Source organism: Syntrophomonas erecta subsp. sporosyntropha (assembly GCF_055395365.1).
Genome location: NZ_AP042459.1, coordinates 1671968 through 1787310, shown reverse-complemented (window position 1 = coordinate 1787310; position 115343 = coordinate 1671968). Strand labels below are relative to the sequence as shown.

Genomic DNA, 115343 nt, shown 5'->3' with positions numbered 1-115343 from the left:
CAAACCCAGCCCTACCATAAGGCAAAAGCACCAGCCGGTCAGGCACCCCATTTATACCAGGGGAGATAAATTTATAGGCTCTCCCGCCTCTTCTTTTCACTTCTTTAACAAGCATCAGCTCCAGTTCTTTTTCGGTCATTTCTCTCGCCCTCCACGATTGATTGCGTTCCATGGTTAAATAAAGGCCAATCTGTTATTACATTTCATATTGTTTTGCATCCCAGCTTTATTTCTGTAATTAATTCTGTAATTATCATTGTAATTATGGCTTTAAAACTCTTACGCGCGTATAGGTGCGTAATTATCTCTATATCGGTATATATTAACTACTACTACTCCATTAGATTATTTTGATTTCATAATTACCAATTACCTATAAACCCTTATAATTACAGCGTTTCAGCCCGTAATTATATCTTGTAATTATCTTTTGCATGATTTCATCAATTTCAAAACGGGTGTAATTATGTTTAGGGTCTTTGTAATTCATAACGCTATTTAATTTCCTTGGTTAATTCTGAATTGTAATACTGGTGATCGGGACTTCTCTTTTGAGGTAATCCTTCCTCACTACTTTTAACCCTACAAAATGTCTTCTGGTTTCCGTAAATCGGGAATCTAGTCTGCCCTTGCTTATTACCGGCATAGGTTTCCCATCCGCCAATACGCATCAAAACCCCGATAATTTCAAAAGAATCCTGGCGTCTTAAATTGGACTTGTCTTTTCCAAGGCACTCGCACCATATTTCGTGTACGCACACTCTCTCGCGCCTAATTATTCCAACAGGAAACTCAGTTCCAAACTCACTCTGACCAGCCAGAAAACTCCTTCTTTCATAGAGATCCATAGAATCCCAGTTTTCTGGTAATAGTGTCTCAAGATAATCTTCAATAAGGCCCTCTCTATCATCTGACTCCATTGCATCCCGTTGCTCTTCGAAGGCAATCTTTTCTTCCTCCGGTGAAAGGATTAAAGATTCGCCAGCTCGATAACGATAAAATGCCTCAGCCCAAATTTGGTCCACATCTGTCATATCCCACACACTTTTCTTTCCACCATTGACTCTTACCGGCCAAAATCTTCTGTTGCCTGTGATATCTCTTAAGAAACCACTTATGTTATTGGTGCTTCCCACAATTATGCATTGTCTCGGATGACTCTCAACATTTACCCCATAGCTTTGGCGAAACTTATCATCTGTTCTTGTAATGAAAGATTTTACCGTTTCTACATCGACCTTTCGAAGTCCCGCAAGCTCTCCCATTTCAAGAATCCAGTAGCCTTGCAACTTCTCTGCTGCAGATTTATCTCTCATATCGGAAACCGTCAAGCTATCGGAGAACCACTTGCCACCAAGCTTTGCGAAAAAGGTGGACTTTCCTATTCCTTGGGGACCATTGATAACAAGAATATAATCAAACTTGATGCCGGGTTCATATATTCTCGTAACTGCAGCTACTAAGGTTTTTCTCATAATAGCCCTAGTGTAACGGTTATCCTCTGCGCCAAGATAGTCGATAAGAAGGGTATCCACCCTCTCGGTTCCGTCCCAAACAGGAAGTGCATTAAGATAGTCTTTAATAGGGTGAAATACTCTCTCAGATGCTGCTGACAAAAGTGCGTCTTTAGTTTTAGTAGGTGACCAAATCCCATAATACCTGTCAAAATACATTTTAAGCTGGGCCAAGTCTGCATCGTTCCATCCCGGTTTTACCTGCTTCCAAGGAAGTCTCCCATTAACATCTAACAGATGAGTCATCTGGTTGTAGGCAACCCCCTGTATCCTCGGATCATTTCTCATAATGGTTAAGATATTTGTGGGCGTATCTTTTACTGAACCATTTTTATTTAGCTCCAACGTTAATTGCCAGGTAAGGTCTTCTTCCTCGGCTTCTTCATTTAAATCCCCGTCTTCATCTAATTTTTCAAACTCCTCTCTTAAGTCATCCTCCCGTTCCTTAGCTAGCTGTTTCTTAACTTCCGTATCTTCGGTACAAAACTCCAGCATTGCTTTATAGGATGGTGGCTGTTTTTTCTCATCCGCATCTTCATCCAGCTCCCCAAACCGATGGATCCGCACCAGGTCAAAGGCATTGCATAACTTTCCGCAAGCCGGGTCTGTAGCATGATGAGAATAGGCATACTTGTTATCATAAATAACCACCCCGGCGGTAGAGTCGGCAGGGATATAGTCGTAACGTTCCGGCATGACACTGGGTTCATAAACTTCCGAAAGAAATTTTTCTATAACTTCCTCGATACTATAACTCCGGCAAAATGCCCCTACTAAACCACTCTTACTAAGTGGATCCGCCTGCTTTTTAAGAAGCTTATTAAGCAAAGTGGTTTGCCTGGAGGATACCGGCCAGGAGGAAGAATCCTGCCAGTTTTCGTAAAGCTTTAATATCTCATCTGGATTCAGATAGTCACCTTCTATAGCTCTAAAGAAATACTCTCCATCTGATGAAGTGCTGGGCCAATACATCAATCTATTAGGCTCATAGGTGGTATCATCAAATAACTCAATTCCGATTTCCTTGGCCAGCCTTCTGCTTACGGCTTGGTACTCATCCGCCGATACCGGCCTCGATAGAGGGATTATTAGCCTAAGCCTTGGTTTTTCCGGTGTATGTTTATGGGTGGAATAGATGCAGCAAGCATACCCATAGAGGAGTTCCATATTTTCAGCAATACCTTCTGCATCATCGGCATAGTCCATATCCAAAGTCAGCATGGATCTATTAATGACACTATCTTTTCTGCGCCGACCGTCTTTTAACTTACCGGCTACAAAACCACCCACATCTTTCACATTGTCCTGCTGATATTTCTTCATTTGGCGATATTCTTGTTGCGTTTCACTGGTGACGGTAGTTCGGGAGAGCCTTTTTACAAACTCCTCCCAAGACACCGTCTGTTCTTTCCAAAATTTATCTTTACGGCTGTTGCCGGTGGAAATAACAAATTTCATTAGCTTCAACCCCTTTTGTAAAAGTCTTAATTCATGATTTTTGGTAAAATTCACACTCATATCCGTCTGCGGTTAAGGGCAAGCCTTGAGCCCACTTTGGTCCCTTGCTCATAAATGAACAGATCTCTTCTACCGAAGATTCACCCTCTGGCACTTCACAGATGACCTCATCATGGACGTGAGCCACGATAGCAAAGCCTGCCTGATCTAGTCTTAGCATGGCATCTGCCAACAGATCCCGGGATGTGGCCTGCACAATGTTCTCTACAATCTTGGGGCCATAAGTTTCAATGCGCTCCCATTTCTTAGTAGCACCGATTCCTTCGTAAGTAAGACCTTCCCGGCCAAACTTATTCGGCATCAGCTTGGGCTTTACATACACCAGATCTCTACCTGAGGGGAGAGTCACAAAGAGCATGCCGCTTTGGTAGGTAAAAATAATCCCATGGGTACGGGTTTTAGTTCTTTCCTTAACAGCGGTAATGGCGGCTTTATCAACCTCCCACCAAAAATTAACGATACGCGGATTGGCAGTTCTCCAGTTATCTATTAAGCCCTGCAGCTCATCTTCTTCTACTCCCATTTCCAAAGCTCCCATGCTTTTTAGTGCTACTACCCCGCCCCCATAGCCACAGGCCAATTCCGAGATTTTACCTTTTTGCCTTAGGGGACTCCCCTTGGTCACTTCTTCTATGGGTACATGAAACATCATGGAAGCGGCGGCTTCATAGATCTTCCCATGGGAAGCAAAAACCTCCAGCCGCCACTTCTCCCCGGCCAGCCAGGAAATCACTCGGGCTTCAATAGCTGAAAAGTCCGCCACTATAAACCGATGGCCTTCTTTGGGTACAAAGGCGGTTCTAATCAATTCCGATAAGACACCGGGAGTATTGCCAAAGAGTAGTTCGATATCTTCAAACCGTCCTTCTTTCACCAAATCCCGGGCCAGTTTTAAATCTTCAAGATGGTTCTGAGGAAGATTTTGCACCTGCACTAAACGCCCGGCCCAGCGTCCGGTTCGGTTAGCTCCATAGAATTGCAGGAGCCCATGGACCCGCCCATCTGAGCACACCGCCCTCTCCAGGGCTTCATATTTTCTAACACTGGTTTTAGCCATGAGGAGCCGGAGTTTAAGTGCCTCTTTCACTTCCCCTTTCGTTTCCCCCACCAGTTCTTGCACATTTTTCTTAGACAAACTCTCTACCTCAACACCCCGACCGACCAGCCAATCTTTAAGCTGCGCCACCGAGTTAGGGTTTTCTAAACCGGTAAGTTCATAAGCTTTTTCCGTTGCCGCCACACTAAACTGTCTATCGCAGGTTATGGCCTGCATCACAAAATTCATATCCGCCTGAAAGCCTCGGTCGTTGATTTTTTGATCCAGGACATATAAATCATGCTCTGCTTCCGGTATAGGATACTTCTCTAGCTTTTTCCTGATCGCCAGCTCCACCCCAACGTCCCGGATATTATAGGCTTTAAACTGTTCCCATTTCTCCGGTGCATCAGAGGGTAGGTTCCTTGTCCTACCCCCATTAGCTACAGTGGGTTTACAAGGCATACAGAAATACCGGATGAGGGCTTTACCTTCTGACATTTTCTGTTCTTCCAACTGTAGTACCTGAGCTACCCCTTCCAGGTGGAGAGGAAGTCCAAGCATGGCCGCCTGAACTTCACTGCACCGCCAGGAGCTTGGGTCAAGATACACTTCTTTACCTAAAATTCGACAAAGATATTTCATTAAACACACTCGTTCAAAGTTAGCATTAAAAGCTGTCTTGATAATACTTGCATCCATTAAGGCATTTATAATTTCTTCCGGGAGTATCTCACCACTGGCCAGATCAATCAGCTTAATCTGCCCGTCATCCATACTGTAGGAAAAGAGCAATATATCAAAGCTGGGGCTTTCGGCATAGCGGTAAACACCACACTTGCCCAGGTCTATATCAGAGAAGGTTTCTATATCGATGCTGATAACATGCATGGCTTACCACCGCCTTTCCTCACCACGTGTTAGGCTAAAAAATCATCATCTTCTTCTATTTCAAAGTCATCTTCTGCCCTGCTGCGTCCGCCAAGGGATTCTCCGTCCCTAATTTTCTGCACATTGCCCAAATAGGCACCGATGCCGCGGTTTCCATTCACATTGAATGCATATAGAGTCATACTTACCTTCCCGTAGCAACCGCTATAAACTTCACTTCTATCAAGTATTGCTTGGACGTTTTTATCTACTATTTCGGGAGCTTCCTTTGAGTTAGCATTAATAAAGTAGCAATTGGCGTAATTAGGATCATCGGGACGGTCAATATCGCCATCTCTCAAAGGAGTCTTTAGGTTAGCGGGAATCTTACCACCAAACTTGGCAACCCCTTCTTTTTTCGCCTCTTCCGTAGCTTTCAAAATGGCATTGACAGTATTTTTATCATTCTTAGGGATAATCAGGGAAAGACTATATTTAGGGTCACTGCCGTTCACACTTTTCGGCTCCCATAAATTCACAAAGCTAAATCTCCCGGGAACTACAACTTTCGTACTCTTCGTCTTTTTACTCATAATAAAATCCTCCTAATTTTTTTATATAAAGGGTGGACTACTCTTCCACTTGAAACTCGACACTAATGGGGTCTACTGCTTCCCGTTTGTCCGTCTCCGGAACCAGGGTTAGTTTGCCTTTTGGTTTTTCCACCAGGCCGCCCAAAATTTCTTTAAACTTGTTCTTGCCCATGAGCTTTTCCATCTCGCCAATGCCGATAAGGGTTTCTTTGAAAATATCATTATATCCGGCTGCTTTTGCCGCTTTTGCTACAGCAGCTTCATTAGTGTATTTCCTGTTGGTCCTTCCTTCCACCAGCTTAAAGCCCTCCCAGTGTCGGCCTTCGTTAATGGCTAAAGCTGTGGCATAGGTGTAGATATCACTGGCCCATTTCGATAGCTCCTGGGACAATCCAATAATTTCGGCAATCTCGTCATCAGTTAAAAGGGCTGGATCCTGGAATTCATACTTTAAAAGCTCCAGGTTCTTAACCGCTCTGGCCCGACACTGATTTTTCGCCCGGCAGAACCTACAATGATCTCCGGCACAAAACTCTCCCCCGCCGGTACTGGCCAATAGTGCTTTGGGTTTTAGCTCTTCTTCCGCCCAAATAAGTAGCTCGTCTACTGTTATTTCATAGGTAGAAAAGTTATCTATCCGGGGCTGTACTATGTGCATGGAAACCTTCTTGATGTCATAAAGCATGTCAAATAGGGATAAGCTCGCTAATGCGTAAAGCATCATCTGAGGGTTTTTCTCAGCAGAAATCTCTATGCCACGACCGTATTTTAAATCCACCACATGAAGGATGCCGTTGCCTACCACCACCAGGTCACCGGTTCCAAAGCCATCCGGTACATAGTCACTAAAATCTAGCTTCTGCTCGATTAGAATCTGCGGATCCGAGCAGCTCTCTTTGGCTTTTTCAATAAGTCCTAAACAGTACTCCACATAAAGGTCCGTCATTTCATCCATCTCATCAGATTGATAAGAGCTGGTAGGCTTCTTAGAACGGATCTTCAAAGCCTTCTTTAATTTGTGCTCTGCCAGATCGTGGGCAGCGGTGCCTTCCTCTGCATAGGTACTGGTTTCATCCGGAAACTGCTGCTCCAACAGTGCCGATGGCGGGCAAGCCATCCAGCGATGAGCACCGGAAGCGGAGTAGATAGAGTGTGCATTATTGGAACCGCTCACTTTAGCTCACCTACTTCCTTCATCGCTTGGGCGTAATACTTCGGGTCCATAGAAGAAAGGTTATTGGCTCCGAATTTTTGAATGATGGCTTTCACCGCCTCCCTGTGGCCATCCCGGTTCTTTTCTGCCATAGCTGCTCTTAATTCTTCCAGAGTTGGTTGATTTTCCTCAACTGAGGTATCTACTGTTTCTGCTTTTTTCTCTTTAGGTGCCGGTTCATTCTTAATTTCTGTTTCCTGGCCAAGAACAAAGGTCTCAATACTATTTGCCAGGGACCTTAGATCAGCAACTACGTCCAGTGCAAGTTTGGTTTTGCTCATTTTCAGGCTCCTTTCTCTCCATATTTTTTATAAGCCGGTTGGCTAATCTTTTGGATACAATGCTGATGGCAGTTAAGATGCCAACCATTTCTTCCTGCATCTCTTTATTTGCGTCTGGTTTCATCTGTTTGTCCGCTTCCTTTCCTTGAGTCTTCATCTGGTCACCTCCTCGCCTTGGAATAATCCCTTCACTTATTAGCCAATGGGGAGGGGGGTTTGGTAACCAGAAGTTTTAAAATAGTTGCATTTGCCCTGTAACACTCTTCAGTAATAGCCTGAAGGTTTCTCGACCTTTAGGGGTAATCAGGGTCTGGGTTCCTACCCAGCCGGTTTTTTCATTCATTGCTTCCTTAATCTCAAACAGTCCATTGTTCTTATCTGCATAAGGTTTGAGCTTACCTTTTTTGTCACGGTAGATGAATTTACGATCCATTAGGAACCTGATAAACACTTTTTCCCGTATCTTTAGTTCTTTGGCTGTATCCCTAAAGTTGGTCAGTAAGTTTCTGTCTACCAGTTCATCAAAATATTCTGCCTTGGGCTGCAGATTGGCGTTGACCACTAATAAACGGGAGTTTTCAATCTTCAGGTCTTGGATTGTTTTGTCCGCTAATTTTAGAGCTCTGGACATTACCATCTCCGGAGTATTCCACGCTTTTTCTACAGAGAGGAAATACTGACGAGCTATTTTCCCTTTTTCCGTTCTTTGGATCATGCATAGCTCTTTTGCCATCGGTATGGTTAGCTGATGGTCCAAATATTCGGTGTAGGGATTTCTAGGATTATTGGTTTCTCTTTTTTGAGCAACCAATATAAAGTCGATGCCTTCGGTAAATCCATACGCCCTCATGCGGTGAAACCAATCGCCATATTTGGTCTTCACCTCCAGAAACTCATGAAGTTCCCTGGCTGATACGGTTGGTTCCTGGTTGCTGTAGTCAACTTTTATCAGCTCATTCATTTTTCTTTCAACCTCCTCATGTTTTAATTTGGGGGTAAGCCCCTCACTTACTAGCCAATGGGGAGGGCAGTTTGGTAACCGACTTAAGTAAAAAACTTTCTGAGCTTGGCTAAAATTTTGTCTCTGCGCTTTATAACAGTCACATGGGAGGTGTTTTCCTGTTTGGCCACCTCTCTCACGGTAAGGTTTTTATGATAAAGGGCTTGAATGAGCTCTTGCTCCTCACGATTTAACTCTTTTAAGGCTTCCTGTAATATCAGAAGGGTGGCTTTATCGCAGAGGATATCTTCAATTGTTGGTTGTTCATCTACAAAATCTGCACCCAACTCCATAAGTCGCTCAATGGAGTCCTCTTTACTGGGGATAAATGTGGGTTCCCCAGTTTCAGGGTCAATATCAATGCGGCCTACCTTGATATCCTCTTCCATGTACCGCTCACGCCTCCGCATTTTGTAGTACTCCTTGTAAATCTCTTTACTGACTGGCACCCGCTCTTTGCCAATTTTGATAAATTTACTCATTTTATTCCTCCTTGGTTTTTAATCCGAGGGAGGAGTCAGAGTGAAAATTAGGCAAAAAAAATAGCCGGACAACCACTAAAATTAATTAGTGGTCATCCGGCTATTTGGTAGTTCATTTGACTCCGTTGCTCGGTATGAATTACACTTTGCTTATAAATTTAACTTTGCTTATAATGCCTTGGCCTTTATTCGATTGTTCGTAAAAGCTACGTCAATAATTTTTTTACACTTGGGGCACTTAATCAGAAGTTCTCCGTCCTTGCCCGATACCAGATCCATTAATCTCTTATTAGAACATACTGGGCATTTGATTTTTATTGCTATAATCATCACCTCCCACATTATCTGTCTTGTCAGCGTGCTTGCGAACATTGTGGGTAAAAAAATTTGTTTTTTCCCCCCCCAGGATTATATTGCATACACGCATTTTTGCGAACGATGGTGCCTAAAATAACAGCACAAGAAAACTCCTGCTGTAATTATACTAACTGAATACCTAAAGTGTTTAATCTTATTTCTACCGCCTGCTTTGATACCTGAAATGTGGAGGCCAAATCATCAACGATAAATTCTTTGATAAGCCCTGGACAAAACCCTTTCCACATGAATTCGTTAATTTTTTCTCCTACTTTATAGCCTGATTTAAGCTCTTCAGCCTTCTGTTTAAACATTTCTGCAGGCATCAGGATTGCTGCTGCTAAGTTGTCAGCTTGCCATTCTAACCAGTCTTCCGCCGTTTTTGCTCTATAGACTTTTGCCGCCGGGCAGCGACAGGCCTTTGCTAAGGTTTTATCCTTATAAGAAAGAGCCATAAATCTGAGTTGGTGTTTGTCCCAGTGAACCATTTCATGAGTGATGGTAAACCGTTCTCTACCCTTGTTTGTTTCCGAAAGATTACTTTCAACAAGTAGCGTTCCTCTCTTGTAAGCTCTTCTTATATACTGATCTGTATCTTGGTCATAAAGTTCTACTGGCCCATCAGAGAATATCATCATGCCTAAAGTATCTAAGTCTTTGTCGATATTCACATAGTCAATTTCCAGGTTCATTTTCAATTCCGCGATATCTTCAACCGGAACCGACAAGGGTTCTTCCAGAGCTTCAGGACAATACTTTTGTAAAAACTTTGATGCTTCTTTATCCATATCTTTCTTTCTAATAATCGGCACCAGGTCTTTGTTTAAATGCATTAACATTCCTCCCCCCTCACTTGTTATAGGCTTCAATTCCATCGACTGAAAAATTTTTCAGCTCAGCGTTTTGAAGTATCGCACTGCAGCTTAACTTAAACCACTGGCATACTGATTCTAATATGGTTTCTCGATAGGCGTAATCTCCTATTTCAATGTCACAGCTAACCAGTATGTCGAAGCTGATTTCTTCTGCATCTTGTTTGATATCAAGGATTCTTAAAAGCTCAATGTTGTCGAGGCTAGCTTCCAAAACTTCATTCACGACATTTGCTCTCAAGGCAAGATCATATTGGTCATACTTGTCCATTATCTCATTTTGCAGGGATTCGAATATGTTTTGATAAAAGCGTTCCTCAATCATACTTTTAAATATCTCATTCATACGCACCCCTCCCTTGTCATTTTTATTCTTCTTTGTCCAAAGCTTTAATAAACTCTTTCCACGCCTTCTCAGTGGTTTTGCTGGTCCCTTCAATTTCGTCCGTTTTACGAGCTTTTCGAAGGGCTATTCTGGCCAAATCACTATCTTTAATATAATCGGGCAAATCCATAGGAATTTCATCTCTGTCCTCTGATGCTAGGTCGATCATTTTTTCTTTTTCTTCCTGGGACAGCCCCAGCAGTGTGGCTATTTCTTCTATCTTGCTTAAGTTAGGTGGATTTCTCCTTCCTTTTTCGATGTCACTCCAGTAAGCCGGAGAAAGTTCTAACAGATCTGCCATCTTCCTTAAGCTGAGCTCCTTATCTTTTCTTTTTGCGGCTACAAATGCGCCAAACTTATTTGCTATCATAATCTTCACCTCCTATCTTAAGGCTACACTAGCTTATCCCAGCATTCTTTACTTTTAGGCTCATTTCTAAAGAACACTGTCTCTCCTCGTGGTCTCTGATAAATCTCATATTTTTGAGCCTTATTTTTGCTGCAGTTACCGATACTTCAAAAATATCAGCCAGCCCATAGCCCAATTCAGCCGCCCATAGATCTTTTTCAAAATCAGTCCCCATCTGATAATATCCGTCATGAATGCCAACAGATTTAAATTCTTCTTTGACCAATTTGGTAAATGCTTTCTTAGGCATTAGCAATGCTGAGGCCATATAATCTGCCTGCCATTCAATCCAGTCATCATCGGTCACTAAGGGTCTTTTGCCGACACACTCAATATCCGTAGTGCGACATTTGATTACTGGCGGCCTCTCCTCTTCAAAGTCATCGAAAAGCGAAATCTGGTTCTTGTTTACCACATATATGTGCCGATGCAAAAGCCAGTGGGCCGCTTCATGACCAAGTGTAAACCGTCCCCGTCTTACTTGATCATCTTCCAAAAGGCTATTATCAATAAGAATTGTCCCTTCATCCACCGGAATTTCCTTTACCTTTTCATTATCTGGGTCATAAACAGGTATATAGCAATTATTGAAAACCGTCATGCCTAATATGGACCGATCATGAGTCAAATCCTTAAAATCCATTTCAAGTGAGGCATAACATTCTGAAAAGTGTTCTACATCCATCACACCCGGGTTATTAAGAAGTTCTGGCTTATAGTCCCGTAATACTGCTTCAGCAATATATTCTATCTCATCTTTAGAGAGAATCGGAATGCCATTTTTCCTCGTTCTAAAATCAACTTGAATCATTTAGTAACCCCCCTCTCATAAATGCGTGTGTGCTTCTATGCGAACATTGTACTAAAAAATATATTGTCTGTCAACCTCTAAATATGTAATTACTTTACAATAGAACATAATCTTTTTAATTACCTGCCCTATTGTAAGAATCAACCAATTACTGCCGATTACTGACTTTGGGCTTAACAACTCATTCCTCCATCTCCCTATGCGCCACATTAGCTTCATCAACCCAATCTTCCTCCACATAAACCATCCCGCCCCGGCCTTCAACTTTCCTATTAGGACCAGCCTTATATAACTTGCAACTCAAAGGCCCATAACAAAATGTCTCAAACCGGTACTTCCTCTTGCCCCTTGGGTTCCAATTATCAACTATTATTTCCACCGGCATCCTAGCACCCCACATACAGCTACTGCATTTACTATCATAAGTCCTGGCAGCTAGTCTCCGGTGTCCCCTTTCCCGATAAACCTCCAACTCCGGCGGAACCAATTCCCAAGGTGCCGATAAACTTCCCGGCTCCCCTTCTGCTACCTTAGCTAACTTCGACACCTTATAATAATCTACCGACTCCATGTCCGGATCCGGAACGGGAAGGCATGCACCAGAGATAATGTCATTAACTTTGAAGTTAAATTTAGCTTGAGCCGCTTTGCCAATGCCAAAGGAGAATGTAACATCTTGGTTATCAATGGTTCCGGCGATTTTAATGGCATAACCTAAATAGGTATGAGAGGCTTCATCAAATGAACGGGTAAGTCTTATTCGTGGTTGGATTGATGTGATTTTACCGGTGAAAGATTGTTTGTCCATTTGGTGGGTTAACCCCCTCTCTACAACTCGAATTGCTCTCTTAGGTAAAGTGAAACAGTTTCAAATACTCCAAGATTCCTATGTCCTGTTCAATTATAAGCTAATCATCTTATTCTTCATTAACTCTATATTATATTTCAACTTTATAATCCCTTCGAAAGTATCATCCATACCTGCCATCCTGTAATACCTAATTGCCTGTTCCCACGCCCTAATGTTTTCTTCAATATTGTCACTAGCATAGTAAAGTGAAATTGCGTATTCATTATACATATTAGCTATCAATATAGAGTTAATAGGTTGATTTGACATCTCAAATAATTTTATCGCATCAGTAGCGATACCTAGCGCATTTTCTTTATCACCGGTATGGTTCCTTAATTGTCTAAGCAAGCAAGATTCATGAAGGGCACCTAGGATATTAGCTAAATCCACAATATTTCCGATACTCGAATGAAGCCGTAATATTTCCACTGCCCTATCATTTACTTTGATCGCCTCATCATAGTTATGTTCCCATTTTCGATAATATTTAGATTTTGCGGTTAATAATAAGGATTGTATCATATTTACCCAAAGGTTCTGTGGACATAAAACCGCATCTTTTATTACTTTTAAGCCTTCATCATAGCATTGCAGTATATGTTCCGGCTTAATATTTTTACCATAACTTTTCAACGTGTCATACGCCACACCTTGGTTATATCGTACCCGGGCGATATCAACATTAGAGTACTCTTTCTGTTTCAATAAAATCTCATTTACTAAGTATAGGCAGTTTTCCGGATTTATGTCTTTTAGAAAATTAACATAATTCAATTGTAAAACTCTCTTAGAATCAAGGTTAGCCGATTTGTTTAGGTCTTGGGCTAACTCATAATATTCCTCAGCCTTACTTGCGTTTCTTTGATTTGCATAATAGGTAAAAATATCTGCGTAGAATTTAAACATCAAAAGCTTCACAGACGAATTATCTTTTCTGTTTTTATCCATATCATCAAAGTATTGTTTCATCTGCTTTTCGAGAAGTTCTACTTCTTTCGAACCATTTGAATTAAGAAGCAATGGTAGCTTATTTACCATTGAAACTAAGTACATTCCCTCCTTCAACGTTTCCGGGTATTGTACATTTTCGTTACTAATAAACTTCTCAATAGATTCCAACATTAACCTGCAGCGTTCTTTTACATAATACTGGTCATTTTGATAACCATATACGACAGCGTATGAATTAATACTCTCCATAAGTTGTATGTTCTTTTCCGGGGTGCTGGAAATCATCCATTCATTACAGTATCTATTCTTCGCTGATATAAAGTGTGCACATATATACCCATACCCATCACGCTCCGTGGGATATGAATCACGATAAATACATATCATCTCTTCCCACATTTCAACACATTCAATTATGATATCATTAAATTTATTTTGAACATATTCTTCTAATTCTTTATTATTGTTCCAAATTAGTAGCCCCCCAAAAATATCGTGATAGGGTACTAATAAAGGTTTCATATCATATAGGAAAGCCATGTCTCTAAGTTCAAGATTCTCTCCCGAAGCCATAAAAGCCGCTTCTTTCATTGTCAAAGGATGCTCGGCAATAATAATTACGGCTAGCAACCTTAAAAAGGCCCTATAGCAAACTTCTCCATAATAACCCCGTAGCATGCTAAGATACTTCTCGATCATTTCTTTTTGATTAGCGTTCAATATATCTACTCCATTATCTACGGCGCATTCCAAGATTTTAACATAGGAAAACCTGTTATCAAGTTGATCTGCTATTTGTTCAAGATATATATTATCGATATTGATATTCTTTTGTTTATAAATCCCATCTATCGCATTAATCAAAAGTTCCCTGTTTTCGTTTTTTCTATGAAACTGTACACTTTCAGTAAGGGGGAATCTCTGTAGAAAACTCAATAGCATCGGTGCCGGTATACTATCCGAACGGCATGTCATTAAAATATATACGCCATCAGGAAGCATATTAGGATCAGGTATAAAGCTAAGAATAGGTAATGACCCTATGCTTAATTCATCAACACCATCTAAAACTAACAATATTCTATCTTTTCCATACTCCCTGGAATGAATATCATGGCATATCTTAAGAAGATTTACCAGAGAGACACTTTTTTCTTTATCTTTCAAGCTAATACCAGGCATAGCGCCTTCATACTGGCACCTAAAATCCATCTCACTATCTCTATCCGTTAAAAAAACCCTTGAAATGGAAGTTGTAAAATCTTCAACTGTTCTTACTGAAGTCCGATTGCAGTAATACGTTCTTATAACCGTATTTGGAATTGTTAGTTTATGTCCTCCCAACTCATCCAATGCATATGAAAAAGTAGATTTTCCGGTTCCCTGTTCTGCATTTAAAAGCAAAACACCTTTATCATGCTTTTCCATAGATTCTTTCAGCCAGTTTAGCATATACGTCTGTTTATGATAATTATCTTCCTTATAATATGCGTCAAGGGCATTGTCCAAAGACCGCTTATAAAAAGCAGCTGACAAATCGCCTTTATCAATAATATTTAACGTAGAATAATATTTCTTTCTTAAACCTGTAAAATAAGAATTTGTCCAAGGAACCCGCTTCCCATTTTGATAGTCTATTATCTTTATGATTCCATGCCTATCCATTGAATCATAAAACCAAAGTTGGCCCTTTTCAACATGAATAAATGGGAAAAGTGAAATTTGGCTACTATTAAATGAGACGGTTAATTCGTGATCGTTGATAGGCTTTGCTAATTCCCCAGCCAATGTGACTCCATCTTGTTCAAGTCTGATTTGATGAAAATATTCTTCCAGATGCCTTAGTAGTTCCTTAAGCAATATAATTTTTTCCTGGATATCCTGTATAAATTCCTGATCATTAACAGATGCAAGCGCGCCATGACCTATATTGTCATTTCTCCATCTGACTATGTTATTCTCGTTATAAAAATGTCTTAACTGGGACAACAGCCTTCCCCAAAGACTTTGCTTTCCATAAAATCTAATTTCTTCTGTAGTAAGCGTATTCACCCAGTCTCCTAATGACATTGACTTTGTCGGATTGCATAAAATTTTTACAATATCTTCATTGTTGTCTTTTACTGAAATTGCGCAGGCACAAAGTGAATAATATTTTATAATGATTTCAAACAAATCTTTAATAGTGAAAAAAGCCCCATAAAACTCTAAACTTTTAACCATGTTATAAAGAGTCCGATATTTTATAGCTATTATATAAGGAGCATTACTGAATGTGTCCATATGCCAATTTTTATCAGTTAATAAAAAATCTTTATCCCACATATGCTAATTTGCCTCTTTAACTTAAAATTCCTTAAAAGATTAAAACTTCATACCTAAATTTGGAATATTATATCGTTGTGATTATTGGGGCATTATCCTATTGTTACCATTACCCAGACTTTACCATCTATTTTTAATATAGAATCCCTAAAATGCTTTCGGCTAATGTTGCCTTTTATAAGATGCCTCTGTTTGGATGCTCTTGCATGGTAACACCCTGAATATATTTCTATAAGTTTTTGATACAAATCTTTTGTTTTGATGATGCATGCAATATCCGAAATGTTGCCTATCTCTAATATACATGGGGTTGATTTTTTCGTATTCCTATATAAGCAAATTCTCCATTCCCTTTGATATGAATACTTACTTGTTTTGTCAAAACAATCTCTATATCTTACCATCTCAGGACTTTCACAAAATTCATTTATATCTATAGGTTCATGCATCATTAGATCTAATGTATGCTTTATTCTATTGTTAGGATTCCTTGAGTCTTTACGTTTATGGTAAATAACATCTCCATACAGAAATAACCAACCCTGGTTTTTAAATATTTCATTATTAATACGATTAATGAATTCGCCTCCATCTAAAATAATAATTGCGTATTCCCCGAATTCACTCATTATTTGTGGTGGCAAATTAATAGTATGGTCGTCTGTCTCAATATCCAATCGATAAAAGCAACATAAATTACAGTATTTATAAGCATCTGCCCTTACTGCTATGTCATAACACAATACATCCTTCAAGTCTTGTGGAAGCTTGACTATGTTATTTTTGAGTATCGTCCCAATTACTCCCTCTGAAAAGTCTCTTTGGGCTTCGAATCCTTCCGACCAAAAATACGACAGGGAATTCATATAAATTCTACCCGATAAAAATTGATTGGCATACTCTTCTTTAGTAGTAAACCTAATCAAATCACCCATGTCTATCCTTTCTCGGCACACCCTAAGCAGGTATCCCCTGTATGTTTAATTATTTATCCCGTTCCTTAAAATCCTTGAATTCATAGTAGCTGGATCTGATACCATGTAGTAAACAAAATCGTTACCTATAATTAAAGATTTTATAATGTTTTATTGTCCTAAACATCGAGTCTACCACTTTATTTATATATTAATGCTTGTATCTTGCTATTACCCAAAAATAAGGTTCTTTTGCAACTCTTCTTTGGAGCTTTCTCATTGCTTTATCGATATTGCCACAAGCGTGGCTAATCATATTAGAACGAAACTCATATTTTCTATTCTTCAAAGGTGCTCTGCTTCCCAAATCTTCTTCATCGTCCATTGACTTGGCAAATTCACATCGAGCATCTGTCACCTCAAAGTAACCATTAAAGATACAACGTTCGTAAAAAATGGCCTTCTCTATTACAGATTCCAAGTGTTTAGGGTCATCATCATAGAAATTTGGCTCATATTTCTTTTCAACATAATACATTGCCTCTTTTTTTAGAAAGTTGAACAGCTCCGGGTAATCCATAATTGATTCATAAATGGATTCATAGGCATCTGTTCCATCTCCTTCTAAGTCCATATGTTCATGATCCGCATTTAATTTATCATCATGAGTTGCAGCTTCATTCGTTTCTCCACTAATAAAGCCCATATATGTACTAAGTACGCCAACCCATATTATTTTAACTAAGTCCTCGTAATCGGACAGAATATCATCTATCTCTTCAATTTCTAGCCGATATAAATAGTCCCTATGATTCAGCACTTCTCTAAGATTAGGAATAATATCTTTTAACTGACTGAAAACAGCGTATGATCGCCCATTTCCCAACAGAGAATCATACTCATCCTTAGCATTCGTTTCTATAATTGAACTTTGATTAAGTTCATAACTAGCCACTTGCCGGAAGTATTCTCGTAATTCACGTTGTCTCTTAGTATTGAAACGGTAGTTATTATACAATTCCATCATTATTGCAATTAAAAGAGATGCTGTTACGCCAGTCAAAATCGACAATAGCACCTGATATACTTTAGTGCTCTCATTTAGGTTTAAAATAATAACAACGAGCAGGACGCAGGTTAAAACTAAAAATGCAAAACTAACTGCCACTGGAGTCATCGGTCGAAATAGAAAACCAACGCTAAAAATTATATTTTTTAATCTAAGCATAACCTGGCGACCTTTCGTATTTCTCAACCGTTATTTCTAAAATGGTTTGCTAGCCCTATCGACTCTTTTACAAATTCTCCCGGTACCACTCTATCGCTGCCTTAATCCCCCGCTCAAAGCTCCACTCCGGTTCATACCCCAGCAGTTCTCTGGCCTTACTGATATCAGCATTACTATGCTTGATATCCCCTGGCCTGTCCGGTCCAAAGATTGGCTGAATATCTTTACCCAATGCCTTACATAGTTCATAGTAGATATCAATTAAGTACTCTCTGCCCCCGTAGGCAATATTAAAGGACTGGCCTGCTGCCTCACTTGATGCTAAGCATGCCTTAAGATTAGCTTCGATTACGTTCTCTATATATGTAAAGTCTCTGGACTGTTTCCCATCCCCATTAATGGTAGGCTGCTCATCATTTAAAAGCTGTTTAATAAACTTTGGTATCACAGCAGCATAGGCTCCATAAGGATCCTGCCTCCTGCCAAACACATTAAAATATCTTAGACCATAAGTATCCAACCCATACAACTCCTTATAAAGCCTGCCATATTCTTCATCCACACGCTTTGTCAAAGCATAAGGAGAAAGAAGCTCACCTTCCTGCCCCTCTTTTTTGGGCAGTACCGGATGATCTCCATATACCGATGAGCTGGAGGCATAAACAAATTTCTTAACTCCCTGCTGTCTGGCGGCCTCCATCATATTAAGGGTACCCCTAATATTTATTTCTTCATATAATAAGGGCATTTCAATGCTTCTGGGTACTGACCCCCAGGCCGCTTGATGTAGGACATAATCCACCCCTTCACAAGCAACCAGGCATGCCTCTAAGTTACGAATATCTTCTTCAATTAAGGTAAAGTTTTTATTGTGTAAAAAACCCTCAATATTTTCTCTCTTCCCGGTGGAGAAGTTGTCCATACATCTTACTTGATAACCCATTTCCAAGAGAGCTTCACAAAGGTTAGATCCGATAAAACCTGCTCCCCCGGTAACCAAGAAAATACTATCCCGGTCAAACTCTAAATTTTTATAGCCTGCATTCTGCTTATAGCCCACATTATGTTTATAACTCACTCTAAAGCCTCCAGTACAAATAATCTAATTCCTCTGCTTCTTTTCTATCAAAGATGCCCTTCACGTCAATGAGAACATTTTTATTGTTCTCACAACCATTCTCAATAGTTGCGGCTACTTCTTCATTTATTGCGCTAAAGAGATGATTAGGGCAAGCACGATACCAGTCCTTGATTTCCTGCAGGCTTAAGTTAACAAACTCCTCGTGGGCTACGGCAAAAATTACTGCATCCACCCCTCTTAGATCGTCCAACCTATTTAAATGAATCCCGTATTCTTCCTCAACTTCTTGGGCATCAGCCACTGGGTCTATTACCTGTACGTTAACACCGTACTCTTTTAATTCTTTAATGATATCGATCACTCTGGTGTTCCTGCTATCGGGGCAGTCTTCCTTAAATGTGATCCCCAGGATAGCTACATTAGCTCCCTTGATTGGTTTATTGGCTTGAATCATTTTCTTAACGGTGTTTTCCGCAACATATTTGCCCATATCATCATTGATGCGCCTGCCGGACAGAATGATCTGGGAGTGATAACCCATTTGCTCCGCCCTATAGGTAAGATAATAAGGGTCAACTCCGATACAATGACCACCAACCAACCCAGGAGAGAATTTGAGAAAGTTCCACTTAGTTCCGGCGGCTTCCAAAACCGCTTTAGTGTCAATACCCATCCTATTAAAGATAATAGCTAGCTCATTCATAAAGGCAATGTTAATATCTCGTTGCGAGTTCTCGATAACCTTGGCTGCCTCAGCCACCTTAATTGATTCTGCTCTATGTACACCGGCTTCAACAACTAATTCATACACCTTGGCAATAATATCTAAAGATTCTTCATCCATACCGGACACAACTTTGACGATAGTCTCAAGCCTGTGTACCTTATCCCCCGGATTTATTCTTTCTGGTGAGTAGCCAATTTTAAAATCTACTCCGCACTTTAAGCCGGATTCCCGTTCTAATATGGGAATACATAATTCCTCAGTCACTCCAGGATATACAGTAGATTCATAGACCACGATGGAACCCTTAGTAAGATTACATCCCAGAGTAGTACTGGCTCCAATGACCGGTGATAGATCGGGAGTATGATCCACATTTACCGGTGTCGGAACGGCAACAATATGGAACTTGGCTTCTTTTAATTTTGTTTCATCTGCAGTAAAGTCCACTGTGCAGGCAGCAATAGCTGCATCCCCTACCTCTTTGGTGGGATCAATACCACTCTTGTATAAATTAATCTTGGCTTGGTTCACATCAAAGCCAATAACATCCACTTTCCTGGAAAAAGATACTGCAATAGGCATACCCACATAGCCCAGGCCTATCAGGCTGATTTTTTCTTTCCTATTTATAATGTCGTTGTAAAGATTGCTAAAACTCAATTAATGATCTCCTCTCACTATAATTTTTCAAATTTCTCAGCACATAGTATTAATAGCTTCTGTGCTTATTTTGCTAACGTCTACTTGCTTCAGCCTGCCTTTTAATTCTTTCCTTCAATACCATGGCAACACCCAACAAATATTTAAATTCCTTCGTTTTATAGAATCCCAGCATAATAGTAATATTTGGAACGATTAAACATACAATTAGCCGACCTAAAAACGAAGCTATAGTTACTTCATAGAAAAAAATGTTACTAATAAACACGGTCAAGAAAGACAAAATTATAGTTATAATTGTATATAAAAAATATCTTTGGAAATATTCTTTACATGATTTCTCAAAACCGTATTTATATAGAACATATGGTTCAACCCAGAACGAGACAGCCATCGTGCTGATAAAAAGTGCTGCTAAAACTCCTATTAAACCCCAGAACTGAACAAGAATTAAAGATACAATCAAGTTTACGGCCGTTTCCGCCAGCGGCTTATATCTGTCATTCCAAAACAATCCCATAGAATCTTTATATGTCAGGCTTGCCTTTCTCATCCCGGTTACAAAAAAGTTTATTACTATCATTAAGACCGCGATAAAATCCATTGTAAATTCTCTGCCAATCCACAAAGTTATGAAAGGGTTAATTAGCACAAGAAGGCAAATTGATGAGAAGCCAAAAATCCACCATGATATAAAAAATAGTGTTTTAAAAATAAAATTTGATTTTTCTCTATCCCCATATGCATTCAGATTACCAATACTTGCTGTGATGGCTGAAAAAAACTGTCCAATTATAGAATTTAAAGAATTCGTGATTAATAAATAATTTGAATATAAACCTACCCAAACAATGCCAACAAAAGATGAAATTATAATGTTAGTGGTTCCAAATATGGCTGTTCCGCCTATTTTGTGATAAACAAGCGCTCTAACATTCTTGAATACTGTGGTTTTGGTTTCGTTATCAAGCCTCTCTTTATTTTTTCCTCTTATATACGGATACATTTTATTAGTCTTCCATGAAACCATCAAGTTTTGTAGGAAGTTAAGGACAATTTGGGCAAGTAAAAATAGTATAAAGTTTTTAGTAAGCAGCAATATAATTATCTGTATAACATTAAGAATAAAATAAAAACTATATTTATATAAAGTTGTTATGTAGCTCTTTTGATCAGCAATAATAAGTGACCTTTTGTATGCAAAAAAATAGGTAATCACTGAATTAGCTAAAAATAGAAGGTAAATGAGCGTTAAATCAGGAATATCCGGGGGGTCTTTAATAAAAATATCTAAGAAAGGCAAAAGAACTAATCCAATTAGTAACACTAACATACCAATTATCCAATAAGCTTTAGCATAAAAATTCATTAAGGCTTTTACTTTTAACTCTTCCTTGAAAGCAAGCGGTCGATAAAGACTAAAAATAATAGCTGGTCCAATTCCTAATTCAACTAAAGCCAGCATAGAAAGTATATTAGTAAAAAGGCCGTTGACTCCCAAGTAATCTATACCTAGAGTTCTTATAAATATTACCCGGCTAATAAAACCAATAACCATTGCAAAAACCTGTCCTATAACTGCAGCTGTTATATTAATTAATGTTTTCTTTGTACGCATTATAACCGACTCTCTCTAATCTTATAAAATATTCCTTCCTTTTTGTATAACATATTTTGTTTTTGCAAGTACTATTACTAAATTGTTCCATATAGTTAAGTAATAAATAATTGGGTAGAATAATATTTTGTTGCATTTTCTACTACCAGAATATTTAAAAGTGATTTATATGATACTTATTGCTATTTGACTTTAATAAATTAATAAATTTATAAATAAATGGTAGATAAATTATTATAAACGCTTTAAAATTATATTTAACGCCCAATTTATTGTTAAATATGATTTTTTTGTAACCATTGTAATTTATTTTAATTTCCTCGTTATTATTTACTTTAAATTTAATAATATCTTTCATCAAATCTAAAGCGCTTTTACTCAGATTATTATAGAAATAAATCATTTGATCCTTTTGATGACAATTTAATAATTTATTTATTTCTGTTACATTATCTAACCTATTCAATATGGTACTCTTATTTTTATTCATCATAACCGAATTTGATCTAATTCTTCTAAAATATAATATTTTATCTATGTATTTAATTTTTGTAGAAGCTAAACAACATTTATACCAAAATATATCATCCTCGCCATACACTCCTTCTGCAAACCTAATACCATTAGTTATTAAAAAATCTCTTCTATATAATTTCATACATGGAGATACAAAACTAATACCTTTTTCAGCGAATTCTAACCCAGTCATTGTTCTATTTATATAGTCTTCATTAACTTGAAAATATTTGTGTTTACTAAATCTGTTTAATTTGTCATAGAAAGATCTACCATTAAAAATCAAAATTTCAATTTTATCTTTTTCTATCTCTTCTAATAAGATTTCCAGAGCATCTTCTTTAATATAGTCATCGGAATCTATAAAATATATGTATTTGCCCATTGCTATATCCATAGCTAAATTTCTACATTTCCCCTGTTTACTATTTTCTATGCTTATAACATTAATCCTAGAGTCTTTTAATTTATATTTATTAAGTATATCTAAACTTTTATCTGTGGAGCCATCATTTACAGCAATAATCTGAATATCTTTCAAAGTTTGGTTTATTATAGAATTTAAACACTCCTCTAAATATTGCTCTGCATTGTAGACAGGAATAATAACAGAAACGAATATTTGTTTCACTTAAGGCACACCCCTTTTATAATTAGCTTCTAAATTTAATACTTGGTTAAATAAAAAAAACAATACTGTAATTAGTAACATTTTAGGATGATTAATTATGTCTTCAGTAAGTGAAACAATAATAAAAGTAATATTTATCAATAAGGGAAATAAGCAAACAACTCCCTTTGCATAATTATATTTATAATATTTAAACGAATTTAATAAGGACACAATAGAATATATAACAAACAATACAAATACCAAAACACCGAACACACCCAATATGCCAATATATGTATTGTGAGCATGTTCGAATCCCATATTACTATAAAGCTGTTTTCCATGACCAAATAAATTAATTCTTTCTAGAGTATATTTCCAAATTAAATTCCTGCTGGACAAAAGACTACCTGCATTAATACTATGATTAAACTTATTTAAAATAGGAAATAATTTTTCTTCAAAGACACTTAATAAAATAAAAATTAAAAATACTATCATTAACAAATTTCTTAATAAATTTCCAAACCGCTTTTTCCTATTATTAGTCTTTGTTATAAATACTGAAGTAAATATTATAACTATAAACGTAATTAACGACGTCCTACTGTTCACATAAGCAATTGCTAATATAACAACAAGTAGTCCTATCATAGATAAGATTCTAGTAATAATATTTGATCTACTGTCTAAATAAGCTATTATTAGGGCAATTCCTATAGCTAATAAACCTATTCCAGAATTGTTGAATTGATTTATATTTATATTATTAAAAATAAATGGAATAACCAATACGCCCGATGTAATTAAAGAATATAAAATAATTTTCATATAATCCTTTATTTTTATTATAGATGCTGCAAATAAAGGGATAATGCTAAATAATAATATAAAATGTATCAATTTAAATTTACTGTATATATCAAATTCATAATTGATAAGAAGTGATATTCCACCTAACAACATAATCAAAATAATTAAAATAGAATTAAGGTTTATTTTAATTAAAGCCTTTATATTTGCTTTTTTGGTAATAAAAACATTGAACATAATAGCCATGATAATAATTATGATTGAAAAATATGTGTTTATACGGACAGAAGATAAAGAAGCAGTATAATTAATAATAAAAAAAACAACAGTATAAAATAGACCTATAATTAATTTTTTGTTTAAATGTAACAAATTCATTTTATTCATATATTTATCACCTATAGGCTTTAATTAAATTATATGGTTATATAGCTGGCTTCGCTTAACTGAAGTGCGCGAGTGCGCGACTCCCCCCCTTTAAGTTCTATTTCCCTTCTTGATAACAAAATTGAATGTATCTCTTTACTTGTTTATAAAATTTTATTAGAATTCCATTATGCTGGACATCGATTATCAAGATACTAAAAAAAGTATTTACTGTAATTTGAAGCTTTTTTCGTTTTTCTATATTTCATTTTTAAATGATCTATCAAGTATATATATATATGTATCAAAAAAGTAATTCCGCAGATAAAAGAGTATTTAAAATATATTCTTAATGCTGAAATTATTTGACATTGTTTTAAATAACTCCAAAATACAATTGAATAATGTTTAGCTAACACATTTTTTTTGAATCCTTTCTTTTTTGTGTCAATCTTATCCACTTTCCAAGAAAACTGATTTAAAAATTGATTTTTTAATTCTTCCAATTCCCTACCTTTTAATGCATTATTGACTTCGTTGCCTTTAATTTCAACTAATGGTTCATTCACTACCCCAATCGTATAATATTCAAAAAACCTTAACAAAAACTCATAGTCTTGATGTCGTCTATAACTTTCATCAAAACCACCTAATTTCTCATAACATTCTCTTTTTAACATTATTGAACATGTGCACGGGGTAAAAGACAATGATAGCAATTCTCCAGACAAATCCCCAACTTTATTACTCTTAATAATTTCTCCATGTTGATATCGCCAGCAGTATACAGCTTGATATTGCTCGTTTATTTTTAAGTAATCTACTTGCATTTCAATTTTATTTTTTAAGAATATATCGTCATCGTCGAGAAAACCAATAAAGTATCCTCTTGAATTTCTAAATCCTGTATTTCTTGCCGCTGCTCCATTTAGATTTTTATCATGTTTAATATAAATAACTCTTTTATCATTAGAGTATTCTTTCATTAATAACTCTGTAGTTTCCCGATATTTTGTATTTGGATAATTATCATCAACAACAATAATTTCAATATTACCATATGTTTGATTTAAGACTGAATTTATTGCCCTTATAAGTGATATATCTCCCTTATAAGTTGGTATAATTATACTTACTAGCGGTGTGCTTTCCATTATTGTTAAACACTCCAATCTAATATTTCAGAGTCGAGGAAAATCATTTTGTTTTCATATTTTTAAAGCTTGGCCACGCTCAATAGTATCTTTAACGTACAGGATTTTAACTAATAATGGTTGTCTTGAGCACTATTAATGACTTCCAGGTTGTAGTTTATTAAAACTCGTTTAAGACGCTAAAAACGATTATAATCTTAAGGAAATAACCCTTTATCCTAATCAGAAATCTTCATGTATTTATTTAGTATTCATAATTAACTGCTGGTAAAACTGATGTATGGATCCACGGTTAACAAAACATTCTTTCCCAGACGTTACCGCACAATTTCTTAAGTATTTAGGCCAGTCTAACTTGGGGTGGTTGGGGGTTGAGCGAATTTGCACTCCAACTGGGCTAATCTTTCGTTTTATTCTTTAGATTATTTCATATAAGGCCTTTCCTTTCTCTTCTGGCTCTTTCTAAAAACTTTTCTAGCGAGTAATTAAACTGGAACTGGGTAGGCTGATATCATACTCTACATCAATTTCGTTAGCGGTGAATACTTCACTTATATTGGTTAGCTATTATTTGTAAACTTTAATTCACTTTATAATATCAGGCCTGTATACTAAATATGTTTTTTTATTTAAATTTATTTTTCTTTTTAAAACCCGTTTGAAATAATGAGTTAAATTCTGTATTAGTTTTTTTTTGGGAAACTTCGTAATATTTCGCTTAACAATTTTATGTACTTCTTCTCTATTTAACTTTATACTTTCTTCAACCGATTTAATATAACTTGTTTCACTTACATTATTAAAAATATATGAGTCTAATAAGTCAAAATCATATACTTTGGTTAATTGTGGTAAATAATCATCATTTATATAAATTGGTATTCGATTATAACTAATTGAATGTTTTGTAAAATTTATTTCTAGTATCATAGATTCCCTTTGAATTTCTCGTTTCATGTCAGTTATAAAGTTGCCTAAACTATAAAATATTAATCCATCATTATATTTTTCGAGACCTTGAAGCACATGAGGATGATGACCTATAATAATTTTAACTCCCATATTTATTAATTTTCTAGCTATTTCTTTTTGATCTTTGTTAGGGTAATTCATAAATTCGTGACCCCAATGAATATTGACTATAAGGTAATCATATGAATTTCTATTTGTTTTAATTATTTCCTCCAAATGACTAATTCTCGATTCATAAAATTTATTTTCTCCAGTATAATAGTCTTCTGGCCTCAAAGAAATACCTAAAATTCCAATACTTATGTCTCCCTCAACTACTTTAAAGATATCCTGATCGTACTTTCCAATTACAGATATTTCTGCACTTTTTAAATGATCTAATGTTTCTTTATAGACATTTACACCATGCTGCAATGCATGATTATTTGCTACATTGACTATATTTATTGATAACAACTTTAAATGTTCTAATGCATATAATTCGCTAATTAACTGGCCACTTTTATATGTTTCCTTTATATATTTTGATATAGGATTTTCTAAGTTACCAATAACATAATCATTTTTTTTTAAAATTTTTATTAGTTCTTGATCATATACAGGATCTTCTTTTTTATATTTTGATCTAAACCCAATTCCATAAAAGTGAGAGTGATCACCAAACATTAAATCTCCAACGAAACTAATTCTTATGTTATTTTTCATAATTCCTTGCACCTCTTAACATGTATGAAAAAGCACTTATCATATTTATTTCATTTATGTACATAGATCTTTTTCGTATTAAAAACTGTATAATTCCTAGTAAATAAAAGAAACCAAATATTTCTTTAAAATAAGCTCCTTTACTAATAAAATATTTAGCTGTATATCCTTTAAACCAAGTAGATTCAGACTGATAAACAGTAGATATTTCTTTTGGTACATATATAATGTTTAATTTTTTTCTCAAACACTCATGCATGAATATGTTTTCTTCACCACTAATGTATTTACCACTACCAGCGCCAAACAAGGGATTAAATTTAATTTTTTTATCTTTTATACTTTTTAAACGGAAAGTTATTTGGTTTGAGGAAACTTTTAAGCTAGAGAAAAACCCTAATTTTTTTTTATTTTTTGGATACTTTTTTTTTCTATAATCAAGTGCTACTTTAAAAACAATCACATCAGCTTCAGGATATTGATTATATGCGTTAATTATAATACCTTCATAATCTTCATTATAAATTACATCATCATCTGAAATAACACAAATATCAGCACTTGAATTATCAATCGCTCTATTCCTACTATTACTAAGTCCTCTTTCTTTGAATGTTAAGACCCTAACATTTGGATATTTAGAGTTAATTTCGTGATTATCATCATCAACTTGATTAATTATTAAAACATTTGAGGTTAATTTCATTTTATCTATTAATGAACAATCAGTTTGATGCATAGTAGATACAAGAACCTCCAATTTCATTGGCTATGCTCCTTTTTAAATTTGTTAATAAATAGACTGTCAATTTTTAATTTTTCTTAAGACATGTTTTATTTTACCGTTACTTGTTTTTTCAAGTTCATTTACAATTTTCCAATCAATTTTCATATCTCCTAGATAATACTTTGCATTTTCGATAACTTTCTTCATTGATTCTTCTTTAAAATTTTTATCTGGTATAATATGTATTAGTAAAGAGTCAACGCTATCTTGAATTAATTGGCTTTTTACAACACCTATTGCTGGTTTAATAATATGACTCAACCGATTAATTTTTTTGCCATCTTTTGTAATCACATAGTCATCTATTCTTCCAATTATTTCACTTAAAACTTGACCTTTCCGTCCACACTCACATTCAGTATCTTTCAATTTTCCTAAATCACCTGTTGCATATCGAATAAAAGGAGTTTTTGGGGAATATAAATTTGTTACAACAATTTCACCAATCTCCCCATTATGTACTTTATTTAATTTATCATCTAATATTTCAACATAAGCAGTTTGAGGTAAAATATGATAACATCTCTTTTCACATTGAAATGCAATTTGACCAACCTCTCCTAAACCATAAGTTTGGTATACTTTACATTTAAATGCTTTTTCAACTATATCTTGTTGTTCACTAGTAATTCCTTCACTATCCAAAACAATAGCTTTAAAATTTGGTATAGAATAATTATGTTTAATTACAAACTCTGCTAAAATTAACCATGTATTCGCATAACCAGTACCAAATGTTACTTTCTTTTTAATCATTGCGTCTAAGTACAATTTGAAATTTAATTCGTTTAAGTGATATGAAGACATTTGTAATTGTTTATATTTATTTATATATATCCAAAATGGTGGTGTACTATGGTTGAAATCGAGAATTGTTACTCCAGAAAATCTACATTTAACGTCATTTTTATTAAGACCAACAAATTCAAGCATTTTGTCTGCATAAATAAAATTCCATCTAACTGACTCACGATCTATAAAATAAGACATTGGTTTTCCTGTAGATCCACTAGTCCTTCCTTTATATAGTTTTCTTTTTTCTGCTTCTTTGGAAATATACATATTTTGATTATGAATATAATCACCTTTTTTTAGCACAGGAAAAGCATTTATATTATTTATCGAAAAAACATCATCAATATTTTCATAAGCTTTTACATTTTCCTTAACATATGTTGCTAATTTTCTAAATAGTATATCTTGTGTTTCTTTATAATTGTTAGGAAATAAACAACTATTGTCTAATTGTTCATACAATTTACTATAATCTCCCCATCTCCTAAAGTAATCTCTTCTAATTGCCTCAACATTAACAAATACTTTTTTCAAAAAGTATGGGCTTTTTAAAAATACTTTTTTAGATAATGACATTTAAAACACCTTCCACTATAATGTTAAAAACAACAATATCACTTAGCTGTATAAAGCAGCCACTTTTCAATTATGTGTTATATCTTCTATCTATTGGTATCTTATACATTAAAGTTTCGCCCTAATATATTTGGTGTTATTACAGACGCTCTGTGTTTACCATTTATGGTTGCCTTCCATTTGCGTTGCTTTTGGATTTTATCATTTTTCTTTATAAATATCTAAACTGTCCTTCGCTGGTATGGTAATATTTTGACTTCTGCCTAGATGTGTTCGGTTCAACTCCCCATACGGAAGTTTTATATGGGTTGCTTTAATTACCTCAAGTATTTGATGATTTTTCTCTTGGCTTGGCCTAGCTATGCTTCGTGAGACTTGATTTTTATAGCACTTCAATTCTATCAATAACATTCGAACGTTGTTTTTTGTTCTTTTATTCTAAAGGGCTGGATGTGAGACACCCAAGTCTTTTTTATCTTCACTTATGTTCAATTTTTTATCACCATTTTTGCAGAGCTTTCCTTTAATTTTTAAACATACCTTTTATTGTTATTCCCCACTTTCAAACACTCTCATGATCATTGTATAATCACTAACTCGATGCCCGCCGGAAGTGGGAATGAGGCAAACTAAATTATCTATTTAATGTTGATATTTCTTCAAGATAACTTGACATTTCTGAATATACTTTGTTAGCTTCAAACTTTTCTTTAAATAAGTTAACGGCATTACGACTTAAAATATTCAAAAGTGAACGATCAGAATATATCTTATAAATTAACTCCGAAAGCTCATCTCCATTGTTGTAAATGTATCCACAATTATACTTAGTAATAAGATCGTTCATTTCTCCATTTATACTTAATAAAATAGGAATACCAGCAGAAAGGTATTCTGCAAATTTATTCGGTATATTTAATGTAAAATTCTTACTTTCTCTATATGGTGCTAACCCTAAAGAGGTTAATTCAAGTAAAGATCTAATTTTAGATTGATTTACCCAACCAGGAAACTTTACATTTCTAAAATTTAATGCTTTATTTTTAATGGATACTAATGATTCACCATCACCACAAATTATAAATTTAATGTTTTCTACAGTATTAAGTTTAGCAGCTGCCGTCAAGATAGGTTCTAACAGAAATTGTTTACCAATTGTACCAAAAAAACTGACTACAAAATCTCCATCTTCAATACCTATATCATTCCAATATTTATTATTTTCTTCTGTAACCCCCCCTATTTTGTATGCCATGTTAAAAACTCGATCTGAACTCGATTTATTTCTGCCACTATATGATAACCCCCACTGCAAAAAGCTATCTGTTAACGCTGTAATGCCATCAGCATTTTGTAGCAATCGTACTAATCTTCCTTGAGAATGCAAAACATATGGTTTAATTATAATACGAAATAATTTTGGAACCATTTCTATGAATATATCTGGCCATAAATCCCTGATATCTACAACAACTGGGATATTGTTGTTTTTCGCATAAATAACTGCTGCTTCGGCTAACTCAATTGTAGGCATAGAACACAAAATAACATCTGGTTTATCTATTCCATCGGCTAGCTCAAGAAATCTTTTTGCTGTATAACGATGGTGTTTAATTCTTGCAAGAGAAATATTACGTCTATAAGAATTTGACCAAATTAACTGAACATCATATTTTGGTGAAATATTTACCTTTGTATCTTGAAAATATCTTTGGATTTTTCTAGCATGATAAAAGGTGGAATTAAACCAGGTCACTCTATGTCCTCTAGCAATTAATTGTTCTGCTAGTAATCCCATTCTTCTTAATCTATCTTTAGTATCATCACAGGGAAGGGCTTCTCCCTCATTAATTAACCAAATATGCATAACAAATTCCTTTCATTAACAATACGCACATGGTTGTACTAAATATCCATTCTAAGCGGGCAGACTATTCATAAATTGGAAAAATCCACTCTTTGTACTTTTCACTTTTTCCACGTACGATATCTAAATATTTATCTCTTAAATTTAATGTTATTTCTCCCGGCCGTTCTTCTGCAATTTTATATTTATCTATAGAAAGTACGGGGACAACCTCCATTGCAGAGCCACATAAGAAAACTTCATCTGCTAAATACAGTTCTGTCCTATCAATCTCTCTCTCCATAACTTTTATGTTAAATTCTTTTTGTGCCAACTCGATAATTGTACTTCTTGTTATACTTTCAAGAATAGAAGCACTCAACGGTGGCGTAATTAATACATTATCCCTAACTATAAATAAACATGACCCCGGTCCTTCAGCTACTTTACCTTGATCATTCAAAAAAATTGCAGAATCATAACCATTCTCTAAAGCCTCCATTTGTGCCATTCTACTATTGATATAATTAGCTCCGGCCTTTATTTTAGGAGAAATATTTCTATCACTAATACGTTCCCACGAACTAATACAACATTTCATGCCAAGTTCCGAGATACCAAGCGTTCGTCCTTTTGGTATAGGTGCAATAAACATATTAGTCGGTCCTTTTGACATCCACGAACCAAAGCCATCAATAAAAACAGTCTGGCGAACTGCTAGATCTTCTTTATAACCATTAGCTTTTACAACATCAATTAATCCTTGCTGCAACTCATCAGTTGTATATTTATCTTCCATTCGAAACATTTTAATTGAATTTTTCAGCCTCTTATAATGATCGCTCAAACGAAATGCATACAATTGTTGCCTCTCATCATTCCAATAGCAACGAATACCTTCAAAAACATTAGCCCCAAACTGAGATGTTGGGGATAATACATTTATTTTCGCCTCTTGAAGCGGTATAATTATCCCATTCAACCAAATAAGTCTACTATCAATGCTAGTTTTCAATTAAACCCCCACCTATTATTTATTGGCTTAAGTTATTAGTTCCCGAAATAGACTTCTTTTTTAAATCATAGCTACCTTCCATTTTCATAACCTTGAATATGGTCTGTATAAGAATTTTTAAATCAAATACAAGCCCGATTTTTTCTATATATTCCAAGTCATACTTAAATTTTTCATCCCATGATAATTCATTTCTACCATTAATTTGTGCTAGTCCCGTCACACCCGGTAGCACTTCAAATCTTCTCTTTGTATTACTGGGATAATCTTCGTATTTATATGGATGATATGTCACTGGAGGCCTTGGTGTTAGCGGTAAACTAAAAGGGAGAAAAATTGGCCAATAAAAACGGAGAATATTATCCACAAAAACCCACCACTGGTAAAATGAATTGGTAATTAATTTTACAGGTGAGGTGGGAGAATTGAAGGGATGGCCAATGTATCAAAAAATTCAGCAGCTTAAGGAGTTGGGGCTTAATAAGTCACAGGTGGAGCGTCAGTTAGCCATCAACTGGAAAACAGTAGACTTCTACTGGGATATGACACCCGAGGAATTTACCGAAAGGCAGAGGAAAGCCAAAAACCGACGGAAAATCCTAGAGCCATACACCGACCAAATTTTACAATGGCTAATGAAATTCCCGGATATATCAAGTGCTCAGATTCATGACTGGCTTAAGGAATATCATGGGGATAACTATCATGGGAAGGAGCGGACTGTTAGACGATACGTTAGTAATTTGCGAAAAACATCTAATATACCAAAGCCGGATAAATATCGGCAGTACCAGGCCGTAGAAGAACTCCTCCCTGGTCAACAGGCCCAGGTGGATCTGGGTCAGAGGGAAGTTATGACAACTACAGGAAAACGAATAAAGCTTTTTGTATTTGGCTTAGTGTTATCACACAGTCGCTACAAATATGTAGAGTGGCTGGATAAACCGTTTACAGCACAAACATTTACATTGTTTCTGTATCGAGCTTTTGAGTTTATAGGAGGGGTACCTAAGGAAATAGTATTTGATCAAGACCGAGTATTGGCTGTTAGTGAAAACTATGGTGATATCATACATACTGAGGAGTTTGAGCGTTTTCGCAGGAACATGAAGTTCACCGTTTACCTTTGTAGGGGAAATGACCCTGAATCCAAAGGGAAAATTGAATCAGTAGTCAAATATGCTAAACAAAACTACGCTGCTCACCGGGTATTTGATAACCTGGTTTTATGGAATGAGGGATGTATTGATTGGTTAAATCGGACTGGCAATGCCAGTATACATGCAACCACAAAGAAGGTACCGGCAGAAGTATTCAAATCAGAACAAGAATACCTGCAACCGATACCCACAATCATAAATAAACCTGAAGATAGTTTAACAAGAAATGTAAGGAAGGACAACACTGTCCTTTATCTTAGTAATCGTTACCGAGTGCCTAAAGGCACGTATTATCCCGGACGTGAAGTAGAATTGAAAGTCAAAGATGGCTATCTTGAAATTTTGGATATAGAAACTAAAGAACTAATTATTATCCGGAAAATATCAACTAAGAAGGGAGTGATAGTTCCTAATCGGGTTGAGCGTGATTATTCCCACAAGATAGATGAACTAAGGAAACAGGCCCTTGCCATGCTGGGTAAAGGCGATAAAGGTACTTGTTTCTTGGATCGTATTAAACAGGAAAAACCCCGTTACATAAGAGATCAACTTCAGTTGATTATCAAAGAGGCCGAGAAATACTCAGAGCTAATTATAGCTCAAGCCCTGGATTACTGCGTACAAAAAGAACTATGGAGCGCAGTGGAGTTTCGTAATGTATTGGAATATTTAGAGCAGCTCAGCCAGGACATAGATGCGCCTGATATTATTGATGCAGATGCCATTCCTTCCGAATATCGAATTAAAACAGAAGTCAGAGATATTAAAGCCTATACTGCACTTTATGAAGGCAGTTAGCAAGGGAGGATATGCTAAATGAATAAATTAAAGGAAACCAAAACCTTTCTGGGCCAGCTAAAGCTGGCCTGGATGAAAGACAATTTAGAAAAGCTCGTAGAGGAAGCAAACCGACAGGATATATCTTATTGTGATTTTCTCTATTCCTTAACCAATGGCGAAATTGATGCCCGGGAACAAAGAGCTTCGGAGCGCCGTATGACCCAAGCTCAGTTTCCCTTCATTAAAACTGTAGATGATTTTGAATTCGCTTATCAACCCGGTATAACTAAAAGACAGATTAACCAGCTATTAGATATGCAATGGCTTGATAAGGCCTACAATCTAATTTTTCTGGGACCACCTGGTTTAGGTAAAACCCATTTGGCTGTATCGTTAGGAATAGAAGCTGTAACAAAAGGTTACAAGGTAAGCTTTGTAAGTATGGACGAATTAATTCGGCACCTGAAAATTCAGTCCACCATTAGCCGCAGTAGGCAGAAAATCAAACGAATAATCAGCTCAGACCTAGTTATTATCGATGAAATTGGCTTTGTGCCAATAAGTAGAGAAGAAGCTAATTTGTTCTTTCAGCTAATTTCTCAACTGTATGAACAGACCTCGTTAATAATTACGTCCAACACGGGTTTTGATGACTGGGCCGAATTGATGGGAGATCCAGTTATTACAACTGCAATTCTGGATAGGATTGTTCATCATAGTGAGATATTTAACCTGACCGGAGAAAGCTACCGTATTAAACATCGTATTTCCATTTTGCAGTAAAGGTCCTATGTAAAATTAATGGCCAAAATTTCTCCAAAATACTTGACCGTTCACACTTGGACCTACAAAACTCATATCTCCTTTTAAAATATTAAAAAGCTGGGGCAACTCATCTAGACTTGTGTTTCTTAAAAATTTTCCGATTTTTGTGACCCGTGTATCATTCTCGTATGAATCAAGCCTAGTACCCATCTTCTCTGCGTTCTCAACCATTGTCCGAAATTTATATATAGTAAAATTTTTTCCTTTTTTCCCGACACGCTGTTGCCTAAAAATAGTAGGACCCTTTGAATCAAATCTAATTAGTATTGCCGCGAAAATCATAATTGGCATTAATAGAATTAAAAGGACCACGCTAAAAACTATATCAAAAGCTCTTTTAATATATTTATACATATGTCCCCTTCTCCTTAATAACAGTACATGATATTAACTATGTTTATAATTAAAGTCCTTTTACAATTTCAGTTACTTTATTAATAACAATATTTCTGTTGGACTGAAAAAAGTCAATTGACTCTTTTGTAAGTTTGATCTCGTAATCTCTAATATCTTTGATCCCAGTTTCAAATAATGTTTTAATCTCATGAAAATATTCCATTTTATTTACATTGCAGAAACTCCTTGATAATATGACCATGCTTGAACCTAGTCGATAGTGCTCCGCAAGTATATTTTCTGCTGGTAAAATTCCTTGCCCAAGCTGTGCTATTCCGCCGAACCCATAAGGAATTTCCTTTTCCTTAATTCTCTTGCATAACATCTCAACTGTGCCGTCAGCTAAAAGTTCAAACATAAATTTCATTTTATATCCAAGATGTAGATCATTCAGTCCGATGTGAATATAATTAATACCTCGTACCGCTAAAATTGAATCTATATTTTCCACAGCCTCTGGGGTTTCCAATAACAGGCACACTTTGGCTCTCTCATTCACATAATCTACAAAAGTTTCAACTTCATTTTTATCCATAAAATAAGGAAGCATTACAATATCTGCTCCATCATTAATTACTTTATTAATTTCTTCTTTTGAGCCTTCATATATTGGATTCACACGTACAAGGAGTTCTGATTTCGTTAGTACTTCCTTAATCCTTTTAATATCAAATATATTATGTCGCGAGATAACTGTATCAAGATACCCCTGCCGTTTCTCTTTGCCATTGATCTCTAAATCAATAAAAATCCAGTCAACACCGCTATTTTCAGCTATTTTTGCGATATTCACATTGTTGGTTATATACATCAATTTTAATGCCACATCTTTTCACCTCTAACAACATTCAGGTCATCTGTATAAGCATCGAGTTTTTTATTTGAATCCAACATGTAGTAGACGATCTGCTTTTTCTAATTATTTTCTACCACATCTAGTATTTATCCATTCCGCATACTCACGGCTTCGCAGAAATCTGGGATTTTTTGACATTTTTGTTATATCTTGCATAACCCGTTTTTGCCTTCTGCTACATCTTGTGTTTTGCTTATCCCTTACATATAATCACGTCAGTTAATTTATTGTTTTACTACATCTTGCATAAAATTTTTATTTTCCTTCAGTTTTATGCTACATATTGTGGTCGGTATCCATAGACCATACTCACGGCTCGCCCGATTATCAGGTAGGGATAAATAAATGCAATATGTTGCAGAAGCTAATCTTTTTCTGTGCTATATATTGATTTTGTAATGATTTTGTCATACAAATTCTCTGTTTATCCCTTCCCCATACTAACCTCGATTCCTTTTTCGTTTTACTACATCTTGCATAACAATTTTATTTTTTACTACTTTTATGCTACATATTGTGGTCGTTACCCATCAACCATACTCACGGCTCGCCCGATTATCAGGTAGGGATAAATAAATGCAATATGTTGCAGAAGCTAATCTTCTTCTGTGCTATATATTGATTTTGTAATGATTTTGTCATACAAATTCTCTGTTTATCCCTTCCCCATACTAACCTCGATTCCTTTTTCGTTTTACTACATCTTGCATAACAATTTTATTTTTTACTACTTTTATGCTACATATTGTGGTCTAAGGCCATCGACCATACTCACGGCTAAATCACATATTCCATATTCCCCACTTTACGCAATATATGGTATGCCCTTAATATCTGCTTACCATATATATGGTAGGTTCCCTTTATTGCAACCAATACTGTGATTTGGGCCTATGGGATATTTAGTTTTACAGAAACGGAACGCTTCCAGTATCTTCATCGCCTTCATTTCCATTAGCTTCATCTTCAGAATGCAAAATGCATCGAACTTCGCCATGTACATATTTGATTTCCCCATTAGCAGGACATATATTTCCGCTATGTTTTTGTAAAAACTCATCAAATACATAATGCGTGTGCTCTTTGTTTTCAATAAGTAAATAAACATGATACATTCTTTCCAACTGCACGCAATTAAAATTACAAACTTGCCGGGTAGCTCGTTCTACACAAACATTATATAAAGGAGCTGCTATTAAAACTAAAATTACTATAATTGCCATTACAATCATAAGCTCAATTAAACTAAAACCTTGATTATGGACTTTCCTGCTTTTCCTTTTTCTCACTTTGCTTGTCCCTGCTGCATATTCCGATTGCAGTGTTCAGTCTTTGATCATATAGTTAATCCTCTTGCGGCTTATTCCAACTGCCATATTCAGTTACGAAATCATACTCCTACCCCACCGCACTCTCCTTCTGCCCGGGGTGATATTCTGGTATTAGTTTTATTATCATATCTATTACATCTTTATTAGTGGTGTAGTCTTTTTTAGTTATATTCATTATGGTTTTGCCTATGTTTTTAATGCCATCTGGTTCTTTATCGGATATGAATATTCTTTCATGTTTGGTGGCGGCCATTTTTTCTTTAGAAGTAAATAGTTCTTCATATAGTTTTTCACCGGGGCGGATGCCGGTAATTTTTATTTCTATATCTTTATCTGGTTCATAACCGGAGATTCTGATTAGATCGGCGGCTAAATCCATTATTTTAACTGGTTCGCCCATATCCAGGACGAAGGTTTCTCCGCCAGTTGCCATAGCCCCTGCCTGGATTACCAGCTGGACTGCTTCCGGTATGGTCATAAAGTAACGGGTCATGTCCGGGTGGGTTACGGTAACCGGTCCACCTTGAGCAATTTGTTTCAGGAAGGTGGGAATAACACTGCCTCTGCTGCCCAGAACGTTGCCAAAACGCACGGCGGCAAATTTAGTGGAGCTAGTGCGGCCAATGTCTTTTATAATCAATTCGGCGACTCGTTTGCTGGCTCCCATTATACTGGTGGGATTAACTGCTTTGTCGGTGGATATTTGAATAAATACTTCGGCTGCATAATGATCAGCGGCCAGGGCTACATTACGGGTGCCGATTATGTTGTTGCTGACCGCTTCTTCCGGGTGGCGTTCCATCATAGGTACATGTTTGTAAGCAGCAGCATGAAATACCACCTGGGGCTGGTAAGTTTCAAATATGTGGTTTAGTTTATCGATGTCTTTTATATCAGCCAGCAACGGAATTATTTGCGGATCATTTTTTCCTTCCTGTAGTTCCATTTCAATATCAAACAGGTTGTTTTCACAACAATCCAGCATGATCAGTTTAGCAGGAGAAAGACGAGCCAACTGGCGGCATAGTTCGGAGCCGATAGATCCACCTGCTCCGGTGACCAGCACCGTTTTACCGCAAATATAACCGGAAATAGCCTTTAAGTCGGTACGGATCGGCTCCCGGCGTAAGAGGTCTTCCATCTGCACATCACGTACTGTGGCAAGAAGGTTACCACGGCCATTTAAGGTTTGATTCATGGCCGGAAGAATTTTAATCCTGGCTGGAGTTTTTTTACAGATATCTACGATTTCCCGGATAGCTTCCCCATGTACAGAAGGCATGGCTATAATAATCTCATCAATTTGTAAGGCTTCTACTGCTAACGGAATTTTTTTGCGGTTTCCCAGTACCTTAATACCGGAAAGCATCATCTGGTGTTTGTTTTTCTCATCATCGATAAAGCCGATTACTTTCATGTTAAGGTGAGGGTTATTGCGAATTTCCCGCACCAGCATAGCGCCGGCATCCCCGGCTCCTATGATTAATACCCGGCGGCACTGTTTCGGCCTAGACCCAAAGAGGTAATACCGGCATAGACGCCAGGATAGGCGGGAGGCACCTATGAATATATTCATTAGAATCCAGGCTAGTAGGTAAATGCTGCGGGATAGAATAGGTAGATGAAAAAAGTAAGTAACGATTAGTATGACTGCTAGACTGTAAGTAGTAGCCCGAAATATGGCAAACATCTCACTGATACTGGTGTATTCCCAGATACGACTGTACAGTTTTACTGTCCAGAAAAGGGCTAGACTGATCCCTGTAAATAACGGAAGCATTTGCATTAGTATGAGTAAATACTGCGATGGAGCCGTTCCTTCAAAGCGAATTAACAGGGCGACGTAAAAGGATAAGCTGATTAAAATCGCATCCAAGATCACCAGCACTGCTGTGCGCATTCGTTCGTTCATTAATCTACTCCTATACTATTACAATATTAAACCGTTCCTATTTCATTACACTAATAATAGTAGAAGACACCCAGTTCAGAGGACCTACTGCCGCCCATGACCACCCTCCTGTAACTATCTCCTACTCAGGCTCTATTTTATATGATATTGAGTTCTACATTAAATATGGGATTTCCTGCTTATTAGTCATAATGCCTCCCGATAACCATCGTAAATTTTCCGTGACTTTCGGCATATTTTTATCATAGTTCGACTCTTTGTTTAAGAGATTTGATCATAATAGAGCTTTTACAAATTAAATAATCGGTTTATAAGTAAAGTCCCTGGCTATAGTCTGTAAATCGGGTTTTGTTCGACAAAAAAAGCAGGGTTTTAGTCAGCCCTGCCCTTTTATGTTATATGTAGTTATCGATAGGTTTAAAGCTTCAGGCTGGAGGTGTCACTGGAAGAATCACGAGAATAATAGTAATAGTACTGGTACTCTTTAGCTTCCATTTTAAACTGGTTTAAAACTACCCCAATAATATTAGCATTAGCATTAAGTAATTGCTCTTTAGCTTTTTTAGCCAGGTCATAACGGGTAGCAGCATAACGTACTACCAGAATGACCCCATCTACCTGGCTGGCCAGGATAGAAGCATCCGCCACTGCCAGTACAGGAGGAGCATCAATCAGCACATAATCATATTTTTCCAGCAGAGCAGGCCATAGGGAGCGGGTACGCTCCGAGCCCAGCATTTCCGCCGGGTTAGGGGGAATGGGACCACTGGTTACCAGGGTGAGATTTTCTACGACTCCTTCATGAGCTACTTCTTCAATGGTAACCTGGTGCATCAAACAGTTAGTAACGCCCCGGTGATTATCCACCTTAAATATATGGTGTAATACGGGTTTTCTCAGGTCACAGTCTAATAGCATGACCCGGTTCCCGGCCTGGGCCAAGGTCACCGCCAGGTTGGCAATAGTAGTAGACTTACCATCCTGGGGGCTGGTACTGCTTACTAAAATCGAACGATAAGAATGATCTACTGAAGCAAAGCCCAGGTTAGTCCTTAAGGTCCGGTAAGCTTCGGCAAAAGGTGATTTAGGACGATGATATGTGATTAATTCATGATCTCTAGATAATTTTTTGGCCATATTAACCTCCGTAGGGACTTTGCCCGGTATTTTGCGCCGTCATCTTAGGGATAACCCCTAATACGGGTAATTCCAGTTCCCGGTTAATGTCATCCGGTGATTTAATAGTATTATCCAGGTATTCCAGGATAAAAGCCAACAGGGTAAATAATATAATTCCTAATATAAAAGCTATGGCAATGTTAAGTTTCTTATTAGGCTTGATAGGGGCTGCCGGTATAGATGCTTCTGATACCACCATTACACTGGTATCCCCCAGGTCAATTGATTTTGCAATCTGGGTTTCGGTTCCTTTTTGGGCTAAGGTTTCCGAAGTTTGTTTTAACCTTTCTACTTCTCTAGCCAGCCGGTCTTGTTCTACTCTTTTTTCGGCCAGTTCCGCCTGAAGTCCGTCTATCTCCACATAAAGGGATTCTACCAGGTACTGCAGCCCTTCCAGTTCCCCCTGTTTTTCCGCCAGGCTGGCTTTTTTCTCTGCTACCTGCTGGGCTAAGGATACATAGAGGGGATTTAATTCCTGGCTGGTTACCATGCGCCCCTCTGTCCAATTTTCTACTGATACGGTATGAGGAATAGCATTCAGATCCTGTTCCAGACTGGCAATCCCGGAATACATCTGCTGTACTTCTACCTGCAGGATTTTAAGCCGGGAACTGTATTTTACTACGTCTTCGGATTTGCTGGCAAATTCAGCTTCCAGTACCTCTACCCCGCCAGGTTGCCTCTGGAATTCTTTTAAAGCCTCGGTAGCTTTATAAAGCTCTTGATCAGTCAGGTTTTTTTGTTTTTCCAGGAAGGCTACTGATCTGGTCAGCTGTTCCTGGTTTTTATCAGTCATTAACTGCAGGTATTCGGTGGAAAGGGTATTACCTATACGAGCCGCCAGTTCCGGATCAGCATTAGTAACCTTAACATCGATCAGGTTAGAGTCTTTTACCACGGTAGCCTCGATCATTCCTGACAGCTCGGCGGCTGTATAAGGCAGATCCAGTTTTTCAATAATGCGTTTCATCAGGGCTTCGCTTTTGATCTGCCCCAGGTAAGTACTCATGGTCCACACCGGTATCTGGGATACTGCTCCTACTAAATCTTCCAGGCCTTCCCCGCGCTGAGCCGGAGCAGCCTGCAGTTTTTCCGTAGCCTGGGTAACCATCAGCAAGGTCTGGGCCTGGTAGATAGGAGTTAAGACAAAAAAGCTGATTATACCTGCTGTAAAAGCAAATAAAAGACTCATTACGATAATTAGTTTGCTCCATTTTTTAAGTACAGTTATTATTTCTCGCAAATCTATTTCAATTTCGTCTTCAGCATTATAAGCATCGTACTTCTGCTCACTCAATCACTTTTTCCCCTTTCCCGTTTAATAGCCAAAGCAATATCGGGCTGACCCTGATTTGGTTTTTCTATCTATATACAATCCCCGTCCCCCATAAACTAGCCGGGCCAATCCCGGTTTAAACCGGGCCTAGTTTTTATCGGCATTATTTCACACCATGCACAATAATTTAAGATTCCACAAAAATTAGGAAAATCCTTCCTGTTAGGTAGTTACTTATCAAATATTAATGCCCAAACGTCCTAAAAGGGCTTGGGGCCAGCGGTTGCGGGCTGGAACAACCTGGGCCGGCTCCAGGGAGGCACCGGAAATTACCTTATAGGGGTTATCATATACCAGTGTTTCGACAAAGGAGACACTAAAACGATGCTTTAGCTCCTGCACCGCCCCGGATAGCCGCGGAGAGCGGCCGTTGATGGAGTGGGCATCACTGGCTAAAAGGTGTCCTAAGCCTTCCTCTATATAGTTCAGAGCCATCCTTTTTACCATTTTCCCAAACATTCCCGTCACACTTCCAGAGGTAATCTGGGTAAGCATGCCCCGGGAAACTAGTTCCCGTAAAAGTTTATGATTACGGATAAATCCCCGGTTGCGCTCCGGGTGGGCAATAATGGGGGTAATCCCCTGGATCTGCAGTTCGTATAAAACTTGGCTGGTATAAGGAGGAATAAAGGCACCCGGCAGTTCAACCAAAAGGTATTTACCAGCTTGATTAATGGTGACGAGTTCGCCTTTAGCCAGGGCTTCAGGAAGGTCCGGGTCCAGGTAGTATTCGGCTCCCGGAAGTACCTTTAGGGGGATACCAGCCTGATGTAAGTCCTGCTTTAGTTTATTAAGCCGGGTAAGTATATTTTCTTTACTATTAATATAGGGGCCTTCTAATACATGGGGGGTAGCTGCCAGGTATTCAATGCCATCAGCTACAGCCATCCGGGCCATTTCCAAAGATGTTTCCTTATCAGCCGCCCCATCATCTATAGCTGGTAATATATGAGTGTGAATATCAATCAAAAGGTTTCACCCGCCTGACAAAGTGTTTAAAAATATAGGTTATTGTTCCTATCTTAAGCTATCATTAGTAACCGAAAATAACAATAGGACTAGAGCATCTGTATGAGGTGCAGGAATCTTATCATAGCAGTCGTATTATTAAGAACAGAAGGAGGTTTATTCATTTGCAAAGGAAAAAACGTTTATTTATTACTATAGGAATTCTTATTAACCTGCTCCTGGTAGCCGGTATTTATGTTAATTATCGTCTAGATAAAATGGTAGCACATTTAAACCAACCAGGTGTTTTTATGCAGGAAGTGCCGGTTGATCAGGAAGATTCCCCGGCTGCGGATAGTGGTGATAAGCCAGCCGGTTCTACAGTCAGAGATGACCGCCGATCAACTGCCCCTGCTCTCCCCTCCCCGCAAAAAAAGTCTTCCCAGTTAAATGGTCAGGATATTGCCACCGGGGTACAGAGTAAGGTAAACCGTCCCATTGAAAAAAAGGATCTAATTAGTGCCGGCCTGATTGTCGTCCGACGGCTGGAGTGGCAGGAGATCGATTACCTGTACCGGGTAGGTATTAAAGATAAACAAAGCCCGGAAGAAATCCGCCAGGTACGCCATATCCTACAATCCCGGCTTAGCCCGGAAGAGATAAAAGAACTGCAGAAAATGGGCCGCAAATACGGTCGCGGTCTCACCTTTTTAGATCACTGATAAATTTTATAGTTACGGCCTCCCGGATATGGTTATACCCGGGAGGCTTTTTATTAGGTTATTTTACCTGATTATACAGGCGTAAAATCATAGCTGCAGCTTCGGCTCGGGTAGCATTGGCACCCGGGTCAAAACGCCCTTGATCCCGGCCTTTAACTATGTTTTTATTAACTGCCTGAGCTACCCCTTCTCGGGCCCAGGCGGATATACCAGCCTGATCCGTAAAAGCGGCCAGGGTACTATCGATGCTGGCGGAGTCTATAGTTACCGTTATTCCTTTATAGGCTAGAGCCCGGCCCATCATGACGGCCATCTGCTCACGGGTAATCTTTTCATCCGGAGCAAATTGGCTAGCACTGTAACCGCTGACTATTCCCGCCTGAGCCGCTGCATTGACTGCCGCAAAATACCACTGCTGGCTGGAGACATCAGTAAATTTCCCTTGTACCTGACCGGTGGCGGGGATATTTAAGGCTCTAACCAGAAGAGCTGCAAACTCCGCCCGGGTAACCTGACGGTCGGGAGCAAACTGGGTGGCACTAATGCCGCTAACCAGTTTTAGACTTACCATAGTATTAATATCTTTTTCCGCCCAGTGACCAGTTATATCGGTAAAGTTAGCCGAGGCCCCTGGTATATCCGCTGGTACATCAGGAGTAGCGGCTCCAGTTTGGGCCGGTTTCACCTTGCCGATTAGGGCATAGACGCTAAAATGGGTAGTAGTAAAGGTAACCGTCTGGTTGACCTTATCCAGCTTACCCTGCCTAGCATCCCAGCGATTATTTTTTTCATTATAGTAATAGGCATCTAATGAGTCTTCCGGGATCTCCCCTAAATCTATTCCCTGGTAAGAAATAGTGACGGTTACCGGCCGGTCAAAATCTAATCCTTTTACAGTAGAGGGGGTAAAAGCTATCAAGTCATAGACCGGGCTTATTATTTTTTGCTCTTGGTTTAATTTTTCCGCCAGCTTTTTGGTAGCGTTAGCTTCTAAAGTACGCACCTCTATAGTTAAAATCTTATTATCAGCCAGGGTAATCGCCTGGGCCGGAACACGAAGAGTTACCGCCGGGCTTTCGATCTGGATGGCTTTGTTCCGGGAGGCCAGTTGGCTTAATAGGCTACCAGATATAGAAAGACCCTTACTATATTTATCCAGTGATAAACTCACATAGTCTTTACTGCTATTAAGCTGATTTTCCAGGGAGCTATCCGCACTGCCCTTTACATCTTTAGAGGCTGCTCCGCCCGAGGAACCAGGTCGAGAGCTATCCAGCAGGGCTTCACAGGCAGCATTACGCAAGGGCAGCAGCGAAGGATGCAGCTCGCCTTTTTCCAGGGTATAGTTTATTTCTTCACCAAAGGATTGGAGCATCGCTATAAAAACCGGGCGGTGTACCCTCCAGGAAAGGACTTCTTTTAAGGAGTTAAACATAACCGAGTTGAAGTTGGCCTCGGTTAAGGTACCCTGCCGCTTCACCTGTTCATCCAGGTCATTTAATACGGCTTCAATCTGTGCTTCAGTAGCTCCACCATCCTTGATCCGTTGTACATATTCAGGATACTGGCTTTTTAGCTTATGATAGGTACTCTCGATACTATCAGCCTGGCAGGGATAGGGAAAGACTACCCCCAGGCAAAACACCGTTAATATAAGCACTGTAAATAATTTTGTGCTTTTTCCCTGTAGTAGTTTCATATTGTCCTCCCTTTTGCTTTTCCAAATTCGGCACCTGGAGTTAACTTGGTTTTCACCCGTATCAGACGCAAATTTCCGGGCCTTTCCAAGCTATTAAAAAAGGCCAACCCCTGCAGGTCGGCTGCAGGGGTTTATAAGGCCATAATCACTTAAGCAATTTTAACGGTATGGCTTAGTTATTGCTGCAGGTCATCTGCATCAACCAGGCTAAGGCTAATACCTTGCCCTGGTGATTTCTTGATTACCGTAACTGCTTCTGCTCGGGTAGCTTTACCCTGAGGTTTGTAGGTATTATCCGGATAACCGGTGATGATGTTGTTGCTGCTGGCGATAGCCACCGCCTGTTTAGCCCAGGCTGATACCTTATCACTATCAGCAAATACCTTGGCTTCGCTGGCATCTGCCAATCCGGTGGCTTTAACTATCATGAGAGCCATCTGTTCCCGGGTAATGAAGTCATCCGGTCCAAAGGTATTAGCATCATAGCCGGCTACGATACCGTATGCAGCAGCGGTAGCGATATAGTCTTTACCCCAGTGGTTAACCGTATCGTTAAACACTTTACCGGCCTTTGCTTCCAGGTTAAAGGCTTTGACCAGTACGGTAGCAAATTCGGCCCGGGTAATGGTGTTATCCGGTTTAAAGGTCTGGTCGGGATAACCGGCTATGGCACCATTGCTTACCAGGGACTTAATATTAGCTTCTGCCCAGTGGCCGGTTATATCACTTAATTCTACTGCCGGAGGTACAGGAGGTTCTTCCTCTCCGGCCTTAAGAGTAGCCAGAACGGCGAACATGGTAAAGTGGTTAGTTTCACCACTAATAGTTCCTGCTTCCAGGTCGGCTTTCACATTGTCAAGCTCTACCCATTGCTTATCAGCCTTATCATACCAGTACAGGGAAATGTCATATTTATCCGCATCATAGGCCTTTTTGTCAAAGGATAAGGTAATGGTGACTAGTTTACTAAAGTCAGCTGATTTGTCTTTAGTAATATCCAGTACATAGCTTAACAGTTTAGCATCCTCAGGTGTGAATTGTTTGGCTTTATCAGTAACTTTATCGATCTTTACCCGGAAGTCAGCCGCAAAAGCCTTAGCCGGGATGGTAACCGTGGCATCATATTCTGATATTTCGCCACCTTCGGAGGCTTTAACCAGGGTTCCGGATGGTGCACTACCACCGCCGCCACCGCCGCCGCTGGTGGATTTAGGGGTATAGGCAACAAACTGGGTAAAATGCTTCGTCCAGATTATTTTATCTTTAGCGTTAGAGTGGTCAATATTTCCATCCTCAGCCGCTCCCAGGGCAACAGCTGCAGCGGCATACTTATCTCCCGACTCCAATCCAGCCAGTTTACTGTTTTCAGGAATTTCATGAGGAGTAGTCTCCCCGCCAACTATATAGGAAACCTTTTTACCCTTCTGATCGGGCATAACCAGTAAAACTGGTTTGTCAAAGGTAACCTTACCGGTAGGAGCACCTAACTGCAGTACTACTATATTGTCCCCTTTAATGGTAGCCGCCGGTTTAGCTACTACTTTCGGGCACTGGATTTCACCTGTCCACTCTTTAGGACCGGTTACTTTTGTTCCCGAAGGTATATTTACAGCAACTGTTCCTATATTAGTCGCTTTATTCAGAGCCACCTGGGGCAGGGTAGTTACTTTCTTACCATTTTCTTCAGTAACTGCTATTTTTAGGGTGAAGTTTTCAACACCAGACGGAATTTCAACTGTTACTGGAGTTTCTGGAGTTACTATATAATCCTGGTCTTCTTCAGCGACAACTATAGCCGCTACTTCAAACTTAAGCAGCCAGTCTTTTTCGGGAGTTGCTCCATTATAGTCACGGTATACCGTTATCATAGCCGTACCAGATCCTACGGCTTCCAGGATGAAGTTCCCGGTTCCCGCCTCCTGGGAAACCTTAACTACCTTATCATTGGAGCTGGCAAAGGCTACAAATTTAGTAGCATCTTTGCCCATTATTAATATGGTGTATTCAGGTTTATCCCCTACTTTCAGCTGTAGAGGTGCATTAACCCCCAGCTTGGTTTCCAAACGAACGGCTGCCTTAGCCACTGCATACTGGGCGGCATTACCGGCATCAACAACTTTAGCCAGTTCAACCTGCTGGTTAATCAGTTTATCAACTGACCAGCCGATTTCGGTAAGTTTTCCCTGAAATTTTGTGTTTTGCTCTAAAGCAGCCTGCATAGCCTCTTTTAGATAACCAGGCATTTTATTAACCAGTTCGTCAACTGAAGCATTGGCCAGAAGTCCTGCATCAGTTGCTGTGATAACATTAGGAAGCTGGGCGCGGGAATCGCTTAGGAATTTATAGAGTTCATCTACAGTAATATCAGTACCAAAAAGAATCTGGAAAGAATCTTTATAATTATTTTTGAAGTTTACCAGGGTATCTTTTAAAGTGGCCGAATCAGAAGAATAATAAATACCTGCTAAGCCCTTTGCAAAAGCAGTCATCTCATTTTTAGCATCCTTACCCTGGGCTGTAAAACGGCTATTAACCTCGGTGGTTAATAGAGCGTTTTCCGTACCTACACCCAGGATGGTATCCCACTGCGTCTCGGTAATCCCATCGACTTTACTACGGGCAGCTTTCATGGCTTCCTTATCAGCTTCATCAAAATACTGATAAACCGACTGCAGTTCTGCAACTACACTATCAATAGCCCCGCTGCCTCCCCCGGAAGCAGCTCCGCCCCCGGCTATAGCAGCAGGCATATAGGCGGCTGGTGCCAGGATAGTACATAGGAAGAAAAATAATACCAGTAATGATAGTTTCTTGGGTTTCACGGTCCACATTACCTCCTTATAAAAAATAGTTTTCTTTATATCACATGAGAACCTAAATAAAGTCTCACCCCTTTCCTTGTTTCTCCTTCACCATAAAAGTTGTAATATTGAATAATGACATGTAGACGGTAAGCCTGCGTCGGTCCTGATCGGTTATGGTATATGACTTACCACTGCGACTAACAGGTTGTCATTAATATAGGTAATATAGCTGCGATGATGTTATTATTTTACAGGATATTAGTATTAGATAAAAGGAGAAGATATACCTCCAAATATGAATATTTTAATCCTATAATGATTATTCTTGACGAGTTTCTTAAATTCCTCTTATTTCCCAGGGTCACACCTGATTGATTAAGACCATTTTCCTACTAAATGGTTCTAAACGGGATTACCATATTATGTATCTGTGACTTTTTTCCTCCTGGGGGCTGATCCTTTATTAAAATCTGGGACTTTTGCCTTGCCTGAGGTTAAGAAGTCAGAAATTAATTTCCCCTTTATGCCCGATTTATTCGGAATAAAACGGTAAATATGGGTACCTTTTTTTCAGGACCGATTAAGAGGATTTATGAGACTTTTAAGCGAATGTTTATTTAGAAAAATATTTTAAGCTCAATATATGATAGGAGACGGTTTCTATGGAAGGTGAAGCTAATGTAACACCGCCTGATGGTAACCATAGCTTTGATGTCAACCTTTTTAACAGCAATCCTAAAGAATTATTAGCTGCGCTTTTCAGCAGTTCACCGATTGGTATTTACATTGTTCAGGATGGTAAATTCGTCCTGGTAAATACCCAGTTTCAACGCCTGACTGGTTATACTCAGGAGGAACTTTTAGACACCCCTTCCTTTCAATTGATCTTACCCAAAGACCGTCCTCTGGTACGCAATTGTGCAGTAAAAATGTTAAAAGGAAAAAGTTCCACCCCTTACGAATACCGGATTTTGGACAAGCACGGGGATAGTAAGTGGATTATGGAGACAGTTACCTCCGTTAAATATGCTGGTAAACCAGCTACCCTGGGTAACTTTATGGATATCAGTATCCGCAAAACCATAGAGACAGCCCTCCGGGAAAGCCAGGATCTGTACCGGGATTTATTTGAGAATGCTAATGATATTATTTTCATACTAGATTTAGAGGGAAATTTTGTTTCGGTCAATAAAAGTGCTGAAAAGACTTTAGGCTATTCTTTGGCTGATCTGGCCAATATTAATGTCCGCCAGCTATTAGCTCCTTATTACAAGGAATTTGTAGAGAAGATTTTGAACCTTAAGTCATCTCCAGATCTGACCCGTAACCTGGAGCTAGAAATCATTACTAAAGAAGGCTACCGGGTTCCCATCGAACTTCGCGCCCGGCTTTTAACTAAAAATGGAGTAGCTTTTGCCGTACAAGGCATTGCCCGGGATATCACGGAACGAAAGACCATGGAAAACCAACTGCGTTTAACTAACCAGCGCTTAATGGATATTATTGACTTTTTGCCTGATGCTACTTTTGTGATTGATGATCAGGGTAAGGTCATTGCCTGGAACCGGGCTATTACCGAGATAACCGGTGTGCCTTCGGAAAATATCATCGGAACCGGTGATTTTTGTTATTCTATCCCCTTTTACCGTAAACCCCGCCCTATGCTGGTGGATTTTTTTGATATGGATCCGGAGGAGCTCCAACGGGAGTATGATTATGTAAAAAAAGAAGGTAATAATTTTTATAGTGAAGTGTTTGTCCCTAACCTGAACAATGGCAAAGGAGCTTATATCTGGGCTAAAGCTACCCCCTTATTTGATTCGGAAGGTAACCGGGTGGGAGCCATTGAATCAATCCGCGACATCAGTGATCGTAAAAAATTTGAAGAGCAGCTGAAATATTTAGGCCTGCATGATACCCTTACCGGTCTTTATAACCGCAATTATTTTGAAGAGGAGATGCACCGTTTAGAGTCGGGCCGTTTCTGTTCGGTAGGACTGATTATTTGTGATATGGATGGCCTGAAGCTGGTTAATGACACTTTGGGTCATGATACCGGGGATAACCTGCTCATTACCGCAGCGGCTTTGATAAAAAACTGTTTTCGGGCTAATGATGTAGTGGCCCGCATCGGCGGGGATGAATTTGCCGTACTGGTCCCCGACGGAACTGATGAGATAATGAAAAAAGCCTGCTGTCGTATCCGGTCTGCGATAGCCGAATACAATATCGACCAACCTGACATTCCTCTAAGTCTTTCGGTAGGATATGCAGTTCGCAATACACCTGCACAAACTATGCAGGAAATCTTTGATATGGCTGATAATAATATGTACCGGGAAAAGCTGCAGTGCGGCCAAAATGCCCGCAGTACTATTGTACAGACCCTGCTGAAGACTTTACAGGCCCGGGACCATTTTTCAGAAAGCCATGGGGAGCGAATCAGCCAACTGGTAACATCCATGGCTAAATACATCGGGCTTCCCGGGCACCGGGTGGCGGATATGCGGCTTTTTGCTGAGTTTCACGATATAGGTAAGGTGGGAATCCCTGAAAGTATCCTGGGTAAACCAGCCCCTTTAAGTACCGACGAAAGGAAAATAGTACAGCGCCATTGTGAAATCGGGCACCGTATTGCCCTTTCCGCACCGGAGCTGGTTCCTATTGCCGACTGGATATTAAAACATCACGAGTGGTGGAACGGAAAAGGGTACCCCCTGGGGTTAAAAGGGGAACAGATTCCTCTGGAGTGTCGTATCCTGGCTCTGGCAGATAGTTATGACGCCATGACTAGTGACCGTCCCTACCGCAAATCCCTAACCCAGGATGAAGCTTTAGAGGAAATAAAAAGATGTGCCGGTACCCAGTTTGATCCCCGACTATCCTCGGTGTTTATATATTTGATAAAAAGTCACCCGTCTAAACATTAAAATGCCTCTAATTAACCTTTACTAAAGTGGTTAGACTATGTTAGAATAGAAAAAAATAACTCCGAGTCCGGGAATCTAAGGTAATATGCTATGATTTCCGGACCGATGGGTACAACCGGAAACGTTTGTGCCTCCCGTAATAACGCAGTGGTGCGTTTTGGAAAGGAGTTGGAACGAGACCGTACTTTAGAGACGGACAGGTGTGAGTACTCCTTTTATGCCTGTTCTTTTTTGTTTTTATATTTTTTAATACAAGCATCTCCGAGCCTGCCTGCCTAAGGTTTTTGGCTATGGCATCAGGCCGCTGGGTGTAGCTGGAAACAACTACGCCTCCCGTAAAGGTCCTTTTAACTGGTGTTAGGACCTTATCCGCCCAGTTTCGGATTTTTGGAAAGGGGAAGCACATATACCATGATCCAGGTAAGTGTGTCGTGTCCTTTCCAGGGACACCGCACACTTTTTGTTTTCCTGTGTACCTGGTAGGGCTTTCACATACAATCCCAATCTTTTTCCGCCCGCTTGCGTATGGTAAGCTGGTAGCGTATTCAGGTTGAACCATATTCTAGTGAGTTAAGGTAAAGAATTACCGGGAGATATGAGAGGAATTACGGTTATTGTAATTTTAGTCATATCTAGAAAACTGAGCACGCAAGCGGGGGTCTTTTTTTTAACATTGGTCAAATCACTACATGTATGGTAATTTTCTTTGATCTTCCCAAACCATATTACACGCCAGGGTATCAACTCACTACATGTAGAACAATACCCTTTAGGGATTCTGGCTCTTTTGATATATAACCTTAACTAACGTCAAGTCACTGCATGTAGGATAATATCCCCAGCAAAACACGGTCTGTCGGTTAATGCGGCAAAAGCCGGTAGAACGCAACCGCTGGAGGTTAATTAATTTGACTACTTGCAGACAGAGCTTACTCATAGCTAAACCCGATCATACGATCGGGTTCTTTTTTTGAAAGTAAAGGGAGAATCCTTTTACCTCTTTAAGGAAACAAAAGGACTCTCCCCCTGCTTCCTAGGGGGAACGCAGTTTTTTCAGTAAGTTTAGGGCTACGACTAGTACGAACCACTTACTGGCTGGGTCATCAGGCTGATGCTGGGAGGTAATTAATCCTTCTAGCATGGCCTCCTGCATAATTTTTTGTTTCCAGTCCTCTCCCATTACCTGCTCTTCTTTATCTTTAATAGCCTGCAGGTCTTTAAACAGCCGTTCCCAAGGAAATCCAGGGCCGGGATCATTAGGGCGATTAATACTATCAATACGGTAATGACCGATTATATTATCATTAGTAACGGGAATATTCCATTTTTCTACCAGGTACTGGTGCAGGCTTAATGTAGCCTGGTACTGTTCCTCAGTAAGGCTTTCTCCTGCTAAAGCCTCATGCTCAATAGAAAGGGTGTAACGATTAGGGTTAGATCCGTCATAAAGAGACCATTGGGGTTGGTTAGCAATTCCGTTAGCCCAGGCAGTATCCTCATCTTTTACCAATTGAAATATCTCTCCCTGTTTAGTAACCAGGTAATGGGCACTAGCTTTGGCCCCAGGGTTTTGTAACCAGTAAAGGGTTCCAGGATATAAGCCGGCTGTAATATGGTTAACAATCGCTAGGGGACTACGCCCCGCCCTCCCTAAGGAATAATTAGGACTTCCCACCCATTTGATCATAGGTTTTTCCATTTCATAACCTCCCCGGAAGCAAAGAAACGGTCTTTTTGCTTCCTTTATTGCTGTCGGTAAACGAGACAACTAACTAAGAAGCAAGAATGATTGCTTTCGAGAAGTAAGCTCAGATGATAAGGGGTGTTTTAAAAGAGGGAACACCCCCCATGCTAATGCTTAAGACGTAGAGTTGATAGAATAGACGAATGTAAATACCAATGGGGTAGGCTCCGGAAAGCAGCTAGAACAATCTCGTTTTGCTTTTATTGAAGCCGGGTACGGCAGGTAAAAATATGAAAAGGTAAAGGGCAGAATTAATACATGAGTTGCCTCAACAGCTCCTTTTTATTATATACATATACAATATATTGCAAAATTCCATTTTTCAAATTTCTGGAGTTTATTTGTCATATTAATAAAGAACTCCTTCGACCTTTTTCTACAATCAATTTAACCAGGCTAGCCTACAATAGTCTTATAGGAAGAGGGACTTTTACACTACCACCTATCCCGGTAAACACTATACTAGCCCAGTCTTATAGGAAGGCTGATCTTAGGGATATGTCCTTTATCTACTAATTAAGGGGGAGGTTATGTGCCTTATTTACGATGGAAACGGCTTTTTTCGTTGTTTGGATGGAACGTTTACCGCTGTGATGAATGTGGTTCTTTACACTTATGCCGCAAGGACATACACTTATTGATCTGGGGCAGTCCCTGCTCCCGCCATTTAAATTAAGATATGGAGAGTTGTAGGAAGTACGGGAAAAGTAAGGGAACGTTCTTAATAATCAAGACGATTTACCCGTCAAAAAAAGCCGCCCAAGGACTGGCTCCTTGGTTTCCCTATTTTAATTGCGAAAGGGTTTGGTCGAGGAAATCATGGAGTTGTTCAAAAATTAATCCAGCTGCAAACCATACCGGAATAAAGTCCAGGCGAATAAAACCGTCCACAGAATAAATAGTACGGCCTGAGTAATCCCAAGGGCAGGTACCTATCGTTACCTGAAGTATCCATCCGGCCAGGTACTCAATGGTAAAAATAACCCCCACCCAGATAAACCCCCGCACTATCCAGGAAATACTGCGTATGTGGTCATGGATAGGTTCTAATAATACCCCCATACCATAGATGGGAAACATCCAAAGATAGGTATAAGCCGCCAGGTTTACCGCCCCCATCACTAACGAACCCATACCTGTAAACACCACTTCAGTTATCCAGCCTGCCATTCCATAAATAATAAAGCGTTTCCGCATGTTTTCAGTTTGTCCTAAAATAGTAATAAACGTGCTGTTAATTTGTGCCTATTTTCCTGTTATTAGACGGTGGGCCAGGAAGTTTTTGTAGTTTTTAAATATTCCTGAACTTAGGCGCTTATTTTAACATCCGTATTATCCTAACCTATCATTTACATACTAAACCTATAAAAGGAGGGAACCCTGGTGTTTTACGATACTGATGACTACATTGGTGATGGTAATAGTTTTCGGGACATGAATCAGGATATCATTGATTTTGCCCGGCAGTTAGACCGCAGGCTGTTTATAGATGATGAATACCAGGAATATGCCCATTGCGACCATCCCCTGCCTATTGGGTACGGACAAACCATATCCCAGCCCAGCCTGGTTTTGGAGATGACTTTACAGCTACAGCTCATACCAGGATGTAAGGTCCTGGAAATAGGAACTGGTTCCGGATACCAAACGGCTTTTTTAGCCCATTTTGCTGGCCAGGTATATACGATAGAACGTATTAAGGAATTATCCGAAAAAGCCCGGAAAAGATTAACCCGGATGGGCTATTCTAACATCCATTTCCGGATCGGTGATGGCAGTCAGGGATGGGAAAAGTTTGCCCCTTATGATCGTATTATTGCCGCTGCCAGTGCCGGGCAGATACCAGATGAACTGGTAGCCCAGCTTAAGCCCGGCGGCCGTATGATATTACCGGTGGGTCAACCAGAGGAACCCCAGGATCTGCTGCTGGTATATAAAAATGAAGCTGACCGCATCAGCACTGAAATATTGGAAAAAGTACACTTTGTTGAATTTAAGGGGAAGTATGGCTGGCAGCAAAGCACCGATCCCTAGGGTTTAGTCAGTTTGTGGTGGTATTTCATCCCCGTGGATTATGTCATAGAAGGACCGATCGTGATCTATGAAATGCCACCATTCGTAAAAAATACTGTCAAAGCCATGGTATTCCATTACTAAGCGTAATAGCTCGGCATAATTAAGCTCCTCCTCATTTACATCCCGGTAGTCCCGGTCAGCCCGGGAGGTAAAGTTGTCAAAATCGGTGGGCATAGTTACTTCCCGGCCGGTATGATCTACCAGGGTAACGTCTACCGCTATGCCTCGGGAATGCTGGGAAAAGCCCTGATAAGGATTAATTACAAACCGGGGATCAGGCATTTTCTCCCACAGCTTAAACTGAGCTTCCGGAGGCCGGTAAGCATCCCATACCTTCAAACCAAAACCATAGCTAGCCAGTTCCTGTTGGGCCGCTTTAAGCTTTTCCGCTGTCCCCCTGCGCAGGTAGGCTTTTTTTAAAGTATATATAGGCGTCTGACAGGGATTGTTGGCAGTGGCATAGCGGAGTTCAATCTTAATTCCCGGTATGAATGAAGCTAGGTCAACTATTTCCTGGTCTTTAAATTCTGTAGACCGGCTGTGAACTGACAGTAGATTTTTTTCATCCGTTTCTTCTTGCGGATAGGCTATGGTGATGATTAACAGCAGGGTTAATATTATAATATCTAATTTACGCCGGAAAGTAAGTTCCCCGGGTAATTTCATCATGCACCCTCCCGACTAAACTAAAAAACGGGCTGACAATTAATCCAGGTCTATGCTGACTAACAGGCTATGAAAATCTGAAAACCTAGACAAAAACCTATTGCAGAATATGATTGACGGAACTTAAATTACTCACATCCCCTTTACTGTGCTTTAGCAGGGGTTGGTTTGATTTCTTCCCCCTGCCCCTGGTCTATAATTCAATGTTTATGTAAAAGATTACAAACCGCCGGGGAAAACTGTTAATCACAGCACATCTATATATGATATGTCTATGCAAAACTTCGGGCATTTTGCACACAACTCCCACCTGTTCCGGTTTAACTTAGCCGCTTTGTTATACCGACATCAGTTGGCACCTAAAATCCCCGCATTAAATGCCATGCCGGAAAAATAAGCAAAGGGGACCTTCCTCTTGCTTCCTGGTAAGGGAATATTTTAAGATAGGTTTAGACATTTTTATATGGTAATTTTTGCGTTAGATAGAATCGGGAGGTAGCAAATGAACGAACAAGCTGTCAGAAAATATACCCTGCTGGCCGTGACTATGTCCTCATTTTTAGCCCCTTTTATGGGTAGTGCCATTAACCTAGCCGTCCCTGATATCGGTAACCAATTCCAGAGCAGTGCCTTATTATTAAGCTGGGTAGTCACCAGTTATATTTTATCCTCGGTGGCCTTTCTAGTACCGTTTGGACGGCTGGCGGATATCCGGGGACGAAAGACCGTTTTCCTGACCGGAATTGCTTTATTTTCGGCGGCATCTATTCTTTGCGGATTATCCTGGTCAATTGGATCGTTAATTATATTTCGGATAATTCAGGGAATCGGCAGTGCGATGGTTTTTGGAACTGGTCTGGCTATGCTGACTTCGGTATATCCCCCTGAAGAACGAGGTCAGGTTCTGGGAATTAATGTGGCCGTAGTCTATATCGGTTTGTCCTTAGGTCCGGTACTAGGCGGTTCTCTTAATCACAACCTGGGCTGGCCATCTATTTTCTATTTTAGTGCTTTAATCGGCATTATCGTACTTTTGGTGACCGTGGCTAAACTTAAAGGAGAATGGGCTGGGGCTCCGGAGGAAACTTTTGATTTAACCGGTTCTGTTCTATATGTGTTAGGTATATCCGGATTTATTTACGGTATATCTTCCTTATCAACTTCCCTGCTAGCCCGGTATATTCTGGGAGTAAGTATAGTAATCATGGCTGTTTTTATGTATACACAGTTGAAAACTCGCCACCCGGTTCTCAATTTAAGTTTGTTTAGCCGTAATATGGTTTTTGCCTTTTCTAATTTAGCCGCTTTGATAAATTACAGTGCTACTTTTGCGGTAGGTTTTTTGTTATCCCTTTACCTGCAGATCGTCATGGGCTTTAATTCACAAATCGCCGGGTTTATTATGCTATCTCAACCGGTAATCATGGCGGTTCTCTCCCCTTTCGCCGGGCGGCTCTCCGATAAGATTGATGCCCGGGTAGTAGCTTCCTGGGGTATGATGGTTACCACCCTTGGCTTAGTAGTATTCATTTTCCTGACCCCAGCCATGCCTTTATGGATAATAATAGGGAATCTTTCTTTGCTGGGATTAGGTTTTTCCCTGTTCTCTTCCCCTAATACTAACGCGATTATGGGATCAGTAGAAAAACGTTTTTATGGAGTAGCTTCATCTACTTTAGGTACTATGCGCCTTACCGGCCAGGCTGTAAGTATGGCTATAGTAACTCTGGTCTTGGCCTGCTATATTGGTAATGTGCAGCTAACCCCAGCTTATGCCGGTTTACTTATCCAGGCTTCCCGCACCTCTTTTATCATCTTTGCCATTCTTTGTTTCCTGGGCGTTTTTGCTTCCCTGGCCCGACAAAACCATAGTAAATAGTAAAGTTCCAGAAGAAAACAGCTCCCATGGTCAAAAAACCGGCCAAACCACGGTAAATAGTAAAAGGCGTGACAGGAAAAATCCCTGGTCACGCCTGGTAGTAAAAATATCTTAGTGATGGGCGGAAAACGTCCCTTCTGCCGGAGGAGTGACTTTGATAAATGGAGATCCCAGAGGAAGTATGGTACGGCCAAATTTGTCGTTAAGCACCATTCCCGCCGAGGTATACAGGCCAAAAATACCGCCAAGTAAGGCAAAACAACCGGCTAAAGTAGCCCACTGCGGCCCCAGGATACCTAAATCCATGAAGCTTATTAGCCATAAGGCCGGAACTAGAGATAGCACCACTAAACTAAGGCTGCGGGCCCCGGCCAGGTAGGCAGGAGTCCACAGGGTAATGCCTATAGTGATAGCTAACCAGGCCCACCCGCTAATGCGGCCATCTATGGCTATTCCATTTTGCGCAACATAAAACTTAAATAACATCTCTATTCCCGATGCGAACATAAAAAAGGCTGAAAAAAAGGTAAAAACGTTTCCACCCAGCAGGTTCCCCTCCCGCAACTCCAGAAGGGCAGTAGTAATTTGAACAATAAAACCACCAAGTAACCAGATACCCAGGAATAAAATAGCTGAATGATCAACCTGCCCGGTAAGAAGGGCAAAGAACCCAAAGCAGGCCATGGCCAGTGCTATCAGCCCTGCTGGTCCGGCACTAGTCCAGGTGTCGTGAGACGACATAATAACCCCTCCTTAATAATTTCTTTTTATAACCTGTGGCTCATCCCTTTCTTAATGAGCTATTTTCACCTCCTTTCAGGGTACCGGCAAATTTCAAGGGTTCATATCTGTTTTTGCAAAAGGCATGCCAACCGGCTCAATTAAGGGAAACACTTGATATAGAGCTATTTTCACAATTTTCCAACAATTTGTTGATGCATAATTGCATTAGTATTAATGTAATTATGCATTAGGCTATAGTCCAACTTGCCGGGCATTGCATTTTTGCAATACTCTCTAACTTTTCTCCCCTCCTAATGGTTAATAATTTGGTCAAGGTGGTGTCCCCAAATAATGGTTACTACGCCCCTTTTGGTAACAAAAGGATAATGACTTAGCCCGATTTCATGCTTAGGTCTTGACCAGTCCCCGTATTTCCGCTAATAAACAAATTATAACTTAGCCATGATGGCATCCCGCTTTAACTTCCAGCCTAGTCCCAATCTCTATAACCGGTGCAGCAGTCAAAATAAGCACCTGGTTGGCTTTTTTAGCGTAATATTATCCCAGTCGCTATTGATTACTTAACTAGGTTTAAGCACTAGTACTTACAGAAGATAATTTCCCTTTTTAAATAATATTAAAAGTGTTTGGATTGTGTGTTAACATTGATCTTTTCCCTTTTTTCTAACTTGAACAAATTAGATTTTTTCTTCATATATTGGATTAGAAATGTAGAGGATTTTCATAATTCTTTAGGGCCCTGGCCTTTTTTCTGATAATTTTCTGAAAATTTGCCTAAAAATCGGCCGGGATTTAGTGGCCTTTTTGAAGGAGGGAAAAATTGAAGATTCTTGTCGTTACAGGTGATTTTAGTAATTTTCTGGTACCTAATTTTCACCATTTGCTAACTGAGGTGGCCCCAATGGTTGATCTAGTGGTCTGGCACCAGTCAGGCCATATCCAGGAGATTATTAACCAGATGGATAGCCCACCTGACTTTGTCTTTATTAATGAATTCGGAGAAACTAATTCACCGCAAATCGCTGGACTGGAAACCCTGACCATCCCTTATGCCGTTTTGTTATATGACCTGCATTATCAGGCCGAGGAACGTTGCGCTGCTTTAAAACAACTTAATATACAACATGTGTTCAGCCTGTACCGGGATAAGTTTTATACCTGGTATCCGGAATTTTGGAAAAAACTGCACCTGTTTCCCCACCAGGTCAATACCAGTATTTTTAAAGATTATGGTTTGCCTAAAGACATTGACTATCTTTTAATGGGAGATGTATTACCACGGCTCTACCCACTGCGCCATAAGATTTTAGAAACCATGTACGGCCAACCGGGGTTTGTTTATCACGAACACCCAGGCTGGCGTAATTTTAATGATCAGGATCAGGCTACTGAGTACATAGGAGAAAGATATGCCCGGGAGATAAACCGGGCCAAAATCTTTTTTACCTGTTGCTCTATTTATAAATATCCCCTACTTAAATATTTTGAGGTCCCGGCCTGTAATACTTTGCTTTTAGCCCCCTCTCTCCCAGAACTAAGGGCTCTGGGCTTTGTCGATGAGGTTCATTTTGTCTCCATTGATGAGCTGAACTTTATGGAAAAAGCCGAATACTATTTAAATCATGAACGAGAGCGCCGGGAAATTGCCCGGCAGGGTTATGAAATGGTACAAATACGCCATTCTACTCGCCAACGGGCCATTGATTTTGTAAACATTATTTATGAGATTTTGGATAAAAAACCTGATTTAGATTATAACCAGGTATGAAGCCCAGGTGCCGGCTATAAACCCGCTGGCACAGATAGAAATGGCTGAATTGCTTGGTCTTTTACGATCAGTTGACCGAGCTGGTTGGGTTGGAATTAATAAGTAGTATAGAGGTGATTTCCAAAGTCTTTTACGACTAGTTAACCGGCTTGGTTTGGTCTTGAAAGGAGTTTAGAAGAAAGGGTAATTATGTATGACTATCTTATTGTGGGTGCAGGTCTGGCTGGTTGTGTTTTAGCAGAACGTTTAGCCGCAGGGGGTAAAAAAGTCCTTATTGCAGATAAGCGCCACCATATCGGCGGTAACGCCTATGATGAATATAATGAAGATGGTATTCTAATACACCGTTATGGCCCCCATATTTTCCGAACTAATTCTAAAGAAATCTGGAACTACCTGTCCCGGTTCACCGAGTGGCACCTGTACCAGCACCAGGTTTTAGCCTATGTAGATGGTATGAAAGTTCCTTTTCCGGTCAATGTTGACACCGTCAATAAACTTTTGCATGAATCCTTTTCCAGTGCTGATTTGCAAATCTATCTGGATGAGGCCCGGCAGAAAGCTGCTATTAAGGAAATTACTAATTCCCGGAATATGGCTATAAGCCGGGTAGGCCATGAATTGTATGAAAAATTTTTTAAACATTATACTCATAAGCAGTGGAATCTGTGGCCTGAAGAGCTGGCAGCTGAAGTTACAGGAAGAATTCCGGTACGCCTTAATCGGGACCCTCGCTATTTTACCGAAAGGTACCAGGGCCTGCCTAAATACGGCTATACCCGAATGATCACCGGCATGCTTAAGCATAAGAACATATCTGTTTTGCTGCAAACCGATTATAAAGAAATCGTTGACATGGTCCGCTTTAAACGGCTGATCTATACCGGTCCCATTGATTATTTCTTTGATTATGTTCACGGTCACTTGCCATACCGCAGTTTGTACTTTGAATATGAAACCTTTCCGGTTGAGTATTACCAGGAAACTGGTACGGTAAATTATCCTAATGATTATGATTTTACCCGCATCACTGAATACAAACATCTTACCGGGCAAAAGCATCCTTTAACAACTATAGCCCGGGAATATCCCCGTGAATACCGTGATAAAGAAAGCGAACCTTATTATCCTGTTCCTCATCCGGACCACCAGGAAATTTATAACCGTTACCAAAAGGAAAGTGAAAAACTTAACCGTGTGAACTTCGTAGGCCGCTTAGCTGAATACCGCTATTATAGTATGGACCAGGTTATCGCCCGGGCCTTGGAAATGCTAAGAAGGTTGCCCTGAAAAATGCCCGCCGGGTTACCCCTGTTTGTGCTTCGGGGAACAAGTAATCTTTCAGTAGCCCCATCCACTAGGTTGCGTAGAGATACTCTATTGGGGAGAAAAGCCGGTTCGGACCGCCTGCCCTCCCAGCACCAGGTTACATAGTAATACCCTGTTAGTCTTGGCCTAGAAGGAATATGGCTCCTATTTTCAGAGGTTACTTCGATCATTTTAAAGGTGGGTGTGGCATTTGCCCAATTCTCCTTAATCCGATATAATTAAGCATATAAAAATTAACATCTGGATAATACGTTTATTAGAATTTTCCCCGGAGGACTAAAAGGTTACTTACTGATTAAAGCTTAATACCCCAGTTTTGCTGTAATTGGCATTGGTTTTTCAATATGGATAAGAAAGCAAAGGGGTGGTAATGGTGAGCAACCCGTATTTAACACCTAATGAGTTATTTTCACTATGGAACGAGTTTATTATTTCAGGGAGATTACGACATACCGATATGCAAATGGAGATAGCCAAATCCTGGGAAAGATCACGCCAGGCTGGGGTCCATCCTTATAATTGTATAGATCTCCCCCAACACACCCAGGAGAACTATGACCCCCCGGCCCATATTTCTCCTGATCTCATGGCCGCTGCCTCCCCAGTCATGGATGAAGTTTATGAATCACTTAAAGGGGTGGGCTTCCGGGTGATTATGGCAGATGCCCAAGGCTATACCATTAAAATTATTTCTGATTCTGATAATAACACTCCTTTTAGTTGGAGTGAAAAAGCTATCGGTACTAATGCCATAGGTACTGCTATCCAGATCAAAAAGCCTGTACAAATCTCAGGTATCGAGCATTATTGTTACCATATGCATGACCTGACCAGCTCAGCCACCCCCATCATTGACGATAAAGGCAATCTGCTAATGGTGTTAGCACTTACTGGGCCTTTATCCGAAGATCACACCCGCGTTCTTTCCATGCTATTAAAAGCAGCTGAAAAGATTGTAAACAGGTTAACTATTCTCACCACCAACCGCCAGTTAAAAACCTACGTTGAGCGTTTAACTAATATTATTAACACCATATCAGATGGTGTAATTATTTTTACTACTGATGGTCTTATTGAGCATATAAACCCGGCTATGGAAAAAATCCTGGATCAAAAAGAATCTCAACTGGTGGGCACTCCCCTACAAAATCTATTTGACAGTAAAGGTTACCTGACTAAAAAAATGCTATCTGATGGTACCCCCTATAACGATATGGAAGTCTCTATGGATACTCCTCAGGGAAAAGTAGACTTTCTAGCTTCGGCCCGGCCTAATCTGGATGGCAAGGGTAATATCATCGGGGGTATGATTGTTTTGCAAAGTCTAGATAGAATACAGAACCTGGTTAGCCTTTATTACGGGGGACAGGCACAGTATACCTTTCAGGATATCATCGGCAAAAGTAAAGCTATACGGGACACCATTACCATAGCCCGCCTAGCCTCCTTAAATCAAAGCCATGTTTTGCTGCAGGGAGAAAGTGGAACCGGGAAGGAGATCTTCGCCCAATCCATCCACAATGCCAGCCGCCGTCACCGGGGTCCTTTTTTGGCTATAAACTGCGGTGCTATTCCCAAGGAATTAATAGGCAGTGAATTATTTGGTTATGTGGAGGGGGCTTTCACCGGCGCGAAACGTGGCGGCAGCCCAGGTAAATTTGAAATGGCATCAGGCGGTACCATTTTCCTGGATGAAATCGGGGACATGCCCCTGGAGTTGCAGGTGGCCCTGCTCCGGGTACTACAAAATAAGCGGGTGACCCGTATTGGAGATGCCAGGGAAATCCCGGTGGATGTGCGGGTAATTTGTGCTACTAATAAGAATTTGTACGAGGAAATAGAGAAAGGCAATTTCCGAGAAGATCTTTATTATCGTTTAAACGTTATTTCGATTAAAATTCCGCCCCTGCGGGAACGAAGGGAAGATATTCCCCTGTTGGTCAACTACTGTCTGGATGAATTAGATCAAGATAATGCCTATATAAACAGCATTAGGAAACCGGAGATTATGGATTACCTAAAGCAATACCATTGGCCGGGTAATGTGCGGGAATTACAAAATGTCATCGAACGGTTAGTGTGTATTGCTGCCCAGCACAGTATCAGTGTTAATGATTTACCCCCGGAAATTTTCAGTCCTACTGATGATAAAACTTCCCCCTCCCCTACCTCTCCCCCGGGAGAATTATCCTCCGAACCCAAGCGAAAAAACTTATTTGCCGAAACCGAATGCGAACAGATAAAAAATCTTTTGCTAAAATACAATGGCAATAAGAGCCAGGTAGCCAAAAAAATAGGCTTCTCCCGCACTACCTTATACCGCAAAATAAAACTCTATAACATCGAATAGGCAAACCAAGGACGGCCCCCCTGCTTCTGGTCTCCTGTTTCCTTATTTGGTGCAGTATACAAATCCTACGGTTCCTAGTCCGGTGTGTAAGCCGATTACCGGGCCGATGGAGTGTATGCTTACTGGTAAATTATACTGGTTTACCAGGGCTTGCTTTAGTTTAAGGGCTTTTTCTGGTGCATTTATATGGTGAACGATGATTTCTTTTAAACCGTATTTTTGGCTATCCTCCTCAAGCAGGTCCAGCATGCGTTTGATAGCCGCAGAAGTGCCCCGGGCTTTTTCCAGTAAATGAGTCATACCATTTTTCATATCTACGGTTAAAATAGGACGGATATTTAATAATGATCCCAGCAAAGCTGAAGCAGTTCCTATCCGTCCTCCCTTTTTTAAATATTCAAGGGTTTCCGGTACAAAATAAAAGTGTACCCTCTCCCGTACGTATTGGGCAGCCTGTACGACAGCTTTGAAACTCTCGCCGGCTTTGGCGGCACGGGCCGCCGCTAGTACCTGCATACCCATAGCCATGCAGTTGGTACGGGAATCCATAATTTCTATTTTAGCCTGGGGAAATTCCTGTAAAAGCAGTTCTTTGGCTTTAACCACCGTGGTACAAATGCCACTCATGGCCGATGATATAAAGATAGCCACAATATCGTCACCCCGGGAAACGATTTCCCTAAAAGTGGCATAGATCTCTCCTGGTGAGGGTTGGGAAGAGGTGGGAATAACTCCGGTGGTCTCAATTTTATTGTAAAAGTAATCATAATCAACCTCGGTCTCTTTAAAGGATTCATCCTTAAAGTTAACGGTTAAAGGAATTATGCCGATGTTCAGCTCTTGTTGTGTTTGCAGGTCGATATAGGATGTGCTATCGCTTAATATCTTTATAGCCATGGTGAAAGTCCTCCCCCAATTTAATATAGCCAGAATAATAAAATTTAGTTCTAGTTAACAAACATACATAAGAAGTATACTAATAAAATTCCAGGTTCAATAGGGAGATGAAAATTAGACCCTGGTCTTTTCAAAAACCGCAACCGCCCAACCTTATCCTTATCCGGATGCCGGTATGGCGTTCTGCCTGCGCCCCTGGACAGTTTACTAATACCATTGTTTTCTCCTGTATCCCCACCCCAGTATACAGCAATGATTAGACTAGTCCTTTTATAATATTATCAAATCCTAATCCTGACATAAAGAAATATAATGGGCATCTGGTGAGCGGTTCACATCTGATGGGTTGACATGGTATTTGCCAAACCAGTTGGTCCTACTTTGTCTTGGTCTTAAACTCTGACATTCTAGTATGAAGAGGCGTTGTTGTTCCTCCAGGGCTATTATAACTGGTTCTTAAACATGCCAGTAAGGCAGTGGATGAGAACGTTATCCCCCAGGGCTGCTATAACTTGGGCCTTAAACTAAGATATTTGCCCAACTGCAACCGTTTAACAACTCCAAAGTAAGCTGCTCCAAAAGGCCTTTTAAGCTTTTTCGGCCCATTGACCTAATCGGTTTTTGCATAGCGCAATTCTGATGGTAAAGTAGTCGATATCCGCAGGTAAAGCTGCTTTAATCGGTTTTAATTTATCCAGCCCTACCATCTGGGCTGTGGCTAATATTTGTTCCTCTTCCCGAGCAGTTATAAACTCATCCCAGTTTACCGGATACCCTTCCTGGAAAGCCCGCAGGAGGTGGTTTTGGATGGTAGTTATATGCAGTTCACGTTCCCGGGCAATATCTTCTAGTGATTTACCGGAGCGGTATGCCTGCCATGACACCAGGTGAGTAGGAGTCTTTTTTTCCTTGGTAGAAGGCCGGGAAGGACGCTTTTTCTTTTCAGAGTTTATTTTAAATGCTATTTCGGATGTACCTGCATCAGTACCGGATGATCCGGCTGTCAAAGGATTATCCTTTACATAACTGATGATTACATCTAAAAACTGCTGCCCATAGCGTTCCAATTTTACCTGGCCTACTCCGTTAATCTCCAGCATAGCCTCGTAATCTCGGGGAAGAAGGCTGCACATTTCCCGCAAGGTATTATCGGAGAAGACTACATAAGGAGGTATTCCCTGTTCATAGGCGATCTGCTGGCGCAGGGCACGCAGGGTCTGGAATAGCGGATTCTCCGGTTTAACTTCTTCCGGTGTTTTGGGAACCCTTACCGCGACTTTCTCCTGACCTCGTAAAATAGATAAAGCCTTGGGATTTAGCGTTAGTACCGGGTATTGTCCGGTACTAATGTTGAGATAGCCTTCAGCGGTAAGCAGATTTATTAATTCCGTAATCTCTACGGTACTAAGTTTATTCATAATACCATGGGTAGAAAGGCGGTCAAAACCCAGTTCTAAGATCCTTTTTTGTTGGGAACCTTTTAAAACCGAAGCCAGGAGCTTAATTCCATAGGCTTGTTTCATTCTAATGATGCAGGAAAAAATCTTTTGCGCTTCAATAGTAATATCCTTAAGTTCCTGTTCTAAACAATTAGCACAGTTGCCGCAATTATCAGGAATACCCTCTTCTCCAAAATACTTAAGGATGTGTTGGCGCAGGCATCGGGAAGTGTGACAATAATCAATCATGCTCTGAAGATTCTCATATTCGGCCTCTCTTTGCCGGGGGGACATGCTCCCCTGTTCAATGAGGAACCTTTGAATCTGGATATCCGCTGCCTGGAAAAGTAGGATACAATCAGCCGCTTCACCATCCCGCCCGGCTCGTCCAGCCTCCTGGTAATAGGCTTCCAGATGCCGGGGCATATTGTGATGAATAACAAAGCGCACATTCGACTTATCAATACCCAAGCCGAAAGCATTGGTAGCTACCATTACCCGGGTGTGGTCATAGATAAAGGCTTCCTGCTGGCTATCCCTCTCCGAATTACTTAAACCGGCATGATATTTACCTACCGGAAAACCCCGGTTTTTCAGCTCTTCAGCCAGGTTTTCCACTTCCTTACGGGTGGCTGCATAAATGATACCGGAATAATGGGGATGTTCCTTCAGGTAGTTGACTATAAACCGGGTACGGTCCACGCCCTTAACTACTGAAAAATAAAGGTTAGGACGGTCAAAACTATTGATTAATACCAGGGGTTGTTTAAGACCTAGTAAATTTATAATATCATCCCTTACCCGGGGAGAAGCCGTAGCGGTGAAAGCCGCTACTACCGGCCGCAGGGAAAGGTCATTAATCCAGGGGCCAATGCTTCGATAACTGGGACGAAAATCATGTCCCCATTGGGAAATGCAGTGAGCCTCATCAATAGCCACTAGGGAAAGGGGAAGACTGTGTAAAAGCTCGGTAAATTCCTCAGAGTCTAGCCGCTCAGGGGCCACATAGAGCAGTTTATAGTAACCCTGCCGGGCATTATTAAGGCGGTTATAAAACTCGGTGCTGGTCAGAGAACTATTAATAAAGGAAGCCTTAACTCCCTGGTTATTAAGGTCGTCTACCTGATCTTTCATCAGGGCAATCAAGGGGGAGATCACCAGGGTAAGCCCGGGTAAGACCAGGGCGGGAAGCTGATAGCAAAGTGATTTGCCTCCCCCGGTAGGCATTACCCCTAGGGTGTCCCGGGACTGCAGAATACTATCGATAAGCTGCTCCTGGCCCGGTTTGAAATCCTGGAAACCAAAATACTGTCCCATAACCTGCCGGACCGTCGCCTTCATTTACAACCATCTCCTTTATGGGTTAGTCTTTATAAATCACAACCGACATCGTCTTAAATATAGGCTCAGGTCGGTTGGGGAAAAGTCAGCTAATTAACTACACGGGTAATCAGCATAATACTTCATTCTATTATAATGGGGGAGGTTTTTAAAATTATCAACTAAACGGGCCAACCTTTTCAGATATAGTTATGATAAATAGCCTTCTAATCCTAGGATTTTCGCCTAGCTGGCCTTTCCATGAGGCTAATACCCCCTTATATCCAATATCTCCCGAATCTGTTAATACAACGGAACCTCTAATGCTTATATGTATACCCTATATCCCAATATCTCTCGAAGCCGTCCGAGCACAGTAGGCTGCGCATAGCTGCCCGGCTGACCGTAGCTGGACAGTCATTAAAAAATTACCTACCCGACTGGACTATTAATCCGGAGTTATCAAATAGGAGGAAAAAGAACCTATCTGGAGAACGTAGCAGGGGGGAGGTTTATATGCAAGTTTTGAAAAAGCATTTCAGCATCGGCTTAATATATAAAGAGGTAGGACGTTTGTTTCCTGCTCTGGCCGGAACCCTCGTTTCTTTATTCTACCAGTTTATCAATCTTTATGGCCTTATACCGGCGGCTCTTCTAATGCTTTTTATATTGGGCATGATAACCGGGCTAGCCGCCTTAAGTTTACAACTAATAAGCTTATTTAACCTGTCTATAGTCCAATCTACCTGGCTGGCCTGTATTGGTGGGGTCTTTTCTTTTCTGGCATGGATCACCATAAATATTAATATTAACCGCCAGGCGGGCTTACAGATCATTAAAATAAACTATTCCTCTCGAACCGCCTTTATATTACTATCGCTGATACTCTCTAATCAAATCCTGCCCATTCGTGTGGAACCAGGGACTCAGTTTTGGGATTTACATTTTAAACCCCATCTGGCCGGCAACCTGGGTACTCTCCGTTCTGACCAGCTAACGGCAGCTATTCAGGCTGACTACCTGCGTTTGCGGGAAATTTTGCCGGCCAACACTATTCTGTTTGGATGTACCCCGGGTTCACTAGAAAAGCGCTTGCGGGCGGCCGGGGTAAAACCTTCCGATTTTACTATGGTAAAGACTATTATACCCCCTGAACATGCCAAAATCTTTGGTCCCAGGCGTTCCTTTTTCCTATATGTTTTCAGACTTTCCTAAATTAATTGCTATACTAATAAAAAACCTGCGGGCAGAATTTGTTTACCGGGATGACAAAATACATAGGATAAGTGGTAATCTATCATTCTAGTTAATAGGGATAAAACCTTATGTCGGATGAAAATACTATGAGATTAGTAGAACGGCCATTTATCGTGGAAAAACCTTCCGGTTCAGTAGAACTATTTTTTATCATGAGGGTACAGTTTTTGATCTACCTTGTGGCAAAAAACAACTGCTTCTACTCGGCGAAATTGAAGAATTAAGGATTTTATATGCTTACTAATTTATAAAGAAAAATGAATCTGTAATAAATATCAAGAAAATTAACAACATTCAGACAAGTATGTTTATAATGAAGAATAGCATTTACATTGTAACTATAAAAAAGGTGACAAAAGTATTGGAGGTATAAAGAATTGCACTTACCAGACTTAAAAATAGGAAACCTGCATCCCAGATTTCCCATTATTCAAGGTGGCATGTCAATTAAGGTATCGACGGCTTCTCTTGCGGCAGCAGTTGCCAGAGCCGGTGGTATAGGTGTAATCGGTGGAACAGGTATATCTCCGCAGGAGCTTATAAAGGAAATCCGTCAGGCCCGGTCCCAGGCTGGTAATGGTATCCTGGGGGCTAATATTATGTATGCGGCCCGGCAGTTTAAGGAACTAGTCCAGGCGGCCATCGATGAAAGCATCGACTGTATATTTACCGGAGCCGGTTTTTCCCGGGATATATTCCACATGGGGAAAAACAGCGGTGTTCCTATTGTGCCCATTGTATCATCTGGCCGGGCGGCCCGTCTGGCCGAAAGATCGGGTGCGGCGGCAGTGGTAGCAGAGGGAACGGAAGCAGGAGGCCACCTGGGAACGGACCGCTCTATAAAAGATATTCTTGTCGAAGTTAAGAAAATTGTAAAAATACCGGTAATTGCTGCTGGTGGCATAGTAGACGGATTTGACATGGCCGAAATGGTCAAATTAGGAGCTGATGGAGTACAGATGGCTACCCGTTTTGTACTTAGTGAAGAATGTTCGGTAGCTAAGGAATACAAGCAAATGTATCTGGATGCGAAGGAAGAGGATGTGGTTATCATAAAAAGTCCGGTAGGATTACCGGGGAGAGCCATCAAAAACCGTTTTACTGAATTGATGCAAAAAAACGAAAAGCCCGAATCAATGGAGTGTAGTGCCTGCCTGAAAGACTGTAATCATGTGTACTGCATAAGACATGCCCTCCTGGAGGCCCGGGATGGTAGGGTGGATAACGGGGTTATTTTTGCCGGAAAAAATGTATTCAAGATCAAAGAGATACTCCCGGTAGAACTTATTTTCAAAAAAATCCTTACCGAATACGCCACCGCCTAAGAAAGCAAAAAGAAGTAAGGGAAAGTAAAAGATAAAAAGCGTGTCAGCATCACAATCCTCTGACACGCTTTAAAGCTAAACAAGCTGATAAGTTATCTTACCGTTGACAGTGACTCTTTTAAGTGATCCCTTTACTTCCAGGTAGCGCAAGTGAGATATAGCCTCTCCGGTCGCAAACCATTTTTGGGGAGTAGAAAACTGGTCCCACCGTTCATAACTCATATCCCATTTCATTTGTGTAGCAACCTCATAAGCATTTTGTGATCCGCCCTCTAAAATAGTAAGAACTTTCTCTTCTGGTAATTTGCTCGTCCCGCTGATTTGTTTTGGAACCATTTACCACCATATTACATATTATGGTTTCAAAGGAAAAAATCATTAAAGGGGGATTAGGCATTGGGAAAGTTAAAGTTTCTAATAGTTTTAGTAGCTGCTTTAATGCTACTGTTTACTTCGGCTTCGGGAATATGGGCCCAAGCCCCGGCACAGAACTCCTATGAAGGGGAAGGTTTTCACTATATATCCGGTGAAAGTTTCCCCACAGACATTCAGGTTGCCGGCTATGATCAAAAGACCTTAAAATACTATCTAAACTACACCCTTCATACCACGAAGACTGTTGAAGCTGCAGAAACCGCCACTTTTAGTTACGTAATTGAGGCATTTAATGACAGTGGAGTACAAATCGGTAATTTGGGTACTTTTGATGTTCCCGAAACAGCTGCTGGTGATACCGGTTCCACAGACGCGAGTGTAAAAAATAGTGAAATCACTATAGATAGTCCAGGACTTCCTGCCGCCTACCGGATTGTAATTACAATTAGCGAAACAGTAGTAGCTTAATTAAGTACACTGGATGGGGTTTTCCCCTATCCAGTATTTTTTCCTCTGTTTCCGGTAGCGTTAATGCAGCATAATCATATGATGATATTGGGAAATTATAAACTCTATTAAGTCCCTCAGCAATAAGGAGGTGAATAAATGTCACCTATTAATGAAACAGAAAAAATAACAGATAAGAAATCGGTTAAGAAAACCGGATGCCTTATGTTATCAATATTGCTCATTGTTGTTATGTTTATTGTGCTAATATGTTATTACTGTCCCAGACCCTCTCCACCGGTGGAAGTTTGGTTTGAAGAATATTTCGAAAAAGGTCTAGGGGAATGGGAATATTTAGATGCTAAATGGATTGATGACCAGGGTGTTGTTCATAACACTTCAGCCCGAGTAGGGAGAGACGTTTACCTGGCTCCGTACATAGGCTATGAGTTTACTACCCCCATTTATAGTAATCAGATCGTCGTTGAATTCTATATTAAAATAGAAAAAATTATAGGTGCCACCACCCTGGCCTCACTTGATTTTCCCACTGGCGAGATAACTGTGGTAATAAACAGCGACAGATACCTCGGAGTATCCTTTGGGCTTTTTGAACCGGCTCAATACAGTACTAGGCGCCTAATTCCGGGGGAATGGCAAAAAGTTCAGATCTATGTGAACACTTCGGAAAGCAAGTTATCGTTATACCATAACGACTCGGAAATTTTGGTCACCCACCGGCCGGGAACACCACCCCTTATGAAAATCTGGTTAGGCTCGCTCTGGATTGCCGGTGCAGGAAACTACGAACCTACTCTGGGATCTCATTATGATGCAATTCGGATCGGGAACCCCGGTCTCCTGGTATCCAAGACTCCATGGGATAAAATAAAAGCAACTTTTTCTAATCTATAACCAGGAAGCAAGGGACGGTCCCCCTGCTTCCTGACGGTCCCTGTGCTTCCTTAGTTATTAGTCCTTTAGGATATATTCCATGCCTTCACCGATCATTACTAGTTCACCTTTTTGATTGGTACATTTGGTTTCCAGGCGCACCATGCTTTTTGCTTCCAATTTTTCTACGATGGTAGCGGTTGCCGTAATGGTATCTCCTACATAAACTGGTTTGAGAAATTTAATGCTCTGGTTGGCATATACGTTTCCAAAGGTGGCCTGGGTGATGGCATTGGAAATTAAACCTAGAACCATTACTCCAGGTACCAGAACATCCTTAAAACGAGTGGTTTGGCTGTATTCTTTGTCAATATGAATAGGGTTTAAATCACCGGTTAAACCTACCCAAATGATAATGTCTGTTTCTGTCATTGTTTTGGTAAAACTGGCAGAATCGCCTATATTCAAGTCTTCCCAATGTTTTATTTTGTCACTGTAATCCATATCTTTCTACCTCCCCCATTACCGTAATATCTGGCTGCCAATTACAACCCGCTGAATCTCACTGGTACCTTCATAAAGTTCAGTAATTTTGGCATCTCTCATCATTCGCTCAACTGGGAATTCGCGGGTGTATCCATAACCGCCGTGAATCTGTACCGCCTGATTGGCAACCCAGTTAGCAGTTTCCGAGGCTTTGAGTTTTGCTATAGCGGCATCTAATCCGTAAGGTAAACCTTGGCTTTTTCTCCAGGCAACATCATAGGTTAATAACCTGGAGGCTTTAATATCTACCGCCATATCGGCTAGTTTAAACTGAATGGCTTGTAGAGCAGCAATAGGTTTGCCAAACTGTACCCGCTGTTTGGCATAGTTTAAAGCAGCTTCATAAGCCCCCTGGGCGATTCCCACTGATTGTGCCGCAATACCTATGCGCCCACCATCCAGAGTTTCCATGGCGATTTTAAAGCCCTGGCCTTCCTGACCGAGCAGGTTTTCTTTCGGAATACGGCAGTTTTCAAAGATAAGGTCACAGTTCTGGGTTCCCCGCAGCCCCATTTTCTTTTCAAATTTCCCAAAGGAGAAACCTGGAGTTCCTTTTTCAACTATAAAAGCGCTAAAGGCTTTACTTCTTAATTCCTTGGGGCCGGTACGAGCAAATACAATATAGGTGTCAGCAGCTTCTGCATTAGTAATGAAGATTTTGCGTCCGTTAAGAATCCACTCATCTCCATCCAGTTCAGCTTTGGTAGTCATGCCCATAGCGTCAGATCCGGCATTAGCTTCGGTCAAACCGAAAGCTCCTAATTTCTTACCTTCCACCAGGGGAATGAGAAATTTCTTCTTTTGTTCTTCGGTTCCATGAATCCAAATGGGTACGGTACCTAAACTAAGGTGCGCTGATAGAGTGTCCGCAGCAGACGGATCCACCCGTCCCAATTCTTCAACAGCAATCGCATAAGCTATAAAATCCATGCCTGCCCCGCCCCATTCTTCTTCAAATGGAATCCCGGTCAGACCTAGTTGACCCATCTGATCATATACTTCACGGTCAAAGTATTCATTTTCGTCCCGATCAGCTACTTTCGGAGCCAATACTCCTTCGGCAAAATCTCGTACTGATTGTCTTAACATTTCGTGTTCTTCAGATAGTCTGAAATCCATTTTTTATACCTCCCATATTCTCCCTGATAGTCTATTTAAAAAGCCCTGGTAACCATAGGCTGATTCCTGGAACAAAGGCAATTAAAACCAGCATCAAAATCATGGTGATTAAAAAGGGCATGATTTTCGCAAAAGCCTCGGTTAACGGAATCTCCGATATGCGACTGGCCACAAAAACAGTCAGCCCCAAAGGCGGGGTAATCATTCCAATGGCCAGGCCAATCACCATAATGATCCCGAAGTGAATTAAATCAACCCCGAATTGCTTGGCAATGGGAACCAGAATGGGCACTAACAAAATCATGGCTGGAGTGGTTTCCATAAATGTTCCCACAAACAAAATAAAGGCGATTACCAGCAGTAAAAAGACCGCTGGACTGTTAGCAATTCCTAACAAGAATGTTGCGGCTTGCTGTGGAATCATTTCAGAAGCCAGAATCCACGCAAAAGTAGAGGCAAATGCCATCAACATAATAACCACAGCATTAGAAACTGCTGAATTTAAAAAGGCTTGATATATACCTTTCAAGTCAAGCTCATGATATACAAAGATACCTACTAATACTCCATAAACAACCGCTATAACAGCCGCCTCCGTGGGAGTAAATTTACCGGAAAAAATCCCCCCCAGAATGATCGCAGGCATGAGTAAGGCTGGTAATGCATTGAAAAAGCTCTTGACTACTTCTTTAAATGAAGTCCTTTCCTCAACGGGCAAATTATCCTTGCGAATCATAAAGTAACTGACCACCATAATGGCCACACCTATAGCTATGCCCGGTATAATTCCAGCTAAAAATAGTTCGGCGATTGAAACACCGCTGGCAAACCCAAACAAAACCATCGGTATACTCGGTGGAATGATTACACCTAAGGACCCCCCGGTTGCCTGTAATGCGGTGGAAAAATCCTTTTTATAGCCTTGCCGGACCAGGGCAGGTATCATCATTCCCCCTATAGCGGCAGTAGTAGCTGCACCTGAACCGCAGACTGCAGCAAATAGCATGGAAGCTAGAGCAGTTACATAAGCTAGACCACCTTTTTTATGCCCCAGCAAGGTGTTGGCAAAGTCAACTAACCTTTTGGAAATACCTCCTGTATTCATAAGCTCACCGGCAATGATGAAAAACGGTATAGCCATTAAAGGGAAAGAATCAATTCCGGTAAAAAGCCTTTGCACCGATACGACTACTGGTATCTGGCCCTGGTACAATAAAGCCGCTATCGAACCAACCCCCAGCGAAAAGGCAATCGGTACTCCTAAAAGGACCAGGACAAAAAACACTAAGAATAGTACTCCACTCACGCCTCAACACCTCCCTTACTAATCAGTTGGCTAATCTCCTTTACCAGCATTACCAGGGTATGAAAAATCATCAATGCAGCTGATAAAGGTAGAGCCAGATATGCCCAGCTCATTGGCATTTGCAGGGCTGCTGATTTTTGTAAGGCAGTAGCTGTTACCAAGTGATTACCTTGGGCAAAAATTATGCCAAATAAAACCAGAAGCAATAGATTAGTAGCTATCATTACAATGGTTTTCATTCGAGGCGGGAACTTGCGTAGGAGTACGTCAATCCCCAGATGCGCTCCTCTAACCAAAGCAACACTCGCCCCTAAAAAACTTACCCAAATAAACAGGTATCTTCCTAACTCTTCTGACCATGGTAGTGAATAGTGCATTAGAGTTCGGCTGAAAACCTGTGAAAAGATGACAACTGTCATTACCAGGGCCAAAATCGTAACCAGGATTTCTTCAATCCGCAGCACGACTTGCTCTATTTTCTCTATCTTTTCCATTTCGGCCTCCCTGTAATTTGCAGTGGGATTGAAGCAGGTAGATATCACCTGCTTCAATCTACCTCTTTATTTACCCAATTCGATTACTTTATCTACTAGTTCTTTTCCGCCCACATCTTTAGCATATTTGTCATACAATGGTTTAACTGCTTCTTGGAACGGGGTAAGATCAGGTTCATTGAACTTCACGCCGGATTCTTCCATCTTCTTCAGGAACATAGCTTCACGTTCACGAATCGTCTTCCGTTCAAAGTCACGGGCTTCCATAGCGGCTTCCTGCAATGCTTTTTGCTGTTCCGGACTTAGCTTCTGGAAAGTAGATTCAGCAATAAATAAAGGTACCGCCGAATAGAATTGTTTAGTTAAGGAACCATATTTGGTAACTTCACCAAAACCTCCTGTATAAGCAGTTTCAGCTGCACCTTCTGCACCATCAACAACTCCCTGCTGTAATGCAGTATACAGTTCACCCCAGGCCATGGGAGTTGAACTAGCCCCCATAATATTGAAAGTATCTACCATGAGCGGGCTTTCCATAACGCGAATTTTGACGCCTTTCATATCCGCAGGTTTTTCAATGGGGCGGGTGTTATTATAAATACTGCGGAATCCCTGCTCCCACCAAGCTAAATTACGAATTCCCTTTTCGAGAAACTTCTCATCAATATAAGCACCCACTTCACCATCCAGAACCTTTTCAGCGTGTTCCTGGCTCTTGATAATGTAAGGCATATCTAAAACCATGACCTCTGGGACAAAACCTGCTATTGGTCCAGTAGAAATAAGTCCCATTTCAACTGTCCCCAGCTGCATACCCTCAACCAGATCTCTTTCATTTCCCAATTGCGAACTCGGATATATCTGAACTTTCAGGGTGCCATTGCTCTTTTCTTCTACTAACTCAGCAAATTTCTCTAGTCCGATCTGATAACTATGCTCAGGAGATAAAACATGACCAACCCTTAAAGTAACAACTCCATCACCTTTGCCATTACCAGATGCATTATTTTCATTGTTACCGCCGCATCCTACAAATGCAGTCAAGCTGAAAACCAGCAATAGTACCACGGCAATTTTGCTTATACTTGTTTTTCTCATTACTTTTCCCCTTTCTACATTAAAAGTCTTATAAGAACTGATCTGGCTAAGAAATGTTGGCCTGTTCCACCTCCTCTTAGACCTATAGGCACCTCAGCAACATAACTGCTAATGGCTTTTTCCTGGTTATGAGGCGAAATAGATCCGGTTGGCTTTTTCTAATATTTCCTGGCGGAAATCAGGATGAGCTATATTTACCAAGGCATGCATCCTTTCCCGCACTGTTTTTCCTTTTAACTTAGCTATACCATATTCAGTTACTACATAATCCACATCATGCCGGGATGTTGTAACTCCAGTTCCTATATCAAGGGCAGGTACAATACGACTGATTTTTCCTTTGGCCGCAGTTGAAGGAAGAGCAATAATCGACTTCCCACCTGGTGAACGTGTAGCCCCACGAATAAAATCTACCTGTCCGCCTACTCCGCTAAACTGCCTGGCTCCCAGCATATCTGCAGCTACCTGTCCTAATAGGTCCACCTGAAGGGCAGAATTAATGGATACCATTTTATTGTTTTTGGCGATAAAATACGGATCATTTACATACTCTTCAGGGTACATTTCCACCATGGGGTTTTGGTTAACCCAGGTATAGAAATCTTTAGTTCCCATTAAAAATGTAGCTACCATTTTGTCCGGATGTAAGGTTTTCTTTCTGCAATTAATAACTCCGGCCTCTACTAGTTTCACCACCCCATCCGAAAACATTTCGGTATGAATACCTAGGTCATGTTTGTCAGTCAAAAAAGACAAGACCGCATCAGGTATTCCTCCAATTCCTAACTGCAGGGTTGATTCGTCCTCAATTAAAGATGCAACATTACGACCTATTTCTTTTTCAACTTCTCCGATGGTAACGGGGATTTGCTCCAGTAACGGAATTTCAGCCGGAACAAAGTAATCTATTTCACTTACATGTAGAAAGCTTCGTCCCATAGTTCTGGGCATATTAGGATTAACTTCAGCAATAACTATCTTGGCCGACCTGGCAGCTTGCATAGTATAATCCACCGAGATTCCCAGGCTGCAGAAACCATGCCGGTCCGGGGGAGTAATGGTAACCATTGCCACATCAACGGGTAAAACATTGTTTTTAAACAAGGACGGAATCTCCGAGATAAAACTGGGAGTAAAATCGGCTCTCCCCTCATAAAACGCATCCCGGGTAGAAGGTCCTAAAAATAGCCCATTATGCCGAAAAGAATCCTTCATATCAGGATGGACATAACTGGCTTTACCTTTAGCTACCATGTGCACAACTTCGACACCTTTTAGCTCAGAAGCCCTGGCTACCATGGCCTCAGTAACAAGCTGTGGTTCACCACAAGCATGTCCTAAGACAACTCTGTCATAGGATTTTATGCATTTAACAGCTTCCTCAGCCGTGGTGATCCGGCTGGCATAATACTGTCTCAAAATTGATCCACACCCTTCCCAATGATATGATTATTGTAATGATTAATATTAGGATTTTTTGAGCTGTTGCTTTAGTAATATGCATTTTTTATGCCAACCTTTTTTATGTTGGAGACTTACCAGGCACAAAAGCCCGAAATACGGCATGTTTAAAATAATTTATTTTAATTTTTCTTGAACTTTACCCGGCCCATGCAATGTTAAGACTAATACTAAAGGTGATTCTTTTTCGTTTCGGTTTTTTGGCTAAAGTCTAGTAAATAGAACTTTTGGAAGCGGTGAAACAAAAAAAGACTCGGGTGAACCATAAAAGGTTCACCCGAGTCTTTTTTGTTATATTATTTAATTGTTTCCAAAATCCAACCCATACCGGGTCGCTTTTCTAATGATGGTAGTTTGGCTTACTCCCAGAGCTGACGCTACTTTACGGGAACTTTTGTGCTTTTTAATAGCCTTGGAAAGAATCTTCTTTTCGAATTTTTCTACCGCTGCTTTTAGATCAGTAATCTCGACTTCTTCCTCAACTTGCTTAACTTTTGTGTTTTTAATATTCGAGCGAAAAAAAACACAATCCTTTATATCATCATCAGGGGAAGTAACAATAGCACGTTCAACAATGTTTCTTAGTTCCCTGATATTTCCCGGCCAATCATATTCCATCAGCTTGTCAAGAAACAACGGATTTATACGTTTATTAAGTCCGTACTGATTATTAAAAATTTTTTCAAAATAGGCCACCAGCATGGGTATTTCTTCTTTGCGCTCTCGTAACGGAGGTATATAGATGGGAACCACATTCAGCCTATAGTAAAGGTCTTCGCGGAAAGTGTTGTTTTGTACCATCTTCCACAAATCCCGGTTAGTAGAGGTAATTATGCGCACATCAACTGGTATGGCTTTAACTCCGCCAACACGTATAATTTCCCCCTCCTGGAGTACCCGCAGCAGTTTCACCTGTAATGAATAAGATATATCACCGATTTCATCCAGGAACAAGGTTCCACCAGAAGCAATTTCAAAAATACCCATTTTCCCTTCTTTTTTGGCCCCGGTAAAAGCACCTGCTTCGTAACCAAATAATTCAGATTCCAACAGGGTTTCTGGTATAGCCGCACAATTAATACGTATATAAGGCTTGTCTTTGCGATAACTATTGTTATGCATTTCCCGGGCGATAATCTCTTTACCTACCCCTGATTCACCTTGAACTAAAACAGTAGAATCCACCTTTCCCATGTGCATTACCAGGCTCATTATTTCTTTCATAACTTCCGAACCGATTACAAAGTCTTTTTCGTTTTCCATCTGGATCTTTTGCAATTCCCGTTGATAATGCAGGGTCAGCTCATTGGCATGTTCTACTTCTTGCTTGAGACGGTTAAGCTCCGTGATATCCCGGCCATTTGTTAAAACTTGTATTAGCTCCCCACGCTTGTTATAAATAGGATTGCCGGTTACTAATAGAGTCTTACCTGTTTTTATATTCTGGGTAAAAGTAACCGACTTACCTGTCTTTATAACCTCTACGGTAGCGGAACGGTCGTAATAGCCTTCCTCGACTAATTCATACATAGTCCTTCCCAGAATTTCGTCTGCCGGAATGCCGGTAAGGCGAGTGTAGGCATCATTTACCCGCAAAATTTTCCCCCGGGCATCAGTGACAAATAAGCTGTCAAAAGATGCTTCCATCACATTATTAAGTTCTTGTATACGTTCATAAAGAGTAGCAACCAGCTCTGATTTATTTACTATTCCCATCAATTGCTGCTCCTGATACACCAGCGCACAAATATATTTACTTTGCAAAAAATCTTCCACATCATCTTCTACATCACAGGTGAATAGGTCTGTATCGATAAGTTGGCTTATGGGGGATTCAAGTTTTTTCTCGCTAATGGCACGCAAAAGATGCCAACGGCTTATGATACCAGTTATGGACTGGTTTTCATCAACAGTAACACAGATATCAGTTTCTGATGATAATATATTTATGATGTCTTCTATGGACTGCTGGTTTTGATGCACGATAACTGGTTCGCCCGTGATTATTTCATAGAATTTCATAGAATCCCTCCAGTAATACGGTTACCCTAGAATTTTGTTAGTAAGCAAGATTATCATCACAAGTATCATCACAAGCTGAAAATAAATACATGCTGAATTTCCACTAATAGCTACCGTCCCCTTGTCCTCCCGGACCAGTTTTTCCTGGGGCCCACCCAAGACCTCGGCATAAGTTTTTGCAGCAACAGCTATAAAACATTATAAATAATTAATAACTATAATGTATCAGCCGATCAATAATTGCAAATGAAACTTCCTTCACTTTTATTAAGATACACCCTAATACACTCCATAAGAAAAATAATCATACATGGCTCTAATACTCTTAGCGGTCCTTTCCCTCTAAATGGAAAAAAGGAAGCAAAGGGACAATCCCCTTGCTTCCTGCCTTTAATGGCGAAAGGAAACCAAAGGACCTGACGTCCCTTTGCTTCCTTGCTATTAGATGGTCTTTTTTAATTCTTCGATTAAACGTGGAACGATGGTGTAAAGATCACCAACTATGCCATAGTCGGAAACTTCAAATATAGGAGCGTTTTCATCGGTGTTTATAGCACATACTACTTTGGCATCCCGGAAACCGACTACATGCTGTATCTGGCCTGATACACCTACACCTATATAAAGTTGAGGTTTGGCTTCTAGAGCTGATATTCCGAGACTGCGTTCTTCCGGTAACCAGTGCAATTCATCAGCTATTGGTTTGGTGCATCCAAGTTCTCCGCCTACTAATTCCGCCAGTTCGCGAATCATTTCCAGATCTTCCTCTTTTTCAACGCCTCTTCCCACCGCTACAATTACCCCGGCTTCTCTTAAATCTCCACTTTCACGTACTCTGGTTTTTTTCTCCATTACCTTTAGGGAAGATAGCGGTGGTGCCGGTAATTCTCTTACAGTTCCTTCCCTTCCACCCTCTTTTTCAGCCGGTTCAAATGTTCTTATAGGTATAGTGGCCATCTGGGGGCGAGTTAAACATTCAACTTTTTGTAGGCCTGCTCCTCCGAAAACCAGGCGTTCCATTTCCAATCTGCCCTCATCACCCAGCTTAAGTGATATACAATCACTGCAAAGGCCTGTATCTAACCGAGAAGCAATACTGGCCGCTATTTCTTTCCCTTTTAAAGTCCCCGCTACTAAAAATAGGTCGGGATCTTCTTTTTTAGCCTCATCCACTATTACCGGGACACAGGCTTCCAGGGCCTGGTGGGCTGCTAAAGCAGGCAGCAGTAGGACTTCATCTGCTCCACAGTCAATGTGCTCCTGGACCTGACTATGATCATTTAGTATAAGGCTTACCAGTTTGGTTCCCAGTTGTGACGCTAGTTCTCTACCAATATTTAAAAGCTCTAAGCTTTGTTCATGCTTTTCAGCTAAAACCCATACACCAGCCATTAAATCACCCCCCTACTTGATTACTCCTGCTTTTAATAATGCCTGTATGAAACCGCTAATATCTTCGGCACCATCCTTTAATTTTACGCAGCTGCGTTTCATGCTGGCCGCTTTAATTTCCGTTGTTTTTATTTTCGGTTGATAATCCCCGGATAAGTCTTCCTTACCAACATTTATTACTGGTTTTTTGGACGCAGCCAGGGTATCTTTTAATCCAGGTACACGCGGAGAATTTATCTCGGGTAAAACTGTAACTAAAGCCGGCATAGGAGCCGTAATTACTTCTATACCATCTTCGACTTTGCGTTCTACAATGATCTGGTTATCTTTTATTTCTATCTTCTGGGCAAAACAAATACAAGGAATACCCAGCTTGTCTGCCAGCCGGGGCCCGACCTGGCGAGCATAAAGGTCACTGGAACCTTCTCCACAGATAATTAAATCGTATTCGATTTTTGACCCGATAACATCGGCTAATATGGCTGCGGTTTGGGAGGGTTCCAGATCAACAAAGGATTCAGCATTTATAAAGTAGGCCTTATCCGGCCCCCGAGAAAGGGCATTTTTTATGCTTATAGCTGCTTCAGGAGAACCTACCGTAGCGGCAATAGCATCACCACCGTATTGTTCCTTAATACGTACTGCTTCTTCGATGGCATAACGGTCATAGTCACTAATTTTGTAATCCACTGATTCGAGATCTAGTTGACCGGAACTACCTGGTCTGATATAGGCTTCATCTATCACCCATTTAAAACAACTGATTATATTAGGCATAGCCTGTCACCTCACTTTATTGGGCTTAAAATTAACTGTTTTATTATTTTTAGTATAGCTATCTGCACTTATATTTATAGGTAACAATGTCCTTAAAGAGATACGGGGGACAGGGATTATAAGTCCCATCCCCCGAAACTTTTCTACCTGTTCTTTAGCGCAGGATATTACCAGCAATTACCATGCGCTGGGCTTCTGAACTGCCTTCATAGATTTCGGTTATTTTGGCATCACGCATTAAGCGCTCTACTTTAACCCCTTTAACATATCCATAACCGCCATGGATTTGCACTGCTTTTACCGTATGTTTCATAGCCGCTTCGGCACAGAATAATTTAGCCATGGAAGCTTCCTTAGTGAAACGCTGCCCCTGGTCTTTTAACCAAGCAGCATGGTAAGTCAGGAACCGGCAGGCATTGAGATCTGTAGCCATATCGACCATCCACCACTGGACAGCCTGATTTTTGGAAATAGGCTTACCAAACTGAACCCTTTGCTTGGAGTAGCTGATAGACTCATCCAGAGCTGCCTGAAGAATCCCGATGGATTGAGCCGCAATTCCTATCCGGCCATGATCGAAGCAATTCATAGCAATCTTCATACCATCGCCTTCCTTACCTAAAAGGTTGGCTTTAGGGATACGGCAATTTTTGAAGATAACTTCTGAAGTCTGGGAGGCTCTAATGCCCATCTTCTGAAAATGACTGCCTATTGTCAGTCCCGGGGTGCCCTTAGGAACTATAAAAGAACTCATTCCTTTGGAACCGCCGGCCGACTTATCAGTCCAGGCAAAAGTCACAAATGTATCGGCAACCGGGCCGTTGGAGCAAAAGGTTTTGGTGCCATTTAATACGTATTCGTCCCCATCAAGGACAGCGGTAGTAGTTGCTGCCCCAACATCAGTGCCTGCACCTGGTTCGGTAAGGGCAAATGCTCCGATATGTTCACCTTTAGCCAGCGGAGTTAGATACTTTTTCTTTTGTTCGTCAGTACCAAAATTATTAATCGGCATTAAAGCCAGGCTGGTATGAACCGACATAGTAAAACCGGTGGCTGCACAGGAACGTGAAAGCTCTTCTACCGCAATGGCATAAGTTAAATAATCAGTACCCTGTCCGCCATACTCTACCGGGAAGGGCATTCCCATCCATCCGCCCTCAGCCAACTTTTCGATCACCTCTTTGGGGTAACGGGCAGTTTCATCAAGTTCTGCTGCTATAGGCTCAACATACTTTAGCGCAAACTCCCGCATATTACTTCTAACTAATTCTTGTTCTTCACTTAATTTAAAATCCAAAAAAAACACTCCTTTACATGTCTTTTTTTGTGCTTGCTAAGCTTTAATAATCACTGGGTGTTTTGTCTAATATATTCTATTACGTTCCTTTATATTTCTTCTTTATCTGTTTTCTCTATTATATTTGGTATGCAACCTATTAGTCAACCAACTATTTGTGTCCAACTTATTTCTATGCAATCCAACTATACTCTACCTGGTTAATTCCATTACTAATTCACGAAAACTTGTTTTACACCCTTTTTTTCCGATATTTTCTCCTGTTAAATAGCATTTTTAAAAAAACAAAAAAAGAAGACTGTTAAAGCCTCCTTCTTTAGTTTAAAATACCCGTTGCCTTTTTTATCCAAACCGGAATTGTACTCCCGTGCCTCCGCTGGGATATCGCCAATCCAACACCTCCCGGCCACAAACCAAACGGCAGGTTCCACATTCCAGGCACCCATCTATGGTTAATTCCACTTTTCCTTCACTATTTTCTCTATACAAACCCGCCGGGCAGACTCGTACCGCCATCTTTAAGCGGGGATCCTTTTCCATTCCCGGGTTTATCTTAATATGTGCTTCCTTATCAGGTTTAAATACATCAAGTCCCAATTTTTGTTTTAATCCGGCTTCACTCATATTTTCATCACCTTTCTCATATCTCCTACCATCGCCCACATCTCACCAAAGGTCATGTATTGCTTAATAGTAGGATACAGCCGTGGCTTGGAAGTAGAACCTACTGAATAAATGTCCTTCATTATACTACCGACGAGTTCCGGATAATGTTTAAATAGTCTTGGGTTTTCCAATACCTCAGGAGCTGCCTGGAAGTTTTTAAAGTCTTTTAGAACAAAACTTTCTTCCAGGAATTTCTCATATACGGATAAGGTTTCAGCACTAAAATCGCCGACTTCTTTTGCCTTTAATGCTGCCTGAGCTGCATAGTAGCCAGATGCCAGAGCGTACTCCATGCCTCTAACTGTTACACCGATATTCATAGCCAGCCCAGCCGCGTCTCCTGCTACCAGGATACCGTTACCATACAAGCTGCTTATAGCCTTATAGCCTCCTTCAGGGATTACATGGGCCGAATACTCTACTGTTTCACCACCCCTGATTAACCTGGCAACTTCGGGCCGCTGTTTCAACTCATCAATTAAAGCTGGTGCTTCAACAGCAGGATCACCTTCAGTTAAATCCTTTATTCCTACCACCATACCGAGGCTTATACTTTCTTTATTAGTGTATAAGAAACCGCCCCCGAATTTACCCTTAGTTACATCCCCCATAAATAAGCGGGCACAGCCTTCTTCTCCTTCCAGATTAAAACGCTCATTAATAATATCCGGGCTAAGTTCAATAATCTCTTTAATACCTACGGCAAAGTCCCGGGCTAAACCTGGCTGCCGCAGCCCGGCTTTTTCCGGTATTAGGGAGAGGGCCCCATCGCAGCAAATAACTACATCGGCGTTTAACTGATCACCTCCAGCCTTAACACCGGTAATTTTTCCGTCTTCAATTATAACATCATCTACTTTAGCCTTGCTGAGCAGCAAGGCCCCTTTTGCTTCTGCCTGTTTAGCCATCCAGCGATCAAACTTGGAACGCAGAATGCTATAACTTTGGTAAGGTTCTTCCCTTAATTCCTGTCCAGAATACCTGAGGGTAATGGAACGCTCCTGTGCCATCATAGTAACCTCTTCATTGGCGATAAAACGCTCCAGAGGCGCTTTCTTCCAGAGATCAGGGAAAAGATCGCGAACTGGATTAACATAAATCCGGCCCCCGGTTACATTTTTGGCACCAGGATAGTCGCCCCGTTCTAATACTAGTACTTCGACTCCCTGCTCTGCCAGGGTATAGGCGGCTCCCAGGCCGGCCAGACCAGCCCCTACCACTATTACATCAAATTTATCCATCTTTTAACCTCCCCAATTATTCGCCTATGTTCTCCTCCCGATTTCAGTAAATACCATTACAGGCCTTATCTTTCCGCCTATACTCCTTTTTTCAACTTAACCCGAATAAAAAAGGCAGCAATCAGCGGTGTTTATTACTGTTAATTCCTTAATTAAATCGTTTTTCTAAGCTATATTATAATTATAATATATTGTATGCCCATATTCAGTCAACTATTTATTTATATGCCATCTATTGGTATACTTATTAATTTATTGAACATCGTTGTAAAGCCCTGGGCTTACGTCATAGGAATATAAGGCGAACAAATATTCGTAGTATTCTATAATTTACAATATACTAATATGAAAGGATACGAAAGTAATAACAATATCATATATTCCTGTAAATACCATGCGGTTTAGGGTCCGAAATATCGCCGCCAGGTTCTTGGCGAATAAAAAATACCCATGGTGTTAATTAATGACAGACCAGCTTAAGCCGCAAAAACATGACTAGTTATGACTATTTCCATAATGATTAAACAGGCAAAAATAAAACTGACCCCTTGGGAAGTGAGGAGTCAGTTCATTAACAGTTACTATACCCGCCTTCTTTGGCTAGCTGGCTTTGAAAAGATTTAATTACATTTATTCTTTACAGCTTATCTTTTGCAGCAATACCTTAAGATCTTTGGCTTCTTGTTGGGTTAGACGCTCTAAAGTCTTATGGTTAGCATTAACAATAGCCTGATCGACGGATACTTGCAGAGCCTGCCCCTCAGGGGTCAAAACCACACTTAAAGCCCTTCTATCATTAGGATCAGGCTTTCTTTTTATCAACCCTTTATTCTCTAATCGATCTAAAATGCCGGTAATTGTAGAACTATCTAGTTGAAGTCTATCGGCCAGCTGTTTTACGGTTTCCCCATTTTTATCCCAAAGGCATTTTAACACCATATATTGTCCAGGAGTAATCCCAAATTGCTCCAAATCTTCTTTAAATAACTGCTGTACTGACTGCTGCACTTTGGTAAGCATAAAATTTATACAATGTTCCAGTTCCATCGGATCCGACCTTCTTTCCTGAAACTACTATTATAGGTATAGTATATTTGTGTGCTTATAGTTAGTCAACCATTTATTTATATGCCATATATTTGTATGCCCTTTAATTTTTGCAAGGGACAACGCTCTTTTTTTGGCGAAACCTATTACCGCAATATAGTGCTTATCGATGCACCCCTTACCGGCAAAACTTTCACTGCCAAAGCCAGGGAGGAAAATACTAGTCTCAACCAGTACATTGTCTACCAGCTTGCCCGTGGTGTTGGACATCCGGTCAAATAGGGCATGAAAAAAGGTTTACGTATTTTCCAAATGAAAACCAACGTAAACCTTGTTTTATAGGCTATTTATGGTGTCGGAGGAGGGACTTGAACCCTCACGCCTCGCGGCATACGCCCCTCAAACGTACGTGTCTGCCCATTCCACCACTCCGACACTATTGTTCTGACAAGAGGTATTATACAATACCACCGTGGTCATGTCAATGACCGGCGCGTCCTTGGGCTGGGAATAATCTATACTTTTTTCTTGCCCTCTGTTTTTCCTTCATCAACCTCCGGTTTGAGTAATTCCACCCGGGACCAGTCGATCATTTCCATCATATTCACTTCCAGATTATTAACCTTGGGACCGACCAGTTTGGCAGCCTGCTTCTGAAAAAGCCATAGCATAGGTGCATCATCAACGATGATTTCTTCGGCCCGGCCCAGGAGTTTAGCCCGTTCCTGGGTGCTTTTTGTTTCCGCCCGGGAGGCATTAAGCACCTTATCTACCTGGGGATTACGGTAAGAGCAATAGTTACTGATACCAATCTTGGAGCCATGGTAAAGCTGGTAGAGGAAGCTGTCGGCATCTGGATAATCAGCCTTCCAACCTATCCGGGCACAGGCTAAAACCGATTTACCCAGTTGCTTTTTATAGTAATCCCAATCCATTTCCTGCGCCTGTACTTCTATCCCGAAATCAACCAACTGCCTGGCGATGGATTCAACCACCATGCGGTGTCCTTCATCTTTGTTAAAACTTATCACCAGGGGAGCCAGCCCTTCCCCTTCGGGATGTCCGGCTTCTTCCAATAGTTCTCGAGCTTTTTCGGGATCATAGGAATAGCCCCGCATTTGTTTGCTGTATCCGGGTAGACCGCTGGGGATGACCCCTTTGGCCGGACGGTAAGCTCCTCCTAAAACCGTATCAATAATAGCCTTACGGTCGATGGCGTAATTTAAAGCCCGGCGCAATAAGTAGTTACCGGCAAAAGGTTCTTTGTTCATATTAAAGGCCATCCCATAGGTTTCCAGTAAAGGTTTATCTATAAATTGCTGGTTAAGGTGCCCATCCTTTTTAATAGTATTAATCTCCTGATAAGGAACCTGATCTAAATAATCGAGTTTACCAGCTTTAAAATCATTAAAAGCCTGATTTTCATCACTATAGACGGTGATTTGCATAGCGGTCAAAGGGGGCTGTCCTTGGTGATATTTATCATGGCGCAACAGCACCAAGCTATGGTTATCCTGATTTTCCTTGAGGAAAAAAGGACCCGTTCCTGGCCAGGGCGTAACCTGGTCTTTAGTATCAAATACCCAGAATATTGGGTTGGTTAACATATAAATAAAAGCCGCATTAGGTTGGTCAAATTTTATTTTTATGGTGCTATCGTTTACTACTTCAATACCGCTTATCTCCTGGGTTCGACCTTCCAAGCGTTCGTTGCTGCCCGTAATCGACATAAACATGCTGACATTAGCCCACTCTTTAGTATTGGTAAAGCTATGTTCCCAGGCGGCTTTTACATCCCGAGCCGTAAGGGCTTTACCGTTATGAAATCTGACATTGCGCTTTAGGTTTAGCACTAGGCTTTTCCCATCCCCACTATATTTCCAGCTTTTAGCCAGACATGGTTTTACACCCCGAGAATCTTCGTCATAAGCTACTAATCCCTCATACAGAGCCGAGGCTAATAATTCTTCCTCATGATCATCCAACAGAGCAGGTTCTAAGGTGGATATCTCCCCTACCAATCCGGCATTAAAGGGCCGGGTATCCAGACTGGCAGTATATATCGCCTGGTTGTACCATAAAATTATGCCTACGGTAAGAATAATAAGGCCGATTAATGAGCCTAATAAAGCCATGCGCCTGGATTTTACAAACACAAAAAAATGCCCCCTTTAGCACATACTGTCTTGGGGACATTATATTAGGCAAACACCTTTAGTATTCCTTTTTTTGTTAATTGCCGGGGCTCTGGGATTAACTTTTTAGGTGTAAATAGCTCGATAAGCCTGATAGTTTTTCAGAACATTACGGACATAGTCCCGGGTTTCCGGGTAGGGTATTTTATCTAGATTTTCCGGGCTGCCATCCCACAACTGGTCAGCCACCCATTCCTGTACCTTTCCCCGGCCAGCATTATAGGCAGCAATTACCAGGGGAATTTGCCCACCAAATTGCCGGGTTAAATCAGCCAGATACCAGCAGCCTAGTTGGATGTTTAGGTCAGGATCATGTAGATCATCGGTATCCAGGGCTTCTATACCCTGCTGTTCTGCAATCCACCGGGCTGTTTCCGGCATAATCTGCATAAGTCCCCGGGCACCTGCTGAAGACTGGGCTGAAGATTGATATTTGCTCTCCGCCCGGATAATGGCAAAAACCAGGTAGGGATCAACCTGATTCCGGTAGGCTTCTGAAACCACTATATCCCGGTGAGGCTGCGGATAAAAAATCGTGATCCACTTGGGGAAAGTCAGGATCACAACCAAAAATACTAGCACAAATATCCATAATACCATGGAAAAACGCCGTCGCACATTTCTTTTCAAACTAAAACCCCCAACCTAAGTTGACTATTACAGCATATTTAAGTTGGTCGCAAACTATCATTGAAACATTTGGTTATGTAAGCTATAGTTTCCTCCACACTGTTCCGGTTATCAATTACAAAGTCAGCCCGGTTAGCCTTCTCATCCAGTGACATCTGGGCATTAATACGATGGAGGGCATCTTCCCGACTCATATTTTCCCGTTCCATCAGCCGGGATACCTGAGTTTCACCATCTACCCATACTACCCACACCTGGTCACAGATTTTCTCCATATTAGCTTCATATAACAGGGGTATTTCCAAAACCACTACTGCATCAGGGTGCTGGGCCTCAATAGCTTTAAGAGTATCCGTCAAATATTTTATAATCCGGGGATGGGTAATCCGGTTTAGTTCTTCTAGCAGTTCCGGATGTTTAAATACTATAGCACCTAATTTTTCCCGGTTTATCGTACCATTTTCATTAAGAACCTCCCGTCCAAAAACAGCGATAATATCATACCAAGCCGGTTGTTCCGGTTCAATCAAGGTATGGGCTACTTGATCAGCATCAACAATTATAGCTCCTAATTTTTCTAAAGTCCGGGATACGGTACTTTTACCACTGGCGATCCCCCCGGTTAAACCGATAATCTTCATCTTATCACCAATTCAGCCGTATTTTAAACTTTTGACTAACGTCCTTAAGTTGGAAGTGTATAACTTGCCATATTTACAATATTTGCATAATGCCTATGCCTATAAAAATACACCCTGACAGCAGGGAGGCTTTTTCTTTCAGGCGTCTGCCGCCTAGGGTGCTGCCCAGTTGTATTCCAGTGTTTACTAATATAAATTTTAACACACCGACCAACAGGGCAGTTAAAAAAATATTTAATCCGGTCATAGCCAGGCCTACCCCGGCTCCCAGGGCATCTAATGCTAATGCTACCCCTAAAAACATCGCCTCACGGAGGCTGATCTCACCGGAGGAATCCAGGTCCGCACTAGACGGTTCTTTAAGGATCTTAACAATAATACCCAAGCATTTTATACTAAAGGTAGCTATAGGTTCCTCTTCCGAACCATCCATATTATGAATCTTTTCCCGAAAGGCTCCCATCCAAAAGTATATCCCAATAAGTACCAGAAGTATGGAACCGATTATTGTAGCCCTGCGAGGGGATATAAAGGTAGCCAATCCGCTACCTAATACCATGGACAGGGTTACGGCCGCAGCCGAAGAAATAGCTATAACACAAAGAGGTAATATGGGGATACGAATCTTTTTGGCACCATAAGCGATGCCCACTAGGAAACCATCTGCACTAACTGCCAGGGCAAAAAGGAATGCCGCAATGAATTCCACTATTAGCCACTCCTATCCATTTTTCGTAGATATATACCTACTATATGGATAGGAAAATAAAAGTGTTACGCCGGCTACCTCTTAATTCTGACAGTGAGAACAGTAATGACTGCTGCGCCCGCCAATACGCTCCCGGACCAGCAGTTGCCCACAGCGGGGGCAAGGTTCATTAAAGCGGCCATATACATTAAGATAGTCCTGAAAACTTCCTGATTTATTATGCCCATCCCGAAAATCTCTAAAAGTAGTACCCCGAGCAGCAATTCCCATCTCTAGTACTTTTTTTATGGCCGCCACCAGACCCTCTATTTCCTGGTCAGTCAGCGAGCCAGCCGGACGGTTAGGCCGTATTCCCGCGGCGAAAAGGGCTTCATCTGCATATATATTGCCGATTCCGGCGATTAAGTTCTGGTTCAAAAGCAGGGTTTTTATTGCCACCTTGCGTCCTTTAATTATTTGAGCTAATAATGCTGAATCAAAGGCTTCTGAAAGGGGTTCTACCCCCAGGTGTTTAAAAAAGCTGGTGTGATCCCGGATGAACCAAATTCCCCCAAACCGGCGGGCATCCTGGTATACCAGGCAGATACCATTATCCAGGTGAATAATAGTGTGAATATGGGGCTGGTCCAGCGGGGAACCCTCTGGAAGCATATAAAAACGTCCACTCATACCTAGATGTACTATCAGGTTAAGCCCGTTAGCCATCACCAGCACCAGGTATTTTCCCCGGCGCAAAATATCCTGGATAGCACAGTTTAAAAGACAGTCCGGATCATATTCCTGAGCTCTGACTACTCCAGGATGTAATATTTCTATTTTTTCCATCCGGGCCCCTTGATTGTTTTTAATAGTCTGTCGTATAGTTTCAACTTCTGGTAACTCGGGCAAGCCCCTTCCTCCCCTACCGGTAGTCTTTCATATCATTCCAGTTAGGACCGGTTTTAATGGATACCTCCAAAGGTACCCGGAGCTGGCAGGCGTTTTCCATGCAGTCTTTAAGAATTCCGCATACCTGATCCACCTCGTCCCGGTGCACCTCCAGGATCATATCATCATGAACCTGTAACAGCAGTTTAGCCTTCAGGTCGTATTTTTTAAGCTCTTGCGACACCTTGATCATAGCCAGTTTAATGATGTCGGCTGATGTCCCCTGAATAGGAGTATTAAGGGCCATCCGCCGGGCAAAGGACTGGGTCATTTTATTGCGGGCATTCAGATCAGGCAGATAGCGGCGCCGTTTTAATATAGTCTCTACATAACCATGCTCCCTGCCAAAAGTGACAATATCCTCCATATAGCGACGGACTCCCGGATAACTATCCAGGTAGCTGTCTATATAGCGGCGCGCCTCCTTACGGCTAACTCCGGTATCACGTGATAATCCGAAATCACTAATACCATAAATAATGCCAAAATTTACTGCTTTGGCCCGGCGGCGTAATTCTGGAGTAACATCGGCCAAATCTACCTTAAAAATTTCGCTGGCCGTGCGGGTATGTATGTCAATCCCCTCTTTAAAAGTGGCAATCAAAGTTTCATCACCACTAATATGAGCCAGTGAGCGAAGATCAATCTGAGAGTAGTCAGCCGATACCATTATCCATTCTTCCCCGCTGGTAGTAAATGCCTTGCGAATACGCCGCCCTTCTTCATCCTTAATGGGAATGTTTTGCAGGTTAGGCTCCACACTGGACAGCCTGCCAGTAGCAGTCTGGGCCTGTTTAAGAATGGTATGTACCCGGCCGGTATCCGGATGAATAAGTTCCTGTAAGGCGTCCACATAGGTGGATTTTAATTTGGTCACCTGCCGGTAATAGAGAATATAAGAAATAATCTCATGTTCTTCAAATAACTCCTCTAATATTTCCGCCCCAGTGGCATAACCAGTCTTAGTTTTCTTTATAACTGGTAGTCCCAGGTCTTCAAATAGGACTTTGCCAAGCTGTTTAGGAGAATTTATATTAAACTCCTGTCCGGCCAGCTCAAAGATACGCTGCTCACTATTATGAATCCCGGTTTCTAATTCTTCCGCAATGATGCTTAAGGTGTCACGTTCCACCTTAACCCCGGTAAACTGCATTTCGCTAAGTACCGAAGACAGAGGCAGTTCCACCTGCTGGAGCAGATCCCTTTGCTGGTCTGATAGCCCCTGGTAAATGGCCTCATAGAGGGAGCGGATATGGGCAGTTAACAGAACCGGATCAGCCGGATCAATACTTATAGTCAGGTATTTAGCTAAAACTGCTGCCAATTCCTCACCCGCAAAAGTTGGATCATCAACATAGGCAGCCAGCATGGTATCTCCCTTAATCCCATCCAGCTCCACCCCGTAGCGTTTTAATAAAACCTGAGCAAATTTAGCATTATGCAGGTATTTTTTAATAGAACCTTTTTCTAACAAGGGACGCAGCCATTCTAATCTATACAGGGATTTTTCCCCGATCTCCAAATGATAGACGGTTTTTCCTTTCTCCAGATAAATATCCTGGAGCTTAGCCCACATAGGATGATGATAATCAGCCTTCACTAGCAGGGCTACTTCCTGTTGATCTTCTATCGAAGCTATAAATTCAGCTGTTATCTCCTCACTACCTAGCTTGACTACCGGAATTTCTTTTTCTACATACTCTTCCCCGGTATCCACACCCTGCTGTTCTAATGCCTGTAGTAGACTGCTAAACTCCAGTCTTTGATATAACTGGCGCAGGTTATGGTAATCCGGTTCTTTAACCTGGTAATCTTCCAGATTGCAAGGTATGTCGATATCGCGAATAATAGTCCCTAGCTCCCGGCTTAAAAAAGCTAGTTCCCGGTTTTCCTGCAATCGTTCCACCAGTTTTTTACCACTAACCTGGGCCAGGTTTTTGTATAAATTCTCCAGAGTACCATATTCCTTAATAAGTTTTGTAGCCGTCTTAATTCCTACTCCTGGTACTCCCGGTATGTTATCGGAAGCATCTCCCATCAGAGCCTTTATCTCTATAAGGCCTGGCGGGTCAACCTCATACCTTTTCTTCACGGCAGCTGTATCATAATGGTCGATTTCCGTAATTCCTTTACGGGTCATCATAACCGCAGTAGTATCGGAAACTAGTTGTAGGGTATCACTATCTCCAGTAACAATAACGGTTTCTATTCCATCTTCCTCAGCTTTTTTACTCAACGTGCCGATAATATCATCAGCTTCATATCCCTGTAGTTCCAGATAATCAATATTTAAGGCAGTTAAAACTTCCCGCAATAAGCCAAACTGTCCCTGTAATTCATCAGGGGCGGTGGCCCGGTTGGCTTTATACTGGGTAAACATTTCGGTACGAAAGGTTTTTTTGTCTTTATCAAAAGCCACCAAGATATGGGTAGGATTTTGCTCGCTTAACACTCGGTTTAACATGGTTAAAAAGCCATATACCCCATTAGTGTAGATACCCTCCCGGTTGTGTAACAGGGGTAGGGCATAAAAAGCACGATATAAAAGGCTGTTGCCATCGATTAGCATGAACCTGGTTTTGGACATTAATACTCCACCTCAATTAATTATTTATCTATGCAACACCGGCAAAGTTCCTTTTTGTTGTTTGCCCCGGCTGCACTACATTGTGAATAGTCTTTATCTCTAAAATCCGATAGTGATGTATATGATGTATATAAAATTCAATGGGCAGGAAGCTATTCCCTGCCCATTTTATTATACCCCTTATATGTTTTTTAACCGCCCAGCCTATTAGGTTAATAATGGGGAAGCCTTTCCGGCGGCCATATGGCTTATATAAAGCTATATAAATAGGTCAGGGCAATTATCCCTGACCACGAGCGTTTTCAGCTAGTTGTGTGTAACTGGTTCCTGGTTTAGCAAAACCTTTACCGTAACCAGATTCATATCCTGTTCCAGACTTGCTTTTTTATTCTGGAGAGCTTTTAAGCGGTTTTGGCTCTCTTCTAAATGAACCTGGTCTTCTTCACCAGGATTCTTCTTATCCTGTAAAGAGTGTACCTGGCCTTCTACCTCTTTAATCTCTTCCTGTAGCTGGTTATATTCCTGGGTAAGTTCTACCTTGCTGACGGTAGGCGAAGTAACCTCACCAATTTTTTGCAGTTCCAGCATGATATTATCAGCCTGGGCAGGGCTCACCTTTAAAGCAACCTCCCGGCTGTGTTCAGTAGAAGTCCCTACTATACCATTACCCTCTGGAGCTAATACCACCCCAGCCCCGTTAGCCTCAGCGATCTCTTTTATCTGCTTAATTGAACTATTGACATCCTGTACTTTAATACTAGTTTCATATAGATCGGCAACTTTTTTTTCTCCCCCGGCAGGTTTAGCCACTTTTGGCTTAGTACCATTATCTGAACTATCTAGTTTCTCATCATCCGTCATTTCTTCTGATGGGGTGGAAGTCTCCTGATTACTCCACATCTGAATCCTTTGTATAATATCTTCCACAGCTACTGACGGTGCAGATTTATTAGTATCTTCTTTATCCTGCCAAATGGAAGCTATGGTTCCCGCCGGCAGAAAACTACTGGCATAAATACCTAAAGCCAGTGCCAATACCGCTACCCCAGCTGCTATCCATCCCCGGTGACGAGGTTTTTGCAGGTCACGAGTTTTAATAATTCGTTTATTTTCCTGTAAAAGACGGCGATGAAAGTCCTGACTAAAGGACTCCGGCAGTGACGGTGTATTCACCTTAGACAGCAGGGATTGAATCAGACGAAGCTGCTCCAGATCATGGGTGCAGTTGGCACAGGTGGCCAGATGCTCCTCCACCGCCTGGGTTTCCCTGTCATTAGTCATCTTATCTATATAGGGTGATAGTAAATCCCTGACCTGTTCGCATTTCATACACCGTTCCTCCTCGTTTTGTTTGGACGAGGCGTTTAAGGTAAAAGTTCCCTCTCTAAGATTTTTTTTCTTAAAGCTGACCTGGCCCGGCTCAACCTAGACTTGACTGTTCCGCTGGAACAATCCAGGACCTCTGCTATTTCATCATAACTTAATTCCATCATATCTCTGAGAATTATGGCCGTCTTATGTTCAGGTTTCATTTCATCTAGTAGTTCCTGTATGTATTGGAAAAACTCTTTTCGTTCATATAATATGTCGGCCGTAGGAGATGTGTCAGGTATCTCTTTTTCAAACTCATCCCCATCTCTTGTGGCTACTGGTTCATCTAAAGACAAGGTGGGTACTCGTCGTTTTCGCCGGCGTAATTCATCTAAACAAACATTAGTAGCTACCCGGTAAAGCCAGGTACCAAAGCTGGAATTCCCTTTAAATGACCTTAAAGCTCGGTAAGCCTTAAGGAAGGCCTCCTGAGTCATATCATAGGCATCTTCTTCATTTCCCATATAGCGAAAAGCCAGAGTGTATATTTTGTTTTGGTATTGAGTGACCAGTTCCTCAAAAGCGGCCGTATCTCCTTGCAGGCTTTGCTTGATTAGCTGTTCTTCCATTGTCATAATTATACTTCTCCTAGTTTGAAAAGTATTAGGTCCTTTTAAAAAACCTAATGTATATTAATTAGCCCTTCTCCCCAGTACGGTGCAATAGAGGCTTGATATTATAGTCCGGCTACTGTAATAACCCTACCCGGACTTCTAGCCATGTTCCCTTCTTTACGATCCCATCAATATATTCCCATCTAGCAGCACCTAATGTAAGAAAATAATTAGAAAAGTTAATCTCAGGGGATTTGTGGGGATTAGATAAAAGTATTAGGGTCGTTAGTTTTGTCTTTATACTACATTTGATTCGTCATCTTGGGAACAAATCCTTTCGAATCAGTACTGCCTTCTTCTTGCATAATATGTATCAAACGGCTTAAGTGGATAATCATGTGGACTTCGACTTACTTTACCAGTAATTTATCTTTAGCTAAGAAAGCTTTACCTTATACCTACCACATTTTAATTGCCCCGCCAAACTATAGTTTAGCCTATTTGTGTAATAATATTGTTACAGGCCATTTGACAAAAAAGACCACTAACCTCGCCTATATTTAGATCAGCATGAGGTTGGCATATATTTTATTGCGGAGCTTATCCGCTTAATCCTACAGTAACTTAAAACAGTGGTCCCTTGACAACTTTCCTCCCGCACATTATAATTATCTTTGCGTTATAAGTAAAGGAAATCTTGCCAGAGTGTCGGAATTGGCAGACGAGCGCGACTCAAAATCGTGTGCCGCAAGGCGTGTGGGTTCGAGTCCCACCTTTGGCACCATAGGAATTAACAACTCTTGAGATTGCTAGCCAGGCAATTTTAAGAGTTTTTTTATTTTTCTCTACAGTTTTCTGCAAAAGAAAAGCACTTCCTTCTCAATCTTTTCTCAACTAAATATGAAAGTAGTTAGAAAATCACGTAAGGCTAACTTCCTTTAACTTACAATATCCTACCCGCCCCTATAATCCTGACTCCAATCCGCACTATAATCAACATATACCGTCTTTTCCTTTAGGCCACAGAATAATACCTGGTATTTAGCACTCCAGCTTAGGCCCACTTTATATAAATCATATTTTTGTAATTTTTGAAATTTTACCTAAGCAGGAATTATTTCTATTGTGTCGTATATTGTTATAAAGATGAATATCTGTCCATATAAATAAAAAATTTGAAATTACTTCTCCGAGCTTAAAGGCCTAAAGCAAAAAGCCATGGCTTCAAGCCGTTAGGGTACGTCGGGAAACGGACGTGCCTCCCAATGTGGAAAGGAGAGCCGTATTCCGAATGAAATTCGGAGCGAGTCTATTTTCACTGGACTCGCTTTTTTTATAGTCTTAGTCGCTGCTTGTTTGTACCAGTCTATCCAGACCCGGCACTCCTTGTGCCGGGTTTTTTTATTACGTTAAATCCCTGAAGAGGAAAGGAGGTTTAATTAAAACTTACACAAGATTGGAGGTAGATAAGTACTTTAAAATCTTTATTCCATTAAAAAAGATTGGGAGGCGAATAAGAATTGCGTTTAAGAGGCTCAACCAAGTCTAAAATCGCCATATTGACAGCGTTGGTATTTATGCTGTCCATGGTTTTTTCCGTACCGCTTGTGCAGGCCAGCGATACGGAAGGACTGACAAATGAGTTGTTAGAACTTGCAGCAGAAGGAACAACAGATGATGCAAATGTACTAGATAGTGTTTATGAAGCTGTTAACACTAATACAGGTGAAACAGCCGACAGTGACATCCCTGGAGAAGGTACTACCTCATTGCCGGGGAACACTGAAGCGGAACTCCCGCTGGAACCAGAGCCCGGTAATGTTGAGGCTGATGTTCCTGCCGAGGGTACTACCCCATCTCCAGAAAACACCGGATTGGAACCCCCGCTGGAGCCAGAGCCGGGTAATATTGAGGCTGATGTTCCTGCCGAGGGTACTACCCCATCTCCAGAAAACACCGGATTGGAACCCCCGCTGGAGCCAGAGCCGGGTAATATTGAGGCTGATGTTCCTGCCGAAGGTACTACCTCATCGCCAGAGAACACCGAATTGGGAACCCCGGATCTGGAGCTGGAGACGGATAAAGTAAATGAAATCCCTAACCTTAACAACTTCCAACCGATGGAGGCTTCAGGTCCAGCCGAACTGATTATCAGCGATGTTACTAATATCAGTTTCAAGGTGAGTTGGCCGGAAGCTGCGGATGCCAGTGAATATAAGGTAACGGTTAGTAATACTACAGGCGGTGAGACTACGAAGGTAGTGAACAATGTCAGTACGGGAAATCTGGAATATGTCGTATCAGGACTGGAATCCAGTTACCGTTATGACATCGTGGTGGAAGCCGTAGGTGGAACTTGGGCAGGGAATGGCAGTTTCCTGCAAGGTTTGGCGGTTACAACCGCCCCCAATACACTCGTGCTTAAACCAGGCGCGCCCGGAACTAACGGTAATTATACTTTTGAACCATTAGCCAATCCGGACAGTGAAAACGTTTACGAAAAGTTTTACACTTACCAGGGTGATATCAATATAGCTAATGATCATTTTACCTGGTATATAAAGAAAGGTCTTAATAATGGTCTACCAGCAATTAAAGATAATATCCGAGCGTTCCGCCTCTTCAATTTAAGCGATAAAGAGGAAATTGAATTGGATTATGGAAGCGATGAGGATTTTGCAAAAGTACCCCAAAATCCAAATAACTGGCCACAGCCAACTACCATTAATACTGGTGATTTCATTGTGTGCTGCTACTCAATAAGTGGAACCTGTTTTTCTTTTGAAATTAACCTAGCTAATAAACTGCAACCAGGAAAACAGTATGAAATTACCCTCGACCCGCAATTTAGAACTGCCGGTAATAGTCCGCAATACCTAAACAAGGTCTACCATTTCAAATTTACTACCGCCGGTATACAGGATAGCACTCCTCCGGCCTGGCCGGATGGCGCAACTTTATCGGCAGACGGTATAAGCGAATCTGAATTGACTATAAGCTGGCCGGAAGCCGATGATGTTTCTGGAGTTGATAAATATATCATTACCACCAGCAAAGCGGGCGGTATTGTAAAGACTGCAGAGACTGCGGCTCTAAGCTACAAGTTTACCGATCTTGACTCTAATACAGAATATGAATTTAGCGTCAAGGCAGTAGACCTTGCCAAAAACGAGAGCGAGGCTTTAACGGCAACGGTCATCACTGCTGCTCAGGTACCCCAGTGGCCGAAGGATGCCAACCTAAGTATCAGTAATGTTTATCCCACTGAGCTGGTTATTAACTGGCCGAAGGTGGCGGATGAAATTGATTTTGCCGAATACCGGGTTTATGTAGATGGCGTGGAAGAAGCCCGGCTTCCCAACCAAAATTATTATGAGTTGGGTGGTTTAAACGCCGGACATAAGTATAGTTTAAAAGTAGTTCCCTATAATGTTCTCGGTTTTGCCGGAGCAGCTCTGGAAACTATGGTTGTTACACCAGGTGGTGGGGGACTAGTTTTTAATTTTGCACCCCAAGCCATAGATAAAGGGGAAAGTGACTATTATCACCACTATGAACTGGTTTATCCGGTGGATTTGGATAACCTGGTTTTAACCTGGAATTTTGGCAATGGATTGGATAAGAATCTCAGACAAAACCTAGAATGTATCTCCTTGGTGGAAAAAGCCAGCGGAAAGCAAATTACTCTGGATTTGGGTACTGAACCTTATGTAGGTAATGAAGATGGGGTTTTTGCTGCCGGTGACTTTACCTATATTTCCACAGGGGGCGGTACTGGAGGAGGTAGTGGTACGGGTCAATCGGAGATAGATGATGCCTCCAAGATTCGTATGCTGAGATTTGCACCCCGCGAAGCTACACTGGAGCAGATGTCCCAGGCAACTGAGTATGTCCTGGAAATCGATCCTGAATTCACGGCTAATAATGGGCTAAATACATTGGGAAAAATATTTACTTTCAGTTTTATTACGGCCGGGGATGATTTTGAGGCTCCTACCTGGCCTGATAATGCAGCAATTATTGTAAGTAATATTGGCCCCACCAGTGTAATATTAAACTGGCCAGAGGCTACTGATAATGTAGCCGTAAGCAGTTATGACATCTTACAGGGTGCCACCTTTATCAAAAGCGTTAGCGGGCAAATCACTTCCTATAAAGTGGAAAATCTAATTCCCAATACCGATTATGAATTTACAGTGATAGCTAAAGATGCAAAAGGTAATGCCAGTGAAGGTCTAAAGGTAACAGGAAAAACTCCTTTAACTGACAACGAACCTCCTACCTGGCCGTCTAGCAGTAAAATTGTACCCGATAATATTCTGACTGATAACCTGGACCTAATTTGGACCCAGGCTCAGGATAACCTGGCAGTTACCGGTTACCAGCTGCTTAAAAACGGTGCAGTAGTTGCTGAGTTGGATGCTGCTACTATGTCTTACCATATTATCGGTTTGGCTCCGGCAACCAATTATGTTTTCAAAGTCGAAGCCCGGGATGAGTACGGCAACTACAGTAAAGACGGACCGGAGGTAGCTGTCCGTACAATAGCAGGAAAAAGGGATATCACGTCGCCTTACTGGACTAATAATGGCTCATGGAATACCAGTACAGTTTATGATATCAGGGAAACCAGAACAACCTTAACCTGGCCCTGGGCAGCAGATAATGTAGCAGTATATGGTTATGAAGTATATCGAGAAGGTTCGCTAATCGCGACCCTGGATGCATATAGCAATAGTTATACCGATATCCTAGTACCTGACGATAACACTTATACTTATGTAGTTTATGCTTTGGATGGGGCAGGTAACCGGAGCACAGGAATTAACTATTCTGTTCGAACCGGTGATCCTGATCCCGACCTCAAGTCTCCCTACTGGCCGGCAGGTACCTATATTAATCTATCTGAGTTTACTGATACTACTGTAAAAGTACACTGGTCAGAGGCTCTGGATAATATAGGGGTCATAGGCTATGTAGTAATTAAGGACGGACTCTGGACAGAATATGCTGATCCGGGAGAGGAAAATGACCACCGGAGTTTTATCAACCGCTTTGCTATTTACGACCCGAAGTATAATACTTCCGGAATCGCTAACAACTACCCGGCACTGTCACCTGGTGAAACCTATACTTTTTCCCTTAAAGCCTTTGACCAGGCCGGAAATGGTTCCAAGGGAGACCCGCAGCTGACCTTTGTCATGGGAACTAATCCTACCGCAGGCAGCAAGGTTCCTTTTGCCCTGGTCAACCTGGATAATACCCGGGGTAGTCTTAACAGCCTGACTGGTGCTTTAAACCGGGTAACAATTCCTCAGGATCCGCAAAAGGTAAAGTTCACCTGGGAATTCGGAGAACCTCTAGCTGACGGTTATGCTAATAATATAACGATCTTCAAGGCCGATGATCAAGCAGTCATTACAACAACCGAAGAAAACTTTATCTACCAGAATACAGAAGGTAAGGGAGTACTTACCCTTGATCTGAGCGGTATTCAATTGGCAGATGAAGAAACTTATATTGTTAAACTGGGTAAAGAATTGACTGCTCAGAGTAGTAAGCAAATTGGTCTGGATATGGCCTGGCAATTTACCACCGCTAAAGATGATAAGACTGCTCCGGTCTGGGGAGACGGTGCCGGATTAAAGGCGGAAGCGATTATCACACCTTCAGTGGTGACGCTGACATGGCCGGAAGCCACCGATAATGTAGCAGTTACCCAGTACAAGGTATACCGAGGGGAAGAATGGCTGGCTACTTTACCGGCTGAGACCCGTTCCTATAACGTAGAAGGCTTGGAGTTGGAGCAAAGCTATCAATTTAAGGTTATAGCTGGCGACTACCTGAACAACTTTAGCGATGCCCTGGAAGCTAATATAATTACTCCGGCAGCAGATAATGAAGCCCCTGCCTGGGTAGAGGGTACAGAGGTTAGTTGCAGCGATATTTGTTCTGATAATGTCACAATTACCTGGCCAGAAGCTACTGATAATTACCAGGTAACGGCTTACAAACTCTATAAGAATGAAGAAACTGAGGCCTTTGTAATTGTAGACGGTACTAGCACAACCCATAAAATTACTGGTCTACAGGGTGAAACCAAATATACTATAAGAATTGTAGCTTTAGATGCGGTTGGCAATGTTTCAGAAGAAATTGCAGGTGAAATCAAAACTGCACCTGATAACGTACAGCCAATCTGGCCAGAAAACAGCCAGTTGCAAACCAAAAACATCAAAGACATATCAGTAACCCTTTATTGGACCGCTGCTACTGATAATGTAGGTGTAGTTAAATATAATATTTATCAAGATGATGAACTTATTACAGATGTTAACGGTGATGTAACCGAATATATAGTTACCGAGCTAAAAGGGTCTACCCAGTATACCTTTGGGGTAGAAGCATTGGATGCGGCAGGTAATGTAACGGCTGATAAATTAAGTATCAGCCAGTGGACAGCACCTAATTCTACCACATCCGGTGGCAATTTTGAGTTCGAATTGCTATCTCCTGATGCTCACAATCTCGATTTCGATAGCGAAAATAATATTTTGCAAAATGAGGTTGACGCTAGCTTTACCCGGAACAATATAGCCTTTACCTTTACATTTGCTGAAGATTTGCTGGAAGATACCTGGCTTAATAACATTGTTCTAACCAAGAAGGATGGTACCCAGGTTGAACTGTCTGCCGCCGCATATAGATATGAAGCTAAAGCAGGCGAAAAAGACGCCCGGCTGCAAATCATTGTACCAGCTAATTTGATCGACCCGAATGGCGGCGAATATCTACTGACTCTAAAAGATACCTTAACAGCAAAAATTAGTGAGGACAGTGTAGCATTAGGCAGAAACTTCACCTGGGCCTTTAACGTTTATGTTGGCGAATATGGGGTAACTAATATTGCTGCTGGTTATAATTCCTTCAGCGCCTTCAAAACCCCGGAAGATCGTTTTTACCTAATGCTTAAAGATGACGGCAGTGTCTGGAGCTGGGGTAATAATGATTATGGTACCCTGGGTGATGGCACTTATGATCGTCGCGATATTCCGGTGCAGGTAGACGGTCTGGTTAATATTGTGGCTCTGGAAGCCGGACGGGATAGTTGTTTTGCCTTGGATAAAGAAGGACTTATCTGGGCCTGGGGTTCCAATGAATACGGGCAGTTAGGCAAAGGTTTCCTGCCCGGAGGTACCAGCGGGAGGTTAGGTAATAATACCCCGCAGAAAATAACTGCAGCTGGTTTTCCTGCTATAAAGAAATTGAGCTTCGGTTTCGGTCATGTAGTAGCCATCGATGTTAATGGTGAAGTCTGGAACTGGGGTTTCAATGTCAAAGACGGTTATAGTAGCGAAGCTAAACGCAGTGGCACCCCGCTCAAGGTTGATGGGCTCAGCAATGTGATTGATGTGGCAGGTTGCTTTGATTCTAGCCTGGCAGTAACTGCCGATGGTGACGTCTATACTATTGATGAAAGTAGGTCCCCGTCCAAAATAGAGGGACTCAGCCAGATCGTAGCAGTTGATGGCCAGGGTATTGACCAGAGAAATACTATCGGCATGGCGCTTAAAGCCGATGGTACGGTTTATATCTGGAATAAGGATGATATTCAACCTAATCCCCAACCTAAGCAAGTAATCGGTGCCAGCCAGATAAGGGCAATTAGCGCTGATGGGCCTTATGTGTTGGGCAATGATGGTCAAGTAAGAGCAGTAATTTTCGACCCTAAGAATTCTTCCCGACTAGGGGATGCAATTCCTGATTTATATAATGTTTCTAATTTGGCCAGCTCAGCCAAGGGAGGTCTGGCATTAATAAATGACGGGTCGTTATTACAGTTTATTGGCAATGAAACTACCCCGGTAAGCCTGGATATGAATCCGGTAGATCCTCCAGTGTGGCCGGAAGACAGTGGGATTGAGATAAGCAATCTAACCGAAGCCGGATTGACACTGAACTGGAATAAGCCTGATCCTGATGTTTCAGGTTTCACCATTTATCAGGACGGACTAAAAATAGCCAGCGTTTCCGGTAACCGATTAAGCTATGATATTGTTGGTCTTGAGAAAGACATAACCTATACCTTCAAGGTAGAAGCCCGTTTCGCCCAGAGTCCCTGGTCAACTACTGGACCTACTCTGGAACAAACCATGTTATCTAACTGGGATCCTGTTGTACAGGGAGCCGGCAAGATAGCAGCAGGCGGCAGACATACTCTGTTGATTGATAGTGCTGGTAACGTCTGGGCCTGGGGTCAAAACGATTATGGACAATTGGGTACAGCCAATAAAGAACAGCAGTTAGAACCAGTAAAAGTAGACAGTCTTAACAATGTAGTGGCAGTAGCAGCAGGCGATAATCACAGTCTGGCACTGGATGAAGATGGAAATGTATATGCCTGGGGCAGAAACAATCTCTACCAGTTAGGCAATGATACTACCGTTGACAGCCTGATTCCTACCAAGGTTTTCGAGGGAGTTAAAGCCATTGCAGCAGCAGCTAACTACAGCCTAGCTCTCAAGATTGATGGTACGGTTTGGGGTTGGGGTGAACCTGGCGAAGCCAATTGTGGTTATGCTCTTACTAACGGCAACGGGCGTACCCCGGTGCAGATGATGTACAATACTAACCGGCCCACCGATATTCATCCCTTCGAAAATGTAAAAGGCATTGCTGCTGCACCGAGATTTGCAGCCTATCTCTTCAATGATGGGAGGATCTGTCGTCAGGGCTACTTTATTGATACGGTAGGAGCACCTACTTACTCTCCCAGGGGTCATTACTCCAGTTTAATGGGTGTACAGGGTATTGTCGCCGGTGATGAGTTCGTAGCAGCTCTACTCGAAGACAGCACCGTGGCAACTCTGGGCCATAATATTCTGGGGCAATTTGGTAATGGAGGTCAGAGTAACGCTACTCCGGCCAGTCCTGTACCATATGCTAAAGTCAAGGATTTAACCAATGTGGTAGGTATTGCTACCGGTGGAGCTCATGGAATTGCTCTGAAATCGGATGGTACCGTATGGACCTGGGGTAAAAACCAGTATGGTCAATTAGGTAATGGCAATAATATTGTCAGCCTGGTACCAATTCAGGTACAGAGACTATCAGGCATAACCGCTGTAGCTGGTGGCAAAGACAATACCCTGGCTATGCAGAGCGACCAAAAGGTTTATGCCTGGGGTGATAATTCCGGCGGACAACTTGGCAGTGGCAGTAAACTAAGCTCCAAACTGCCGGTTTTGGTAAGAATGGATGGTTATGATGAAGCGGTTAATGCGCCGATCTGGCCTGCAAGCTTTGCTATTATGAAAAAGGCTCAGACAGCGGACAGCATTACCCTGATGTGGACTTATGCTATAAGCGATATCAGCATAGCCGGGTATGAAGTATACCAGAACGGAAACAAGGTAGGCGAAGTCTCTGGTAACACCTATGAGTATACCGTTAAGAAGTTGCAAAAAGGCACCACTTACACCTTTGGCGTTAAAGCTAAGGATAGTGCCGGTAATGTAAGTGAATTGAGTAATACTATTAGCCTGTCTCTCCCAGGTGAAGAGGAAGGCGGTATTGATAACCAGGTACCGGAATGGAATGCTGATGCGGTTATTACTACCGATGGTAAGACTCCGTACACCATAACCATTTCCTGGCCAGAGGCTACAGATAATGTAGCAGTAACCGGCTACCGGATATTTGCTAACGGTAAAAATGTTGGAATTACCAGCCAAACAAGCTATACCATAGGCGATTTATCACCTAATCAGGAATACCTGATTACAGTTGAAGCATTAGACGCTGCTGGTAATGTCAGCACCCCCATATTTAGCACAATAAAGACTGTAGTTACCAAACCAGTTATGAACCTGGCGGAAATTACCAAAAGGGGAGACATTAGCCTAACCTTTGACAGAGCGATGGATGACCCTTCAGGAACTAAAACTCAATTTACTGTAGCTGTCAATGATACTCCAGTTATCGTTACCGCTGTAGTTAAAACAAATACCCCAGAGAAAATCAAACTGGAGTTAGACAGTAAAGTTACTGGTGCTAATGGTGTAAGTATCAGATACACCAAGAGCAATGATCCAGCTAAACAGTTAAAATCTACCGACGGTGGAATAGTAGAGAGCTTTACCACCCAGATCGGAGAGGCCGACGAACCAAGGGTGTTTAAACCCATAGTCGATTCCCAGGTGGTAGTAGATGATACTAATAAAAACCTGGCGATTACCAGCAGTACGCCGGCAGCTACTATAATAATTCCCCCAAATGTAACCGATACCACCCTTAACGTTGCGGAATTATTACAGTCCACGGAAGGTAACCAGGTGACGACCCAAGCCCTCCCCGAGCTAAAGATCGAAGCTAATACTAAGGTAAGTACCGCTCCAATAAAAGTGGAGATTCCTCAAGGTGCTACTATTACTGGTCCGACTGGCTGGGATGGTACTATAAATATACCTAAGGTAGTACCTGCGGAACAGGTAAAAATAGAACCTGATTCCGGAAAAAAGGTCGATAAAGTTACAACAGTAATTGAAGTTGGGGCCGAAGACACGGTGCTGACCTTTACCAAAGCGGTTAAACTGGTCATTCCTGACCAGGCAGGTAAAGATGCCGGATACTATTGTAATGGCAAATTTACTCCTATTACCAGATTGTGTAAAGAGGATAGCCAGACCTGGGCGGACGAAAATCTTCCCGATGGCGGAGACGGTAAGATAGACGTTGACGGCGACCTGGTTATCTGGACCAAACACTTCACTAAATTTATCACCTATGAACAAACGGCTGCCAATGGTAGTGATGGTAGTGGCGGTAGTGGCGGAAACAACGGTGGTGGAGGTGACGGCTCCGGCGAAGGCGAAGGTAGTGGAACCTCTGGTGACCTAAAAATTCTTAGCTTTAACAAAGTAAAACTTTCACCCACGGATACACTAGTACAGTTTGACTTTGGTAAGGGCATGGATAGAACCTTGAGCAATAATCTGAACCAAATTCATGTTTACGAAAAAGCTACTAAAAACGAAGTAAAATGGTCAAATCATAATTATATTAAACAAGGCTCAGGAGACGATGCAGTTAAGCTGCGCCGGCTCGAACTCATGTTTAATAATCTGAAATCCGGCACTACGTATATAGTAGAATTAGGCGCAGGGGTTGAAGCTAATAATGGTAGTACACTAGGCAAAAAGCAGACCTATGAATTTACAACTTCTAGCTCTACATCGGGCTCAGGAGGAGCTGGAGATTTAACTGAGCAGACGGTAGATAAAAATGGTGCTAAAATTGACAAAGATTATATCACCATTGACATTCCAGCCGCTGCTTGCGATCAGAAGGTTAAGGTGAAAATTGAAAAGGTAGCGGAAATCTCTAAGTTGCCGATGGCGGAAAAGAGTAAACTAGTTAGTGGCGTTGTGGAAATTAATAAGGACAAGACCGGTAGCTTTAAAAAACCGGTTACTATTACCTTGAACTTCGACAAATCCAAGGTTGATACTGATAAGCATGACCTTAGTATCTGTTACCTGGATGAAAAGACAAATACCTGGGTAGCCCTGGATAAAATCAAGGTGGATTTAAAAGCCGGTAAGGTTAGCGGCGATATACACCATTTTACCAAGTTTGCTGTAATAGCTACTGAAAAAGCCGGCACGGCAATTGAAGAACCGAAACCGGCAGAACCTGGCCAGGTAGTAAAACTAAGCGATATTCAAACCCACTGGGCACAGAAAACCATCGAGGAATTAGTCGCCTCAGGGGCTATCGGAGGTTATCCAGATGGAACCTTTAAGCCTGACCAAAGTATAACTAGAGCAGAGTTTGCCACTATCCTGGTTAAGTCCTTTAATCTGGAACCAAAAGGCAGTAAGGTCTTTGAGGACACTGCTAAACACTGGGCCCAAAATTCTATCTCTACCGCAGCAACCTGCGGAATAGTGAGCGGCTACAGTGATACAGCTTTTGGTGCTGATGACCCGATTAACCGGGAACAGATGGCAGCTATGATTACCCGAGCAGCTAAATTGGCGGAGATCATGGAAGGTAAAGCCTTTGCCGATAGTGATAAGATTTCAGCATGGGCAAAGAACGCAGTCGCTACAGCCAGTCATAACAATATTATTACCGGCTATCCTGATAAGACCTTCCGGCCCCAGGCTAGTGCAACTCGGGCTGAGGCAGCAACCGTAATTGTTAAGGCTCTGAAATTAGCATCCTAAAAAGGGTGTTGGAGGAAGATACCGGGATTCTACTCCCGGTACTCTTCCCCCACTAAAATAGGCATTCTATCATTATGAGGTTATTGATTACGTAATCTGACATGCTGGCGGCAGGCCAATGATAAACATATTGGTTTTTGAAATCTGCGAGGACGGGCTGACCGATTCCTCGTATTTTTCTGCCGTTTGTATATAACCTTGTTCAGCAACTATACCTGCCTTTGGGTCCGGTAAATTCTTATCACTGTAAAAAAGCGCCTTGTCGAATTATCTTTCTAGGTCTTCATAAAAAATAATATGACTGGAGTATATACCGCTCATTATACTTTTGCGCCAGCTTGAGAAGCTGATTTTTAACAGAATCTACCTTGGCAGTGCCGCTCTTGTATCTGTCAAGGGCGGAGAAAAAACGTTTCTTTTCATCTGGTTGGGCAACTTCTTTAAAGTATCCCCAAACGTGAAGCAAAGCATTAACTGCATTGTTCTTTTCAATCGGTTCATCTATGGCCTGCTCCAATATGCTGTAAAATTGCCTGGCTGGAAATTCGTTCTTATCTTTTAACAATTCACGAATCCTTTGGTATGCTTTGGGCGAACGCTCAAGCACACTGTATTTGTATTTCGCCCATTCACCCTCCAACCGGGAAATACAGCTGGAATCAGAAACTATCAGCCCGCATTTTATGGCAGACAAATTTTTATCCTTCACCTCCAGCATTATATCAAGATCCATATCACGGACGGTTTCATAAAACTGCAGAAACTCCTCCGCATAAATTGTTTTGGAATGCGCACCTGGTTTTCGATCTGCACTTTGCTGCGAATAGTGGATTTTTTGCCTTCCATCGGATTGATTCCATGTTTTTGCACATTGCCAAATCCAATCTGCAGGAGAGCAGTTTTCTTCCGGTGGATTGATAGAGTGATGCAAACTGTCAAATACAGCCGGAATGCCTAAGCGTTGGGCTATATTAAGGACCTCGGCTATGCTGTAAAAACGCTCGTCATTTTCCAGCACAATACGGCTGCGTACCCTGTCACTTAATCGGCCCCAGTTGCGGCAAAACCGTTCGCTTGCGGCTGCTTTATCTCCGTAAGCTCCACCAACATGCAATATGATTTTACTCGTGCTGTCTGTCTTTAAAAGATGCAAAACCTGTTCGTGATATTCCAAATCGGCAATTGCCCGGTTCACCACATCCGCATCAGGCGAATTGAGCACCGTATACTGCCCAGGATGCATAGAAACCCGCAGAGCTGCATCTGCAATTGCATTGCCGATTTTTTCAAACGTATCGGCAAACTCTTCCTGCCACTGTAACGTATTTATAGGGCTTGAACCAAAAGGAATCAAATCAGAACTAATGCGAAACAAATGGATGTTATTTCCCTTATTATATTGAACAAGCCGCATCAGCGCTTGAAGATTATGGGCAATGACATCCCGCAGCCGCTCTGCCGTAGCGGTGCGCATAGTGCATGATCTCATTTGAGTACCGGCAACTCCCGGAGCAAGACAGGCATAGCCAAAATTTATCATCATTTTTCCTTTCCAAATCTTTTTCAGAATAATACATTATTATTTAGTTTCTTTTTCATTTGCTCCCTTTATGTGTTAATTGGTCACCGATTGGTATATGAATTTTTCTTTACGCCTGAGCATTTCCCGTAATGGGCCATAAAACCTTCAAACCTTCAAGCGCTCTATATCCTAAAGAGTATTTATAATCATTCACCCCTATCCGTTCAAACACTTAAATAGTGTATATTATAGCATAAATTCAATAGCCTCAATTTATTTGGGTTCTTCCCAACATAATTCTTCCTCTTACTGTACAAGCTAAATAAAAAAAAGGAGGATATGGATTGAGAATTAGCCAGCCTAATAAATTAATAGGGAAAATCATGGAAATCAAACCAGGACAGGATATGACCGAAGTAATTGTAGATGTAGGCGATCGTCCCGTTTATGCCACCATCACTTCCGGTGCTGCTCAAGCTATGAATTTACACCCTGGTGATGAAGTGTTTGCCATGTTTAATTCTACCGATGTAACTTTAATCAGAGATACTAAAGAAGAAAGAGATTACGGGGTTTAATCAGAGGAAGCAGGGGGACGGTCCTTTTGTTTTTCCTTTTTAAGGAAGCAAAAGGACCGTCCCCCTGCTTCTCCGCCCCCATTCACCTTGCCGTCGTCAAATAATCTTCAATCCTCGGCCATTTTTCCTCGATAAAATTGAAAATTGGTAAGAAATCACTTAAAATGAAAGTAATTCGGTGCAGGAGGAATGCAATGAAAAACGAGCATTTTATATTTTTAGTTCTGATACTGTCAGCCGCTATTATCGCCGGATCTACTGCAGGTATTATCAATAATTTTGAATCTATTGCCAACCACTTGCAGCAAAAACAGGCACTCGCCTCCAACGATGAAGACACCCCAGAGGTAGCTAAAGGGGAAAATGAAACATCTCCCCCTCGCCAGGCTTCGGTTGACACTGTCTCTTCCGGTACTTCAGAGTATATGGTAATCACCGATGCGGAACAACAGGAGATCAAAAACATGTTAAGTACCCTGGGTATGAAGTCTGGTCAGGATCCGGCTGAGTTTATCCGCCATTTCCAAAAGGACCACTCCCTTAATGCTACTGGTAACCTGGATTCCCAAACCCTGCAGCTGATAATTAATCAGTCTACCCGAGTACAAGCTTCTCGCGCTTTGGCTAACCAAACTAACTAATAAAGTTCAAAAGAGTCCTATCCAGGGCTCTTTTTTTATGAAATACTTCTATCTGCAACTATCTCACCATAAAAATTCTATCTTTTTTTATTCCAGTTATGCTATTATGTGCCTAAGGGGGGAACTACATAATGGCTCTGAATATGGAACTGCACGCCAGACAGCTCCTGCTATATCCCATCCTGCAAAACATCGATGAAGGCATCATCATTACTGATCCTGCATTAAACATCATCTTCTTTAACAAAATAGCAGAAAGCATTTTTCAAATTAAAAGTAACCAGATTATCGGCCAAAAGCTTAATCTCCTGCTACCATTTAATCTGGACGCCCTGCTTAAAAGTGGACAAAAAACAGTACAAGAAGCCATTATTAATGGCAAAGAGGTTCTAATAACCAAAGGGTTAATAGAACTAGAAGCAGATCAGGTCTTTGGTTATGTTATTTTACGCCCTACTGACCGTTTTAAGGACATGCAGTTAAATTCCCTTTTACAAAGTCCCTACGAAGGTATTGCCATATTTAATGAAAATTGTCACCTTATTTATGCCAATGAAACCTGTTTCAATTTTTTTAGCAGCCAAACCCTGTCTGAACTATATCACGAATTGGCAAATCTGGTTCCCCGCACTAGTTTGGAAGAATGCATGGCGAAAAATAAGCCTTACGCCAATCATGTAATCCAGATACAGGGGCAATCAGTTCAACTTATCCTTTTACCTATTGCCCACCAGGGCCGTACCAGGGGAGTTATTGTTAAGAGCAGCCTATCTTATCGTCCTCAGCGCAGTTGGGAACATCTAGTTGACGAATATCATCAGGGAACAGCTAACTACTACCTTAACTCAATTATCGGTAATCACCCTTCCTTAAAGGCCCAAAAAGAACTAGCTACCCGGGCATCCCGTACTACCTCCACAGTTCTTATCGTTGGAGACAGTGGTACCGGCAAGGAAATCTTTGCCCACGCCATCCATAATATGAGTCCTCGCCGCAAGGGTCCCTTTATTAAGGTCAACTGTGCCGCCGTTCCGGAAACCCTTTTAGAATCTGAGTTATTCGGTTATGCAGACGGGGCTTTCACCGGGGCCCGTAAGGACGGAAAACCAGGTAAATTCGAACTGGCCAACTATGGGACTATTTTTTTAGACGAAATCGGTGATATGTCCCTTTCCATGCAGGCTAAACTGTTACGGGTTCTCCAGGAGAAAGAAGTAGAAAGGGTAGGAAGCCTGCATATAACCAGGATCAATGTGCGAGTAATTGCTGCCACTAACCAGGACCTTAAAAAGCTAGTCGCAGAAGGCCTGTTTCGAGAAGACCTTTATTACCGGCTAAATGTAATCATACTAAACCTCCCCCCGCTTAGAGAGCGACGGGAAGACATCCCCCTCCTTAGTCAGATTTTATTAGAAAGGCTCAATCAGCAGTTAGGTACCAAAGTAGAAGGGATCAGCAGTGAGGTCATAAACTTGTTCTATAGCTATGACTGGCCCGGTAATGTCCGGGAGTTGGAAAATACTATTGAACGAGCCATAAACTTTTGCGATGGCCATATCATCAGACTCGAACATTTACCCCCTCACCTGAAATCCAACCTAACTAACCTAAGGCCGCCCCGACCACAGGGGAGTTTAGAAAATCTTCTGGAGGAAAAAGAACGGGAGGTAATAATTAATACCTTAAAAACCTGTGAGGGTAATAAGACTAAAGCAGCCCGGGCCCTTAATATCCATCGCTCAGCACTTTACAGAAAGATAAACAAATACAATATCCGGCTTTAATTCAAGGTGTTACATATCAGGACAGTGTCGCTGCCTGGCGACATAGGACCAAATCCCTTAACTATGCCAAACTAGATAATTTATGTCTCCATTTCAGGACAAAGGCATCCGAAAAAGGTTTTCAACAACAAATCTATCTATTTCTCTTTTTTGTTAATATACCCGTTTTTTCACAACAATTGCATGAAGTGGTACGTTTATTGCATATTAAGAGGTTGTACCACTATCGGCAGTCCTAATGTGGGGGGGTGATAGTTGGAATAGAGAAAAAGGTGGCCGTACCACCTATGCTTAGAATTAGAGAAAGTAGATTTAGAGAGAAAGAAGAAAAATAAGGGGGAAACTGAATAATGGAGATTAACAAGATTGCAGTGCTTGGTGCAGGAACTATGGGTATGGGAATTACCTGGGCAGTAGCCGCAGCAGGTAAGAAGGTTGTTGTTTATGATATTAAGGATGAAATCGTCGAAAGATGTATCGCTGGCATCGGCAAAGGTATAGCTAGATCCGAAGAAAAGGGTCAGGTTCCCGCCGGTACCAAAGATACAGTAGTAGGCAACATAACTGGAACCTCTAATATGCAAGATCTGGCCGATGTAGACTTTGTTATCGAATCTGTAGTTGAGAATATGGATATTAAAAAGCAGGTCTACAAACAACTGGCCGGTGTCTTAAAGCCTGAAGTTATCGTTGCAACTAACACCTCCTCTCTCTCCATCACCGAAATCGCCGCTATTTACCCGCGCCCGGATAAAGTGGTGGGCATGCATTTCTTTAATCCAGCCATGATTATGGCCCTCATCGAGGTTATCCCTGCTATCCAGACCTCTGATGAGACTGTAGCGACAGTTATGGAACTTTCTAAAACCATTGGCAAAAAGCCTATCGAGGTAAAGGAAGGTCCTGGCTTTGTCGTTAACAGGATCCTTGTCCCCGGCATTAATGAAGCTGCTTTTATTTTAATGGAGAACCTGGCTAGTGTAGAAGACATCGATAAGGCTATGAAACTAGGGGCAGGCTGGCCTATGGGTCCGTTTACCCTAGCTGACCTGGTCGGTATCGACATCGCCTTAGAAGTCTGTAATGTACTCTATAAGGAAACCGGCGATCCCAAATATCGTCCTTCGGGAGTATTAAAACAGATGGTTCGGGCTGGCTGGCTGGGTAGAAAGACTGGCAAGGGGTTCTACGACTATAAATAGTCTTTCTACGCGGTCAAACTAAATTATGGGGATAAGGAGGTTCGTCTATGTCATACAGAGACAAACAGTATGAAACTTGTCTATGTAATGTTGAGGAGCCTGGAATCGGTATTCTTACCATGAATCGGCCCAAGGCTTTTAATGCTATTAATGTTCCGTTTTTGGAAGAATCCTATGAAATTTTGGAAGGGTTCCATCTGGACCCGGAAATAAAATGTATCATCATAAAAGGCAATGAAAAGGCTTTTGCAGCGGGAGCTGATCTTAAAGCTGTAAAAGATTACAATGCTTTTGATGCCCGAGATTTCCTGGATAAGGTTCATAAGACTATATTCATGATTGAGGATAATCATAAACCGGTCATTGCTGCTGTAGAAGGTCTTGCTCTGGGTGGTGGACTTGAATTAGTCCTCGCCTCAGACATCCGTGTTGTTTCTGAAACTGCTACTCTGGGATTACCGGAAATTAACCTGGGTATTTTCCCTGGTGCAGGAGGAACTCAACGCTTACCTCGTTGTGCTCCTATAAATATCGCCAAACAGTATATCTTTACTGGTGATTTCTTTGATGCGGCTACTGCGGAACGGATCGGACTGGCAAATGTGGTAGTGCCTGCCGCTGAGGTAACCGATACTGCCATAAAAATTGCCAAAAAAATCTGTCAGAAGTCCCCGTTAGCTCTACGGGAGGCCAAAAATGCCATTAATACATCTATGAACACGGATATTAAGGCTGGCTGCCGGGCAGAGCAGATTGCCTGGTCAATGTTATTCGCTTCCGAAGATGAAAAGGAAGGGATCTCGGCTTTCCTGGAAAGCAGAAAGGCTGATTTTAAAGGCAAATAGGCGTTTTAACGGGGCTAGTATCTGGTTCGTGTAGGGAAGCTGTGATGAATAACCACTCACCCTGTCAGGCTCTAACCCGGCAGGATATTCTACACTATGCTTCAATCTGGCTTTCAATCAGATACTACTGATAAAGAAAAAACCGGGGACTGTGCGTTAACAGTCCCTTTTTTTATAATCACATGTTTACCAAACTTTTATAGAAACCTACCACCACTGCCCCACCATGATAAAAGTAAAATAGGACAGAAAAGCCAGGGGGCCGCCGGCTGAAAAGCCTTAAAAATCTGCTTTAAATCCATTACTACCCATGATATACGCTGGAACAGTAAGAGCTACTATATGTATTTATAATCTTGCAACACTTCTTACATAGCCTGACGGTCCTTCATATTCCACGAAAAGGAAGCCAAGGTGCCGTTCCCTTGCTTCCCCTTGCTTCTTACAGATAAATTTATCTCTTCTGGTATTGTTATTTTAATGCTCAGCAGCAAACCTGTCCCCGTGTCCCGCTGCTTCCTACAGGGCGCGGGCTAGGCCCCGGTAGACTCGTCCATGGGGAGTATCAACCGTGACCAGCATCCCATCTTGCAGTTTTTGAGTAGCATCACGTGCACCTACTACAACGGGAATACGGGCATTAAGTCCCATAATAGCTGCATTAGAGGTAAGTCCACCCTCTTCAGCAATCAAGGCTGCAATCTTCGGTAATATAGGGGCCAGGCTACGGTCAGCACTGGGGGTAACTACGATATCACCAGGCTGTATCTTAGCAACATCTTCTGCATAGCGGACTATCCTTACCGTACCCCGGACGGCTTCCGTCCCTATTCCCATACCCATAACCAGGATTTCTCCTACCACATGAACCTTTAACATATTAGTAGCCCCGGACCGGCCGGTAGGAATACCGGCAGTAAGAACTATCAGATCTCCACTTTCAATATACCCTTCTTTAAGAGCACAGCGAATCGACTCTTCAAATAAATCATCAGTTCCCGCTGTCTCTTCTATCAGTACCGGGTGTACTCCCCATACTAAAGCCAGCTTATTAAGTATACGCGGCTCCGGGGTAGCAGCTACTATGCTCGCCTGGGGACGATATTTAGCCACCATTTTGGCGGTATGACCGGTACGGGTTGCACTTATAATAGCAGATGCTTCCAGGTTCATAGCCGTGGTACAGGTAGCATAGCTTATGGCATCAGTTACCGAAA

General features: G+C 41.1%; 89 protein-coding genes, 2 tRNA genes and 3 riboswitches (2 of these 94 running past the window's edge). Of the genes, 21 read left to right on the top strand and 70 right to left on the bottom strand.

Annotation, left to right across the window (positions count from 1 at the left end; all coding sequences use genetic code 11):
- The 30 genes from ACZ5Q0_RS08680 to ACZ5Q0_RS08535 all read right to left on the bottom strand — a co-directional run.
- Positions 1-139 carry the start of a VRR-NUC domain-containing protein gene (locus tag ACZ5Q0_RS08680; RefSeq protein ID WP_447182455.1) on the bottom strand. 149 nt of this gene lie to the left of the window's left edge, so the window shows 139 of its 288 coding nt (coding positions 1-139); its start codon is at positions 137-139; the stop codon falls past the left edge of the window.
- 355 nt (positions 140-494) lie between these two features.
- Positions 495-2972, bottom strand: coding sequence for a virulence-associated E family protein (locus ACZ5Q0_RS08675; RefSeq protein ID WP_447182454.1), 2478 nt, complete (start codon positions 2970-2972; stop codon positions 495-497).
- A 31-nt stretch (positions 2973-3003) separates the two neighbouring features.
- Complete coding sequence (locus ACZ5Q0_RS08670; RefSeq protein WP_447182453.1) at positions 3004-4959, bottom strand: DNA polymerase; 1956 nt, start codon at positions 4957-4959, stop codon at positions 3004-3006.
- Between the two features lie 29 nt (positions 4960-4988).
- Positions 4989-5531: a DUF2815 family protein gene (locus ACZ5Q0_RS08665; protein ID WP_447182452.1), complete on the bottom strand. Its 543-nt coding sequence runs from the start codon at positions 5529-5531 to the stop codon at positions 4989-4991.
- Positions 5532-5568: 37 nt separating this feature from the next.
- On the bottom strand, positions 5569-6648 hold the full coding sequence (locus ACZ5Q0_RS08660) for a DUF2800 domain-containing protein (RefSeq protein WP_464827299.1): 1080 nt from the start codon (positions 6646-6648) through the stop codon (positions 5569-5571).
- Between the two features lie 53 nt (positions 6649-6701).
- The gene (locus tag ACZ5Q0_RS08655) at positions 6702-7025 is read right to left on the bottom strand and encodes an rRNA biogenesis protein rrp5 (RefSeq protein ID WP_447182450.1); all 324 of its coding nucleotides are present in this window, start codon (positions 7023-7025) and stop codon (positions 6702-6704) included.
- The gene (locus ACZ5Q0_RS08650) at positions 6988-7182 is read right to left on the bottom strand and encodes a hypothetical protein (protein WP_447182449.1); all 195 of its coding nucleotides are present in this window, start codon (positions 7180-7182) and stop codon (positions 6988-6990) included. The genes ACZ5Q0_RS08655 and ACZ5Q0_RS08650 overlap by 38 nt, the downstream gene beginning before the upstream one ends.
- 75 nt (positions 7183-7257) lie before the next feature.
- Complete coding sequence (locus ACZ5Q0_RS08645) at positions 7258-7986, bottom strand: antA/AntB antirepressor family protein (protein WP_447182448.1); 729 nt, start codon at positions 7984-7986, stop codon at positions 7258-7260.
- Positions 7987-8069: 83 nt separating this feature from the next.
- On the bottom strand, positions 8070-8507 hold the full coding sequence (locus tag ACZ5Q0_RS08640) for a sigma-70 family RNA polymerase sigma factor (protein WP_447182447.1): 438 nt from the start codon (positions 8505-8507) through the stop codon (positions 8070-8072).
- Positions 8508-8675: 168 nt separating this feature from the next.
- Positions 8676-8879, bottom strand: coding sequence for a hypothetical protein (locus ACZ5Q0_RS08635; protein WP_464827105.1), 204 nt, complete (start codon positions 8877-8879; stop codon positions 8676-8678).
- A 107-nt stretch (positions 8880-8986) separates the two neighbouring features.
- Complete coding sequence (locus tag ACZ5Q0_RS08630; RefSeq protein ID WP_447182445.1) at positions 8987-9697, bottom strand: ImmA/IrrE family metallo-endopeptidase; 711 nt, start codon at positions 9695-9697, stop codon at positions 8987-8989.
- 16 nt (positions 9698-9713) lie between these two features.
- Positions 9714-10082, bottom strand: a complete 369-nt coding sequence (locus tag ACZ5Q0_RS08625; protein WP_447182444.1) for a hypothetical protein — start codon at positions 10080-10082, stop codon at positions 9714-9716.
- Positions 10083-10104: 22 nt separating this feature from the next.
- On the bottom strand, positions 10105-10491 hold the full coding sequence (locus ACZ5Q0_RS08620; RefSeq protein ID WP_447182443.1) for a helix-turn-helix domain-containing protein: 387 nt from the start codon (positions 10489-10491) through the stop codon (positions 10105-10107).
- 28 nt (positions 10492-10519) lie between these two features.
- On the bottom strand, positions 10520-11341 hold the full coding sequence (locus ACZ5Q0_RS08615; protein WP_447182442.1) for an ImmA/IrrE family metallo-endopeptidase: 822 nt from the start codon (positions 11339-11341) through the stop codon (positions 10520-10522).
- 181 nt (positions 11342-11522) lie between these two features.
- Entirely contained in the window at positions 11523-12149 is a 627-nt protein-coding gene (locus tag ACZ5Q0_RS08610; RefSeq protein ID WP_447182441.1) for a hypothetical protein, read from the bottom strand.
- 93 nt (positions 12150-12242) lie between these two features.
- Complete coding sequence (locus tag ACZ5Q0_RS08605; RefSeq protein WP_447182440.1) at positions 12243-15470, bottom strand: P-loop domain-containing protein; 3228 nt, start codon at positions 15468-15470, stop codon at positions 12243-12245.
- 92 nt (positions 15471-15562) lie between these two features.
- Positions 15563-16405 (bottom strand): DUF2971 domain-containing protein, encoded by an 843-nt coding sequence (locus ACZ5Q0_RS08600; RefSeq protein WP_447182439.1) that lies wholly within the window; start codon positions 16403-16405, stop codon positions 15563-15565.
- A 190-nt stretch (positions 16406-16595) separates the two neighbouring features.
- Positions 16596-17639, bottom strand: coding sequence for a hypothetical protein (locus ACZ5Q0_RS08595; RefSeq protein WP_464827104.1), 1044 nt, complete (start codon positions 17637-17639; stop codon positions 16596-16598).
- 40 nt (positions 17640-17679) lie between these two features.
- A complete protein-coding gene (locus tag ACZ5Q0_RS08590; RefSeq protein ID WP_447182437.1) occupies positions 17680-18690 on the bottom strand; it encodes an SDR family oxidoreductase in 1011 nt (336 codons plus the stop codon).
- 1 nt (position 18691) lies between these two features.
- Positions 18692-20080: a nucleotide sugar dehydrogenase gene (locus tag ACZ5Q0_RS08585; RefSeq protein WP_447182436.1), complete on the bottom strand. Its 1389-nt coding sequence runs from the start codon at positions 20078-20080 to the stop codon at positions 18692-18694.
- 73 nt (positions 20081-20153) lie between these two features.
- Complete coding sequence (locus ACZ5Q0_RS08580) at positions 20154-21698, bottom strand: lipopolysaccharide biosynthesis protein (protein WP_447182435.1); 1545 nt, start codon at positions 21696-21698, stop codon at positions 20154-20156.
- Between the two features lie 154 nt (positions 21699-21852).
- Entirely contained in the window at positions 21853-22845 is a 993-nt protein-coding gene (locus ACZ5Q0_RS08575; protein ID WP_447182434.1) for a glycosyltransferase, read from the bottom strand.
- Complete coding sequence (locus tag ACZ5Q0_RS08570) at positions 22846-24027, bottom strand: O-antigen ligase family protein (RefSeq protein ID WP_447182433.1); 1182 nt, start codon at positions 24025-24027, stop codon at positions 22846-22848.
- A gap of 194 nt (positions 24028-24221) precedes the next feature.
- Positions 24222-25160, bottom strand: coding sequence for a glycosyltransferase family 2 protein (locus ACZ5Q0_RS08565; RefSeq protein ID WP_447182432.1), 939 nt, complete (start codon positions 25158-25160; stop codon positions 24222-24224).
- 585 nt (positions 25161-25745) lie between these two features.
- Positions 25746-26837: a CapA family protein gene (locus tag ACZ5Q0_RS08560; RefSeq protein ID WP_447182431.1), complete on the bottom strand. Its 1092-nt coding sequence runs from the start codon at positions 26835-26837 to the stop codon at positions 25746-25748.
- Complete coding sequence (locus ACZ5Q0_RS08555) at positions 26827-27603, bottom strand: glycosyltransferase (RefSeq protein WP_447182430.1); 777 nt, start codon at positions 27601-27603, stop codon at positions 26827-26829. The genes ACZ5Q0_RS08560 and ACZ5Q0_RS08555 overlap by 11 nt, the downstream gene beginning before the upstream one ends.
- Before the next feature lie 39 nt (positions 27604-27642).
- Positions 27643-28995: a phenylacetate--CoA ligase family protein gene (locus ACZ5Q0_RS08550; RefSeq protein ID WP_447182429.1), complete on the bottom strand. Its 1353-nt coding sequence runs from the start codon at positions 28993-28995 to the stop codon at positions 27643-27645.
- 634 nt (positions 28996-29629) lie between these two features.
- Positions 29630-30862, bottom strand: a complete 1233-nt coding sequence (locus tag ACZ5Q0_RS08545) for a glycosyltransferase family 4 protein (protein ID WP_447182428.1) — start codon at positions 30860-30862, stop codon at positions 29630-29632.
- Between the two features lie 64 nt (positions 30863-30926).
- The gene (locus tag ACZ5Q0_RS08540; RefSeq protein ID WP_447182427.1) at positions 30927-31856 is read right to left on the bottom strand and encodes a branched-chain amino acid transaminase; all 930 of its coding nucleotides are present in this window, start codon (positions 31854-31856) and stop codon (positions 30927-30929) included.
- A gap of 19 nt (positions 31857-31875) precedes the next feature.
- Entirely contained in the window at positions 31876-32223 is a 348-nt protein-coding gene (locus tag ACZ5Q0_RS08535; RefSeq protein ID WP_447182426.1) for a sugar transferase, read from the bottom strand.
- Positions 32224-32296: 73 nt separating this feature from the next.
- On the opposite strand from ACZ5Q0_RS08535, the gene istA reads away from it, so the two are divergent.
- Together istA and istB are read left to right on the top strand one after the other, a co-directional pair.
- On the top strand, positions 32297-33814 hold the full coding sequence (istA, locus tag ACZ5Q0_RS08530; RefSeq protein ID WP_446818299.1) for an IS21 family transposase: 1518 nt from the start codon (positions 32297-32299) through the stop codon (positions 33812-33814).
- Positions 33815-33832: 18 nt separating this feature from the next.
- Positions 33833-34579 carry an IS21-like element helper ATPase IstB gene (gene istB / locus ACZ5Q0_RS08525; RefSeq protein ID WP_446818298.1) on the top strand — a complete coding sequence of 249 codons (747 nt, stop codon included), beginning with the start codon at positions 33833-33835 and terminating at the stop codon, positions 34577-34579.
- A gap of 15 nt (positions 34580-34594) precedes the next feature.
- Here the strand turns inward: istB and ACZ5Q0_RS08520 are convergent, their stop codons facing one another.
- The 7 genes from ACZ5Q0_RS08520 to ACZ5Q0_RS08490 form a co-directional block, all read right to left on the bottom strand.
- The gene (locus tag ACZ5Q0_RS08520; RefSeq protein WP_447182425.1) at positions 34595-34975 is read right to left on the bottom strand and encodes a sugar transferase; all 381 of its coding nucleotides are present in this window, start codon (positions 34973-34975) and stop codon (positions 34595-34597) included.
- A gap of 49 nt (positions 34976-35024) precedes the next feature.
- Positions 35025-35810, bottom strand: a complete 786-nt coding sequence (locus ACZ5Q0_RS08515; protein WP_464827103.1) for an aldolase/citrate lyase family protein — start codon at positions 35808-35810, stop codon at positions 35025-35027.
- Positions 35811-36781: 971 nt separating this feature from the next.
- The gene (locus ACZ5Q0_RS08510; protein ID WP_446818472.1) at positions 36782-37162 is read right to left on the bottom strand and encodes a type IV pilin protein; all 381 of its coding nucleotides are present in this window, start codon (positions 37160-37162) and stop codon (positions 36782-36784) included.
- 109 nt (positions 37163-37271) lie between these two features.
- On the bottom strand, positions 37272-39116 hold the full coding sequence (locus tag ACZ5Q0_RS08505; protein WP_446818473.1) for a polysaccharide biosynthesis protein: 1845 nt from the start codon (positions 39114-39116) through the stop codon (positions 37272-37274).
- Between the two features lie 417 nt (positions 39117-39533).
- A complete protein-coding gene (locus ACZ5Q0_RS08500; RefSeq protein ID WP_446818474.1) occupies positions 39534-40253 on the bottom strand; it encodes a CpsD/CapB family tyrosine-protein kinase in 720 nt (239 codons plus the stop codon).
- A 1-nt stretch (position 40254) separates the two neighbouring features.
- Positions 40255-41592: a GumC family protein gene (locus ACZ5Q0_RS08495; RefSeq protein ID WP_446818475.1), complete on the bottom strand. Its 1338-nt coding sequence runs from the start codon at positions 41590-41592 to the stop codon at positions 40255-40257.
- 216 nt (positions 41593-41808) lie between these two features.
- The gene (locus tag ACZ5Q0_RS08490) at positions 41809-42600 is read right to left on the bottom strand and encodes a tyrosine-protein phosphatase (protein WP_446818476.1); all 792 of its coding nucleotides are present in this window, start codon (positions 42598-42600) and stop codon (positions 41809-41811) included.
- A 164-nt stretch (positions 42601-42764) separates the two neighbouring features.
- On the opposite strand from ACZ5Q0_RS08490, the gene ACZ5Q0_RS08485 reads away from it, so the two are divergent.
- Entirely contained in the window at positions 42765-43301 is a 537-nt protein-coding gene (locus ACZ5Q0_RS08485) for a hypothetical protein (RefSeq protein WP_447182423.1), read from the top strand.
- Between the two features lie 58 nt (positions 43302-43359).
- On the opposite strand, the gene ACZ5Q0_RS08480 is transcribed toward ACZ5Q0_RS08485, so the two are convergent.
- Entirely contained in the window at positions 43360-45000 is a 1641-nt protein-coding gene (locus ACZ5Q0_RS08480) for an S-layer homology domain-containing protein (RefSeq protein WP_447182422.1), read from the bottom strand.
- Positions 45001-45176: 176 nt separating this feature from the next.
- Positions 45177-47822: an S-layer homology domain-containing protein gene (locus ACZ5Q0_RS08475; protein ID WP_447182421.1), complete on the bottom strand. Its 2646-nt coding sequence runs from the start codon at positions 47820-47822 to the stop codon at positions 45177-45179.
- Between the two features lie 644 nt (positions 47823-48466).
- On the opposite strand from ACZ5Q0_RS08475, the gene ACZ5Q0_RS08470 reads away from it, so the two are divergent.
- The gene (locus tag ACZ5Q0_RS08470) at positions 48467-50734 is read left to right on the top strand and encodes a sensor domain-containing diguanylate cyclase/phosphohydrolase (RefSeq protein ID WP_446818480.1); all 2268 of its coding nucleotides are present in this window, start codon (positions 48467-48469) and stop codon (positions 50732-50734) included.
- 47 nt (positions 50735-50781) lie between these two features.
- A riboswitch (molybdenum cofactor riboswitch) is annotated at positions 50782-50918 on the top strand.
- Positions 50919-50981: 63 nt separating this feature from the next.
- A riboswitch (molybdenum cofactor riboswitch) is annotated at positions 50982-51094 on the top strand.
- 673 nt (positions 51095-51767) lie between these two features.
- On the opposite strand, the gene ACZ5Q0_RS08465 is transcribed toward ACZ5Q0_RS08470, so the two are convergent.
- Both ACZ5Q0_RS08465 and ACZ5Q0_RS08460 read right to left on the bottom strand, forming a co-directional pair.
- Positions 51768-52433 carry an N-acetylmuramoyl-L-alanine amidase gene (locus ACZ5Q0_RS08465; protein ID WP_446818481.1) on the bottom strand — a complete coding sequence of 222 codons (666 nt, stop codon included), beginning with the start codon at positions 52431-52433 and terminating at the stop codon, positions 51768-51770.
- An 828-nt stretch (positions 52434-53261) separates the two neighbouring features.
- Positions 53262-53675 (bottom strand): putative ABC transporter permease, encoded by a 414-nt coding sequence (locus ACZ5Q0_RS08460; protein ID WP_446818482.1) that lies wholly within the window; start codon positions 53673-53675, stop codon positions 53262-53264.
- Positions 53676-53861: 186 nt separating this feature from the next.
- Between ACZ5Q0_RS08460 and ACZ5Q0_RS08455 the strand changes: the two genes are divergently transcribed.
- Complete coding sequence (locus ACZ5Q0_RS08455) at positions 53862-54512, top strand: protein-L-isoaspartate(D-aspartate) O-methyltransferase (protein ID WP_446818483.1); 651 nt, start codon at positions 53862-53864, stop codon at positions 54510-54512.
- Positions 54513-54515: 3 nt separating this feature from the next.
- On the opposite strand, the gene ACZ5Q0_RS08450 is transcribed toward ACZ5Q0_RS08455, so the two are convergent.
- The gene (locus ACZ5Q0_RS08450; protein WP_446818484.1) at positions 54516-55223 is read right to left on the bottom strand and encodes a M15 family metallopeptidase; all 708 of its coding nucleotides are present in this window, start codon (positions 55221-55223) and stop codon (positions 54516-54518) included.
- Positions 55224-55722: 499 nt separating this feature from the next.
- Here ACZ5Q0_RS08450 and ACZ5Q0_RS08445 point away from each other — a divergent pair, with 499 nt between their 5' ends.
- On the top strand, positions 55723-57099 hold the full coding sequence (locus ACZ5Q0_RS08445; RefSeq protein WP_446818485.1) for an MFS transporter: 1377 nt from the start codon (positions 55723-55725) through the stop codon (positions 57097-57099).
- A 111-nt stretch (positions 57100-57210) separates the two neighbouring features.
- Here the strand turns inward: ACZ5Q0_RS08445 and ACZ5Q0_RS08440 are convergent, their stop codons facing one another.
- Positions 57211-57840: an acetate uptake transporter family protein gene (locus tag ACZ5Q0_RS08440; protein WP_446818486.1), complete on the bottom strand. Its 630-nt coding sequence runs from the start codon at positions 57838-57840 to the stop codon at positions 57211-57213.
- 823 nt (positions 57841-58663) lie between these two features.
- Here ACZ5Q0_RS08440 and ACZ5Q0_RS08435 point away from each other — a divergent pair.
- The 3 genes from ACZ5Q0_RS08435 to ACZ5Q0_RS08425 all read left to right on the top strand — a co-directional run bounded on the left by ACZ5Q0_RS08435 (position 58664) and on the right by ACZ5Q0_RS08425 (position 63290).
- Positions 58664-59611 carry a glycosyltransferase gene (locus tag ACZ5Q0_RS08435; RefSeq protein WP_447182420.1) on the top strand — a complete coding sequence of 316 codons (948 nt, stop codon included), beginning with the start codon at positions 58664-58666 and terminating at the stop codon, positions 59609-59611.
- A gap of 189 nt (positions 59612-59800) precedes the next feature.
- A complete protein-coding gene (gene glf / locus ACZ5Q0_RS08430; protein WP_447182419.1) occupies positions 59801-60901 on the top strand; it encodes a UDP-galactopyranose mutase in 1101 nt (366 codons plus the stop codon).
- Positions 60902-61403: 502 nt separating this feature from the next.
- Entirely contained in the window at positions 61404-63290 is a 1887-nt protein-coding gene (locus tag ACZ5Q0_RS08425) for a sigma-54-dependent Fis family transcriptional regulator (protein ID WP_464827102.1), read from the top strand.
- Positions 63291-63332: 42 nt separating this feature from the next.
- On the opposite strand, the gene ACZ5Q0_RS08420 is transcribed toward ACZ5Q0_RS08425, so the two are convergent.
- Positions 63333-64187: a DegV family protein gene (locus ACZ5Q0_RS08420; protein WP_447182417.1), complete on the bottom strand. Its 855-nt coding sequence runs from the start codon at positions 64185-64187 to the stop codon at positions 63333-63335.
- A 587-nt stretch (positions 64188-64774) separates the two neighbouring features.
- Positions 64775-66967 (bottom strand): DNA helicase RecQ, encoded by a 2193-nt coding sequence (gene recQ / locus ACZ5Q0_RS08415; protein WP_447182416.1) that lies wholly within the window; start codon positions 66965-66967, stop codon positions 64775-64777.
- A gap of 495 nt (positions 66968-67462) precedes the next feature.
- Between recQ and ACZ5Q0_RS08410 the strand changes: the two genes are divergently transcribed.
- Positions 67463-68161, top strand: coding sequence for a hypothetical protein (locus tag ACZ5Q0_RS08410; protein ID WP_447182415.1), 699 nt, complete (start codon positions 67463-67465; stop codon positions 68159-68161).
- 419 nt (positions 68162-68580) lie between these two features.
- The gene (locus tag ACZ5Q0_RS08405) at positions 68581-69528 is read left to right on the top strand and encodes an NAD(P)H-dependent flavin oxidoreductase (RefSeq protein ID WP_446818493.1); all 948 of its coding nucleotides are present in this window, start codon (positions 68581-68583) and stop codon (positions 69526-69528) included.
- Between the two features lie 75 nt (positions 69529-69603).
- Here the strand turns inward: ACZ5Q0_RS08405 and ACZ5Q0_RS08400 are convergent, their stop codons facing one another.
- The gene (locus ACZ5Q0_RS08400; protein WP_446818494.1) at positions 69604-69864 is read right to left on the bottom strand and encodes a hypothetical protein; all 261 of its coding nucleotides are present in this window, start codon (positions 69862-69864) and stop codon (positions 69604-69606) included.
- Positions 69865-69924: 60 nt separating this feature from the next.
- On the opposite strand from ACZ5Q0_RS08400, the gene ACZ5Q0_RS08395 reads away from it, so the two are divergent.
- Together ACZ5Q0_RS08395 and ACZ5Q0_RS08390 are read left to right on the top strand one after the other, a co-directional pair.
- Positions 69925-70371, top strand: coding sequence for a hypothetical protein (locus tag ACZ5Q0_RS08395; RefSeq protein WP_446818495.1), 447 nt, complete (start codon positions 69925-69927; stop codon positions 70369-70371).
- Positions 70372-70509: 138 nt separating this feature from the next.
- Complete coding sequence (locus tag ACZ5Q0_RS08390) at positions 70510-71265, top strand: hypothetical protein (protein ID WP_446818496.1); 756 nt, start codon at positions 70510-70512, stop codon at positions 71263-71265.
- 57 nt (positions 71266-71322) lie between these two features.
- Here ACZ5Q0_RS08390 and ACZ5Q0_RS08385 read toward each other — a convergent pair whose 3' ends face one another.
- From ACZ5Q0_RS08385 to ACZ5Q0_RS08325, 13 genes are all read right to left on the bottom strand, one after another.
- A complete protein-coding gene (locus tag ACZ5Q0_RS08385; RefSeq protein WP_446818497.1) occupies positions 71323-71748 on the bottom strand; it encodes a MaoC family dehydratase in 426 nt (141 codons plus the stop codon).
- 18 nt (positions 71749-71766) lie between these two features.
- Entirely contained in the window at positions 71767-72909 is a 1143-nt protein-coding gene (locus tag ACZ5Q0_RS08380) for an acyl-CoA dehydrogenase (protein WP_446818498.1), read from the bottom strand.
- Between the two features lie 31 nt (positions 72910-72940).
- Complete coding sequence (locus tag ACZ5Q0_RS08375) at positions 72941-74215, bottom strand: TRAP transporter large permease (RefSeq protein ID WP_446818499.1); 1275 nt, start codon at positions 74213-74215, stop codon at positions 72941-72943.
- Positions 74212-74709 carry a TRAP transporter small permease gene (locus tag ACZ5Q0_RS08370; protein WP_446818500.1) on the bottom strand — a complete coding sequence of 166 codons (498 nt, stop codon included), beginning with the start codon at positions 74707-74709 and terminating at the stop codon, positions 74212-74214. The genes ACZ5Q0_RS08375 and ACZ5Q0_RS08370 overlap by 4 nt, the downstream gene beginning before the upstream one ends.
- Positions 74710-74775: 66 nt before the next feature.
- On the bottom strand, positions 74776-75807 hold the full coding sequence (locus tag ACZ5Q0_RS08365; protein ID WP_446818501.1) for a TRAP transporter substrate-binding protein: 1032 nt from the start codon (positions 75805-75807) through the stop codon (positions 74776-74778).
- A gap of 126 nt (positions 75808-75933) precedes the next feature.
- Positions 75934-77226, bottom strand: a complete 1293-nt coding sequence (locus ACZ5Q0_RS08360; protein ID WP_446818502.1) for an acetyl-CoA hydrolase/transferase family protein — start codon at positions 77224-77226, stop codon at positions 75934-75936.
- Between the two features lie 342 nt (positions 77227-77568).
- On the bottom strand, positions 77569-79290 hold the full coding sequence (locus tag ACZ5Q0_RS08355) for a sigma 54-interacting transcriptional regulator (RefSeq protein ID WP_447182414.1): 1722 nt from the start codon (positions 79288-79290) through the stop codon (positions 77569-77571).
- Between the two features lie 441 nt (positions 79291-79731).
- Entirely contained in the window at positions 79732-80682 is a 951-nt protein-coding gene (locus ACZ5Q0_RS08350; RefSeq protein WP_446818505.1) for an electron transfer flavoprotein subunit alpha/FixB family protein, read from the bottom strand.
- 12 nt (positions 80683-80694) lie between these two features.
- Entirely contained in the window at positions 80695-81459 is a 765-nt protein-coding gene (locus ACZ5Q0_RS08345; RefSeq protein WP_447182413.1) for an electron transfer flavoprotein subunit beta/FixA family protein, read from the bottom strand.
- 154 nt (positions 81460-81613) lie between these two features.
- A complete protein-coding gene (locus ACZ5Q0_RS08340; protein ID WP_446818507.1) occupies positions 81614-82756 on the bottom strand; it encodes an acyl-CoA dehydrogenase in 1143 nt (380 codons plus the stop codon).
- Positions 82757-83098: 342 nt separating this feature from the next.
- A complete protein-coding gene (locus tag ACZ5Q0_RS08335; RefSeq protein WP_446818508.1) occupies positions 83099-83380 on the bottom strand; it encodes a ferredoxin family protein in 282 nt (93 codons plus the stop codon).
- Positions 83377-84663 carry an FAD-dependent oxidoreductase gene (locus tag ACZ5Q0_RS08330; RefSeq protein WP_446818509.1) on the bottom strand — a complete coding sequence of 429 codons (1287 nt, stop codon included), beginning with the start codon at positions 84661-84663 and terminating at the stop codon, positions 83377-83379. The genes ACZ5Q0_RS08335 and ACZ5Q0_RS08330 overlap by 4 nt, the downstream gene beginning before the upstream one ends.
- Positions 84664-85293: 630 nt before the next feature.
- The gene (locus ACZ5Q0_RS08325) at positions 85294-85710 is read right to left on the bottom strand and encodes a MarR family winged helix-turn-helix transcriptional regulator (RefSeq protein ID WP_446818511.1); all 417 of its coding nucleotides are present in this window, start codon (positions 85708-85710) and stop codon (positions 85294-85296) included.
- A gap of 96 nt (positions 85711-85806) precedes the next feature.
- On the opposite strand from ACZ5Q0_RS08325, the gene ACZ5Q0_RS08320 reads away from it, so the two are divergent.
- A complete protein-coding gene (locus ACZ5Q0_RS08320; RefSeq protein ID WP_464827101.1) occupies positions 85807-85992 on the top strand; it encodes a hypothetical protein in 186 nt (61 codons plus the stop codon).
- A 68-nt stretch (positions 85993-86060) separates the two neighbouring features.
- Here the strand turns inward: ACZ5Q0_RS08320 and ACZ5Q0_RS08315 are convergent.
- The 9 genes from ACZ5Q0_RS08315 to ACZ5Q0_RS08275 all read right to left on the bottom strand — a co-directional run bounded on the left by ACZ5Q0_RS08315 (position 86061) and on the right by ACZ5Q0_RS08275 (position 95345).
- Positions 86061-86145: transfer RNA gene (locus ACZ5Q0_RS08315), tRNA-Leu, on the bottom strand.
- A gap of 80 nt (positions 86146-86225) precedes the next feature.
- On the bottom strand, positions 86226-87866 hold the full coding sequence (locus ACZ5Q0_RS08310) for an ABC transporter substrate-binding protein (protein WP_446818513.1): 1641 nt from the start codon (positions 87864-87866) through the stop codon (positions 86226-86228).
- A gap of 105 nt (positions 87867-87971) precedes the next feature.
- Positions 87972-88535 (bottom strand): lytic transglycosylase domain-containing protein, encoded by a 564-nt coding sequence (locus ACZ5Q0_RS08305; RefSeq protein ID WP_446818514.1) that lies wholly within the window; start codon positions 88533-88535, stop codon positions 87972-87974.
- Positions 88536-88573: 38 nt separating this feature from the next.
- The gene (gene coaE, locus ACZ5Q0_RS08300; protein WP_446818515.1) at positions 88574-89176 is read right to left on the bottom strand and encodes a dephospho-CoA kinase; all 603 of its coding nucleotides are present in this window, start codon (positions 89174-89176) and stop codon (positions 88574-88576) included.
- 73 nt (positions 89177-89249) lie between these two features.
- Positions 89250-89885, bottom strand: coding sequence for a sporulation membrane protein YtaF (gene ytaF, locus ACZ5Q0_RS08295; protein WP_446818516.1), 636 nt, complete (start codon positions 89883-89885; stop codon positions 89250-89252).
- A gap of 81 nt (positions 89886-89966) precedes the next feature.
- Positions 89967-90773, bottom strand: coding sequence for a bifunctional DNA-formamidopyrimidine glycosylase/DNA-(apurinic or apyrimidinic site) lyase (mutM, locus tag ACZ5Q0_RS08290; RefSeq protein ID WP_446818517.1), 807 nt, complete (start codon positions 90771-90773; stop codon positions 89967-89969).
- Between the two features lie 13 nt (positions 90774-90786).
- A complete protein-coding gene (polA, locus tag ACZ5Q0_RS08285; protein ID WP_446818519.1) occupies positions 90787-93399 on the bottom strand; it encodes a DNA polymerase I in 2613 nt (870 codons plus the stop codon).
- 306 nt (positions 93400-93705) lie between these two features.
- Positions 93706-94728 carry a zf-HC2 domain-containing protein gene (locus ACZ5Q0_RS08280; protein WP_447182412.1) on the bottom strand — a complete coding sequence of 341 codons (1023 nt, stop codon included), beginning with the start codon at positions 94726-94728 and terminating at the stop codon, positions 93706-93708.
- Positions 94729-94763: 35 nt separating this feature from the next.
- On the bottom strand, positions 94764-95345 hold the full coding sequence (locus ACZ5Q0_RS08275) for an RNA polymerase sigma factor (protein ID WP_446818521.1): 582 nt from the start codon (positions 95343-95345) through the stop codon (positions 94764-94766).
- Between the two features lie 678 nt (positions 95346-96023).
- Between ACZ5Q0_RS08275 and ACZ5Q0_RS08270 the strand changes: the two genes are divergently transcribed.
- Together ACZ5Q0_RS08270 and ACZ5Q0_RS08265 are read left to right on the top strand one after the other, a co-directional pair.
- A tRNA-Leu gene (locus tag ACZ5Q0_RS08270) sits at positions 96024-96108 on the top strand.
- Between the two features lie 391 nt (positions 96109-96499).
- A riboswitch (molybdenum cofactor riboswitch) is annotated at positions 96500-96618 on the top strand.
- Positions 96619-96844: 226 nt separating this feature from the next.
- On the top strand, positions 96845-107554 hold the full coding sequence (locus ACZ5Q0_RS08265; protein ID WP_447182411.1) for a fibronectin type III domain-containing protein: 10710 nt from the start codon (positions 96845-96847) through the stop codon (positions 107552-107554).
- A 283-nt stretch (positions 107555-107837) separates the two neighbouring features.
- On the opposite strand, the gene uvsE is transcribed toward ACZ5Q0_RS08265, so the two are convergent.
- Positions 107838-109097: a UV DNA damage repair endonuclease UvsE gene (gene uvsE, locus ACZ5Q0_RS08260; RefSeq protein ID WP_446818524.1), complete on the bottom strand. Its 1260-nt coding sequence runs from the start codon at positions 109095-109097 to the stop codon at positions 107838-107840.
- A 323-nt stretch (positions 109098-109420) separates the two neighbouring features.
- On the opposite strand from uvsE, the gene ACZ5Q0_RS08255 reads away from it, so the two are divergent.
- From ACZ5Q0_RS08255 to ACZ5Q0_RS08235, 5 genes are all read left to right on the top strand, one after another.
- The gene (locus ACZ5Q0_RS08255; RefSeq protein WP_446818525.1) at positions 109421-109654 is read left to right on the top strand and encodes a TOBE domain-containing protein; all 234 of its coding nucleotides are present in this window, start codon (positions 109421-109423) and stop codon (positions 109652-109654) included.
- Between the two features lie 194 nt (positions 109655-109848).
- On the top strand, positions 109849-110295 hold the full coding sequence (locus ACZ5Q0_RS08250) for a peptidoglycan-binding domain-containing protein (protein WP_447182410.1): 447 nt from the start codon (positions 109849-109851) through the stop codon (positions 110293-110295).
- Between the two features lie 131 nt (positions 110296-110426).
- A complete protein-coding gene (locus ACZ5Q0_RS08245) occupies positions 110427-112079 on the top strand; it encodes a sigma-54 interaction domain-containing protein (RefSeq protein ID WP_446818527.1) in 1653 nt (550 codons plus the stop codon).
- A 356-nt stretch (positions 112080-112435) separates the two neighbouring features.
- Entirely contained in the window at positions 112436-113281 is an 846-nt protein-coding gene (locus ACZ5Q0_RS08240; protein WP_446820788.1) for a 3-hydroxyacyl-CoA dehydrogenase family protein, read from the top strand.
- Between the two features lie 47 nt (positions 113282-113328).
- Entirely contained in the window at positions 113329-114126 is a 798-nt protein-coding gene (locus ACZ5Q0_RS08235) for an enoyl-CoA hydratase/isomerase family protein (RefSeq protein ID WP_446818528.1), read from the top strand.
- Positions 114127-114645: 519 nt separating this feature from the next.
- On the opposite strand, the gene pyk is transcribed toward ACZ5Q0_RS08235, so the two are convergent.
- On the bottom strand, positions 114646-115343 hold the final stretch of the coding sequence (gene pyk, locus ACZ5Q0_RS08230) for a pyruvate kinase (protein WP_446818529.1). The gene runs 1051 nt beyond the window's last position; the window shows 698 of its 1749 coding nt (coding positions 1052-1749); its start codon lies beyond the right edge, outside the window — the gene reads right to left on this strand; its stop codon occupies positions 114646-114648.

Bases quoted from the DNA above. Each gene is read 5' to 3' on its own strand.
- ACZ5Q0_RS08665 (WP_447182452.1), bottom strand. From the start codon at position 5,531: ATGAGTAAAAAGACGAAGAGTACGAAAGTTGTAGTTCCCGGGAGATTT.
- ACZ5Q0_RS08370 (WP_446818500.1), bottom strand. From the start codon at position 74,709: ATGGAAAAGATAGAGAAAATAGAGCAAGTCGTGCTGCGGATTGAAGAA.
- ACZ5Q0_RS08465 (WP_446818481.1), bottom strand. From the start codon at position 52,433: ATGGAAAAACCTATGATCAAATGGGTGGGAAGTCCTAATTATTCCTTA.
- ACZ5Q0_RS08500 (WP_446818474.1), bottom strand. From the start codon at position 40,253: ATGGCCAAAAAATTATCTAGAGATCATGAATTAATCACATATCATCGT.
- ACZ5Q0_RS08325 (WP_446818511.1), bottom strand. From the start codon at position 85,710: ATGGAACTGGAACATTGTATAAATTTTATGCTTACCAAAGTGCAGCAG.
- ACZ5Q0_RS08670 (WP_447182453.1), bottom strand. From the start codon at position 4,959: ATGCATGTTATCAGCATCGATATAGAAACCTTCTCTGATATAGACCTG.
- ACZ5Q0_RS08630 (WP_447182445.1), bottom strand. From the start codon at position 9,697: ATGCATTTAAACAAAGACCTGGTGCCGATTATTAGAAAGAAAGATATG.
- ACZ5Q0_RS08645 (WP_447182448.1), bottom strand. From the start codon at position 7,986: ATGAATGAGCTGATAAAAGTTGACTACAGCAACCAGGAACCAACCGTA.
- ACZ5Q0_RS08280 (WP_447182412.1), bottom strand. From the start codon at position 94,728: ATGAAATGCGAACAGGTCAGGGATTTACTATCACCCTATATAGATAAG.
- istB (WP_446818298.1), top strand. From the start codon at position 33,833: ATGAATAAATTAAAGGAAACCAAAACCTTTCTGGGCCAGCTAAAGCTG.
- ACZ5Q0_RS08235 (WP_446818528.1), top strand. From the start codon at position 113,329: ATGTCATACAGAGACAAACAGTATGAAACTTGTCTATGTAATGTTGAG.
- ACZ5Q0_RS08635 (WP_464827105.1), bottom strand. From the start codon at position 8,879: ATGTTCGCAAGCACGCTGACAAGACAGATAATGTGGGAGGTGATGATT.
- ACZ5Q0_RS08615 (WP_447182442.1), bottom strand. From the start codon at position 11,341: ATGATTCAAGTTGATTTTAGAACGAGGAAAAATGGCATTCCGATTCTC.
- ACZ5Q0_RS08380 (WP_446818498.1), bottom strand. From the start codon at position 72,909: ATGGATTTCAGACTATCTGAAGAACACGAAATGTTAAGACAATCAGTA.
- ACZ5Q0_RS08420 (WP_447182417.1), bottom strand. From the start codon at position 64,187: ATGGCTATAAAGATATTAAGCGATAGCACATCCTATATCGACCTGCAA.
- ACZ5Q0_RS08275 (WP_446818521.1), bottom strand. From the start codon at position 95,345: ATGACAATGGAAGAACAGCTAATCAAGCAAAGCCTGCAAGGAGATACG.
- ACZ5Q0_RS08600 (WP_447182439.1), bottom strand. From the start codon at position 16,405: ATGGGTGATTTGATTAGGTTTACTACTAAAGAAGAGTATGCCAATCAA.
- ACZ5Q0_RS08355 (WP_447182414.1), bottom strand. From the start codon at position 79,290: ATGAAATTCTATGAAATAATCACGGGCGAACCAGTTATCGTGCATCAA.
- ACZ5Q0_RS08480 (WP_447182422.1), bottom strand. From the start codon at position 45,000: ATGAAACTACTACAGGGAAAAAGCACAAAATTATTTACAGTGCTTATA.
- istA (WP_446818299.1), top strand. From the start codon at position 32,297: ATGTATCAAAAAATTCAGCAGCTTAAGGAGTTGGGGCTTAATAAGTCA.
- ACZ5Q0_RS08650 (WP_447182449.1), bottom strand. From the start codon at position 7,182: ATGAAGACTCAAGGAAAGGAAGCGGACAAACAGATGAAACCAGACGCA.
- ACZ5Q0_RS08400 (WP_446818494.1), bottom strand. From the start codon at position 69,864: ATGGTTCCAAAACAAATCAGCGGGACGAGCAAATTACCAGAAGAGAAA.
- ACZ5Q0_RS08450 (WP_446818484.1), bottom strand. From the start codon at position 55,223: ATGATGAAATTACCCGGGGAACTTACTTTCCGGCGTAAATTAGATATT.
- ACZ5Q0_RS08675 (WP_447182454.1), bottom strand. From the start codon at position 2,972: ATGAAATTTGTTATTTCCACCGGCAACAGCCGTAAAGATAAATTTTGG.
- ACZ5Q0_RS08250 (WP_447182410.1), top strand. From the start codon at position 109,849: ATGAAAAACGAGCATTTTATATTTTTAGTTCTGATACTGTCAGCCGCT.
- ACZ5Q0_RS08245 (WP_446818527.1), top strand. From the start codon at position 110,427: ATGGCTCTGAATATGGAACTGCACGCCAGACAGCTCCTGCTATATCCC.
- ACZ5Q0_RS08460 (WP_446818482.1), bottom strand. From the start codon at position 53,675: ATGCGGAAACGCTTTATTATTTATGGAATGGCAGGCTGGATAACTGAA.
- ACZ5Q0_RS08660 (WP_464827299.1), bottom strand. From the start codon at position 6,648: ATGGCTTGCCCGCCATCGGCACTGTTGGAGCAGCAGTTTCCGGATGAA.
- ACZ5Q0_RS08330 (WP_446818509.1), bottom strand. From the start codon at position 84,663: ATGGATAAATTTGATGTAATAGTGGTAGGGGCTGGTCTGGCCGGCCTG.
- uvsE (WP_446818524.1), bottom strand. From the start codon at position 109,097: ATGATGATAAATTTTGGCTATGCCTGTCTTGCTCCGGGAGTTGCCGGT.
- ACZ5Q0_RS08365 (WP_446818501.1), bottom strand. From the start codon at position 75,807: ATGAGAAAAACAAGTATAAGCAAAATTGCCGTGGTACTATTGCTGGTT.
- ACZ5Q0_RS08505 (WP_446818473.1), bottom strand. From the start codon at position 39,116: ATGAACGAACGAATGCGCACAGCAGTGCTGGTGATCTTGGATGCGATT.
- ACZ5Q0_RS08570 (WP_447182433.1), bottom strand. From the start codon at position 24,027: ATGAATAAAATGAATTTGTTACATTTAAACAAAAAATTAATTATAGGT.
- ACZ5Q0_RS08470 (WP_446818480.1), top strand. From the start codon at position 48,467: ATGGAAGGTGAAGCTAATGTAACACCGCCTGATGGTAACCATAGCTTT.
- ACZ5Q0_RS08580 (WP_447182435.1), bottom strand. From the start codon at position 21,698: ATGCGTACAAAGAAAACATTAATTAATATAACAGCTGCAGTTATAGGA.
- ACZ5Q0_RS08605 (WP_447182440.1), bottom strand. From the start codon at position 15,470: ATGTGGGATAAAGATTTTTTATTAACTGATAAAAATTGGCATATGGAC.
- ACZ5Q0_RS08385 (WP_446818497.1), bottom strand. From the start codon at position 71,748: ATGGATTACAGTGACAAAATAAAACATTGGGAAGACTTGAATATAGGC.
- ACZ5Q0_RS08425 (WP_464827102.1), top strand. From the start codon at position 61,404: ATGGAGATAGCCAAATCCTGGGAAAGATCACGCCAGGCTGGGGTCCAT.
- ACZ5Q0_RS08390 (WP_446818496.1), top strand. From the start codon at position 70,510: ATGTCACCTATTAATGAAACAGAAAAAATAACAGATAAGAAATCGGTT.
- ACZ5Q0_RS08550 (WP_447182429.1), bottom strand. From the start codon at position 28,995: ATGTCATTATCTAAAAAAGTATTTTTAAAAAGCCCATACTTTTTGAAA.
- polA (WP_446818519.1), bottom strand. From the start codon at position 93,399: ATGTCCAAAACCAGGTTCATGCTAATCGATGGCAACAGCCTTTTATAT.
- ACZ5Q0_RS08565 (WP_447182432.1), bottom strand. From the start codon at position 25,160: ATGGAAAGCACACCGCTAGTAAGTATAATTATACCAACTTATAAGGGA.
- ACZ5Q0_RS08445 (WP_446818485.1), top strand. From the start codon at position 55,723: ATGAACGAACAAGCTGTCAGAAAATATACCCTGCTGGCCGTGACTATG.
- ACZ5Q0_RS08440 (WP_446818486.1), bottom strand. From the start codon at position 57,840: ATGTCGTCTCACGACACCTGGACTAGTGCCGGACCAGCAGGGCTGATA.
- ACZ5Q0_RS08560 (WP_447182431.1), bottom strand. From the start codon at position 26,837: ATGAAAAATAACATAAGAATTAGTTTCGTTGGAGATTTAATGTTTGGT.
- recQ (WP_447182416.1), bottom strand. From the start codon at position 66,967: ATGAAGGCGACGGTCCGGCAGGTTATGGGACAGTATTTTGGTTTCCAG.
- ACZ5Q0_RS08345 (WP_447182413.1), bottom strand. From the start codon at position 81,459: ATGCCTAATATAATCAGTTGTTTTAAATGGGTGATAGATGAAGCCTAT.
- glf (WP_447182419.1), top strand. From the start codon at position 59,801: ATGTATGACTATCTTATTGTGGGTGCAGGTCTGGCTGGTTGTGTTTTA.
- ACZ5Q0_RS08545 (WP_447182428.1), bottom strand. From the start codon at position 30,862: ATGCATATTTGGTTAATTAATGAGGGAGAAGCCCTTCCCTGTGATGAT.
- ACZ5Q0_RS08410 (WP_447182415.1), top strand. From the start codon at position 67,463: ATGCAAGTTTTGAAAAAGCATTTCAGCATCGGCTTAATATATAAAGAG.
- ACZ5Q0_RS08655 (WP_447182450.1), bottom strand. From the start codon at position 7,025: ATGAGCAAAACCAAACTTGCACTGGACGTAGTTGCTGATCTAAGGTCC.
- ACZ5Q0_RS08350 (WP_446818505.1), bottom strand. From the start codon at position 80,682: ATGGCTGGTGTATGGGTTTTAGCTGAAAAGCATGAACAAAGCTTAGAG.
- ACZ5Q0_RS08610 (WP_447182441.1), bottom strand. From the start codon at position 12,149: ATGGACAAACAATCTTTCACCGGTAAAATCACATCAATCCAACCACGA.
- ACZ5Q0_RS08620 (WP_447182443.1), bottom strand. From the start codon at position 10,491: ATGATAGCAAATAAGTTTGGCGCATTTGTAGCCGCAAAAAGAAAAGAT.
- ACZ5Q0_RS08555 (WP_447182430.1), bottom strand. From the start codon at position 27,603: ATGAAATTGGAGGTTCTTGTATCTACTATGCATCAAACTGATTGTTCA.
- ACZ5Q0_RS08625 (WP_447182444.1), bottom strand. From the start codon at position 10,082: ATGAATGAGATATTTAAAAGTATGATTGAGGAACGCTTTTATCAAAAC.
- ACZ5Q0_RS08520 (WP_447182425.1), bottom strand. From the start codon at position 34,975: ATGTATAAATATATTAAAAGAGCTTTTGATATAGTTTTTAGCGTGGTC.
- coaE (WP_446818515.1), bottom strand. From the start codon at position 89,176: ATGAAGATTATCGGTTTAACCGGGGGGATCGCCAGTGGTAAAAGTACC.
- ACZ5Q0_RS08320 (WP_464827101.1), top strand. From the start codon at position 85,807: ATGCCCTTTAATTTTTGCAAGGGACAACGCTCTTTTTTTGGCGAAACC.
- ACZ5Q0_RS08335 (WP_446818508.1), bottom strand. From the start codon at position 83,380: ATGAGTGAAGCCGGATTAAAACAAAAATTGGGACTTGATGTATTTAAA.
- ACZ5Q0_RS08640 (WP_447182447.1), bottom strand. From the start codon at position 8,507: ATGAGTAAATTTATCAAAATTGGCAAAGAGCGGGTGCCAGTCAGTAAA.